Raw genomic sequence first — 90,025 nt, 5'->3', positions numbered from 1 at the left:
ATTATTTGTCTTCTATACTTTGGCGCAAAAACTATGTGATATTTACAGTTCCATTTGCTATGTGCTAAACTATTATTATCCACTTTGGATATACCTCCTTCAAAATGTTAGTGGTCGGCAAACCTACTATTATTTTACTCCGGAGGTATTATTTTTTTCTACTCATAGCTATAAGCTTTTTAGAACCACATGTATAACATGTGGTATTCATTAATACAAAAAAATGTCGCTAAAGAAATCTTTAGCGACTTTTTGAGCTTATTACTTTCTAATCATATTAATTCTTTTCATATGCTCATTAAAGCATCGTATGATTAACCATTTAATTTCATTCACTTACATATATACTATTTTGCAAAAAATTTATAAATAGTAGTATGTTTATAGTCTTGTCCTGCTCTAACCACTGGCGAAGGAAAGCTTGGAACATTCATAGAGTTTGGATAAAATTGTGTTTCAAGGCATAGCGCATTTCTCTTGTTGTAGACAGCTTTATCCTTTCCAATTATAGAACCATCTAAGTAATTTCCAGAATAAAGCTGCACTCCAGGCATTGTAGTATATACTTCCATAACACGTCCTGTTTTATCCTCAGTGACCTCTGCTGATTTTTCTAAGAGATTGCCATTGGCATTTAGACACCAGTTATGATCATAACCTTTTGCAACAATTAATTGTTGATAATCTCCATTAATACCTTCACTCAATTTAGCTGGTTTAGTAAGGTCCATCGGTGTTCCTTTTACCTCTCTAAGTTCACCTGTTGGAATTGAATTGCTGTCTATAACAGTGAATCTATCAGCATTAATCATAACCTTATGATTTAAAACTGATCCAGAGGCATGTCCTGCCAAGTTAAAATACGAGTGGTTAGTTAAATTAATTACTGTATCCTTATCTGATACAGCATCATAATCTATTTTTAGATCATTATTTTCTGTAACGGTATATTTAACCTTCACTTTAAGGTTTCCAGGATATCCTTCTTCACCATCTTTACTTAAGTATGTTAGCTCTATGCTTGGATTATTTGAATCGTTTACACCCACTACCTCCCAAAGTACTTTATGAAAACCAGTTATCCCCCCATGTAATTGATTTTCTCCTTCACTTTTAGTTAAGGCATATTCAACACCATCTAATACAAAAGTAGCATTTTTAATTCTATTTGCATATCTTCCTATAGTTGATCCTAAGAATGCTGGGTTTTCAAAATATCCTTCTAGAGAATCATAACCAAGCACAACATCCTCAAAGTTTCCTTCCTTGTCAGCTACAAAAAGTGATGTTAGTATGGCACCATAATTTATAATTTCTGCAGTCATACCTTTTGAATTTTTTAAAGTATAGCGATATACTGCTTGCCCTTCTTTTGTTTTACCATATTCTCTTACATCTACACCCATATCTCATTCTCCTTCTTATATAGTTTTAAAGTAAAAACATATTTTGAGTTAACTAACCTTACTCATAATTATATATTCTCATAATTTTATAAATATTTCATTATAAAATTCTACTAATATTTGTTGTTTATCTAAATTTTTTAACTAAATAAACTTTCTGTTTGAAAAAACTTAGAACTATCTTTTCCTAAAGACTTAACTTGCTCTTTAAGTTTCTTATATTCCTTCATAGAATGTCCAGTATATTTTTTAAAGCAAACACTAAAATAATTAACGTCACTTATTCCTATCTTTTTAGCTATTTCACAAGACTTTGCATCTGAATTATTAATCATATCAATAGCAATTTTCATCTTTACCCCAATAACATACTCTGAAAAATTCATGCCAGTTTTTAACTTAAATATTCTACTAAGGTAACTTGAATTAACATAGAAAAGCTCTGATAAAAGCTTTAGTGACAACTCAGGGTTTGATATATTTTTTAATATAAACTTTTTTATCTCATCTATATTTAAGCTTTTATCTTCACTTTCATAATTTTGCTTCAAATCAATAATAGATCCAAAAATATCGATTCTATCTTTTATTTGCTTATAGTCTTTTTCTTTAAGCTTTTCCTTAATTATATTTTCTTTTAATCTTACTATTGTATTTTTTAATTCATCATCATCGATCGGTTTAAGAATAAAATCACTTACGCCAACCTTTATAGCCCTTTTAGCATACTCAAATTCATCGTATCCGGTAATTACAACTATTTTTATATCTGGATACTTTTCTAAAACGTATTTGCTCATATCTAATCCATCGGCTGAAGGCATACATATATCTGTTAAAATAATATTTGGCTTATTACTCTCAATTAATTTTATAGCTTCTTCTGAGTTTGAAGCCTCTCCAATTATGTCAACACCAAGATCGCTCCATGATATACAGTTCTTGATTAAATTCCTAATCAAATACTCATCATCTACTGTAATCATTTTTATTGTATTATCCATAGACTAGCTCACATCCTTTTTAGGAATCTCTATAACTATTTTAGTCCCTATATCTTTTTTACTTGTAACAATGAACTTGCATTCCTCTCCGTAAAAAACCCTCAATCTTTCCTTTGTAGCCCTTACACCGATACCAGTTGTGTTATTTTCATTAATATTTTTAAGTTTTTCTTCATCTATACCAATGCCGTTATCTTCTACCTCTAAAATAACCTTGCCGACTTCTTCATAAGTAGATATTTTTATAAGGCCTTTGTCAGCTTTATTTCTAAGTCCATGATATATTGCATTTTCCACTAAGGGTTGTAACACAAGCTTTATTATCCTAAAGTTATTGCAATTTTGTTCCAAATTATATTGAACTTCAAATTTATTCTTATATCTTACATTTTGAATAACTAAATAACTTTTTATAGTCTTTATTTCTTCCTCAATAGTTATTACATCTCTTCCGTTGCTTAAGCTTGTTCTATAAAAAGCACCTAATGCCTTTATGACCTCATATACACCTTTATTCTCTCCTGATAAAGCCAACGAACTTATGGTATCAAAAGTATTATAAAGAAAGTGGGGCTTTATTTGAGACATCAACACATCAAGCTCTGCTTTTCTCTTAAACTTCTCATCTTCTCTTATTTTGTTTAAAAGAAATTTTATATGAAAAACCATAATATTATAAACATTTTTCACTTCTCCAACTTCATCATTATAGGTTTTTATATCAACTGCTTTAAATTCTCCAGCTTTTACAGCTCTCATAGATTGATGAAGTTTTGTAAGAGGTTTCGTTATCATTCTAGATATACCGAATGCACCTAAGATAATTAATACAATGTTTACGCAAATAAAAATCAAAATGAAGTATCTAATATATTTTGACTGCTCTCCTAACTGGCTGTATTCACTGACACTAATTAAATTCCAATCATTATTTTTCATTTTAATGCTAGAAATTATATAATCCTTTTTATCTATTTTCTTTATAATAAATCCTTTATTTTCGGCATAAGATTTTTCTTTTTCTGCTTCCTTAAATATTTCTGAGTCAATATCAGGTTTAGTGATTATATTATTACTTTCATCTTCTATTATTAACTTAGTGCCAGATTTATTGCTTACTTTTACAATTGAATCATAAAAGGCGTTTTCATTTATGTTTATTATTAATACTCCAATTTTTTCTTGAGTATTTAGATCATTTATTATTCTTATAAAAGAAACATAAGATTCGTAATCCTGCTCTTTATTATGAAATAATCCGCCTCCATTTAATTTCAGTATATAACCACCATTTTTATCTAAAACATCCTTATACCACTTCATATTCTTGATTTCATCAACACTGAAGCTTTTGTAAGTGTTATTTTCAGAATAATATTTATTATTATAGTTATCTAATATATATATAGAAGCTATATTAGGATTGAAGTTTGTAAATTGGGTCAGATACTTATTTATATTATTTTGTATCTCCAAATCCATTTGTAAATTAGCATTTTTTAAATTACTTTGAATGTCATCACTAGAAACTATCATCTTTGATGCATTTGATACATTATCAATTATTATATTTGTGCTTGATTCAGCACTTTCTAAAGCTTCAAAGGAGCTTTGTTTAATTTTTTCTGTCATATAAGTCTTATTTACACTATCATAAGTAAAATTAAGAACAATTGTTGCTATAGTAAAAATTACTGAAAAATATATAGCTATTTTCGAACTTATTTTCAAGTTTAAGTATTTATCCTTTAAACTACTAAACACAAAGCTTGACCTAAATTTATTGATTTTATTATTCATTTGTTCAGTGATACTCCTCCAACTTTTTCATATCTTTAGCAAATTCTTCTGGACTTATCTTATGTTGAAATAATTTATAAACTAATTCCTTATGCTTATCCCCTTTTTCTTCTCCTAAATATATATCCCAATACAGTAGGTATTTTCCGTTTTCAGTGAGTTTTTTCAATTCCTTTGAAAGTTTATTTATCTTTGTTTCATCATAATTGTCTTTCCATGCAGGAAGTCCTGACCCAAACTCATAATATTTTTTAGATATATTTTTACATACGTATTCTATAGCTTCCACTGCTTCTTTTCTGTTCTTACAATTATTACTAACCATCAAGTAGTCAGCTGCACCGCCAAGAAACTCTTGATTTGACCCTTTTCCACTGTTTATTAATGGAAAGGTCTTAATCATAACTTTATCTTTAATTAAAGAATTCTCAGCCTGAATCTCACCAGCAAGCCAATTTCCAGTATAGTACATAGGAATTTTACCTTTTTTAAAAAGCATTTCTGATTCATCTCTCATATATTTTAAGCTTTCTTCATCAAAAGCATCTAAGTCTACTAGCTCTTCTAATCTTTTTGCTGCTTTTAAAAATACATCACTATCATCATAACCAGAAAGAGCTTTCTTACTTTCTTCTAATCCGCTTTCTCTAAGTGCTAAAATGTCATAATAAAGCATACCTGTCCATCTATCTTGTTCTCCTACTAATAAAGGAGTCATTCCTTTTTTTCTAAAAGCTTTTACAGCCGCTAAAAATTCATCATAATTATCTGGAATTTTTATGTCAGCTGTATTAAACAATTCTGTATTAACATAAAAAGTACCCACAGAAAAAGTTAATGGTAGTCCATATATCTTATCTTTATAGGTCACATTTCCAAGCATATTATCGTTAAGTTCATTTAGTACACCATTTTCTAAATAATTATTGAGAGGTAATACTCTTCCTGATTCTATTAAAGGTTCAGAAAAACCTCCTCCCCAAGAATAAAATATATCTGGTAACTCATTTGTTGCGGATGCTGTCTTTAACTTTGTTTTATATTTTTCACTTTCAACACTTTCAACTTCAATTTGAATTTTCGGATGATTTTTATTCCATTCTTTTATTACATCTTCTATAATAATTGAATTATTGTCTTGAGATTTTTGTGCCCATATATGCCACATCTTCAAAGTTATTTTCGAATCACCATTTAAATCGTTTACTTTTTTATCATTGCACCCTTGAAGACTTATAACAAGCATGGTTATTATAAAAATTGAAAACAATTTTTTCATATCATCACCTCTATGACAATATAATATTTTATCTTTTTCTCATTTTAATGATACCATAATATCTTGTAACTGTTTACTCTTAATTACAAATATAAATTTTATTAACAATTTTAGTTAAGTTTAAAGTAATATAAGTTAAGGCAAGGATTTTAAAGTAAAAATTCCTTGCCATTCTAAAATTAGTAAATTTCTTTATAAGTAAAGTAATCGAAATCTGCTGCTAAATTTTGTCCTGTTGCATCTTGACAACACATTCCTACAAATGCACCTGTAAAGAAGCCTTCTCCTCTAATGTAATCATCTGAAAGCTTGTTTGAATCAAAGCTAAAAGGAAGTTCAATCCATATTTTTTCATCAAAAGAAAATAAGAATTTATACTGTTCTCTTCTTACTTCAACCTTAAAATGAACGGTTTCGATTTCATCTGGTACTACTATGGGTTTACTTCTAAGTGGCTGCGAGAACTTATAATTATCGCATTCAATTATGCCTATTATTCTTCCTAATTCTTCGTCATGAGTGACATTTACGTAGACCCAATTTTCAGTATTATAGTAACATACTAGCCCAGCCATCTGTTGGAAGCTTGTAGGGTTGAATTGGACACCTGTTATAGCATCAAAGTTAAAGCTTTGCCATCTTCTTGCAACATGTGCTTGAAGAAACTTAGAAGTTAAGGACTGTTTTCCACGAAGTCTTAAGAATCCTTTTCTTTCTTTTAAAGTCATTGTAGTCTCATCTAAAGGAACTCTTAAGGTTTGGAAATTTATATTTAACTCTTCTTCATCAAATTCATCTCTTAGAGTATAATTACGTTCCCATTTTATTTCTTCCATTTTAGGAGCTTCTATATATAAAGAAGGCTCTCTTCCATCTAACACATATGGCCATCCGTCTCTCCATTCTATTTTTTGAAGAGAGGTCTCTCTTCCCAAAGGACAACAACCTCTTTCAGTTAGAGGTCTACCAACCAAATGAGCTAGATACCATTCATCAGTATGAGTATGAACTAAGGATGCGTGTCCAGCTTTTTGCAATGGATTTCTTGGACTGTTCCAAGAAGTTAATATTGGATTTTCTGGATGAAGCTCATATGGCCCCATGATATTTCTTGATCTTGCTACAGTTACAGCATGTTCATATTTTGTACCACCTTCAGCTACCATTAAATAATAATAGCCGTTTAATTTATAAATATGAGGTCCTTCAGTTAGCTTTATTTCTGTACCTTTAAAAATCAGCTTTGACTCTCCTACAAGCTTCTTTTCTTCATGACTATATTCTTGAATTGCTATCCCGTAAAATTGATGATTTCCTTCTCTATGATCCCAAACCATATTTAATAAATACTTTTTCCCATCATCATTATGATATAAAGATGCATCAAAACCAACCCCATTTAGATAAATCGGCTCACTCCAGTCTCCTGTTATACTATCACAAGTTACTAAGTAATTAACACAATCCTTCCAAATTCCTGATAGGTGCTTAACATCGGTATATATGAGCCAAAACATATTATCAGAATGTGTTAAGCAAGGAGCCCAGATTCCACCTGAATCAGGGTTACCTACCATATTTAATTGACTCAATCTATCTAAAGGTCTTTTAATTAACTGCCAATTCTTTAAGTCCTTTGAATGATGTATTTGAACTCCCGGAAACCATTCAAACGTTGATGTTGCTATATAATAATCTTCTCCACATCTTAGAATAGACGGATCTGGATTAAAACCTCTTAATATTGGATTTTGAATTCTATCCATTTAAAAAATCTCCTTAAATATATTTAATTTTAACACCCCTAAAACTTAAAATTATTCTTAAGTAACTATTTAGTTTCGGTAGTAAATTGCTTTTGCTTTTCTTTTCCATATTCAACTATCTTATCAGCTGATACCCACTTAACTGGTACTGGATAGTTATTATCTACTTTTTCACCTTTTATTTTTTTATCTAACACATCTATTACAGTCTTTCCGATAGCATAAGAATCCTGATCAACTATTCCAGTTATTAAACCAGCTGCTATACCATTTTCCCAAGTTGGTGTGTAGTCAAATCCAAAATGATATATTTTTCCCGCTTTATTTTGAGACTTTAAAGCTTCCATAACACCAGTATCAGGACCTTCTGAACCTAGTGAAAAAACTGCTACCATATCTTGATTTGCAGTGATTTGTCCTTCTAACTGTTTCTTAGATTCAGCTGCTTGGTCATTATCTTGTATTGGTTCTAGCCATGTGAAGCTTTTAGCATCATCTCCCATAGCTTTTTCAAATCCAGCCTTTATTCCATCTTGCCTATAGGTCATAGTAGTTTGAGTTAAGTTTACTGCCGCTAGGGCGATCTTACCACTCTTAATTCCTTTTGACTTTAAGTACTCACCAGCTTGCTTTCCCAGTTCCTCACCAGCTAGTTTATTGTCAGTTCCAACATAAGCAGTTCTATTATCCTTTGTCTTAACATCAGCATCAAAGGTTACAACTGGAATGTTTGCGTCCTTAACCTCTTTAATTTTCTTATCAAACATATCTGGATCCATTGGTGATACAGCAATACCTGCTGCATTGTTTTGTATACCTTCATCTACAAAACCTAAATGCTTCTCATTCTTTTGAGGCTCGTTAGAAGGTGATGTTTTAAATACTAGTTCATAGCCTAATGCTTTTGCTTCATCTTGAGCAGCCTTCTTCATTGGTGACCAATAAGCTCCTGTATCAACTATAGGAACAAAATAAAGAGTTTTACTCTTTCCTGATGAAGCTGTGCCTTTACTATCGTTTTGTCCACAACCTGTAAAAATACTTCCTGTTACCAGTAGCGCTGCCACAACAGCAATAATTCTTTTTCTCATCTCTTAAATCCCCCTTGAATAATCCTTTATTTATCTTAAAATTTTAGATAACAATATTATTTAATTAACTTATAGCTTTGTTTTGAAAGTACTTCTCTTTCTATAAAAATCTATAATTACAGCCACGACTATAATTCCACCTGTAACAGCTTGTTGTATAAAGGTATTAACCCCTAATATAGCAAGTCCATTTTGGAACACTTGTATTGTAAGAATACCAACCATAGCTCCACCTATAGTACCGATACCGCCTCCAAATTGTGCGCCTCCAATAATTGCAGCAGCCATAGCGAATAAATCTATACCGTTAGCTTCACTTGGTGCACCAACATTTAAGTTTGACATTAAAAGCAAGCCTGCAAGAGCAGCAAATATTCCTTCAATTACATACACCTTAACAAAGTGCTTGTTCACGTTAATTCCAGATAATCTTGCTGATTCTTTATTGGAACCAACTGCATAACTATAACGTCCAAACCTTGTGTTTTTCATTACGAAGGACATTATTATTGCTAATATTACAAATATCACAGTATTTGAATGGACGATTCTTGAGCCAACAGTTGTATTTGCAAGACTATAAAACCAATCTGGAACACCTTTGATGTAGATTCCATTTGTAAAGAATAATATTAAACCTCTTATCAAATAGCTTGTACCCATAGTTAATATAAACGGCTCTAGCTTAAACTTTGTGATAAGAACACCGTTGAACATTCCCCATAGTGCACCGATTAATAAGCATGCTGCAATTACTATTATTGGGTTAAATCCATGAACAGCCATATAAGCAGCTGCTGTTCCTGCAAAAGCAGCGATTGCCCCTATAGAAAGATCAACCCCTCCTGTAATTAACACCATTGTTATAGCAACAGTTATAATACCTACGGTTGGAATCTGTCTTAAAAAATTACCAATGTTTGCAGTACTTAAAAACTTAGGACTTATACCTGAAAAAACTATGATTAGTACCACAAGAACTAGATAAATTGAATATTTCAAAAATAAATCTCTTATATTAAAACTAACTGTTTTTTTCGCAACTACCTTTGTATTAGAACTTATTTTTTGATTCATTTTAATTAGCACCTCCAACTGTAGCTAAGGCCATTATCTTTTCTTGGCTAGCTTCTTGTCTATTCAACTCTCCTGTTATTCTTCCTTCACACATAACATATATTCTGTCAGACATACCTATAAGCTCTGGAAGTTCTGAGGAGATCATGATTACAACCTTACCTCTTCTCACTAAATCATTCATGATATGATATATTTCAGCCTTTGCTCCAACATCTATTCCCTTAGTTGGTTCATCAAAAATGAATACTTCCGAATTGGTATTTAACCACTTAGCAAGAACTATTTTTTGTTGATTTCCACCTGAGAGCGTTCCAGCCATTGCATCAAGATTAGCAGCTTTTATAAGCAAAGCCTCTCTAAATCTTTCACTGGTTTCCTTCAAGGCTTTATGGTTTAGCATAAAACTCTTTAAGTTAGTAATATTGATGTTATCATTTACACTCATTACCAAGGATAAACCTTGCTTTTTTCTATCTTCTGTTAGCAAGCATATGCCATTATTTATGGCATCCTCTGGCGACTTAATCTTAACTATTTTGCCATTTATCTTAACGCTACCATTACTTATTTTATCTGCACCGAACACTAGTCTCATAAGTTCGGTTCTACCTGAACCTACTAAGCCCGCAAAGCCTAAAATTTCACCTTTCCTAGCCTTTACACTTATGTCTCTAATCCTGCCAGTAGTGTCGGTAATTCCTTCAGCTTCAAGAACTACTTCTCCTGGTTCGAAAATCTCTTTTGGAAACAAATTCTTTAACTCTCTTCCAACCATCATACTTATAAGTTCATCTTGACTTATGTCTTTAACCTCACAGTTTCCTATAAAGGTTCCATCCCTAAGTACTGTAGCTCTATCACATATTTCAAATATCTCCTTCAATCTATGGGATATATAAATAACAGCCACTCCTTGAGATTTTAAATGTTTTATTACCTCAAATAAGCTTGAAACATCCTTATTTGAAAGTGAAGTTGTTGGTTCATCAAAGATTATAAGCTTTGCATTAAGACTTATTGCTTTTGCAATTTCAACCATTTGTTTCTTTGCTGTCTCTAAATCAGAAATTAAATCTGTAGCTTTAACTTCAATTCCAAGTCTTTTTAATATTGACTTAGTATCTGAATATAATTTTGGATAATCCACTATTCCTAAAGCTTTATTCTTATATGGAAGTCTTCCCATGAATACATTCTCCGCAACAGTTAAGGATTCACATAAGTTTAATTCTTGATGAACAAATCCAATACCTAACTCAGCTGCTTTGCTTGGAGTTATAAACCCACAATCAACCTCTTCAACACAAATTTTTCCTTCATCTTGAGCTTGTACACCGCCAAGTATTTTCATTAATGTAGATTTTCCTGCTCCGTTTTCTCCGAGTAGCCCATGTACTTCCCCTTTACTTATCTCCAGATTTACTCCTTTTAATGCATAAACACCTGGAAATTTCTTATGTATATTCTCCATTTTCAAAAACATTTTACTCACCACTTACCACCTCAGCCTCCCACAAAACGTTTTCATGTGTTTATTTTAAAACATTCAAAAAATTAATAATATATAATTACTTTACTTCTACCTTTGAAATTTTTACTTTTTAAATAAAGTTTAAAAAGTAAAAATAACTTTAAGTTTATAAGTGTTCATTCTTAATTAGCTTATATGTGGTGAAATATAAAAAAATCTAAAAATCCTCTGTTTGTATACATACTTACAATTTCTTAGTGACAGCTTCAAAAAATTTTGTAACTTTTTACAATATCTAATTGTAAATTTATACCATTAATGATAATATATAGGCATATAGTTTCTATATATATACTTATCATTAACTTATACTCTATCTGAAATGTGCTTATAAACTTAATTTACATACTGCAATAAATCCAAAATAAGATCTACAACTTTTTACAGAAATATTCACACAAAATTTTCATTAAGGCTTTTCTATTTTTATTAAAAAAACAATTACAAAGGAGGTGTTTACATCAAAAACAAATATTAAAAAGTTTATGTTTGTCTAAGCGTTTAATTATTGAAGTTATTTTAATTAATTTAGGGGGATTTAAAATGAAAAGGTTAAAAAAGCTAATTTCGTCACTTATTATTGTTTCAACTGTAATCACAACCTGCTCCTTTAGCAACGTCCAAAAAGTAAAAGCCATTGATACAAACAATGACGATTGGTTGCATTGTGTAGGTAATAAGATTTATGATATGAATGGAAAGGAAGTTTGGCTAACTGGCGCAAACTGGTTTGGTTTTAACTGCACCGAAAACGTATTCCATGGTGCATGGTATGACGTTAAAGGTATTTTAACAAACATTGCAGATAGAGGTATTGGTTTTTTAAGAGTTCCTATTTCTTCTGAACTTCTATATAGCTGGATGGTTGGAAAACCTAATAAAGTATCAAGCGTTACAGCTGCAAATAATCCACCTTATTATGTTTGTAATCCTGACTTTTATGATCCAACTACTAATGGTGTTAAAAACAGTATGGAGATCTTTGATATCATAATGAGCTACTGTAAACAGTTAGGCATAAAAGTGATGATTGACGTACACAGTCCAGATTCCAATAATTCAGGACATAATTATCCATTATGGTATGGCGTAAATACAACAACTGCTGGAGTTCTAACCACTGACAAATGGATAAACACTTTGGCATGGCTAGCTGACAAATACAAAAATGATGATACAATCCTAGCATTTGATCTTAAAAACGAACCTCATGGACAGAGGGGTTATACAGCTACTGCTCCTACAAATATAGCAAAATGGGATAATTCTACCGATGAAAACAATTGGAAATATGCAGCTGAAAAGTGTTCAAAGGCAGTTCTTGCAAAAAATCCAAAGTTACTAGTAATGATTGAAGGTGTTGAACAGTACCCAAAAACCGAAAAAGGATATACTTATGACACTCCTGATATATGGGGAGCTACAGGAGATCAGTCACCTTGGTATGGTGCTTGGTGGGGAGGAAATCTAAGAGGAGTAAAAGATTATCCAATAAACTTAGGTTCTCTAAACAGTCAGGTTGTATATTCGCCTCATGACTATGGCCCTTCAGTTTACAATCAAACTTGGTTTGATAAAGACTTTACAACACAAACTCTGTTAGATGATTATTGGTATAACAGCTGGGCATATATAAATGATAAAGGAATCGCGCCACTTTTAATCGGTGAATGGGGTGGCTACATGGACGGCGGAAAAAATCAAAAATGGATGACTTTATTGAGAGATTATATAGTAAGTAAGCATATAAATCAAACCTTCTGGTGTATAAATCCAAATTCAGGTGATACAGGAGGACTTCTCGGAAATGATTGGAAGACCTGGGATGAAGCTAAGTATGCATTATTAAAACCTGCACTTTGGCAATCTGGAGGAAAATTCATAGGATTAGACCATCAGATACCTCTTGGAGCAAATGGCATCTCTCTAGGACAATATTATAGTAATAAGTAGTTTATTAGCTGTCATTAAAATTTTCTAATTTCCTATATAATGAAAAAATGAGAGCAACTTTACAACTGAAGTTGCTCTCACCTTTATATTTAACTAGGCTAGATATATTTCTTTATTATATTTCTTTGAATATAATAAAGAATAATTTTGTTCTATATTAACTTGGGCAAATAAATATTTATTTTAGTGCCTTCACCTAATTTACTTTCAGCCGAAATTCTTCCTTCGTGGTACTGTATGATTTGCTTTGCAATAGAAAGCCCAAGACCAGTTCCACCTGTAGTTTTAGTTCTAGATTCATCAACTCTATAGAATCTGTCAAAAATTTTTGACAAACTCTCCTTAGGTATTCCTATTCCATGATCTGTTACTGAAATAATTATCTCTCTGCCTTTGTCTTCTGCATTAACCCTTATTTGAGCAGAAGCTTTACTAAATTTTATACTATTATCTATGAGGATCCTCAATACTTGTTTTAATTTGCTATAATCAGCATAAACCTTTAATTGCTGATAAGAATTATATGTAATTTCTACATTGTTATGACTTAGCTCAGTTTCCTCCACAATTTCTTTAAAAAGCGAGGCAATTGTAAACTCTTCCTTTTTAATAGAAAGTACATCATTATCCCCTTTTGCAAGATACAGTAAGTTTTCTATTAGTTTATTCATATTTTCCGTTTCTGATTTTAAGGTTATTAGCGATTTATCCAGTTGTTCGCTATCATTTTTACCCCACCTATAGAGCATATTTACATGTCCATGTATAACAGCCAAAGGTGTGCGAAGCTCATGAGATGCATCTGATACAAATCTTTTTTGCTTATCAAAATCTACTTCAAGTCTTTCAATCATAAGATTAAAAGTATCAGCCAAATCACTAATTTCATCCTTTGCACCATTTGTTACTATTCTTTTGCTAAGACTCTTTGAAGTTATTTCCTTTGCAGTCTTTGTAATATCTTTTATAGGTCTAAGTAGCTTTTTAGATAAAAAGTTTCCAGAAATTAAAGATACAATAATCCCTAAAATACTTATGGTAAAAAGAATTTCGGCTATATATCCAATCTTCTCTCCTATATCTTCAAAATCTTTTGTTACAACTATATAATAAATCTTTCCTTTCACATCCACTACCCTACTTGTAGAAATAGTTCCGTTTAATTTTTCAAAGGAATCTTTGTTACGTAATTTTCTGTTTTGACGACGGTCGGTAATTTGCACTGAGTTTTCTGTATTAGAAAAAATTATATCTTTATTTTCATCATAAACTATATAATATATCCCAGAACTTAAATTTATATTATTAAAATTTTTATTATCTATACTCTTCATGCTTTCGATATAATTTGAAAGGATATCTGCATTTGAAGATATTACTGTTTCACTATCCTTAAGCATAAAACTTCTTATCAAAAGAAATGTAAACACAGTAAATATGATTAATATCCCCATTAAAATTGATGAATATATCAAGGTAAGTTTTTTTGAAATAGAAAGCCTTTTAGTTATCAGAAACAAGTCATCTATCTTATTAAGAATTTTCTTTCATAACATATCCTACACCTCTAATCGTAGTTATATATTTATCACCAACATTATCTTCAAGCTTATTCCTTAAATAACTAACATAAACATCAACCACATTGGTATCACCTACATACTCATATCCCCATACTGAATTCAAGATATGGTCTCTTGTCAGTACCTTTCCCTTATTCTTGACCAAAAACTCCAATAGCTGATATTCTTTTTTTGTAAGCTCTATATATTTGTTGCCTTTTTTAATCTCACACAGCCCTTGATTTAAGGTGATGTCTCTAAAGGATAATATTTTATTTTCTTCTTTTTCAACATTAATTGAATTTATCCTTAAAACATTTCTAATTCTTGCTAGCAATTCTTCGATTGCAAATGGTTTAGTTAAATAATCATTAGCACCATTATCTAATCCAGTGACTTTATCTGAAACCTGATCACGTGCAGTTAGCATTATAATGGGTATATTAGAAGTTTTTCTAACCCTTCGAAGCACTTCAATTCCATTAAGTCCAGGAAGCATAATATCTAGCAATATTATATCGTAATTTTCACTTTGGATTTTTTCAAAGCCTGCTCTCCCGTCAAGTTCCCAGTCTACTTCATAACCTTCATATGTTAACTCTGGCTTTAAAAAACTCACTATCTCAGTTTCATCTTCGATAATCAAAACCTTAGTCATTTTTACCTCCTAGTTTTTATATACTTAATTAAAAGCCGAAAAACATCTAGTTTTCCGGCTGTCTTTCTGTATTATAAATAATACTTACAATAATTACAATATTGTTTGTCCCAGTATTAGTAAATTATTTTATTTTCGTTGCATAGAATTACGTTGACCATTTTCTTTAAAATTATTTCCGCCTTTATTAAATCTTTCCCCTTTTTCTTTAAAATTTCTCTCGCTCCTATCTCGTACACTTATGATATCACCAGATAAATTTTTCATTATCTCTACTCTGTCTCCAACTTGTATGTTACTAGCTGTTGTTTGGAAGTTTCCTATGTCTACTGTTTTAGTTGTAATGAAATTTGCAACTGTGACCTTACTTCCTTCAACCTTAGTAACAGTACCCTCCACTTGGAAAATTAAAGCGAACGCCACCCTTAATGCAATTACAATTACAATTGCTACAAATGCTGCAATAATTGTTTTTTTGTTAAAAACCTTTCTAGCAAAATTCTTTAGTTTTTCATTTTGAAAAAATGCATTTATTTTATCCTTCATCTATATTCTCCTCTCTAAATCACTTTATAATGAAATTATAATACTTATAATTTCATTAGTTATAAGAAGAGTCATAAAGTTTCATTAAAATTTTCTAATAAACCATCTTTTTCGAATCTAGTATAAATCATATTAGATAAAATAAAAACATGTATAGATTTTTATTAAAATCCACACATGCATTTATCTAAATAGGAACAATATTTTTAATTTACTTTATAGATTCTTTAATTTCTGTAACTTCTTTTTTATCTTCCGAACAACAACTCTGCTTTTTCCTTCCCATCATCATCGGAATCATTGCAAACATCATTATTGGGCACAAAAATGGAGCAATCTTGCCAAGCACTCCAGCTAAACTAGGACTCAAACTTGCTATAAATGGTAAAAAGAAGATTATTCCAATTGGTAGACCGCAGCAAATAATCATGTGCATCATATGTTTATTAAATCCATGATTATGTTTTGATTTGTTTTCATCACCTGTATTGTGACAACCCATATTATCCCCTCCGAAATAATTAAACTTGAAAAGATCTTTATTTATATATTAGCTTACTCTTATAAAGATTTTATGAAGAATCAAATTCATTATTTTCTTATATAAAAACTAATCTCTTAATTTATTTACTTCATATTTTCTTCATATGATTTTGATAATATTTTCCCATATAAGTTTTGGAGGTATGAAATAAACCCAGAAATCGTTAGCAGCATGGGTACTATGGATGGTATGAAATAATTAATTTATAACACTTAAACCACATAGTAAAAAAGACCTCCAAATAAGAAAATTTACTTGAAGGTCTTTGTTTTTAAACAATAACTCTATCAAAATAAACAGTAAACTTCGTGCCCTTTTCTTCTTTACTTTCCACTTCTATGTCAGCAAGATGAAGATCTAAAATATTTTTCACAATCGTTAACCCTATACCGTTGCCCTTTATCTCATTTCTACTCTTATCCCCTCTATATAATCTTTCAAATATAAAAGGTAAATCTTCTTCTTTTATTCCAATTCCGTTATCTTTAATCTCTACAATTATCTTTTGATCTTTAGGATACATGTTAATACTTATATTCCCATTGTTCTCAGAAAACTTAATAGAGTTCGAAATAATATTTATGAAAACTTGTCTTAACTTATCCTTATCCCCAGTTATATAGTATTGTTGATTTTTTTGAACACTATAATCAATATGTACTCCTTGGTTTTGAGCTTCCATATAAAAATCTTCACATATACTCTTTAATATCTGATTTATATCAACAGTTTCAAAATTAGCTTTTATACTTTCTGATTCAAACTGCTTAAGTAGTTCTAGATTATTTAACAATTTACCAAATCTAATGACTTCATCGTTTAAATCTTTAAGCCTATCATCTGTAACAGGAAAAATACCATCTATCATTGCTTCTAAATTATTTTGTAGTATATTTAATGGGGTTCTTATTTCATGGGATATATCGGACACAAGTCGTTTTCTTAACATATCTTGCTGCTTTAATTTTCCTGCTAATATATTTACACTAGTTCTTAAGTTTTCTAGTTCCTTAATATTGCTCCTTGTAACAGACTTTGTATCGAAGTTTCCTTTTGATAAGCTTACAGACATTGTTGAAACTTCTTTAATAGGTCTTGAAAATTGTTTTGAGAAGTATAAACTTATAATAATAACTATTATCAAAGTAATTAAACCACTAGCAATAATACTTTTGTTTATTGATGATTTAAAATTAACATCTTCTTCAGATAATAGAACTGATGAATACTGTCCTATATCCACATATCCCACTTTTTTATTATCTACTTCTATAGGAAATCTTTTGGAAGTATATACCCCAGTATCTTTAACCTTCATAGTATTAAAATGCAAATTATTTTTAATATCATTAGCATCCATACCCCATATTGTCTTTTCATTACTATCAAGTAGCGTTAGACAATAACTCCCCATATATGCTTCATGCATCATTTCAATACCAGAATCTTTTGACCATTTCCCTTCTCTTTTATAGATTTCTTGAAAATAAGATACAATTCTTTCATATCTTTTATTCTGTGTATCTACCATATAATCATCAAACTTTTTTGTTATTGTTAAATTGACGAACGCTGTTATAAGTAAAATTGCTGCTAGAGAACATATAAAAAACATAATACTCAGTTTTCTTCTTATACTTTTCACTAGTTATCACCACCAAATTTATAACCTACTTTTACAACTGTCATAATATATCTTGGTTTTTTAGTGTCTTCTTCAATCTTTTTACGTATATTTTTAATATGGACGTCTATGGTTCTATCATATCCATCGAAATCTATTCCGCCAATTTTATCTATTAATTGCTCTCTTGATAATACCTTTCCTTTATTGATAATTAGTGCATATAATATATCAAGTTCATTTGAGGTCAAAAAAGCTTCTTGATTATTAACTTTTACTTGCCTTTTTTCATAATCTACTATTAAATTGCCATCATTATAAAGTAAATTAGAATCATCCTCATCATAGGAAATTCTTCTAAACAGAGAATTTACTCTTGCAGTTAATTCCCTTGGACTAAAAGGCTTTACAAGATATTCATCTGCACCAATTTCTAGTCCTTCAATTTTTTCGTTCAATGATCCTTTTGCTGTAAGCATAAATATATGTACTTTTGATTTTTCTCTTATGATTTTGCAAATATCTTCTCCACTTATATCCGGAAGCATTAGATCAAGAATTACTAATTTAAAATTCATTGTTTCAAATAGCTCAAGACCTTTCAACCCTCTAGTTGTAGCGTAAACGGAATATCCTGCTTTTTCTAAATAAGCTTTTAACACATCTAATACATTTTGCTCATCTTCGATAATTAAAATATTATTCATAATCCGGCCTCACATAAATTCTTTTAAAATTGATTGGAAATTAAATAGTTATCCATCCAATGCTTTAATGAGCTTACGCAAAGAATTAATATGATTTTTTCATATTCCATGGCTAAAACTGTAAACTCACTTCGTTCGAACAGTACAGTTTTTTAACGCCACTACATCTGAAAAAATCATTTAATTCTAATAGCTCGCTCATATAGCATCTCCTGTATAACCATTTAATTTCAATAATGTTGTTAAACATATCCTTAATATTATATATGGATATACTACTTCATAATATAATTTATTATTTAAAAATTTTCACACTTTAAGTCATGAGAGTTTAAAAATAGATTTAGGTTCGAAGTAGTACATCCATACCTTAGCATAAACTTATGAATTTTATATGAAAAAACATCATTAAATTTAATTAATTCCTCCCCTTATATTAACATTTTCTTTTGGGCCTTTTCCATTGTTTTTTATGCCTAAACGTACGAAAGTCAGCAAAATCTAATCATTTTATGATTAAAAATTACTGACTTTCATCACAACTTTGTTATAAATTTAATTATGAAGTGGTTCATCTACATCAAACTACAATTTAAATTTTGAACTTATTTACTTCCTCAAGCATTTCACCAGTCATGGAGCTTAGTATTTGAGCTGCTGCTACCACTTCCTCTGTTGAGGCATTCATCTCTTCTGATGATGCTGCAATTTCTTCCGCTGAAGCTGAAACCTCAAGCGCAACTGATGATACCCCATCTACTCTAGCTAAAATAGTATCTTTATCATTATCTATAGCTTCAGCAGAATTCTTAACAGTTTCTATTTTAGGAATTATTTCACTTACTGCTCCTATAATATTTCCAAAGGAAGTTATTGAACTGTTTATTATTCCAACTTGATTTATAAGTTCATCATCCATTTCTACAGAATCTTGAACTATAACATCTGTATTCTTAGATATTTCACTTATCAATCTTCTAATGTCTTCTGAAGACACCTTAGATTGTTCAGCAAGTTTTCTTATTTCATCTGCAACTACTGAAAATCCTTTTCCAGCTTCTCCAGCTCTTGCTGCTTCAATAGCAGCATTTAATGCTAATAGATTAGTTTGTCCTGCTATGTTATTAATTATATTTGTAATTTCATTTATTTCATTTATATTTTTTCCAAGTCCAATAATCTTGGTGTTAAAAGTCTTAAAGGATTCACTAACTTTTGTTACAGACTGATTTAATTTATTCATATCGCTGCTACTCTCATTAGCCATTAAACTAATTTCCCTAGAGTTTGAATCAACCACTTGTATTTCAGTGACCATTTCAGATAATTTGTTGCTAAATTTATCTATAACCTCTGTTACATTTATTAAGTCCTCAGACTGATTTCCTGTTCCTTGTGCAATTTCATTTATCGCTTCAGCAACATTTTGCGTTGTACTAGAGATTTCCTCAGCAACAGAAGCAAGGTTCTCTGATTGTCCATTAATATTTGAAGAATTTTCTTTTATTCGACTAATCATTTCTCTTAGAGAATGTTGCATTGTTTTCATGGAGTTCGTCATTTCTCCAACTTCATCTTTAGAGTTCAAATATTTAGACGAAACTTCTTCAGTCAAATCACCCTTTGCTAACAAATCTAGATGCTTTGAAGTTGACTTAATCCCCTTTGATATATAAGTTGAAACTGCATAAACCATTGCTAATCCAATTAATAAAAAGACTAGTGATGATATTATAACAGAAACTTTCAGACTATCCAGTTCTGATAATACCTCTGTCTTAGATATAACAACTGCTATCGACCATTCAGTTCCTTTTACAGGAGCATAGCCTACATATTTTTCTACTCCCTGGAATAGATATTTTTCCATTCCTATTTTACCTTCACCCATATCTTTTTCTACATTAGCTAATTCATTCAAACTAGCATCTTTTTTTGCTTCTTCTATAGGATTGTATAATTTCATTACTAAATCCTTATTGTTATGTGCTATAACTGTTCCATCTTTTTTTATCATGAATGCACTGCCTGTTTGTCCAAATTTAATCTGATTAGTTATTTCGCTTAATTTATTACCATCTCTAGTACTGATTAATACCCCAACAATATCATTATTGTTTTTAATTGGTACTGCATATACTACAACTATAGAACCATCTACTTTACTAATTAATGGGTCAGATACATTACCTTTACCAGCTAATGCATTTTGAAAATATGGTCTATCTTTGACATTAGCATTTTTCCCATCTGTATATTGTACATCACCGTTTTTATCTGCAATACCCATTTTAATGCTTCCACTTCTAGTAATTTCTTCTTTGAGTATTGATACTTTATTTTCCCATGGTTCATTTAGGTTTTTTATATCATTTCTTGCTGCAAGAACCTCTAATGAACTCAACTGTCCTTCAACTTTACTTTGAATATTACTTGCTGATTGTTCTGCTATCTTTGGTAGAGTTTTTGATAGATTTGAAGTTAGTGCTTTTGATGAATTGATGAAAGAAGCTACCGCTAGCCCAATACATATAGCACCTATTAATAACCCTAAAAATAGTATCATTTTTCCTTTAATGCTTTTCATAAATCCTCCTATTTAGTTAATTTACATGTGATTTAATTATTTTTTTAATATAATAATATACTATGTTAAAATTTTATCACATTATGTTGCATTAGTAAATATATTGTCAAAAGTCGCACTATTTTGTCATCAAATGCACCTCTCTATTTAAATTATTAAACAAGAACCATTGGGTTCATATCTCTTTTATCTGTTTTTTTATAAAGGTTGTTTAACTGAGTATTTTACTGTAAAATAAAACATATATATCCAAAAACGTCTTATAATATAATTTGTTTAAGGCTATGCTGAAACATTCTATTTTTCAATCAATGTTAAATATTGATTGTCTAAAAATATAAATAAGGAGATTTTTATGAAGAAATATCTTAAATACCTAGTGGCTTTTCTATTTTTTATATTTTTATTTCCACCCCATATGGCATTTGCTGACGATAAAAGTTTTTCTATTGACAGCCTTGCCATAGATACTACACTAAATTCCTCTGGCGATGTTGAAGTTTCTGAAGTATATGAATACAACTTCAAGGGAGATTTTAATGGAGTTACTAGAAATATTAATTTTACCGGAAGTACAGGAATTGAAAATATTGAAGTTAGTATATTAGATGGTTCAAACAAAGTTGTTTTTAAGAACAATAATAGTAAAGAAAATGGGACTTATACTTTGGCTACTGATGGAAACTACAAAAAACTTACCATCTATTCAAAAAACAGCAATAAAACCGTTAAATTCAATATTAAGTATTCTATAATTGGAGTTGCTACAAAGTATAATGATGCAGGTGAATTATTTTGGAAGTTTTACGAAAACTCATCAAATGTAGCTATAAATAACCTATCTCTTAAGGTAAACTTTCCAACAGGAAATCTAAATGACGCAAAATACTGGGGCATAGGTCCAGCTTCAGGAGCTGCAAGCAAAGCAGATGCTAATAATTTCTTGTTTAATGTTTCAAAACTCTATGCTGGAGAATACTTCGGCTGCCGTATACTTTTCCCACCTGATTATCTTAAGAATGCTAAAAAGATAGTGAGTGAAGATGCATATAATAGAATTTATAATGAGCAGATGAATAATTCTTATACTCCAAATGGCAATAGCGGAGCAAATAATTCCATTAATGTCCCTATGACTCCACCTTCAACAAATTCTGAAAATAATAGTAATTTCGAAACTGATAAAAACAATGATTTAGGTATTTTTATCATAGTTTTATTTATAATTTCTTCAGTCGCAATCTTAGTAGTTCATAATGCTAAAGAAAAAGAAAAATTTCAAAAAGAGCTTGAAGAATATAGAAGCACAGAACAATTTTTTAATGCTCCTTATTGTGAGTCAATGCCTAGCGACTTAAGTCCAGCCTTAGTGACTTACTTAATTAGTGAGTATATAGAAATTAAAGATATAATAGCAACTCTACTGGATTTGTCAGCGAGAAATATATTAACCTATACCACAAACTCCCATGTTGAGAAAAAACTCTTCTCTAAAGCTGAAGAAAAAATAGATTTTATTTTTTCAATAAATACAATGGCTTTAGACTATTGTTCTATTCACGAGAGATATCTACTTAATTGGCTTTCTTCTTATGGAAATTATCCTTCCTTTTCGCTAAAAGATATAGAAGAACAAACCAAAGAACGTGGAACAGCCATGGAATTTAAGAGTAAATTTAATGATTGGGTAACTTTAGTAAAAACTGAAGCCGATTCTAAGCCTTTTCATATAAAGATTAGAAACCGCAGTGTATTAACAAATACCTATCAGAATGAATATTTAAAATGGCTTGCTTTCAAAAAGTTTTTGTTTAGCTCTTTAAATTCAAATAGTAGTAACCTTATAACTGTTGCTCAATGGAAAAAGTTTTTGCCTTATGCCCTAGCTTTAGGCTTATCAGATAAAGCAATCGAGTTTTCCCCTAAAATGACAAGCGATGACTATATATACTCAGATCCTCTATTTTATAACATGCATTATCTCAATTTCATTTATTACGATTTCTTTGATGATTTTCAAGATCAATTAAATCAAAACACTACAGATAATAGTAGTTCTAGTGATTTTGGTGGAGGCTTTGGAGACGGAGGCGGCTTTACCTCTGGTGGAGATAGTGGATCTTGTGGAGGCGGCGGAGACTCTGGCGCATTTTAAATAGATTTAATAGGAAAAACCACCTTATCAGCTTTTGATAAGGTGGTTTATTTTTAAGTGAATAATTATTTTTTCAGTTATTTTTTACTCGAAGGAGCTTTAATAAATCAAAGAAAAAGCATTATATATATGCAATGATTTAATTTAACTAATTGTGACATGTCCTATATTTTTAGGTAGGAATAATACCTCAATTGCTGGTAATATCATTAATAAACCGAGAAAGATAAATCCTAATTCATATGCAGTCGTAATTGTGACGAAGTTTTGCAACAAATTAACAACAACTGTAATAAGAGATATTCCCATCCCCTGAGCTAAGGTTGAGATCACAGAATTTAAAGTATTTGCACTATTTCTGTCTTTAGGGTCTATTTCAGAAAAACTCAATCCACTGTAAGCAGTTAAGGCTAGTGAACGTCCTGCTCCTGAGACTAATGCTAGAAACATTATCCAAATAGGTAAAGTATTAATTTTAATGAAGGCCAAAGCAATAGATGTAATAAATACCATTCCAAATGATGACAATAACGCACCACGATATCCTAGCTTACGAATAATTACATTAGTAAAAGGTTTAATTCCTATATTTCCAATAAAAATAAATATCACATAACTTCCTGCTTTTACTGCTGACCAATGAAAGACGGTTTGTAAAAAAATCGTTAGTATATACGGTAAAGCTCCAATGCATAGCCACAAAATAGAACCACTTGTTTGACAGACTCTAAAAGAAGTTATTTTTAATGAATCAAGCGAAAACAATGGATTAGTTGATTTTTTTAAGTGTTTAAAAACAATAATGCCTAATAACACTCCAAAAGCACTTAACCCTAATGCACTAAGCCAATAATCTTTTCCACGAGTGGCTAACTCTGCTCCAACTAAAATTATACCGGTTGAAGCTGCAATCTCTATAAATCCTAAAAAGTCAAAGGTAGTTGTGTTTTTTACTATATCAGCATCGATTAATTTTGCTCCGATTAATGCAATAATTAAACCAATTGGTGCATTAATCAAGAAAATCCACTGCCAGTTCCAGTAAGTAACAATAAATCCTCCAACCACTGGTGCTATTGCTGGTGCTATTAATGCAGGCCAAATAAGATAACTGATCATTTTCAATAACTGTGAAGCCGGCGTCTTTTCTAACACAATTAGTCTTGCTGTAGGTGTCATAAGAGCACCAGAAATACCTTGTACAATTCTCATTATTAAAAGGAAGGAGAAATTAGGTGCTACTGCACTACCTAATGAACTAAGGGTAAATATGATGACAGCAATAATCCAAATTTTCTTTTTTCCATATCTATTAGCTATCCACCCGCTTAAAGGGATAAAAATAGCAACCGTAATTAAATAAACACTAACGAGCAAAGCAATTGTTGATGAACTGGTATGAAAATATCCAGCCATTTTAGGTAATGCAGTAGTTACAATGGTTCCATCTAAAATCTCCATGAAGAGACTAGCAGCCATTAATAAGGCTATCTTTATTTCTTTTGTCATTCCTATCACCATTCTTTCTTCAACTCATCTTTAAATCTTTCAATCCACTCAATTGCAATATTAGCTTGCTGTAATATTAATCCAAACTTCTTACTTGCATACCAGTGATCTTTTGAAGCTTCTTCAGCTAATTTTTTCAGTACAGCTTGAGTATCTTCTACTATATCTTTTTGCTCTTTATAAAATTCATCTAATAATTGTATTTGTTCATCTAGGGTAAGGTGCTGCATAATATCAAGCTTAATTAAATAAATATCTGAATTATGAGCACCATTAGGAACAGGCATTTTCATTAGTTCAAAAAAACGTTCTTTTCCTTTTTCTGTAATGCTAGCAATTTTTTTATTTTTCCTGTCTGATTCAATATTGGTTATCTCAACAAAACCCTCATTCTCTAATTTTTCAAGTAATGGGTAAATCACTCCATAACTGATTTTACGATGACGGCCTAAGGTGGCTTGTAATGCATTTCGTAAATAATACCCGCTTTGAGGTTCCTCCATCAATTCACCTAAAATAAAAAGTTCATTCATCATTTTCTTTCACTCCCATATATCTAAAAGATGTATCCAAAAGATGTATTCAGTATATATCTTTTAGATACATAATGCAATATTTTTGCATAAATATTTTTAAAAATAAATACGTCTTTATCACATAGTATATTTTTGTGTATAAATTAATAAATCAATGCATTTTAGATTTAAACTCTATAAACAAACCTTATACCTTTCAAAAGAATAAAAAAAGATGACCACTGTTAAATACAGAAATCATCTTCTCTAATTACTATAAAGCTTTTAATTTTTTTGACAAAGTATATATTTTACGACTATCTTGCTTTGATATACTCTCAGTCAGTGACATAAGTGCAGGTATTGCTATTGGAAGCAGTACAAAGCTTAGAAGGAATAACCCAATTATTACACATATAGTTAATTCCATTAGAACTATTATATTTGATGGATATAAGGTTGCAAAGGTTCCTGCCAGTATTACTGCAGCTGATATTACTACTCCTCCTATATTTCTTGATGCTTGTATTATACCTTCCCTTTGAGATAGATTAGGATATTCTTTAAATCGTCTCATTAGGAATATGCTGTAATCAACTCCTAGTGCCGCTATCATTACAAAAGCAAAGAATGGTACATTCCAGGATAATCCTTCCTTTGCACTAGCAAATAGCAGCTTTGATATAAAGGCTGTTGCTGATAGTGCTGTGTAATAGGTGGCTACAAGTGAACCTATGATATATACAGGAATCCAGAAGGATCTTATAACTATTATCAATAAAATAAATATAGCTGCTAATACCATTATTTGAGTAAAAGTAATATCATGTGTTGCAATATTTCTTAGATCGTAAGAGTTAGAAGTTGCTCCAAGTATACCTATTTTTGCTTCTGAAAGCTTTGTGCCTTTAAGGTCATTTAAAATCAAAGTATTCATGTCCTTAATCATGTCAATGGAATCTTCAGAGTATGGTTCTGAAGCTAAGGTTACAGTTAATTTAGCTGTTTTTCTATCCTCTGACATGTAAGTATCTAGCATCTTAGTAATATCGGCTTTGTCAAAAGCCTCCTTAGGAATATAAAAGCTCTTAGTGTTTGTAAGCTGAGTCAAGAAATCTCCACTTTTGTTTATTCCATCATGTATAGTCTCCAAACCATTATTACTTTTATCAATTCCATCCTTAAGCTGTGTCATTCCACCACTAAGGCTTGTCAGTCCACCATATAATTCATCCTGACCAGCTTTGATTTTATCTGCTCCAAATTTAAGTTGACCCATGCTTTCAATAATTTGTTCCTGTCCAGCACTACCCTTTTTTAACCCTTCTGTTAGTGCTTTTTCACTATTTTCAAGTTCATTAATTCCAGTAATTAGCCTAGAGTTTTGTCCTGTGCTATCTATTACAATTTTAAGACCACCATTTACCTGAGCTAAGCCTCCTGTAAGTGCATCATAATTTTGATTTGCTGTATTAATTCCTGCTTCAAGGCTGTTTAAAGCAGCTGATAAACTTTCAAGCATTGCTTTAATGCTAGCAACATCTGGATCATTAGGAAGCTTTGCATCTACTTTACTTACACTAACCTTCATCATTGCTGTTAGCTGTTTTAACTGCTCTACAGAACTAGGCAAGGCTTTATACCCTGCTCCAAGCTGAGTATATCCCTTATTGATTTCTGTTATCTTTCCTGAAATAGTCTGAAGAGCGCTATTTATACCTGTAATACCTGTTTTAAGCTCAGATATTCCATAGGTTAAATCCTCTGCTCCCTTAGCCCCTTGATCAATACCAACATTAACCTTTTTAAGACCATCGGTTACAGCCTCCATACTGCTTGCTAAAGTTCCAGTACCTTTTGAAAGTTCCTTTACTGGTGATAAATCTGGAGTTTTTAAATTGTCACTAATAGTTGTAAGTCCATCCTGCACTTTTTTAACTCCATCACTTGCATCTGATAATCCGTTTGTCACAGTTTTAGTTTGAGAATTTGTATATAATTCTTCTATAACTTCCCCTTTTGGCTGTGTTGGACCGTAAACTTCCTTTACTCCCTTTAGCTTTTTAAGCTTTTCTGTTAAGTCGTCAATTACTGCGAGAGCTTCATTGTTGTTCATAGCTTCATTATTGTCTAAGATAATTGTCGTTTGCATTACCTTACCAGCACTAAATTTATCAGCAACAATATTAAAGCCTTTTACAGAAGAATCCTCAGAACTTAGATCCTTGATATTATCAAAGGATAGCTTAGTAGTATTAAATATAATAACAGGTGCGATTAGAGCTGCTACTACAAGTAATGAAAGTACTGGGTGTTTTACTGAAACTTGAGAAGCTTTGCCCCAAAATTTACTTTCCTTATGCCCCAAATTACTTTTAGATGGCCAAAATAGCCTTCCACCAAATATTTTCATAATTAGCGGTGTTAAGGTCATAATTTCTATTAACAAAGCTGCAATACCAATAGCGACTGCATTAGCAGATCTATACACTGGAAAGCTTACAAAAGTAAGACTTGCAAACCCCATAAAAACCGTTAAGCCACTGTATATTATGGTTTTCCCAGCAGTTTTATAGCTAGTTACAATAGCATCATTTACCGATAACCCATTTGATAACTCTTCCTTGAATCTATTAAATAACAGTATGTGATAATCCGTTCCAATTCCGAAAAGAACCAAAATCACAAACATTTGAGTAAAGCTTGTTACAGGAAAATTAAATTGATTCACAAGTATCCCTATTATCCCCATGGAGCAGATGTATGAAACTCCAACTGCTAAAAGGCTTACTATAGGTGTCACCACTGATCTAAACATAAGTATTAAAACTACAAGTATAAAGATTATTGTTATTACCGCACTTTTATCAACACCTTTTGCAACATCACTGGTGTAATCATTATAAATAGCTAACTCTCCAGTTACATAGTGATTTACTTTTACATCCTTAACTGCATTTTCAAAATCCTTTATTATGGTTTTACCATCTCTTGTACCTTTTTCAAAGGAAACTTGAACTAGCATGGTTGTATTATCCTTAGATATTAATTGCTCTTTTGCTTCAGGCGTCTTAAAAGGATCAATGATATTATTTATCTGAAGTTTTTCCTTTTCCTCATTAAGTTTATCAATTCCTTTCTCAATATCTTTCATTTCATCCTCTGAAAGCTTTTTATCATCTTGGAATACCAATAATAGCGAACTTCCTTTAGTTTTTCCCAATTTGTCCATCATTTTTGCCGCTACTTGGGATGGCTCATCCTTTGAGATGGTTGCTTCTCCCTTTTGGTTCAATATCTGCTTTAAATCTGGTTGGTTTACTGCAAATAGAACCGATGCTACGATCCATACTACTAGTAATACCCAGCTGTGCTTTAATATCTTCTGCATAAAATCATTCCTCCTCATCCTGCTTTCTTTATAGTTTCCTAATCCTAATTATTTTTCAGTATGGACATTTAAAAAACCAGCATAAAATGATGCTAGTACTAAAATTAGATAAAATACTCAAAATCGTACTGTTGTTGAACTTTCGCTATACCTGTATTATAATTAGCTTAAAAATCTCATACAATAATCAGATTTAACGGAAATGTTCAAAATTGTACAGTGAAATATCTTTTGTTGGACTTTGAACTAAAATTTTTAGGAGAATTAATATGGTACAAAAAGCTGAGTATAAAAGTGCATTACGCTCACGAAGATTAATACGTGAAGCACTGCTTGAATTAATACAAGAAAAGGATTTGGAGAAAATAACTGTTACCGATATAATTAAAAGAGCTGACATCAATCGCGGAACCTTTTACGCTCATTATCAAGATTTAAGAGCAGTAATGGAACAGATAGAAAACGAAGTAATAGATAAAATAGAGGAGCTAATAACCGCCTTTCACTACAAAAATTTTTTCCAAAACCCACTTCCCTTGCTGTTAAAAACGGCAAAATGGCTAGAAGAAGACTTAGAATTTTATAGAATTCTCATAAATGCAAACGGCTCAGAGAAATTTCTTGTGAAGCTTAGAGAGATCTTCGTAAAGAAGATAGAAATCGATAGCGATATCCCTGACCATATAAAAAAAATGCCTGAATTTTTTATACACGCACATTTTTTTGCTGGAGGAATCATTAATTTGTTTTTGGTATGGATTAGAGGTGAATTATCTAGTTCTATTGAAGAAATTTGTGCTGAGGTCAGTAAGATTCTTACCATATATTCCCCCCACTTAATGGAGGAAAAACATCGTCCTATGTCATAGATACACCAGTTTATAAAGTTTTCTTAGCTAAATATAATTTGTCAATTTTAAAAAGCCATCTTATCTATTTTGATGAGATGGTTTAGTAAGAAAGATTATAAAATTAAATATGAATTTTTCAAAAAACTTTTTTAACATGATTAAACACCAAAAAGATTGAGTTAGTTTCTATTTAACTCAATCCTTTTGGTTTATAATGTTAAGTTAACTATAAAGATGTAACACTTTTATCCAGAATATTAATTTTATACACTGATCAATTTAACTTTTACTCAAAGTTACCGTATAACCAAGTATCACTGCTTCCAGTAATCTTGTAGTTTAATCTAAGTGTGTCTTGATCTTGCCAATTGCTGTTTGCATACTTGCTTAAGTCTACTGTTATATGTCCCCAAGAGCCATTTGCTGGAGATCCTATTTCTGATCTTGGGATAACAATTTCAATTCCACCAGTAGCAGCATCCCATTGAGGTGCTATAACAGAAGTTATACTCTTATTTAGAGTCCAGCTTCCATTTGATACTGAGTACTTGCTATAACCTGCATCAGTGTTCTTTCTTGTAAACATATATGCCATATTTCTGCCTAAAGCAGTTCCATATTGAGTTGAGTTTGTTGTTGGTGCGGTCTTTGCGAAATCTTCCACATAAGCAGAAACCTGGAAGGAATTATCAGTTGTTGTTGGTAAGTTTCCAGCTGCATTATTTATTCTTATATAAATATTAGAGTCATCATTTGATACATACACTTTCTTTATATCAGTTTGTCCATCTGCAACTATTCCATCATTAGATGGGTCTACATAGTATGGGACATATTTATATTGGTTCCAATCTGCACTTGCTCCATTTGTTACTGTTATTCCTTTGTAGCAGCCTGCATTATTTTCTGAAGAATAAACTCTCATGTCATAATTGCTAGAGTATGCAAGACTAGCAAGTACAAATGAGGCTGCAGTAACTGGTTCTGCTGCAGTACTTACTAGTGGTGCTTCTGTAACATTACTTACAGCTTCACCTGTAACCATAAAGCCAGTTCCTGTTCTGTGTTTAAACCACTCTAGCATATCATAAGCCTTTGAACCATTTCCTTTGTAAGTCTGGTAAACAGAATCCCACATTGTCATTTGTGGCCAAGAAGGTGATGCCTCTAAAGCTTCATTTCCTGAAGGACTCCATTGTGAAGTGTAATAGAAGGTATCATTTGCATATCTTGGTAAACCATAAGTGTCCGCATTTAGATCTTTTTCTATCTTATTTACATGAGAAGTAGCTCTTGAAGAGTTAACATCTATAGCACCTAAAGCAAATAGTATATTTGTTGAAGTATCTTCTAGAGTGTTAACTGTACCATCAGTATTTATACATCTATCATAATATCCATTAGCTACATTCCAAAGTCCTTTTGGTGAAGCTGTATCATCTCTGTTAATAGCAGTCAGAATGGTACTCCCTGCACCATTAAAGCTGTCAACTAAAGCGTTGTCTCCTTCGATTGAAGCAATTAAAGCTGCTGATTTAAGTCCCATTGCATAGGATGCTTGTGTATATGCGTAATATTCAGGAGAATCGCCTTCTTCCCAAATACTCTTATCAGCTGGTCCAAATCCAGTGGTCTGATCCATATTGGTCATAATATAATTTGCTGAGTTCTTAACAGCTTTGTATATTCCATCTAGAAAAGCCTTGTTTCCAGTTGCCTTATAATGTTTATATGCACCTATTAAGAAGAAGCCTATGGAGTCATTTTCTGGTTCAACAAAGTTTGCATTAGTGTTGTCCCATAACCAGAAGCAGGTATGGAAGCTTCCATCTGTGCTTTGTCTTGCTGCAAGCCAGTTCCAATAGCGTTCACCTTCTGTTGTAAAGCCTGCTGCATCTAAAGACATAGCTGTTACAGCTGAGTCTCTTGCCCATATCTTATAGCTGTAGTTAAGTGGATTAGTAGTAGCTGGCATAGCACCATCAGCTGTAGTGCTACCTGGTCTTATCGCATTCTTTATCATAACTAAGTTTCTCTTATATACTGAAGTCAAGTCAGCATCATTGAAGCTTGGTACAGTCTTTCCGTTAAACCAGCTTGAGTAGCTTGAAGAAGTATTGTTAAACCAGCTATCTCCTGATTGTGCTCTTGCTGTATCACAGATACTTTGTACATTGCTTAAGTTTGAACCTAAAGCTACATAGAAATATACGTTTTGAGAGCTTCCTGCAGGTACTGTAACCTTTTGATCAAATGCTACAGAAACATTTTGTGCTGAAACATTTGAATTGTTCTTTAAAGAGCCGCTTCCATCAAAAGTGTACCATGAAGCACAAGTTGAACTTGAGGTATTAGAATCTCCATCATTAGCAGCTTGATAGTAGGTTGGAGCAGTAAAAGCACCTAAAGCCATATAAGGTTGTCCAGATGCACTCATATTTACTATTAATGCATTTCTTGAAGAATCGTAGTTAGCAGCTACGTTATTAGAAGATGTATTGTTTGGATGCAGCATATCTAATACGCTGTAGGTAATACTTGAAGTACCAGTATTCTTTAAGGTATATCTTGATACTATAAAGTTTTGATTTGGTACTGCAACATAATCCTTAGAGATTTCCATATTAGGTAAGTTTGATCCATTATATTTTAAGAAGTTATTGTGTAAAACTCCGTTTTCGTCATAATAACCTTCGGAATCAAAATTATGAGTTTGATCATATTTTACATTGTTGGTTTCATCTCTGAAGAAACCAGTATAGTCTTGTATTTGATTTACATTCCAATTTCCTGAATATCTTAGTTCAGAAAGTCTTGGACCTTTTGCACTTGTAGTATCATTATCACTAAGCTTGCTGGCTTGCCATATAGCCATTGTATCCTTCCAGTTAGACATATAAAGACTTCTAACGGAAACGTTCTTTTGTGTAACAACAAGATTATCTAAGTTTATAGCTCCATCCTTGCTGTTATTTAACGCAACTCTTACTATATGAGTTCCTGCTGTTAGGTTAGTTCCTACATCAGTAGTCTTCCAACTGTCCCAGCTTCCTGTATCGCTACAATATGCATTGCTTATGAATTTTCCATCAACATAAACTTCTCTTACATTTGTAGCACCAGTGTAATTACTATATTTAAGTCTTAAAGTGTAATCTTGAGTTGTAGCAACTGAAATGTTGAAATCAGCATAATCTCCTACATCTACAAAACCATCAATAAAACCACTGCCTGAATAACCTGCATGATTTGTATCTATACTTACATTATGAAGTGATGCACTTTCTGCCTCATAGGTTGACTGTGGGTAGGTCTGTGCTGAAGCTTTTAGATTAACATTATAGAACATGCTGGCTGCCAAGATAAATGCAAAGGTACCAGCTGCCTTTTTACTCATAAATTTTCTCATCATTTAATCCTCCAATCAAAATTTAATCATCTTTGTAATATTAACTAGTTTCCCATTCAAATTATTCTAGAGTTACTTTACAGTCAAATTGTCCAGATTTATACCAGAACTATCTGTAGCATCATAATACATACATATAGTGTGTACACCTGCTGATAAATTGATATTAAGGCTAGCATTTCCCCATGTATCCCAATTTGATAGGTTAGGCATGTGAAGTATACCTACATAACTTCCATCTACAAACACATGTCTTGTAGCTTCTGATCCAGTATTGTTTCCATATCTGAAATTTAAAGTATGGTTACCTGCTGTACCTACATTTACTTCCATGGTTATCTCATCGCCTTGCTCAGCAAAACCATCCACAAAACCTGTGCCAGTATAACCTACATGGTTTGTATTTGTAGTAATATTAGTCTTTATAGCATTTTCAGCTTCATATTGATTGTTTGCTGGTGCAGTTAAGTCTCTCTTGATATATATCATGTCCCAATAATTTAAGGTTGGAACTGTGAAGGAAAGATATTTTCCTACACTATCTGTACCTGTGGTAAAGCTTAATGCAGTGCTTGTTCCTTCATTAAGATCTGGTGAAGCTAGATATACATTAGAGATTGTTGCATCTGTTGGAACATAATACTTTACATTTAAGTTATTTTTAACTATTGGTGCGTTAGTACTATTTCTCCATTGACTGTCTGTTTCATTTGATAGATTAATTAGATGTAATATATCATAATCTTTTGTCATTCTAGTCATATGCCATATGGAACCATTGGTACCGTTCCCGGAAATTTTTTCACCGTTGATGTTAATATATTGATTTCCCTGATCGCCATAGCTTATGCTTGGGTCAAATAATAGATTTTCATAAGCAGTTATAAACTTGTAATTTTGCTTCATTGAATTTTTTAAAGCTCCCGTCATTACTTTACTTGTATTTGGATAATACTCATGTGGTAGCATGATAGCATCATCTAGCCCAGCTCCCAATTCTATATGAGTAGCACCACTTGCCTCAAAGGCAGCATCAGCCAGTCTTATAGAGTTTTCATCAAACTCCCCTAAGGTTAGTGAATCCAGATTAATGGAACCTGTGTCTCCACTATCATAGGAAACTTTGATAGTATGGCTTCCCTTTGTCAAAGTAGTATTCATGTATGCGTCATATACAAACTTATCCCAAGTACCTTGAGGGTAAAATTGGACTTGTCCAACCTTATTACCATCAATATATATTGTCCTTGTAGCATTATCTGAATTATCTCCATATTGAAATACTAAAGGATAATTCATAGTTTCATTTGCGCTTACGGTAAATTGAACATAATCCCCTTGCTGAGCAAAATTTTGTAGAAAGCCACTTCCACTAAATCCAGTATGGTTAGTAGCAATATCTACTCCGTTGAAAGAAGCATCCTCAGCCTCATATCTAGGGCCTAAATTTTCATTGTAGTTCATATATGCTGCTAATACTGCAGCTTTTTTATTGCTGTTATTTCTTAGCTGCTCAACATAATTTCTTATGTCATTATAATTATTTGATTTCCACCATATTTCACTAAAATTGAAATCTGTATTAGAATTTTTGCTTACGTCATCTAAAGCCCATCCATTGGTTGTACCATCAACTATATTAAAATCCACATAACTTTTCGATGAGTTATTGCTCTGTAACTGACTCTTTACTGAATTAATAAGACTTGAGAAGGATGTCCCTAAATTAAAAGCATTTCCATTATAATCATAGATGCTATCTCTTTGTCCCATTTGATCCATTTGTATACCATCAAAACCTGCTGTATTAATAACATCCTTATAGGCATTTCCTATATAGTTTTGCCAACTAGAATTGGACGGTGCAAAAAGCCATAAATATTTACCATTGTTAAAATTAACATTAAGCTGATTTTGATGACTTTTATCTTGAAATAGTCCCCAAGAAGGATTTACGCCATAGTCTGTGTAGCTCTCTCTTGCAGCATAGGACATCATATAGGCCATTGCTTTTCCATTATTATTGTGAACTGCATTTATATAGTTTTGAATTGTATTATAAGATATATTTCTGTTAAATAGATCTGTCCAGCTAGCATCAGGATTTACTCCATCACTTTTTTTAATAGGTACCTCATGCCTCCACATCCAATCATAGAATTGGAAAGCATTAATATTATAGTCTCTAGCTAACGTGTTTATCTGCTTTGTTACATCGCTTTGAGTTATGCTGCTATCAAAGCTAGGTATATAGCCGTATCTTGGAAACTTAGTCCAGTTGCTTGATACATCTATAGCTCCTGTCTTATAATCTCCACTTCCAGTATAAATTTTCACCATGTAGCCTTGAAAGTCTGTAGTAGGTGCTGTCCACTGAAAGCTTTTAGTTGCATTTTGTCCATTATCTAAAGTAATGCTTTGACTTGCCTTATATACGGAAGTTTCATTATGAGTAATCTCCATATACAAAGCACCTGAAAAGCTTATCCCACTTGTATTACTTAAGTCTGCATAGATTGTTACCTTATCATTAGGATTATATCTAGCCTTATCCGTATATATATTATTTACATAAGGACTCGCTGCATATACCTTTTCATTACTACTACCCTGATAAACAACCAGGACTAATACTAAGAAGAAAAGTATAGTTAAAGATTTAAGCTTTTTAAATTTTAACATTTCCTGCCCCCCTCATAAATCCATTTTTTATGCTTTTATCTCCTCCTTTCATTTTCATAATCAATATAGGCTTCCAACTTCTGTTATTAATTTGTACCTGCCAGAAAATCCTCAAAATACAGGTTTTCGAACAAGTATAAATTAAATTTCAGTAGAGGAATCCTTTAGATAGATCACTTTATGCCTTATAAAAAATTAGAAACATGTAATTTTAAGTTTTGTAAAAGCAAAATTAGAAGTGGTCTATTTTATAACCTGCTAAAACTAATTTAATGCAAAATATATACTCTAGCTTCGTAAGGTTTTAGCAAAATGTTATCTATAATATTGGTATCAACTTCATAGTTAGCTATTAGAAGTTCTGCCTCCCTGTACTTGGAATCTGTTGGAAGCCTAAACTCAACTTCATTTTCAAAGAAATTAAGTATCACTAATAGACTCTCATCCTTAAACTTTCTTATATATGAAAAGATATTTTCATCATCTTTATATAAAAGTTTTATATCTCCATACACAATGATAGGGTTTTCTTTGCGTAACCTAATGAGCTTTTGATAATAATAAAATATTGAATTCTTATCTTCCAAAGCCTGCTTAACATTTATATCTGTATAATTGGGATTAACCTTAAGCCAAGGTTCTCCTTCGGTAAAGCCTGCATTTTTTGAATTATCCCACTGCATAGGAGTTCTTACATTATCTCTGCCCTTTGCATAGATCGACTCCAAAAGTTCTTCCTTTTTCATGCCTTGAGCAGTCTTTTCCTTGAACATATTTATTATTTCAATATCCTTGTATTCAGCTATGTCAAACTGTACATTGGTCATACCAATCTCTTCACCTTGGTAAATATAAGGTGTTCCTTGCCAAGTGTGGAGAAGAGTAGCTAGCATTTTAGCTGACTCTACTCTATACTCCTTATCATTTCCAAACCTAGAAACCATTCTAGGCTGATCATGATTGTTCAAAAATAGTGAGTTCCAGCCTTTATCTTTCAAAGCTTCATACCATTTAACCATTATATTTTTAAAGGTTGTTAGCTTCCAGGGTCTTAAGTCCCACTTTCCATTACCAGAATCTATATCCATTAACTCAAACTGAAAAAGCATATTAAGCTCATCTCTGTCTTCATTGACATAAAACTTTGCTGTATCAGGGTCTACACCAGGTGCTTCTCCCACAGTCATTATGTCATATTTACTTAGAACTTCTCTATTCATTTCCTGAAGAAATTCATGTACTCTTGGGCCATTGGCAAAGAGAGGAAAACCATTGCCGTAAAGATCATTTTCTCCTTTTTCTCCATCTGGCAATCCTTGAACCTTTGATATTAGATTTATTACATCCATTCTAAAACCATCAATACCTTTTTGAAACCAGAATTTCATCGTATCATAAACTTCACATCTTACTTTTTCATTTTCCCAATTTAAATCTGGCTGTTTTTTCGAGAAAAGGTGTAAGAAATATTCATCAGTTGCTTCGTCATATTGCCATGCTGATCCGCTAAAGAAGGACCCCCAGTTGTTTGGAGGATTACTTTTGTTCCCTTTTCTCCATATATAATAATCTCTATAAGGATTGTCCTTTGATTTTCTACTTTCAACAAACCATTTGTGCTCGTCTGAGGAATGATTTACAACTAAATCCATTACTAGCTTTAAACCTCTTTTATGCATTTCCTCCAAAAGCTCATCAAAATTCTCCATCGTGCCAAAATCATCCATTATTGCTCTATAATCACTTATATCGTATCCATTATCATCATTAGGTGACTTATATATTGGACTAAGCCATATAACCTCAACTCCTAATTCATTTAGGTAATCTAACTTTCCAATTATTCCTCTTAAATCACCTAAGCCATCTCCATTGGAATCCTTAAAACTTCTTGGGTATATCTGATATACTACTGTTTCCTTCCACCACTGTTTGTTCATACTTTACCTCCTTGTAATAATGTTTTTGTATATTACTATCACCATTTAATTTAAATATTCTAACTTATCATATATTTGTTACAAAGATACTTTATTATTTTATCTCCGTATTCATATAGCTTTTCAACTAAAATTACTCTTTCAAATAATTATTAACTTATAAAACAAACACTTTACTACTATATTCAAATCAATTCTTACCTTTCTAAACCAATCACAAGTAAACTTGTTACATCATAGTCCTAATAAATTCTTATATTTTAAAAAATATAAGAATAGTTAGCCTTGCTGTTATGCACTTTTCATGGAAAATACTATCTTCTAAAAACCCTTAGAATTACATGTTTTTCAAGCTTAAATTTCAAATTCATATACACCTTAAGATGTACCAGTTCCTAGTAAAATATAGCCTAATTCACAAAACATACAATTATTTATTAGTAAACATAAATCTTAACTTACTAGAACTGGTATATCCTAAGTAAAAATTTATATCATTAATACATGATATAAATTAAATCCCAAATGTTAAGTTCAGGGACTATAAACCTTATCTCATCTCCCTGATCTCCTTTAGCATAACTGAAATTCAACTTAATTGATTTTCCTTTATTTAGATCTGGGGACGCTAAATATACAGCCTTTACTTCATTGCATGTAAGTACGGAAATCTCAATATCCTCTACCTTTGAAGGAATTTTTTCCTTAGGCTCATTCCAATTCATATCTTCGATACCTTTAAAGTTTACTAAGTTAATAATTTTAAAATCTGGCTTTTCCTTTACTAAGGACCAAACTTTATCAGCTTCTACCTTAGGTGAAGCCTGTACTCCTTTAATTACATATTCTCCATTTATTCCACCGGTATTTACCATACTGGTATCTATTATGTCAAAATCAAATAAAAGTTCTTCGTATTTCACTATGAAGTCATAGTAGTTTCTGAGTTTTTCATTAAATTTCTCATTTTCTATGGTTCTATATTTAGGATAATACGGATCATCAAGTATTCCCCTGTTTTCACCTAACAGCAAATGAAAACCTCCACTGGCAAAAATTGTAGCCATAGTTAACAAGGTTGAATTTTCTGCTTGCTCTACAGGAATATTTAATTCTTCTAAGAATGGCTTCATATAAGCAGCTAAAATAACCTGCTTATCTGGAGCATATATTTTCGCATTTGTAATCAAGTTATATAAATCCTGATAAGTGTCATTAGGAGGCCATACCTCTATATAAACAGCATCTTGCTCAGACTTTGCCACAGTTTCCACTGGCCAGTTATTCACTGCATTGAAGATTAAACTAACTTTTTCTCCTTTTTCCTCTATATACCTTTTAGTATCATTAATTAGATTCGGAAAATCTTCCCTTAGATTTCTTATTGCCCTTTTCCCATTTATTCTGCTAATAGCCTCCTTGGGAAATCCATACTGATCCATATGAATACCATCAAATCCAAGCTTTATTACCTTGTAAAACTCATTAATTATATGATCATGCCACTTATTTTCTCTGGATATATCCATCATATAAAGGAAATCCCCAAAACCATATATATCACCATTATTCTTGTAAATACCTAAATCCTTGTTCTTTTTATAATACTCTGGAGCTGAGGCATAAACTGCACCATAAGCAATAGCTCCCATACCATATTTATGTGCTAAATCAATTTTGTCTTTTACTGTAGATAAACTTAACACTCTCTCCAAAGGATCTATGAATATGTCAGATTTAGGTATTAAGTCATGATGTCTGTACATCCAATCATAGTATTGAACCACATTTAAATGGAATTTATTCATTTCTTTCAAATCTTCTTTATCCTCTAAATCTGCTTTAGAGAAATCAGCTAAAAACCCATACCTTGGAGCATACTTCCATGACAGTAAAATATCAAAAGCTGTGCTCAAGGCCTGCTTCATTTCATCCATATGATAAAGCTCAACTTCAACCCCATACCCCGAAATAAGGTCCTCACAATTATCTATATCAAATTCAAAGGTAACCTTCTCTTCTTTGTTAGATAAAAATATCTCTAAGGTTCGAATTTGTTCATGAAGCTTGTATACATTACACCTAAGTATATCTGATTCAAGCTCACCTTCTAGCTCTACAATTATTCCTATTCTTTCTCCATTTCTAAATTGAGCTTTTGCTGGATATATATCTTTAATAATCAATCTTTATACCTCCTGATTTTATTCTTTTTCTATATATACCATGTCCCAATACTGAAGCTCTGGAACATCGATTTGAAGTTTAGTATCCACTCCTTCTTTTGTTATTTTGTAATTTAGCTTCATTGCTTTTCCTCCATTTAGATCTGGAGAGGCTAAATAAACTCCTTTTACCTTGCCTGTCTTAATTGTATAGTTAAGCTTTAAGTCTTTCTTTGTTTCAGGTGCATCATAATTTGCACCATCATCCCTCCAAGCTTCCTTATTCATACCTAAAAGGTTTATAAGCTGTACAACTTCATAGCCATTCTTCTCTTTTGCATAGGTCCAAATTGTATTTGCTTGTCCATTAGTACTGGTTTTTATATCATTAAGACTTATAGGATTTTTACTATCCTTCAATCCATCTCTTAGCAAGTTTTCATAAGCAACTAAAAAATCATAATAGTTTCTCATAGCAGTTACTAAAGAAGCTGTCATCTTCAGATTCTTGTTAGGGAAATACTCTCTGCCTAGCATACCAGTATCACCTAACTCTATATGAGCACCACCAGCAGCAAATATAGCTGCATCTGCTAGCCTAACACTATTTTCATTAAATTCTCCAGGAACCCCTGCTGATCCGTAGTTCATATAAGCAGCTATTACAGTGCTTTTCTTACCAGAAGTAAGCTCATATCCTTTATCAACGGTGTCCTTAAAATAGTAATAATTAGGATAGTCTGATGGCCAAAGTTCTGAATAAAGAAAATCTACGTTTGACTTTGCTACTTGCTCCAAACCATATCTATTAACTGTATTAAAAATTACTCCAACTCCAAGAGAGCTCTTTGCATTATTAACAAAGTCAGTGTAAGTATCAGGCAGATTGACAAAGTTGCCATCGTAATCAAAGGTTGTTCCTCTGTTGCCTAAGGTATCCATATGATATATATCAAAGTTTAATATTTTGAAAACTTCTTTTTCCTTATTGTATATATATTTTTGCCAATCTTTATTTGCCGGGTTAAATATAGCTATATTAGATGCCCATCCCTCAGGAAGTGGATATCCATCCTGCTCTGTATGAAAGCTATCCTTATATATTCCCCATTCTGCCTTTACTCCATCTTCCTGATAATCTGTATATGCTCCATAAATTAGGTTATAGTTTGCAGCTTTCATATTCTTACTATGCGCTAAATCAATATAGTCTTTTACCGTTTGAAAATAGATATCTCTGTTAGCTATATCCGCCCAAAACTTCGGAATATTACTTTCATCACCTGGCAGAGGCTTTTGGTGCTTGTTCTGCCAATCATAAAACTGCAGACCATCAATATGAAATTTATTTATATTATCTATAATACTTTCAGTCTTGTCCTTGCTCTGATCAGGGTACTCGGCTATATATCCATATCTAGGAAATCTATCCCAGTTTGATGAAACATCTACCGCAGTATTTTTGTTATCATCTACATAGCTTCCATGAGTTGCATATACCTCTACTAAATATCCCTTATAATCCTCTGAAGGAGCACTCCAAGAAATATCCACTGTCTTTTTTTCTTTACTACCTAAAGAAAGTTCTAATTTTTTCTTTTCCACAGTATTATTTAAATACTTAAAATATATTTCCAAAGAACCTTTATAGGCTTTATTAAACTTATTATCCAGTTCCACTTTTACACTAACACTATCTTTTGGATTGTACCTGGCTTTATCAGTATAAACATCGCTTATAAGCTTCCCACTTTCTAAAACTTTTGTACTAGCTTCCGCATTAAAGTTTTTTAACTTGTAAGCTAAGCCTCCACCTCCAATTGAAATCACCACTATTGCAGCTATAATGGATCTTTTTTTCAAAGTAAACATTCCTCCTTCATAAGGTGTCTAGATTCAAAACTATTTCATTTTGGAATTGTTCAAAATAAAAATTCGTAAATCCGTGAAAATCTTTATTTCTCGTCTGAGGGATGAAGTAGTTTATGCTTATCCCTTTACAGCACCTTCATTTCCACCTGATTTTATAAACTGTTTATTAAAGACTATAAATATAACTATTACAGGTATTAAAACCAATATAGCAGCGGCAAAAATTATGCCCCATTGAGTTGCTTTTCCATTTTGAAGTAGTTTTACTGCTATAGGAAGAGTTCTCTTCGATTGAGTTTTTATTACAGTTAATGCTGTGAATACTTCCATCCAAGTTCCTGAAAAAGCTCCTATCGCCATAGTAGCTAAAGCCGGTTTTGAAAGTGGTAATATTATTTTTTTATAGATGGTCCACCTATTTCCTCCATCAATTATTACTGATTCTTCTAATTCTTTTGGAATGGTTTCAAAGAAACCTTTCAAAAAGAAAGTGTTACCAGCTATTCCACCACTGACATATAAAAGCAGCAGACCTGTATAAGTATCAACTAAATGAAGCCCTTGTAATATAGTAAACTGCGATATTAAAGCAAGAACTGCGGGCATCATAAGAGAAAATATATAAATGTTAAAAATTATCTTCTTTCCTGGAAAGTTAAGTCTTGCGAATCCATAACCAGATAGAGATGATACAAAAATAGTTAATACTGTATTTGCAACAGTTACGAATATACTATTTAAAAAATATCTTGAAAAATTTTCACCTGTCCAAGCAGTGATATAGTTTCCTAAATAGAATTGCTTAGGAATTATTTGTGGCTTCGAAGGCATAACATAAGTATTGGGTATTAAAGATGTACTTATCATGTTTAAGAATGGTAATAGTGCCATTATAACCATTACCATAAGAACCAAATGCAGCAGCACTTGTCCAACTTTACTTCTAACCATGCTTGCATCCTCCTTTAAAACTGAATTTCTGAGTCTTTAATAAATTTTCTTTGAATAGTAGAAATAGTTATTAGAATTACAGACATGATTAAACTTAATGCTGCTGCATATCCAAAATCAAAACTTGAAAAAGCTTTGTTGTACATATAGTCTAAAAGGACATCAGTCTTTCCAAGTGGTCCGCCTCCAGTAACAAGCATTACCTGAAGCATTATGTTAAAAGCACCTATTATCAGATTAATTATTATAAAATAAGTTCTAGATGCAAGGAGTGGTAGTGTTATCTTCCACATTTGCTGTTTTTTAGATGCTCCATCTACATCAGCAGCTTCATAAATATCTTTAGGCAAGTCTTGTATAGCTGCAGTATACATTATCATCACCCAACCAATGCCCTTCCATATACAAAGTGCCCACACTACTATATTTCCTGTCCATTCATTTTGAAGCCACGAGACCGGTTGACTTATGAGGTGTAGATTCAAAAGAATCGAGTTTACCAAAGAACCTTGAGTATCTTGGAAAATATATTTAAATAATATAGCAACTACTATCCAGTCCGAAATAACTGGAACGTACAATAAAAATCTATATAATACCTTACCTCTAGAAAGAGACTCAATTAGTATAGCTATAATCATTCCTAGGAACCATTGAATCGGTACCGTAACTACTACTGCCAGCAATGTATTTCTAAGGGATAAATAAAACTTAGAGCTTTCATCTATTGCTCCACCGACAAAGAATGCTTTTTTAAAGTTTGCTAGTCCAATAAATGTACTTGGCTTATTTGGATTAACACTATAATTCATAAAAGCCATCATAATGTTCTTAAGCAGTGGATATGCTACAAAAATTAAGAAGAGTAAAAAGCCTATCCCTACGAACGCCCAACCTTCCATAGCTTCTCTTTGCTTTTTACTAAATTTAATCTTTTTACCTCTATTCTGTGAAACCGTCACTGTGTTATTTTCCAAATGCATCACTCTCCTTTTTTATGATTGAGGATTAAATTTTCTCTCTAATCCTCAATCTGTAATATATAAATTATTTGCTTGCTTGAAGTAACGAATCTACTTTTTTTGCAGCATCATCTAACGCAGCTTTTGGACTCTTCTTCTTTCTTACCGATAACTCAAAGTCCTCTTTAATTATATTTGAGATGTCTCCCCACTTTGGACTCGGTGTTCTAGCCCAAGTTGAATTAAGCTGATCCATATATGTTTTAAGTATTGCATTGTCAGTAACAATAGATTTCTTAGCAGTATTTGTATTAACTGGCATCATACCTAGCTCAGTAGTAAATATTGTTTGAGCATCATCAGAAGCTAAGAATTTTGCAAAAGCAAACGCTTGCTCTTTATTCTTTGAAGCTTTAAATATTACTGTATCTTCTCCTCCAACCACTGAAAAACTTCCTCCATCCCCCTTTGGAATTGGAGCAAAAATTACATTATCCTTAACTGTCTTTTGATTTTTGTTTGATGGGTACCACCATGGACCGTCATCAATCATGCCATAATGGCCTGCATTGTATCCTTCCCAAGTACCTTCGCCACCAAGTAAACTCTTAGCTATATAACCTTTATCATTCCACTCTACTATCTTTTCAAGTGCTTTTACACTTGCCTCACTATTTAAGTATCCAGATGCCTTTGTGTTCTTATCATCTGTGACCTTACCTCCTAGTGATAAGAAATATGGAGCTATTGCCCAAGATTCTAATCCAGCTATACCAATTCCAGCTATCTTGTCCTCTTTTACTTTAGCAGCATATTGTTCTAATTCATCCATAGTCTTAGGAGCTTCTTTAAAGCCAGCTTTATCAAGCATTGACTTATTATAGATAGCAATTTTTGTGTTTGCATCAAGAGGTATACCATAATAGTGACCATTATAGAAATTTGTACTCATTGGCCCTTCATAAATTTCCTTCTTCAAGTCATCAAAGCCTGGCATGTTATCTACAGGCTCTAAATAATCCTGCTCTGCATATTGAGCCACATCCACAATATCTGTTCTCGCGAGATCCGGCACAGTACCACTCATGGCGCCCTGAAGAATCTGCTTTTTGTAATCATCTCCACTAGGCATTGGTGTAATCTTGACCTTGATATCTGGATATACTTTATTGAATGCAGGAACTATTTTTTCTTTTAAAACTTTATTTTCTGCATCAGTAAAGGTACTCCACATTTCAATTTGCCCCTTTAATTTCGTCAAGTCTGTAGTTGTTGTTGAAGTGCCTTGTTCACTCGTATTCGAAGACTTATCACCACAGCCTACTAACAACGAAGAAGCCATAAGGCCTGTTAAAATTAACGCAATAATTTTTTTATTTTTCATTCTCCATCCCCCCATAATTTGCTTTATATTTAAGTACCATTTAGCACTTATAAGCTCATAAAATCATTAAACGTTTTCTTGCTAGGGAATCGGTTGCACAGATAAACTAAATTCCATTAGCTATCTGCATAAATATATATAGCTTATATCACTCCTTTATTATTTGATACTTTTTCACAAGCTCTTAGCTTAAGTTTGACTAAAAGGTACTCTAAAATTTATTATTACTATGTATAGCTCTATCATTAATTTCAGAAGTATTATTATCTATGTTCTTCCATATAAGTATCTTTTATGTAACCTTGGTATATATTTTGTATATCTTTGATTTTATTTTAATCTGTTATACAATAATATTAAATGTACAATTTATACCTTTTTTGTATTATAGCTACTTTTAATATTAGCGGAGGTTTCACATGAATTTATTATCCATAGATACAAGTATTGTGCCAGCAGTAAGGCTAATAGGTCATATAGATTATATAAAACCTTGGAAACATTTTAATAGAACCATCAACGAGTATATATTATATATTGTCAAAAGCGGTGAACTCTACATCAGAGAAGGAAATGTAGAATATCATTTGAATAAAGGAGATACCTTACTACTAGAGCCAAATATCGAGCATAGAGGCTACAAGGAAGCTTCCTGCCACTATTATTACTTTCACTTCAAACACCCAAAAATTTCGCATTTAAATACTAAGTCTTATGATGAAATAGCAAAAAATCTCATGAATAAAAGAAAGGCCTCTCTTCATAGTGAATATCTTAGTGAGCTATCTGATACAAACCCTGAATTTTATTTACCAAAAAACTATCACTATGAAGACGAAAATGAATTAATGACTTTATTAGTAAATGCTGATAGTGATTATTATCATAAGTACGAAGGCTATAAAACAATGGCTTCTTTAAAACTCTTGGAGATATTAATAAGAATAAGCAGGAACTATACCTCCACAAAAATAGAAAATTCCCAGCCACAGTTTTCAAAAGCCTTTGTAAAATGTAGGAATATTCAACACTATCTAAACTCAAACTATCAAAATAAGATAACCAGTTCTGACATCGAACAGAATTTTGAGTCAAACTATGACTACCTAAATAGAGTTTTTCAACAGATGACTGGATACACCATTATAAATTACCTCAATACAATAAGAATAAATCGTGCTAAAGACTTACTAGATGCTACTCCTTTAAAAATTTCTGAGGTTGGCTATCTAGTTGGAATAGATGACCCTTATTATTTTAGCAAACTTTTCAAAAAGATTGCTGGAACCACTCCTTCAAACTATATAAAGCAAAAAAGTGAAACTACTATATAAAATTATTAAACGTTGTTAAATCACCTTATTGAATTAAGCGGTTAATCACCCGATGCTTCGATGAGTTTAAATAAAATATTGCTGCAAAAAAGCCCTCTCACAATGAGAGGGCTTAAAATATTCATAATAAATTGTTTAGCTGATTCCAACAACTTTACTTCTCCGTTCCATTATAACTACATCATGCCATATTCCATTAGGCATCTTAGCAATTTTTTCTCTTATACCAATTTCTCTGAAGCCGCATTTTTTATGCATTTCTATACTCTTAGTATTCTCTCGAATAATAGCACAATATATTGACCAAATTCCATTGTCTTCAGATTGTTTTATCACTTCAGTCAAAAGAATTGTTCCGAGGCCTTTACCTCTATATTTCTCATTGATATAAATACTCGCTTCTACAACTCCTTCATAACAAGCTCTACTAGAAGTTGGACTCAATGCCACCCAGCCTGCTATATCATCATCTGACTTTAAAACTAATCTACAGGATTTAAGATGACCTTTATCCCATGCTTCCCATGTAGGGGCTTCAGTCTGGAAGGTAGCTAATCCTGTTCTGATTCCTTCTAAATATATTTCTAGTACTTGATCCCAATCTGATGGTTTCATTTCTTCAATTTTATATTCCATTTGCACTCTCCTTTCTAATAAACATATATTTGTTAAGGTTTGAGGTTGTTTGCTTATATCCCCCAATTTTAATCTATATTATTCTAATAACTAGTTATTTTTCACCATAGGCAATAAAAATGCTAATGTCAGCCTTCTCACAGCCACAACTTGAAGTAGCACAACAGTTTCCACCAACACAATCCACTACTACATTTTTTAAACCTGCTTTTAAAAACCAGTCTTCTATATCTTTCCTATCAAATCCCATCCATCTATCATGATGCTCTGTTTTTAAAAATTCAAATTTGTGTTCATCTAAATCTGTAATCACAAGTTTTCCACCTGACTTTATAACTCTAGCCATTTCTTTTATTGCAACTAAAGGATCTTCCACATGATGTAAATACATATTTGCCATAGTATAGTCAACAGCTCCATCTTCAATTGGTAAACATTCTGCCTCACCTTGACGATATTCTACTACTTCAAAAGAACTAAACTTTTGCTTCATTTGTTCAAGCATTTCCTGAGATCTATCAACTGCTATAACCTTTAGTCCTTTTTTGAGTAATCCTTCAGTAATAAAACCAGTTCCTGCGCCAATATCTGCTGCAAGTTCACCTTCTTTTACTTTTGCAACTTCATAAGCCTTATCTCTAACTTCTTCATTAAAAAAATCTTGTCTTAGAGTATCCCATTGATTAGCTACTTCTTGAAAATAACCTTTACTATCAATCTCCATATAAAAACCTCCCTTATTATTTGCAACAATCACTTTCATCTATGGCTTTAAGAAGTATTTCAACGCTTTCTAACACTTGCTGCTTCTTATCTTGTGGAATTGCATTATAGATTTTCTTGAAGTATAGATTCATATCTTTTTCAATTCCTTCATAAACCTTCTGTCCATTATCTGTAAGCGATATGGTTACATATCTCCTGTCTTGTGGATCAATATCTCTCTTAGCTAAATCGTTTGAAACGAGATTATTTACTGTTCTACTCATAGTACTGTTTTCTAAGTTTAATAATTCTGCTAATTGATTTAATGAAATACTCTTTGCACGACCTATCTCTACCAAAGCATGGCATTGAGATATAGTTATACCACAGCACGAAAAGCCATTATCTTCTAATATACCAAGCTTTCTTTCAAGCCCCCTAATTAACTCTCTTAATTGTTTTGCATCATCTATAAAATTCATTTCCAATTACCTCCTACAATTATTCTAATATGCAATAATTCGATTATACAACTATTTTTATTGAAAATATTTATTACTTTGTTATTTATGTTAATAGTAATTCTATATAACTCTTACTACATATGGATTAATATGTCTAATAGTATTATTCCCTTGATATTTTTGCATCATTTTTCAATATAGCCAAATCATAAAAAGCCCTCTCATAATGAGAGGGCTAAAGTCTTTGAAGTAAATTTTAATTAGTCTTAATCTGTGTTGTTTTATCTTCCTTAATTTTAATTAATTTAAAAACTATTAACCCAAATATAGCAGATAAAATCGATGCTACCATTATACTCATTTTTGCTGTAGCTAATACTTCTTCATCTGTAAATGATAATGATGAAACAAATATTGACATTGTAAATCCTATTCCTCCAAGAACACTTGCTCCATATAGATGTTTTATATTTACTTCCGAAGGTAGTTGAGCAATTTTAAACTTTATTAATAACACAGAAATTAGAAATATACCTAATTGCTTTCCTATAACAAGTCCTAATATTATTCCAATACTAACTGGTGTAACCATAATAGTTGAAAGACTACTATAATTTATAACTACCGCAGCATTAGCCAGTGCAAATATTGGCATAATGAAGTAAGAGGACCATGGAGCTACTATGCTTTCAAGTTTGTTTAGCATTGATTTTTTAAATTTTTCTTGATCTTTTGAACCAGGTATCGTCATTCCAAGTAACACCCCTGCAAAGGTAGCATGAATGCCTGATTTTAACATTGTAAACCATAATACCATCCCCAGTATAAGAAAAACAAATACTGACTTAACCTTAAGCTTATTGACTATCAAAAGCAATATAAATATAACTAAACTTATCAAAAGATACATCCACGATATTTCAGTACTATAAAATATTGCGATTACAATAATAGCTCCCAAATCATCAACTATTGCTAAGGCTGTAAGAAAAACAATAATTCCCTTAGGAGCTTTTTTCCCAACTAAAGATATTACCCCCAAAGCAAACGCTATATCTGTTGCCATTGGTATTCCAAATCCATTGATAGTTAGTTGATTATAGTTACATAATGCATAAATACCAGCTGGGACAATCATTCCAAAAATAGCAGCAACGATTGGCAATATGGTTGTTCTTATAGATTTGAGTTCTCCAACTAAAACTTCTTTCTTGATCTCCATACCTACCACAAAGAAAAATACTGCCATTAGCCCATCATTGACCCAATGTGAAATAGGCATAGTTATAGAAATTTCTTTATATCCAATTGTAATATGCTTATGTAATACTTCATTATAAATCGGAGCAAAACCAGAGTTTACTAAAAGTATCGCAACTGCAGAACAAATTAACAATATTACTCCACTAGAAGATTCACTTCTAAAAAAGTTTAAAAATAAGTTATACTGTGTATCATTTTTTATATTTCGCATATTTAATCTCCTTTCATTTATTATTTTAATCAGCTGTACTATAGAACTTCCATATTAGTAATCAATCTTAATCCTTTAATTTCTACACAAATAAAAAAGAGTGAAAAGCTTAAAAAAAGCTTCCCACCCCAGAAACTACGTGCTTGAAAGTAAATCTTATAATTTACCCAACCGAATCTAGTTATATTTATTTAATTAAATTATATCAAATACTATATAAAACATCAACAATTAACTTATTTCTTAAGGAAATACTTTTTTCTCCAATACAAAGCAACATTAACAAGGCCTATCATTACCGGCACTTCAACTAGTGGGCCTATAACTGCTGTAAAGGCTTCTTTTGACTCTATGCCAAATACAGCAACTGCAACCGCAATAGCAAGTTCAAAGTTGTTACTTGCAGCTGTAAAAGCCAAAGTTGTAGTTTTCTTATAATCAATACCAGATCTATAGCTTATATAGAAGGATACAGAAAACATAATAACAAAGTATATTAAAAGTGGAATTGCTACTTTTACAACTTCTAATGGAAGCTGTACAATATACTGTCCTTTATAAGTAAACATAACTATGATTGTAAATAATAACGCAATTAATGCTAACGGGCTAATTTTAGGTATGAACTTCTTTGTATACCATTCTGTTCCCATCATTGGTTCTAAAATTAATCTAGTTAGCATTCCTAATGCAAAAGGAATTCCTAGATAAACCGCCACAGATTTAGCAACTTCACCCATAGAGATATTAACTTTGTACCCAGTGAGTCCAAATACTGGCGGCAATACAGTAACAAATATATAGGTAAAAACTGAATAGAAGATGACCTGAAAGATTGAGTTAAAGGCAACTAGAGCCGCTGCATATTCACTGTCCCCATCAGCTAAACTATTCCAAACTATAACCATTGCTATACATCTTGCAAGTCCTATCAGTATTAATCCAGTCATTAAAGCTGAATCTGATCTTAGAAAAACCATAGCAAGTATGAACATCAACACAGGTCCTATAACCCAATTTTGCACTAAAGATAAGCCTAATACTTTTGGATTTTTAAATACTTTCCCTAGTTCTTTATAATTTACCTTTGCTAGTGGTGGATACATCATAACAATTAATCCAACCGCAATAGGTATTGATGTACTCCCCACAGATAAATTTGATAACGCTTTTGATAACCCTGGTGCTGCCCAGCCTAAGGTAATCCCTAAGGCCATAGCTAGAAAAATCCATAATGTAAGATATCTATCAAGTAATGAAAGTCTTGATTTACTTTTCAAATAAAATCCCCCTTAAAAGATTATTTTTACTTAAGCTCATTAATGCATCAGATTGCTTTCCATTTAATTTCAACCCTGTGCTTTAACAGTTCCTTATTATAAAAGTTCATTAAGCTTCTCACCCTTGATTTCCTCTGACTTCCATTCTATAACTGCAAAGTTACCATTAGATATTTCATTCACTTTATTAATCCAAGGTATTTCATTGCTAGCTTTTGCTTTTAAAATAGCATTTGTTGTATTTGTAACATACAAACTTGAATTAATAGCCCACCATTTGCTGCTTATTCCGGCACGCTTCAAGTCTTCATCAAGTCTCATTGCTTCATAAACTGGTGTAGTTTCTGCCAAAGTTACAATTACAACTTCTGTTTCCTTTGAATTCTTTAGCTTTGGTAAAAGTTTTTTAACTGACTCTGGAGTATCTCCTTGTGAACGGGATATTTCCTTGTTATAGCTTTCTGTGGAATCTAAAAGTAACAATGTATGACCTGTTGGAGCAGTATCTATTACAACCACTTCATCTTCTGACTTTTCAACTATTTCGGCAAAAGCTCTAAAAACAGCAATTTCTTGAGTACATGGAGATCTTAAGTCTTCTTCTATATATTCAATATCTTCCTCAGACATGGTTTCTCTAGCTTTACTTAATACTTCTTCTTTATACTTTTCAAGTTCTTTCTTTTCATCTATGTTACTAAAGGAAATTCCTTGCCCTTCATCTAAAACAAACTTCAAATGAGCTGCTGGATCAGTAGTGGTAAGGTGAACTTTTTTGCCTTTCTTGGCTAATCCTAATGCAATAGCAGCTGCTATAGTTGTCTTTCCTACTCCGCCCTTTCCCATTGTAAATATGACTTTTTTATTTGAAGTATATAAATCATTAACAATATCTTTTAAAGCTAACATGTTATTAATCTTCAGTTCTTCGTTACTCATCGTAAAATTATCTTCTATCAAAAATGCTCTTACATTTGCTAGACCTGTAATATTGTATGGTCTTAGTGGAATTTGAAAAGTTTTAAGACTTCTTAGGCTTTCTGGAATATCCTTAAGAGCTTTTTGATGCTTATTATAAAGACTTTTTGATAATTCATCATCCACATTCTTAAGGATTCCATTTATAATTAAAATCTGATTGTTAACCCCAATTTCTCTAAGTTCAAGGGAAGCTCTTTCAGCTTCTTTTAATGGAGTAATCTCTGGTCTTGATACTAAAACAAGTGTAGTTGCACCTCCATCAGCTAGTGTTCTCACTGCATTCTTATAAACTTCCTTTTTATCTTCAAGTCCTGCCAGTTGCCCAAGACAAGATGCTCCATGAGTACTTTCACTTATAAAGTTACTCCAGGCTGAAGGCAATTGAAGCATTCTTAAAGTATGACCCGTAGGGGCTGTATCAAAAATTATATGATCAAATTCTTTTTGAATATTTTTGTCAGTTATAAAGTTAGTAAACTCATTAAAAGCTGCAATTTCAACTGTACATGAACCTGAAAGCTGTTCTTCCATATTTTTAATAACAACTTCGGGAAGTTTTCCTCTATATGGACCAACAACACTTTCCTTATATTCATTAGCAGCTTCTATAGGATCAAAATTAGCAACTTTAAGATTTGGTACTTCTTCTATTTTAACTCCTTTATTGTTTAGCTCTGTGTTAAATACATCCTGCAGATTTGAAGCAGGATCTGTACTCACTAACATGATTCTTTTTCCCTTGTCAGCTAAAGTCATTGCAGTAGCACAAGCAGTTGAGGTTTTTCCAACTCCACCTTTTCCAGTAAAGAATAAATATTTAGTCAATTCTATTTTATTTGGATTAAATAACTGTTCCATTCTTGACCATCCTTCCTTTATTAATAGCATTTGTCCTCAACTATTTGTTTTTTTCTTAATTTGTAGCTTTAGATAACTTTCAGGAATCTCAAGAAAAGAACAAAACTCCTCATTAGTGGGATACTTTGCAGTTTTAACTACTTCTCCATCAACAATAGTTACAGGCAAGCATTCTATTCCTTCACTATTTAGTAATTGATTAATAACTTTATTATCTACAAATGCCTGAGGATTGTTAGTTAAGTTAAACCTTTCAACTACAATACCCCTGCTCTTTAAATTATTTAAAACAGTAGATACTCTCAATAATTCTGGATCAATACTTGGTCCACAAACACCTGTTGAACAACACATTGCAGGATCAAAAATAATCATTTTTTTCATAATATATAGCCCCTTTTCCTATTTACATTCGCATTTAAACTTATCTTTACATATACAATCCTCTGTATCAGTTATAAGATTCATAATAAAAAGCATAAGTTTATTGCAGTTAGTAGCATTTAAAGAATAATGACTCCATAACCCTTCTTTTCGACTATTTACAAGACCGCACTCAATCAAAACCTTCATATGATGAGAAAGTGTTGGCTGAGTAAAATCAAAGTTTTCTAATATATCACAAGCACATTTTTCTCCACAAGATAGAATATCAATTATTTTTAGTCTATTTGCATCAGAAAGAGCTTTAATAATTTTTGCATTTTCATTATAATCAGATTTCAATTTACCACTCCTTATATAGATAATCATCTATATATAATATAGATGATTATCTATGTATATTCAATACATACTCTGAAATTAACGTATTTTTAACATTAACATTGGCATCAATCTATATTACATACTATGCTTTGATAAAAACAATGTGAATAAACAGAAGATTTTTCTAAACAAAAAAAGCCAGTTTACACTGGCTTAAGATCATATTTATTCACTTATTTGCTACTAAATATCTCCTATTTAGCTTAAATTAATTTCATTCTTTAAAATTCTTCTTTGCAAATCTTTTATCTTCTCTTCAATGGCTTTTGCAGTCTTAATAAATTCCTCATCACTTTTACCTGATGGGTCATCTAATCCCCAATCTTCTTCATGTTTCGAAGGTAAGAAAGGACAAACTACGTTACAGCCCATTTTTACTACAATATCTACTTCTGGTATATCAGTAAGTAACTTTGACTTTTGTGTTTCATTCATATCAATATTATATAAGTCGTTGATTATTCTCACAGCATCTTGATTTATCTGAGGTCTTAATTCAGTTCCTGCTGAATAAGATTCAAATACATCTGAAGCAAACATTTTTCCTAACGCTTCTGCCATCTGAGATCTACAAGAATTATGTACACATATAAACGCTACTCTTGGTTTCATTATTAATCCCCCATTTTTTAAGACTAAGTTATTTTAAATATACTCACATGATAATTTAAATGATTTTCTATGTCAACTTTTTTCATAACTACAGTTCTCTTGAATTTCAAAAACTGCTTAAGTTAATCATTTTCTTAATTATTACATAATTGTATTTAAAACAACCATCATCCAAAAGACCATTGTGCAACACTAAGTTCACCTTTACCTAAAGGTCTTTCTCCTTCATATATCCATCCACTAGTATCGTTTGTATCATCATCTGTAAATACTTCACCAATAACTTCAGCTTTTGAATTACTGTTTTTCTTCTTTTGCCTTCCCCTTTTACTATTTTTAATCTTCAATATATCAGTGCTATATTCTTTTATATTATCACTATTATTATCTACTTCACTATCCTTAGATTTAATAAGGTCTTTACTGCTAATTTCTAAGTTTTCTTCATTTACTTCTCCTATATTTTCCATGTTGATATCAACCTTATCCTCTAAAACTTTATTATCTTTTTCTTCAACCTTCGCAGTATCAACTTTATTATCACAAGCCTTATTTAACTGGATATCTATAGTCTTTACTTCAACTTTTTCATTCTTAGTTATTTCTTTTACCTTAATATTTTGATGCTTTACAAAGTTTTTCACTCTATATATCTTATCTTCAGTTAACTCAATCATTTCTAACTCAATAAAAAGTTCTAAGGCTCGCTTAACTTTATCAACATCTCTATTAAACTCTATAGCTAGAGTTTCTATTGTATATGGAATGTTTTTTGAAAAAAACAAGTTCCCTTCTAAATTAACTTTTCCTGCAAGCATCACAAGCCTATTCCATATATAATGAATTGTATCTCTTTCCGGCTTCATATCTATTATTTTAAATTTAGTATCCTCATACATATCAACTCTGAATTTTACATATTTTCTTTCTCTCATATATCTCATTCTCCTTAATACTTAATTTTTTATCTAATTTATTAGATATTTTGTATTCTAAAAGATATATATGCCATAGTAAGAAAATTTAAGGAGTTAATTATATATTTTTTTAACTTTTTATAATTTAATTAAACAGCAAAAAAGGATTGAGTTAGTCGTTACGCACTCAATCCTTTTCATTTATACAGTTAAGGTAAGTTACAACCTTCCTATCATTTTTCTAAGGCAAGAATCTCTTTAATGCAATTATCTGAAGGTAGGTCTTCACTTATCCTTGGATCTTTAATATAAACATCAGGCTCTACTTTAAATTCTTCATCACTACTTCCATCAAAATGAGCACCAAGTGCTATATCAAATTTGAATAATAAACCACTTTTAGGCAACATTATTGTTGCTGGTCCAATACCATTATCCCCTCCTCCAGTTTTTTCACCTACTAAAGTAGCTAATTTACTTTGCTTACAAAAAACTGCTAAAGACTCGGAAGCCGAGTACACTTCTTTATCCACTAACAAATATATTTTACCTTTATAGCTTATTGGATCTTTGGGGATTATCTTATCTTCATCTGTTATATAATATTTAAAATCCTTTAAGATTTCTTTTGTAATACTTGGACATTTACTAATTAAATCATTTGTTACAGTATTGACACCTTTAAGATCATCACCATAAGTATATTTTAAATAGTCATCTTCTAAATCGCCATCTCTATAAAATAGATATTTTGTGCTTGAGTAGGTTTTGTTTATAATCCTTGGAAACAGTACTTTTTTCCAATATAAATCAGTTCCGCCTCTATTTCCTCTTATGTCAATAATAAGACCTTTAAAATCTTTTACTTTATCTAAATATTTATCAATACTATCTCTATCAGTCTGTATATAATTATCGTCAAAGGATTTTATTCTCACATATCCAAATTCATTTTCTATTATATCTTTACATATGATATTATTGCCTTGATTTAATACTTGTTTTTCTTTACTTTTAACTTCATCTTCGCTTAGATTTATATTGTTTCTTTCTAAAAAAGTTTTGTTTTGTATTATATTAATAGTATTTTTTTCTTGCCAGTTATATTTATAATCACTTTTCTCCAGTTCAACTTTTCTTTTCAACAGAGATTTAACTTTATCAGCATTGGCTTTATACATTGAGGTATGACCATTATTCAAATCTCTTAAAATTCCTTCTAAAACCATATAAAAATCTGTATTATTTTCGGTATCCTTTACTCTTTGAAGATATATATCTTTATTTGCTTTCCAATCTGCATTATTTACTCTTTTATTAACTTCTAGGAAAGGATAATTTTTTTCTATCACTTCATATAAGTAATTAAAATCTTCTAACTTTTCTTCTTGTGTCAAATTACTAATTATTTTCTTATTAGCATTGCTTTTGTTTTCATCCTTCTGATTCTTCACCACATAAGAAAATAAAAATATAAACACCATTGCTACTATCACAACTATTGTAAGTAAAATAAAATACATGTTTGTATTTTTAAATCTATATTTCATAGCAGCCATCCCCCTTCCAAATTACATATTTTCATAAACAAAATCTACTTTAGATGGTTATGCTATATTTAGATTTGCAAAATAATACCTAGCTAAAAAGTCAATTTAAATACTATCTTTTTTATATAAAATAGTTGCATCTTTGTTATAATATTTAATTGCATCTATTAAATGGTTGTGGTTAAAATCAGGCCACAAGTCATTAGTAAACCATAATTTTGCTTCGGCAGCTTGCCAAAGTAGGAAGTTACTTATTCTCTTTTCTCCACTTGTTCTTATAATTAAGTCAACGTCAGGCAATCCTGAAGTATACATGTAATTGCTGATTAAAGTTTCGTCTATTTTATCAGCATTTAGTGCTCCCTCATTAATATCGTGCATTATTTCTTGCATAGCATCTACTATTTCTAAACGTCCTCCATAATTTAATGCTATATTTAAAACTAAACCAGAATTGTTTTCAGATGCCTTTTCTGTTTTTTTGATTTCATTTAACAATTCCTTTGAAAGGTTAGCCTCACTGCCTATGTGTCTCACAATAATATTTTCTCCTACCTCATTACGCAACTTCGCAAAAAATTCTACGAAAAGTTTCATTAAAAATGCAACTTCTTCATTTGATCTATTCCAATTTTCACTAGAGAAAACGTAAAACGTAAGTACCTCAACCCCGAGTTCAACACATTCTTTAATAGTTATTTCAATTGGTTTTGTACCTGCTCTATGGCCCAAAGTTCGCGGAAGACCTTTTTTTCTAGCCCATCTCCCATTTCCGTCACAAATTATTGCTATATGTCTTGGTATATTATATATTTTTGTATTTATTTGATTTTTTAACATTAGACTCATTTCCTTCTTCCATCTTCTAATATAATCAGTTCATTATATTATTACTCAACAGGAAATTATTGTCAACTTTTGAAAATGTAAAAAAAGCCAGGTCTTTTAATCATTTTCTAATCAAAAAATCCTAGCTCTTCTACATCTTCAATTTTTCATTTATAAACAGCCTTTATAAAACCATCCCAGAGCTTTTTTAGCAGGCAACAATTTCCTTAATCATAAACTCTTTTCCACATAAAATCTCCCATTCTCTGCTTCCGCACTTAGGACACTTGTTTTTATTTTCAAGGAGATTAAAAACCTTATTACATTTCTTGCAAAAAGCATTGCCAGGTAATATATCAATTTTTAGTTCAGTCTCTTGTAATAAAGTCCCCTCCACTGCAGCTAGATAACAAGCTTCTAGATATCTTGGGATCATGGAGGAAAGCTCCCCAATTTGAATAACCAATTTATCTATTTTAGTTAATCCATTTTCTTTCGCAAAATTTTCCACAGTTTTCACCACTTCGATCATAACTCCAACTTCATGCAAAAAAATCACCTCATTACTCTTTCCTTGCAAAAATTGATCCTAAGGATTTTTTTGCCTTTTTCACAGCAATTCTTCCTTGACGTTTTATCGCATGTTTTATAACTATAGGTTTCATTTCATTGAGTTCTGCACCAGCGCTATCATATTTCCTTGTAAGTGAAATTGCATCAAATTTGCATTTTGTAGTGCAAACACCACATCCCACACATTGATATTGATCCACAACTACAGCTCCACAGCCAAGACACCTTTCTGTTTCAGCCTTTATTTGCTCTTCTGTAAAGGTATTACGTAAATCTTTAAAAGTTTCTTTTGACTTACTTCCATCTACATGAAGTGCTCTTTGTCTAGGCAGACGATCATAACCGTCCATATTTAAGTTATCTTTATCTAAAGCATGATATTCTCTTTCTCGACTTATGGACAAATTATCATCATGAACATAACGGTGAATTGAAATAGAACCTTGTTTTCCTAAAGCAATAGCATCTATAGCAAACTTAGGTCCTGTCACTGCATCTCCACCAGCAAATACGTCCTTATCTCCAGTCTGGAATGTAAGTGAATCAGCTTTTACAGTCTTATTAGGGTTTAATGCCATCTTAGATTCTTTTAATAATCCCCCCCAGTCAATTCCCTGTCCAACAGAAATTAGCACATGGTTTGCCTTAACAAGTTTAGTTTCTTCTTCATCAAATTTAGGATTAAACCTTCCATTTTCATCAAAAACGGAAATACACTTTTTAAATTCTACACCTATAACCTTCCCATTTTCATGAATAATTGCTTTTGGCCCCCAAGAATTATTTATATCAATGCCTTCAGACAAGGCTTCTTCAATTTCTTCCTCTAGAGCAGGCATTTCCTTTCGGCTTTCTAAACAATACATATCTATACTCGAAGCCCCAACTCTCTCGGCAGTTCTAGCCACATCAATAGCCACATTTCCTCCACCGATTACAATTGCTGAACCTTCCATTTTCATTTCTTCCCCTAGATTTACCTTTCTCAAAAAGTCCACCCCAGTTATTACACCTTCAGCTTCTTCACCCTCGAGTCCAAGCTTTCTGCCGCCTTGAGCACCAATTGCTATATAAAAGGCTTTATAGCCAAAATTTCTTAGACCATTAAGGGTCACATCTTTACCAACTTCAATACCTGTTTTAAACTCCACACCCAATTCTTTTAAAACTTGTATTTCCGAATTTACTATTTCTTTTCCTAATCTAAAGGATGGAATTCCAAGTGTTAACATACCTCCAAGTACTTTTTGCTTTTCAAAAACTGTTACTTGATATCCTTCTACTGCTAGGAAATAAGCACAGGAAAGTCCAGCTGGACCTGCACCTACTACAGCTATTTTTTCTTCTCTTTGTACCTTTTTCTCTGGTACAAACCTATGTTCAGCTTTTAAGTCTTGATCAGCAATAAACTTTTTGATTTCGTCTACAGCAAGTGGTTCATCTACTCCTGCTCTTGTGCAAGCTGATTCACACTTTCTCGGACAAATACGTCCGCAAATTGCTGGAAGTGGATTTTCTTTTTTTATAAGCTCTAAAGCATCTCTATATCTTCCTTGAGAAGCCATCTTAATATACCCTTGGATTGCTATATGAGCCGGACATTCGGTTTTACATGGACTTGTTCCGCTCTCAGCAACAACTTTACGATGGCGATAATTAACATTCCATTTTTCCTTTCCCCACTTCGTATCGTATGGAGTATCTATTTCCTTAGGTGCTTCAACAGGTTTCTTTGTGCATAAATTTTGACCAAGAGTTAAGGCATTAGCTTGGCAATTTTCTACACATTCTCCGCAAGCCACACATTTATCTGTATCCACTTGTGCAATATAGTTTGACCTTGAAAAATCAGGATTTCTAAATAACGTTGTATTTCTTAAACCAAAGCAAGAACATCCGCAGCAATTACAAATGGCAAGTGCTTTTCCTGGTCCTGAAAGGTTAGGTATCTGATGAACCAACCCTTCCTTTTCTGCTCTCTTGCAAATTTCAATAGCCTCTTCCCTAGTAATGCTCCTACCTCTTCCTGTACGAATATAGTATTCTGCAGCTGGTCCTAGCTGAATACACATTTCTTCAACTGTATGCCCGCAGCCTTCTCCCTTAACTCTCATAGATGTACGACATGCACAATCCGCAACAGAAAAAACTTCATGGGTATTAAGTAGGTATGCAATTTCTTCATATGAAGCTTTTTTTGTATCGCCCTCAATAGCACTTTCGATTGGAATAACTCTCATTACTCCCATTCCTACAGGAAGGTTTCCTGCCATAAGTCCGCTTAATCTTCTTGTATATTCTTCAAAACATTCAGCGATTACTGGATACTTTTCAACATTTTCCTTATTTGCAACCATATATTCCATTACTCCCGGAACAAAAAGCTCAAGAAAATACATATTAGAACCATTTTCACGTTCAAACTTTATTGAGCCATCAACTGCCATTTTTTCTAAAATTTTTTCTACTTCCTCTTCAGGCTTGCCACAAAGAGCGGCAACTTCCTTTAAGCTTTTAGGCTTACGTACCTCTAAGTGAAGTGCTACTTCCGCCATTTCATCTGTAGTAACTGGCTCAAGAATTCTATACTCTGGATCTGTTGGTTTTACTTTTACTAATCCGCCAGTAATCCCAGCAGCGATCTTATTTGCTAGTTGAAGTACTTTTTGCTTGACCATATTTATTACCTCCCAAATAAACTATCATTAAGGTTTTATTTAGACTTCCAGCTTTTCACTTCTACACTTATCCAGTCCGACCACTCTTTGATTCCTTCTCCTGTCTTAGCGGAGATTGGAATAACCTTAATATTGGGGTTTAATTTCCTTACTCTATCCTTTACCGCCTCGAAATCAAAATCAAAATTAGCTATTGCATCTATCTTGTTAATTAATAAAACATCAACAATGGAGAACATTAATGGATATTTAAGTGGCTTATCATCTCCCTCTGGCACACTTAAGATCATGGCATTCTTTGATGCTCCAGTATCAAATTCTGCTGGGCATACCAAATTTCCCACGTTTTCTAAAATAACAAAATCAACGTCTTCAGTTCCAAGTCCTTTTAGACCTTGCTTTGTCATACCAGCATCAAGATGACACATGCCACCAGTGTGTAGTTGTATTACCTTTGCACCGGTTTTTGCAACTGTACTAGCATCGACCTCCGAATCAATATCTGCCTCTAGTACACCAATCCTCATTTGATCTTTCAAAGCTTCTATTGTCCTTAAAACAGTAGTTGTTTTACCTGAACCAGGCGATGACATCAAATTCAATAAAAAAGTTTCGTCTTTTTTTAGTTCTTCTCTAAGTAAATCTGCTTCTCTGTCATTATTTTCGAAAACACTTTTCTTAATTTCAAGAACCTTATATGCTTCCATATTATTTACCCTCTTATTTTCTTAATTTTTTAACTTTATCTCCATCTTAAAAATATAATAAATTAACTTTTAACTTATGCCATATAGATGAACCACTTCGCAATAAAATTTATATTTTCAAATTCTCCTCTAATAACCCTATGGAGTTTTGAAAATAGATTTCGGAGTGAAGTGGTGCATCTTTAGACTAGTTCTAAATAGATACTTTAGTTACTATTGATAGTTAATAGGATTAGATATTATTATTTGCAAAATAATTCCAAATTACTTTATAGCATATATTATAGAAATGTTTTCAAAATATAGCAATAGACAAACCGTCGTGTTTGTCTAATTATTAACACAAGTTACTATTATTTATAAACCTTTCTTATTTCAATATTTATTCTGCAAGTGCTTTAATTTCCTTATATTCTTTCAAATCTGTATAAAGCTCCCCAAGATAAGGATTTCTTTTAGTCTTTACTACTTTATAGATCATATAAACAAATACTGCTATATTAGAAACTAATGCTGCAAAGCTGAATCCAAATAACGGTACTGTATTATAGGAAGATGAAACAGCGAAAGCTCCCTTATCAATGAAATATGGAAAGGTCTGCGCAAACATACACCATATTGCCAATGTTTGTGCACGATGTTGTAGCCATGCTCCTTTTCCCACAGTAAAGGAACAAATTGTTGGAGCTAATAGTAAAGCAAACCCACAATACCAGGCATGTCCTGGAAGACAGTTGTAGGTATACGCAAAATTCCATAAATCATAGGCTATTATCCAAAACCAAAGCATATCAGGCCACAACATATCTTTACTTCCATCTTTATCAGTCTGTTTTTTTATGCAAATCCCAAGCCAACCGGTTATAGTTATAATGTTTAAGATACCTGCTAAACCATTCATGAAATTCCAGGAGCCACCAAGTACATACATGGCTTCATCAGCTAATCTTCCTCCTCCTGCATATTGAATACCAACTTGGAAATCACGAATTACCGCCTCCAAAATATTGATAGCAAGAATAAGTGGAGGAAAGCATAATGCCCATTTTTTATCTGATAATCTCCATTCCTTACCTGTGGACTTATTCTTCCATTTAACATGTCTAATACACCAAAATCCTATACATCCAGCTGTAGACGAATATACTTTTGCTAAATGAAACCAATCTGTATAAGTTGTATCACTTAATACTGTAAACCATAGTATTGAAAGTGTTAGTGGTAAAACAATAAAACATAAGAAGCCAACATATTTCCACCTACGGGCTATCTCATTAAAGCTAAAAAGTGCGATAAAAATAATTATCCATACTCCCCACACGCTTAATGCAGACGCACCATCTGCATAGTTGAAAACAAACATGATACCTTACCCCCTATATATATTTAATTTTAAAGAGCTCCAAACTCAAATATTAATTTATAAATGCCCGAAAATCCCCAGAAACCGAGATTTTCCAACATAAATTAAGTTTTGATACCGTAACTCCTTAGTAAAATCTATTTCATACCTCAACCAATTATTCTACAATAAAAATAAAAATGAAAACGTCAACAATTGACACTTTCATTTTTATATAATGTTTATTTTTTTATTTTCTATTTCACATAACATACTGTTAAACGTTAAATTCTCTATGTCTTTTCCTTTATTTTAGTATATAGTAAAAAACATTTTATATGTATTAAATTTATATCGGATTTTAGTCTGATAAGACGATGAATAGCCGCGACTCTTGCAAATGAGCCACAGCTTTTTATTATGATTCTTTATTAAATATCTTCAATAGTCTTATATAGTGATTTGCTTCTCTTAAAACATGATCTGCTAAAAGAGGCATTTTTGTATTTCTTACTGTAAACGAGTAAATTTAACGTATAATTACCTTAATACACAGTTGTAAAATATTGTACACTAGAAGTTATTATCTTATAAATCAAAAGAGCTGCTTCGTAATGTTAAGCAGCTCTAACGTAAGCTTATCTATAAAATAAGTAAGTGATAAGGGCAATAACTATAGATAAAGTTAGGGTATAAATTGTTTTATATTTTGGAGGAATAGGTTTGTCAAATTCAAATAAAGAATTGCTCTGTGCTATATTTAATAAAAGTACATTCGCAAAATTTCTACTAAAATGAACTATTGTGGATGCCCATATGGAACCAGTACGGGTATACACATAAAACAGCATTAACCCGCCCAATAGCCAGTCTAAGGCCTGAAAAAGGTTAACCTTATTAGTAATAAAGTGCCATACTGTAAAGATTATAGAAGATAATAGCATCGCAGTTATAAAACCATATGGTTGTAGTAGATAAGTGAAGTAACCTCTAAACATTAGCTCCTCTTGGAATGCTGCAATAAAAAGAACTAAGTAGCCTAGTATTAATGCTAATATGCCTTGGGAGTTTGAAAAATAATTTTTCATAAACCTTACATTAAATACTTTGAACTTTTGAAGTATTTTAATAAATATAAAGGCCATTAGAAGCGTAGCTGCTAAGGCTATTAAACTAAAGCAGAGAGCCCTAATATTCATTAAAAAACCAAGCACATTAAAGGGTTTATTATCTATATATCTAAGGATAAGAAAAACAACTCCAACAAAAATCAAATTAAATATAGCCGCTATAAATAAGAATATAGGTTTAGTACGCTGTTTAAAATCTTTAATATCAATTCCAATGGCATGTACAAATTTTATGGCTGCAAGTGAAAGTAACAAAGAAATAAAACTTACAAGAATAATTTTTAGAATTAATACAATAGCAACAAACATATAAACACCTCTCAGATGTAGTAATTTACACTTATTATAAAACTATACATTATTTGGATATTAAAGTAAATAACAATGTATTTAAATAAATACTAATAATGATTTATAACATACTATTCTACTTTGATTTGTCCCATCATTCCCGACTCTTCATGCTCTAATATATGGCAGTGGTACATGAAGGTTCCCTTATTATTAAATTTAACTATAATGCTCACTTTTTCATTTGGTTTTATATAAACTGTATCTTTCCAACCTGTTTCACCTTCAGCTGGTTCTTTTCCATCTCTCGATAGTATTTGAAATTGTACACCGTGGATATGAAACGGATGTCCCATATTATGCATCATTGCCTCTTCACTGGTTATATTCCATATTTCAGTATCACCTTGTTTTACAGTTTCATCAATTCTATTCATTTCAAACTTTTGCCCATTTATCGATACCATATTTCCCATACCTTGAAGTTCGAAGTTTCTCACCTTTGTAGCTTGTGATTTTTCAATCTTATTGACTTTTGTTAAAACATCAGGGATTTCTGTTATATCATTTCCATCTTCCTTAACATTAAAACTCAATATTTCAGTCGTATCACTCATAAGTGATACTTTGGTTCCTTTATCATATTTAGAAAAATCAATAATTATTTCTGCTCTTTCACCAGGAGCTAGTGAAAGGCTTTTTTGCCTTACTGGACTTTCTAAAAATCCTCCATCAGATGCGATCTGGTAAAAATCATCTTTATTGTCCAGATTTAAATTGAAGTTACTAACATTAGATCCGTTTACTATTCTAAGTCTAATTTTAACTTTCTTTACATCTAGGTACGGTTTTATTGCTCCATTAACAATAACATTATTCCCAGTCGCTCCATCCATCATATTAGTATCGTATTTAAAACTTCCATCTTTGTTAAAGCTTCTATCTTGAATCACTAACGGAATATCGTTTACTCCATAATCCTTAGGTATATTTAAACTTTTAGATACTTCATCATCTACATAGAATAGTCCCGCTAACCCACTATATACTTGTGTAGCAGTTGTACCGCTAAAATGTGGATGATACCATAGTGTTGCAGCCTGTTGATTTATAGTAAAGCTAGGATTCCAAGATGTTCCTGGTTTTATAGCTTGAGCTGGGCCACCATCATTTTCCCCATTCACCTCTACCCCATGCCAATGTACAGTTGTATCTTCATTTAGTTTATTATTTACATGGATATTTACTTGATCTCCTTTATTCACCCGGATTACTGGGCCTAGAAAGTTTCCATTATACCCCATAGTTTTAGTTTGGGTTCCTGCTATAAATGATGTTAGTCCTTGCTGTGGCTCTAGAGTAAAATCGTCTATCTTAGGATCAGGATTCTTATCTTCTAAAAGTTCAGGAATAGGCAAAGCATTATTTATTTTAGCTTTTTTGTTTATATTGCTAATTTCAGTACTACTAATTTCTTTATTTTTATTCATCGGATTTGCAAATATAATAAAACCTGCAGCAGCCAACCCAGCAACTACTGCAGCAACCGTGGATATATTTTTTGTTTTAATCATATTAACCCCCTCAAGTAATTATAATTTCTATTTAATAGTTATTATAAATTAATCTTATGAAGGAATTATGAAGATATAATGAACTACTAATGGAATTTTTAAAGATCAAAATGGTGATAAGGCAATTGACTTTAAATTGAAGACTCTTGATGGAAAAGAGGTTTCTCTGAGTGATCTTAAGGGTAAAAATATTTTTATTAATTTTTGGGCTACATGGTGCCCTTACTGTGTACAAGAGATGCCTGAAATAGAAAAACTCTATCAAGAAACAAAGAATTCTGATTTAATTATTTTAGGAATAGACATTGGTGAAGATAATGCTTAATATCTTTAGTACTCAGTGTGTATAGTTTAGTACTCAACAAGCAATCATGTTACTTAAGTTTGCTCTTTACGTAAAGTATTATTATTTTAAACAATACTTTCTTATCTTCATATTATCTTTATATTCTCTTCATACTCTCTTTATAAGAATAGAGTATTATTGAATTAAGGTCATTACAGTTATGAGGAGGAGAAAGAGATGGTTTTTTTAAAATTTCTATTTAGCAAAAAATATAGAAATGATTATTCTATAAAGTTAGTTGAAAGATTTAACTTTGAAGAGCAATCCATAATGAATATTTATAATAATCTTTATATAGAATCTAATAATAAAAATGTAGAAACCAAAGCTTCATAATTATTGCTATATTCTAATGTAAATAAAGTTATATTACATACACCATTTACCGTAACTTTATTTATATTATTATATTATAGTCTTATAGGAACCTCCCCGTGGCTCCTATAAGACATTTTATTTTTAATCATGTTTTAAAATCTACCTTATTCTCTGGATATAAATTAACTACCACTATATATTAAACATAAATAATTATTTTGTAAAATATGTAATATATTCCATAATAAACTACATACTATCCGTTTTCTTCATAACTTCTTCATAACTTTATGTTAACATTTTCACATAAAATATTTAGGAGGTACAAATTATGAATATGACTCATTACATGTCCTTATTAGCTGACAATCAGCCTTGGAATCTATTAATTTTTATGGCTGTACCTGTAATATGTGCTGAAACTCTTACAATAACAGAGTTTTTCATCATATTTAATAGGATACAAAGTGGTGGTATAAGAACTTTAAACAAAGTCGTTTCCATTTTCGATGGATTTTATTTTACCGGAATCTTTATTTATCTTTTTATAAACGCAGTAATTCCATTAACCCAAACAGGTGGATGGCATACATGGGTAGACGTAGTTGCCGTTGGTTTCTACTTAAGCGGTGTTATCTTCCTATTACCTCTAGCTCTTTTAGAACTAGGATTAATATTTAAAAACAAATCTGATAACGAAAAGATGAAAATACATTTTATACTAGTAGGTGGATTCCTAGTAGTTGCACATATAGCAATGATATTTGGTATGGTTAATCCAGAGATCATTAGCAACATGGGCCAAATGAAAATGTAATGTAAAATAATTCCTCGTTATATAAAAACCGGTTTAATACCGGTTTTTTGTATTATTTTATTTTCTTCAATAAGTATGTTTATTTCTTTCTAACCAATATGTACATTAAACTTTATTTTTAAATACTAAGTTTATCAAAATAAATAGTAAATTTAGTTCCCTGATTTTCTACACTCTCTACTTCTATGTTTGCAAAATGAAGATCTAAAATATTTTTAACTATGGTTAGACCTATGCCGCTACCTTCAATTTCGTTTCTACTCTTATCACCTCTGTATAATCTTTCAAATATAAAGGGTAAATCTTCTTCTTTTATCCCGATTCCATTGTCAAAAATCTCTACAACAGCTTTTTTATCTCTGATATACATATTTACATCTATGTTCCCATTATATTTAGAAAATTTAATAGCATTTGAAATAATGTTTATAAATACCTGTCTTAACTTATCTTTATCCCCAGTTATATAATACTCTTGATTTTTCTGAATAGTATATTTGAGTTCAATTCCTTGATTTTTTGCTTTTATATAAAAGTCTTCACATACACTTTTTAATAATTGACGCAGATCTAAAGTTTCAAAATTAATATTTGTACTCTCAGTCTCGAATTTCTTGAGCAAATCTAGATTATTTAAGAGTTTACCAAATCTAATAACTTCATCATTTAAATACCTAAGTTTATCATCTGTAACTTCAAAAACTCCATCAATCATGGCTTCTAAATTGTTTTGCAGTACATTTAGAGGGGTTCTTATTTCATGAGATATGTCAGATACAAGCCTTTTTCTAAGCATATCTTGTTGCTTCAACTTTTCCGCTAATATATTTACGCTACTTCTTAAGTTCTCTAATTCCTTTATATTACTCTTTGTGACAGACTTGGTATCAAAATTTCCCTTAGATAAACTCACAGACATATTTGAAACTTCCTTAATAGGTTTTGAAAACTGCTTTGAAAAATAGAGACTTATCACAATTATTATTATCATAGTTATTAAACCACTAGCGATAATACTTTGATTTATTGATAGCTTGAAATTAACATCTTCTTCTGATAACAGAACTGATGAATATTGACCTATGTCTACATATCCTACTATCTTATTATTTACCTTTATTGGAAATCTCTTAGATGTATAAACACCAGAATCCTTTACGAGCATAGTGTTTAAATGCAAATTATTTTTAATATCATTAGCATTCATTCCCCATACAGTTTTTTCATTATTATCAAGAAGGGTTAGGCAATAATTCCCCATAAAAGCTTCGTGCATCATTTCAACGCCAGAGTCTTCATCCCACTTTCCCTCTCGCTTATATACTTCTTGGAAGTATGCTACAATTCTTTCATATCTTTTATTTTGGGTATCTACCATGTAGTCATCGAACTTTTTGGTTATAGTTAAATTCACAAACATTGTTATTAGTAATATTGCTGCAAGTGAACAAATAAAAAACATGATACTAAGTTTTCTTCTTATACTTTTCACTAATTATCACCACCAAACTTGTATCCAACCTTAACTACAGTTATTATATATTTAGGTTTTTTTGTATCTTCCTCAATCTTTTTACGTATATTTTTTATATGAACATCAATTGTTCTGTCATATCCTTCAAAATCTATACCACCAATTTTCTGAATCAGCTGTTCTCTTGATAATACTTTTCCTTTATTAATAATTAGTGCATACAGTATATCAAATTCATTTGATGTTAGCGGAACTTCCTGCCCATTCAGCTTTACTAATCTTTTTTCATAATCAACAATTAATTTTCCATCACTATAACACAAACCGGATTCATTATCTTCATAGGAGATTCTTCTAAAAAGAGCATTTATTCTTGCAGTTAGTTCTCTTGGACTAAAAGGTTTTACTAGATATTCATCTGCTCCTATCTCTAATCCATCGATTTTATTATCTAAGCTACCTTTAGCAGTAAGCATAAATATATGTATGTTTGAAGTTTCTCTTATTATTCTACAGACTTCCTCTCCACTTATATCAGGTAACATTAAATCAAGAATTATCAATTTAAAATCATTTGATTTAAACAGTTCGATCCCTTTTAGACCTCTTGTAGTTCCATAAACATTATATCCTGACTTTTCTAGATAGGCTTTTAAAACACTCAATACATTTTCTTCATCTTCAATAATTAAAATATTATTATTCATGGTTTAACCTCGTATAATTTGTTATTATTATATGTTCATAATTTAGCATAAACTTATGAATTTCATGTGAAAATACTTAATTTTCTTTTTGAGATTAAAGCCCTCCAAACTTGGAGAGCTCCAATAAATACATAAGAATATTAAGATAAAAAGTTTTTTGAAATCTCCATCACTAAATTTATCAATTGAGTTGGATAGATTCCAAATATAACAAGTACTATCACAGATAGCGTTAATACTACTTTTGTACTTGCAGTTACTTTAATTGATTCAAAACTTCTAGATTCATCTCCAAAGTACATTACTTTTACAATTTTAAGATAATAGTATACAGATACTACACTCATACCAATACTAAAAAAAGCTAACCATAATTGTCCTTTTTCTATTATTGATAAGAACAAATAAAACTTACCTATAAATCCAGCTAAGGGTGGAATTCCTGCTAGGGAAAGTAATGAAATAAGCATTACTGCAGCTAGGAATGGAGACTTTCTAGCCAAGTGTTCATAATCTTTTATTTCATTACTTTTTGTTACCTTTGAGACAGCAATTACAACACCAAACGCCCCTATATTTGAGAAAAGATAAACCACACTATAAAGTAGAATAGCTGCCACACCTATATTTGAATTAGCTATAATTCCTAATAAGAAATATCCTGCTTGAGCAATACTCGAATACGCAAGCAATCTCTTTATATTAGTCTGAGGAATTGCAACTAGATTTCCTAAGATTAAGGTCAATATACTCAACACTATTACAAGTTCTATCCAATAACCTGAAACAGATGACATTCCATTCATAAATAGTCTTAGGAAAACAGCCAAACCAGCTGCTTTTGATGCGACAGCTAAAAATGCTGTGATTGGAGTAGGTGCTCCTTCATAAATATCTGGAGCCCACATATGAAAAGGCACTATAGCAATTTTGAATGCAAAGCCTGCTACTAAAAATATCATTCCTAGTATTACTAATGGCGTTACTTGAGTTTTTGATATCACTTCTCCAATTTCTCTAATAATTGTAGTCTGTGTCACACCATAAATTAAGCTTAAGCCGTATAAAAAAATTGCTGAAGAAATCGCCCCTAAAATAATATACTTCAAACTTGCCTCCTTTGACTTTGCGTCATCATCGAAAGCAATTAGAATACAAAATGAAATAGTCATTAATTCTAGTCCTATATAAATAGTGATTAGCTCTCCAGAGGATACCATAATCATCATACCCAAAAGTGCAGAAGTAATTAAGGCGTAAAACTCCCCCTTTTTAGAAATCAATTGATCCTTAGAAAGCACCACAGTTAAAATTGCAGCAACTAAAAATAACTGCTTAAAAAAAGTACTAAAAGAATCAAAAATGTAAGCCCCTCCAAATGAACTCTGTCCGTCACTTCCAAGAAGTAAAGATATCATTAAAATTATGAAAAGGCCTATTGTAGTAAAAATGCCTAACTTTTCTTTAAATTTTGGCTGTACTAAATTCATAACTAAGAGAACAAGTGATAAGGCTGCAGTCATTATTTCTACTAAATACTTATTCATCAAAATCCCCCCTTAATTAGTACTGCCTCTGATACCCTATTAATTAGCGGAATTACTCCGCTGTGTATAATATCAATAAGTGGTGATGGAAATACTCCAAAGAATACTAGTACAAAACTTAACATTACAATAGGAATCATCTCTATTCCTTTTGCATCCTCTAAGTGATCCCATTCTTTCTTTCTTGGCCCAAAGAAAGTATCTTGAATCACTTTCAAAATATAAATAGCAGTGATAACAATCCCCAAAATAGCTAAAATAGAAATTACCTTAAAAGGTATCATTGAAAATAGTTTTGTTGTTTTACTAAAGGAACCTAAAAATATAAGAAATTCTGCTACAAAATTATTTAATCCTGGCAAACCTAAAGATGCAAAGCCAGCAATTATAAACCCAATTGCTACTCTAGGCATTTGGTGTATCAAACCACCAAACTTAGCAATTTCTCTAGTGTGTGCTTTATTATAGATATTCCCTATCAAAGTAAAAAATAATGCCGTCATTATGCCATGAGCAAACATTTGCGTTACTGCTCCGTCAATGCCTTGTGAATTTAATGTTGCAATTCCCAAAAGAACATATCCCATATGACTTACGCTAGAGTATCCTATTACAAATTTAAGGTCCTTCTGAATCATTGCTACCATTGCCCCATAAACTACATTGATAATAGAAAGTATTGCAATAATAGGAACCCAATATCTTGCTCCATCAGGAAAAAGGAATACACCTACGCGAATAATTCCATAACCACCTAATTTCATTAAAACTCCTGCGTGTAACATACTTACAGCAGTCGGAGCAGCTACATGACCATCTGGTGACCATGTGTGAAAAGGCCACATAGGTACCAATATACCAAAGCCTATTAACATTAGAAGAAATGCAAATTTCTGAAAACCATAGCTGTATTTAATCTCACTCAGTAATTGAATATTAAATGTTCTTACCCCTAATTTATTTGCATAAATAAATGTAGCAATCATTCCGATTAGTACAACGGAGCTACCTATTAATAAATACAAAGTAAGCTTCATAGCTGCATAATCTTTTCGTGTACTTCCCCACACTCCGATTAAAATATACATAGGTATAACAGCTATTTCAAAGAATAGGAAGAAGAAAAATAAATCCCTTGAAATAAATACGCCAAAAACACCTGTAACTAGTAAAAGCAAAAATATGAAAAACTCCTTAATTCTATTCTCCATCTTCCATGATGTAAAAACCCCCGCAAAGATAACGATAGATGTTAGAAGTATCATAGGTAAGCTTACCCCATCTATTCCAACAGAATAATTTATTCCTAATGAAGGGATCCAAGTATAAGTCTCGTTAAATTGGAGACCACCTATGGTCTTATTATAAGTAACAAAAACTATAATTGATAAGAACAGTGAAATAAAAGTGACCACTGCTGCTATCGCTTTTATTGCATTATGTTTCGTGGCTTTTAAAAAAAGAATTATGATAATCCCCACAATCGGGGCTAATAATATTGATGTTAATATCGGAAATTGCATCTACATTCCTCCTAAAATCGGCACTGCTAACCAAAGAATTATGAAAGTAATTGCTATGAAAAAGATAAAGGCATAGCTTTGTAAACTTCCTGACTGAATAATTCTAAGCTTAGATCCCATTCCCTTTATTGAAGCCGTAGTTTTATCAAAAATCCCATCCACTATATTTCTATCCCACCAATTGAAGAAACGGGAGATAGATAGAATTATAGTATTGTACACCCAAATATAAATTTCATTTAAATAATACTGGTTAAAAAGTAACTTATAGATAAATTTAAATTTCACACTAAGAGCTTCACTTGATACAATCCTTTTTATATAAATAACCCACCCTAAGATTATCCCTAGCAAAGCTACTATTACAGACTCAACCATAACCATACGATTTGCCTCTATAGTAGGGCTCGTCTGAAAATATATGTGTGCTGCAAAGGCCTTATTCATAAATCCATAAAGTACTGCAAACACAGATAAAATTACTAAAGGTAATGTCATAGTCCATGGATTTTTGTGTACAGAATACTTTTGTTTTTCCTCACCAAAGAAAACTATAAAAACTAAACGAGCAATATAAAAAGCTGTTAAAAACGCAGTGATTAGACCTAAATAATATAAAAACTTATAACCATTCTCATATGTTATAGCCAGAATTTCATCTTTGCTAAAAAAACCTGAAAACGGTGGAATTCCAGCCAGAGATATAGACGCTATAATAAATGTAATGCTGGTGACTTTCATTCTTTTAAATAGTCCACCCATTTTAAAGATATCTTGTACACCTATAGCATGTATAATACTGCCAGCTCCTAAGAATAGTAACGCTTTAAAAAACGCATGACTTGTAAGATGGAATACACCTGCAGTAAATCCTCCTACTCCCATTGCCATTACCATATACCCTAACTGACTCATAGTTGAAAAAGCTAATATTCTTTTTAAATCTCTTTGAACTAAAGCAATAGTGCCAGCCATAAATGCAGTTATTCCCCCAATGTAGGCAATTACTACGCTTACTTGATTTAATGAAGAAAATAATATATAACCACGTGCTAAAAGATATACTCCAGCTGCAACCATTGTAGCTGCATGAATTAAGGCACTCACTGGTGTCGGCCCTTCCATAGCATCAGGAAGCCACACATGCAAAGGAAATTGAGCGGATTTTGCCACTGGGCCTGCAAAAATTAATAAAGCTGCAATAGTTAAAAATATAGCATTTTGGTAAGTCGGAATACTAACTACAAGTTGTCTAAAATTGAAAGTTCCAAAGGCTACGAAAAGACAAAGCATTCCTATTAAAAATCCAAAATCTCCTACCCTATTGGCTATAAATGCTTTCTTATTCGCTTTTACAGCTGAATGTTTTTCATAATAGAAACCAATTAGTAGATAAGAGCATAATCCAACTAATTCCCAAAAAAAGAACATTTGAAAATAATTATTTGAAATTACTAATCCTAACATTGAACTTGTAAACAATGATAAATTAGCAAAGAATCTTGAAAACCCAGGGTCCTTTTCCATATATCCTAAGGAATACACCTCAACCAATAATCCGATAAATGTTACGATTAACAGCATAACTGCTGTTAAAGGATCAATTAGTACTCCAGCTTCAATTTTTATTGGTACTGAAAGCCAAGCTACAGCGTATTCAATAGGCTTATTAATACTAACTTTAGAAGCAATGACCTCAAAGAAAACCCCTAAAGAGAATATAAAAGAAAGTGCTATTCCCCCTATAGCGACTAATGCACTAATTTTCTTAAAGCCTTTTGTAATGAAAGCTATAAGCAGAAATCCTACTACTGGAAATATAGGGATTAACCAAGCCAAATCTATAAATCTCATCATATCACCTACCACTTTAAAATATTAAATTCTTCAACATTAGTTGTAGTTCGGCTTCTGTAAATATTTAAAATGATAGCTAGCCCTACAGCTATTTCAGCGGCTGCAACTACAATAACAAAAATAGCAAAAAGATGTCCTGTGACCTTTGCTGGTGCCAAAAATCTATTAAACGCAACTAAGTTTATATTTACAGCATTCATCATAAGTTCCACTGACATTAGTACACTTATTACATTCCTCTTTGCAAAAACACCGTATAATCCAATACAAAACAATGCTGCAGCCAACAATAAATATCCTTCTAATCCTACCATTAATTTTTCACTCCTTTGGCTAAGATGATAGCTCCTACCATAGCAATTAATAAAAGTATTTCAGAAACTTCAAAAGCAATCATGTGACTACCAAAAAATCCATCCGCTATAGAGCTAATAGTATCTTTTATTTCTATGTTTTTATAGTTAAACTTAGTTACCAAAACTATACGAGCAATCAATGCAAAAAAAACTGAGCATAATATCAAACTTACAACCCTATTTTTATTAAACGGATTACTATCCTTCATGTCATTCCTTCTAGTAAGCATTATTGCAAATACTATCAAGATAGAAATAGCACCTGCGTAAATCAAAATTTGTGCTAAAGCCAAAAAATCGGCTTCAAGTAGTATAAAGACAACGGCTACACCAATAAATGTTAATATTAGTAGCAGAGCACTATGCACTATATTTTTTGAATGTACAACACCTACTGCACAGGCCAAAACTATAAATACAATAGGCCAAAATATATAAGCTGAGATCATGTCAAATCCTCCTGGCTCTTAAATAGCGTTAATCTAGTATCTGACTTATTATAAACACTTAATTCAAAATCTGATGTGTTCTTCAAAGCTTTGCTTGGGCAGCTTTCAACACAAAGACCACAAAAAAGGCAATATTCTAATCTCATTTGATAGCTAGTTAACTTCTTTCTATTATTTTCATCCTTAATACTTCTTACTTCAATTACTCTATTAGGACAGCTTAAAGCACATACACCACAAGCGGTACACTTTTCTGAGTATAACTCAAAAGAACAGCGAGAACGTGGTGGCAACTTCGGACGTTGTTCTGGATACTGCTCAGTTATATTCTTTTCAAATAAATGTCCTAAAGTAACTCTAATCCCATTAATCAATCCTTTTCCGAACATTTCACTCACCCCTTAATTAATTGAAAGATTTTGATGCCCAAACCTGTAATTAAAATATTCGCCAAAGATATTGGAATTAAATACTTCCAATTTAAAGACATCATATGATCTAATCTAAATCTTGGAAAAGTCCATCTAACAAGCATAAAGATTAGTACTATTACATAAGTCTTCAACATGAACCAAATCCAAGATGGTAAAAATGGTCCGCTAGGCCCTCCCAAGAATAATGTTACTGTAAGAGCTGCAATTGCAAACATGCTAGTATACTCAGCAAGATAAAAGAGTGCGTACCTCATTCCACTATATTCTGTAAAGGGTCCCGCAACTATTTCTTGTTCGCCTTCAGGTAAATCGAAAGGACCTCTATTTAACTCCGCTGTTGCCGCTATTAGATAAGTAATAAATGCAACTGGCTGTAAGAAAATAAACCAAACATTTTCTTGCGCTTTGACTATTTCTGATAAATTTAATGATCCGCTGATCATTACCACTCCTAAAAGGGAAAAAATTAAAGGTATTTCATAGCTTATCATCTGAGCAACTACTCTCATACCACCTAGAAGAGAATACTTATTGTTAGATCCCCATCCTGCCATTAAAATAGGTATTGAGGAGGTTCCTGAAATAGCTAAAAAATAAAACAAACCCAAATTTAAATTAACTGCAACCATCCCATTACCAAATGGCAGAACTACGTAAATTAGCAATGCAGGAACCATTATTAATAAAGAAGCAATGCAGAAAACTGCTTTATCTGCTTTCTTTGGAATTATATCTTCCTTTCCTAAAAGCTTAATAACATCAGCTAAGCTTTGAAGTAAACCTCGCGGTCCGAACCTATTTGGCCCAAGTCGCTGTTGTAGAAAGCCACAAAATTTTCTTTCTAGATAAATAAGATACATTGCATTTAACAAAACAAATATTACAATATCAATAAAATATGTTAAACTCGTAGTAATACTTTTTGAACCAATTTGAGTATCCGCTACTGAAATTAAGTTTTGAATCCATATAGATTTATTTAAAAATATATTCTCCATTGATATCTCCCTATTATCGATCGATTTCGCCTAAGATAGGATCAAGTGATGCCAAGATAGCTACTGCATCTTGAATTGTGCCCCCTTTAGCAACTTCAGGGAAAGCTCCAATATTAATAAAAGATGGTCCATGAATATGGACTCTATGAGGTTTATCAGTTCCGTTACTTACTAAGTAGAATCCTAGTGCTCCCTTAGCTCCCTCAATTTGGTGGTAAATATCACCTACTGGTAGTTTTATAAGTTTAGGAACTTTAGCTAAAATCGGTCCTTCTTGAATTTGTTCTAATGCCTGTTTTATAATCTTTACGCTTTCTTCCATTTCACCAATACGCACTAGCCATCTCTCATAGCAATCACCATTACTGCCAACAACTGCTTTAAACTTAAAACGTTCATAAAACCCATAAGGTATATCACGTCTTAAATCTAAATCTACACCTGATGCTCTAAGATTGGGACCTGTTAAGCCATATGCCAAAGCCTTTTCTTTACTAATAACTCCGACCCCTTTTGTTCTCGCCTTAAATATTTCGTTACCTGTAATAATGCGATCATATTCTAAAAAGCTTCTTTCCATATCATCAAGAAAGCTATTTAGTCTTGGAATAAATTCAGTTGGTAAGTCATAGCTTACTCCACCAATACGCATATAATTTGTTGTCATTCTTGAGCCACAAACCATTTCAAATAGATCAAGTATTTTTTCCCTATCTCTAAAGAAATACATCCATGACGTATGGCTGTTAAGATCAAGTGCCATACTACCTAGAAAAACTTGGTGACTTGCCATTCTTTGTAATTCAGCCATTATAATGCGCAGATATTCAGCTCTTTCTGGAATTTCAATTCCCATGAGTATCTCGACAGTTTGAACATACCCTAATTCATTTAACATTCCAGATAAATAATCTAATCTATCGGTATAAGGGATAAATTGAGTATAGGTTCTAGATTCTGCTAGCTTTTCTATTCCTCTATGCAAATAACCAATAACATTTTCTATCTTAACAATCTGTTCTCCATCTAAAGTAAAAATTGCTCTATATACTCCATGCGTGCTTGGATGCTGAGGACCAAAGTTTAAAGTCATCTCTTCAGTATGCAGATTTTCATTATGTTTTGTCATAAAAAATCCTCCCCTATCTTCGTTCAGGAATCTTAAAATTTTTTCTTAGTGGGTGTCCAATAAAACTATCTGGACATAATATTCTCTTCATATTCGGATGTCCAATAAATTGAATCCCAAATAAATCGTATATCTCTCTTTCTTGGACATCAGCTGATAGCCACTCTTCACTTATTGAATCAATTTGAAGCTTTTCATTAAGTTTTGCTTTAACCATTATTAATTCATTACTTTCAAATGACATAAAGTGATAAATACAGCTTAAGTCTTCTTCTTCAACTGCTGTAATATCTACTAAAAAATCAAATCCAGATATTTTCAATCTTTTTACTATATCCAGCAGAATACTAGAAGCTATATAAATAGCAATTATCCTATTATATTTAATTTCAATGTTTTCTTCGTATGTTTCCTTTAACTGAAGTATTAGTTTTTCACTAACTTTGCACACCTTTGCCTACCTCCTTAGGATGTATAATCTTCTCTTTTAGTGTTAGAAGACCATGAAGTAATGCTTCTGGTCGTGGAGGACATCCTGGGATATAGACATCTACAGGTAAAAATGTATCAACACCAGGTACAACATTATAGGAATCAACAAAAGGACCACCACTTGTAGCACAGCTTCCCATCGCAATTACCCATTTCGGTTCTGGCATCTGATCATAAATTTTCTTTACAATTGGCGCCATTTTATCAGTTACAGTTCCTGCTACAATCATTAAATCTGCTTGTCTTGGTGATGCACGAAAAACCTCGTACCCAAATCTTGCAATGTCATAACGTGCTCCTCCAGCAGCCATCATTTCAATAGCGCAACATGCTAACCCAAATGTGAGGGGCCAAAACGAATGTGCACGATAATAATTTAAAACATCATCTAATTTGGTTAAAATAATATTTTTTTCTATCTGCTCTTCAATGTAGTTATTATTTCCTGAGATCATTTCCACTCCAATGCCCCCTCTTTCCATGCATAAAATAGCCCTATAATTAGAATTCCAATAAAAATAAACATTTCACCTAGTGCGAATAAGCTGAGCATCTTAAATTTCATAGCCCATGGTAACAGAAAGACTGTTTCAACATCAAAAAGTAAAAACACCAAGGCATACATAAAATAACTTACCTTAAATCTTATCCAAGTTGAGCCTGTGGTCTCTACACCACATTCATAAGTTGACAGTTTTTCCTCATTCGGCTTTTTAGGTCTTACTGACGAAGCAATTAGCAAAATAATCATTCCAAATACAAATGCTGAAACTAGAAAAACTCCGATAATAAGAAAATCTTTTAACATTTTTATCTCCTCTTAAATATATTTTCAATTCAATTTGATTCCTAAAATTATTTGTTAATCTAAATTTCTAAATCTTAATTACTCCCCCCACACCTGAGGGGTGGTCACAAAATACTATTTTACTAAAAATAATTTTTCATCATGCCAATGTTATCAAGTTTTTATGTAGTCTTTATGTAGTTTTTGTGTAGTTTTTATGTAGAAATGCGAATATTATCATTAAAAATTTAAAAATCGTTTCCCAAATAAAAGACTACTCTACCTTAGACATATCTAAACACTTATTTCAATATTATTGAAATTACTAAACCAATGATTATAGATAAATGATATCTTAATCCAACCCTTCCTATTAGCCCCATACTTCTGTCTTTTGTATTTATATTTTTGTCATATGAAAAGAAGTCGAAAACTATCCGATAAGGGAACGTTACTGTTGATACAATCAAAACTATAATTGGGTAGATATGTACTAACCCAAGAATCACAGTTAATACTAGCAACATTACAACATCAAATGCCCATAACTTTTCAGCTTTTTTCACCCCTATTAAAATAGGCAGAGTCTTTCTCCCAGCTTCAAAATCTTCTTTTAGATCGCTTAAATTATTGGTCAATAGTATTGTACTTATAAACAGTGCTGTAGGTACCGTAACTAAAACTGTAGTAAAATTAAATATACCTGATTGAATATAAATTACTGTAGTTGTAATACCAATTCCCATAGTAGAACCAGCGACAATCTCGCTAACTGGGGTATATGAAATAGGCAATGGCCCAGCAGCATATATAAAAGAAATTAGCCCTCCTATTAAAGCAATTAATAAAATATAATAGCTTGTTTGACTTCCAATAAAAATCCCTATTATAAGAGCAATGGATTGGTATAAAAAAATAAGAAATAAAATCTGTTTTGGAGTAATTTCGCCACTAACTAAAGCCTTTTCATCTCCACTTTTATTACTATCTGCACCTCGCTTAAAATCAAAATAGTCATTAATCATATTGGTTGCACTTTGAACAAGCATCATTGCTATTATTAATAAAAAAAGATATAAAATATTAATCCTATCAAAAGCATACTTTGAGTAAATAGATCCTAAAACTACAGGAACAAATCCTGCTATAAGAGTTTTTAAATCCATAATCTTTAATATTGTTTTAAAACTCACTTTCTCTTTCCTCCAATACCTAGTATTCTTTGTTTAGTTATAAATAAATGGCTTATATTAATTAAAGAGAAGTTTGATGTGTTATCAAACTTCTCTTCATTTTATTTACTCCCATAATGTATAGATGAAATGCCAAATGATAAAGACTTATAGCCAGTATTTTTAAAGCCATTATTCTGAAACTGCAACTTAAGCTGTTCTTTTTTCATAAAATTATTTACAGAATCTCTAAGGTAGTAATATGCTTTTTTGTCACCTGTTCCTATATAACCTATCACTGGTAGTACATTATTAAAATACAGGTTATATACCTTATTCAAAATTAATCGATTAGGTTTTGAAAGCTCTAAACATATTACTTTACCATTTGGCTTTAAAACTCTATACATTTCTGATAGTGCCTTGTTTGTATCCTGAATATTTCTAAGACCAAAGGCAATAGTTATACAATCAAAAGTGTTATTCTCAAAAGGCAATTCTAAAATACTTCCTTTTATTAACTCAAACATGTAATCCTTAGATAGGTAGTCAAGTCTTTCCCTCCCTACGTCAAGCATTTCCTGACTAAAATCTATACCTATAACAGAAGTATTTTTACCTACAGCTTTACATTCATAATATATCATTTGACCTGTTCCACAGCACAAATCTAGTACTTTATCATCTTTTTTAATTCCGCTTAATTTTATAGCTTTTTTTCTCCATAACTTATCAATATTCAAAGTTAATACTGAATTTAGCATATCGTATCTTTTTGCAATAGATGAAAATATACCTTCAACATCTGCTTTAATTTCAGCCATAATCATCCTCCTTTCTCTCTACATTAAAGGAAATAAAACAAATATGATTAAATCCCAAAGTGCATGAGATATTATAATAGTGACAATACTTCTTTCCTTCTTATAAATCCATCCCCAAAATACCCCGCATACTAAAGCTGCGACAACAAGCATGAAATTAAAGGTTATTATATGTACACCAGCATATAGTAAAGTTGCAATTATATATCCCTTATTTTCTCCGAACTTTTTTGAAAGAGTATTTTGTATGAAACCCCTCCAGTATATTTCTTCTCCTGGTCCAATAATAAATAGCAATAAAAATCCAATAAATACTGAACTTCCTTGAGATCTATTACTATAAACAGAGGTTATTTGTGCATCCTTAAAAGGGAATAAATATCCCGAAACAATATTACCAACATAGAAAATAAAATACAGAATTATAGCCGAACCTATTCCTACAAGAATATTTCGAAGGGTCAATTTTTTTAGTGACTGTGATAATAACTTTCTATCTGCCACTACAGCAATACTACCTAAGAAGAGAATAGCTATACTCATTTCTCCCCAAAAGTTGAATGGCTTAACCACAAATATTACAAACCATAGTAACGGAACAACAACTAATGAACTTATGGCCAGCTTTTCATTTCTTTTGAGTTCTCCCATAATATTTCCACCTTTCTAGATCACTGCACTTGAAACAAACATAGATAGAATTAAAAGTATTCCAAATTGACTTTGAAGCTTTGCTGTTTCTTTATCAAGATCTGAAATCATCTTATCTTCATTACTACTTGATCTTAACTTTTTAATATTCTTAGCTGCGTTAGGTATTGTTAACAAGCAGATTAAACTTAAATAAGGAATATAATTATAAAAACTTATTAATAGAATAGAAATATAAGCAAATATAATTAAACTGATATATATCCTATCTGCATTTTTTCTTCCAACTACTATTGACAAGGTTTTAATACCAGCTTTACTATCATTCCTTATGTCTCTAATATCATTGGCATGTAATATAGCAGTAGTTAGTAATCCAACAGGGATTGAAACCAACAAGGCTTTTAACCCTAATTCTTGTACTTGAACGTAATATGATCCCAATGTCATCAATGGTCCAAAAATTATAAAAACTAATGGTGCACCCAATCCTCTATATTTTAATGCTAATGGTTTTCCAGTGTAGAAATAACCGCAAATAGCACCTATTATTCCAATAATCAGAATCATGCTTCCCCTAAAATAGGCCAAAATTAAACCTACTATACATCCCAATACTAAAGCAATAATGCCTGCTTTTCTTACTTCATCAGCCGTTATAAGCCCTTCAACAACTACTCCGCTAGAACAATATGAGTCTTTTGTATCTACTTTATTTATAAAATCATCATGATCATTTAATAGATTTACTGCTGCTTGTAATAATACAATTCCAATAACCGAAAAAATAAAATATGCTATATTAAACCTAGATTGATTAATAGCAAGTATTGCACCTAAGGTTACTGGAATTACTGAACCTGTTAAGGAAAAGGGCCTTGCAGCCCTAATCAACATTTTAAAATTTATATCTATGATATTCACTCCTTTAATTAACTACATACGCATAGCCATAGGTAATGAGAATAGTAATATATTAGCTATTGCAAGTAATATCAACAGAACAGTATATACCACTGTAACGCTTGTCTTCTTTTCTTTATAATTGCTCTTTGCAATTTTATATGCAGTGTATATGGAGCCTAAGGTTCCAATTGCTATCAATATAAATTGCAATGCTTGTATAGTTGGGTCGTCAAGAATTGCCGTTGAAGCACCATGCATCTCAACTCCGAATAACCCCATGAATGTATATCCTATAGATTTTCCTTCAGCTAATAAATGAAATAAGTTATGGGCTATATGTGCTGCTAAATCTAAAGGTATTAGGGCATAACCAAATTTAGTGAAATTAGCTTTAACTGAGTCACCATTAAACAACTTAGCTATGTAACCTGTTAATGCTAATAAAAATATTGGTATAGCCATAGCCACTATGAAAGTTATAGTAAAGGTTACAAAATAACTTTGTGTTCCAGTAACATTTTCTAGCCATGTTAACATGCCATCCCATATCTTAAGCATAGTAACATTTTGTACGAAAACAATACCCATGATTACAACGGCTAAGAATGAAACTTCTAATTGAGGTTTTCTTATGAACCACAATTCTTGAGTTGGTTTTCTGAAGGATATTTTGATAGAGTTATTAGGACAATTCTTAACGCAGTTACCACAAATGTTACAATTTGAATTACTCTCCATAGTCTTAGGAAATTCAAACATTGGACATCCTGGTGCCTTATCAGTACCTTTGTAGCAAGCTGCTACTGTACATTTTGAGCATTTCTCTTTAGTTCCTCTAAGTTGTAATATACCTGCTCTAGAATAGTTTGAAGATAATCCACCTAAGAAGCAAAGATATCTACACCAGGTTCTACGTTCAAAGAATGCTCCACAAAATATAACTCCTAAAGTTATTAATAATAACAGCGTTCCAGAACCTCTAGGATTCTCAACTATACCGAATACGTGGTCACTCCAAGTAATAGCTAAGAACATTGCATCTATTATCCATACACCATATTTTTTCAGAAATCTAGGTACTGGTTTCTTACTACCTACGAACTTTTGAACAACATCGCTTAGTGCTCCAAACGGACATATTGCACACCAAAACCTTCCTGTTAAGAACAAAAGTATTGGAAGAATTGGCCACCATAATACCCAAGTACCTGCTGTTCCGAAATTATCATGAGCTTTATCTGGGCCAACTAATAACTCAAATACAATAAATGCAAACACTGCTCCTACCAAGAGCTGAAATATACCTGGATACCACTTGCTCCTAATGAATTTAGCAAACCTCTTATTATCTAATAAATTCTTACCTTCATGTTCAGGTGAAGATTTCTCCTTTTCATTAGTAGTTTTATTTACATTATTCATAGCACTACCTCTTTTCTTCTACTTCTGCTTCAAAACTATTTTGCTTGTTTCTTTTTTACAACCGCCACGATGATTATTAATGCAACAGCTCCTAAAAATCCACCTATAATAATCCAATTAGGTCCACCGCTAACTACATTAGTATCAAAATCAATACTTTTCTTTTCGCCTTGTACTGTAATGTTAGTAGTTATAGTCCACTTACCTTTATCTGTGAAGTTTATGTATCCCATGTACTGACCTTTTTCATTTTTTTCTAACTTTACTGTTATTGGTTCATTACTGTTCATTTTCATCGAATCATCTTGTGGCATCTTAGCAATTATAGTCACGTCTGCATTATCAATCTCTTTATCATTACTATCATGCAATGTGATCATTATTTGATCTTTACCAGTCTTTGCTTCTTCACCTTTAAAAGAAAGCTCCGCAGTTATCCCATCAACACTCTTTGACGTAGCCTTTCCCATATTCATCTCATCAGCTAAAGCAGCTGTAGAAGAGATTAGTATAAACATTAAACTAAAAACTAAACTTCTTATTGTCTTCTTTCTCATTATTATTTGACTCCTCTCACATATATAAGTAAATTAATTAATTTATCTATAAGTTAAAAATATTTCACATCTATTCAATCGTAATTTATTAAACACATGTCTAAGTCATTTATGCAAATCGATTTCCAAACTTTTCTTTTATATATGGAGCAATGAAACAATCAAGCCCTATTAAGTATGCATTAGCCCCGACAGCTATCAGAATAATAGCCACAGTATAAAGGATTGGATTAGTACTAGTTGTACCTGCTAATAGGTAGTTTAAGTTCATAAAAGCACCAGCAAATAATCCTATGACAGTAGCAGCACCTAATATTAAGCTAATTCCTACAAGAAGCTCACCAACTGGTACTAAATAAGAAAAGATTTTAGCATTTGGAAGTGCTACGTTTTGCACAAATGCAGCGTACCATCCTTGTACTGCTGGATGCTCACCAGTTGCTTTTGCTACTGCCCCCTTTAAAAATCCTGTTATAGCCACTCCAGATTTACTACCTACCCAAGTTGGGTCCTTAAGCTTTTCAATCGCTGGAACTATCCATTGAATTCCGAGCCAAATACGTAAAATAGTCCATACAACTGTGAAATATTTGTTTTTTAAAAATTTCATTACTATTCACTCCTCAAAAACATTTATTTATATAATTTTTACTAAGCCTTTTTTACTTTGGGATCATAAGATTCAATAACATAATATAAAAGATTGGTTAATCCTTCTTTATACGTTGATGTTTCTATACCTTCAATATATAACTCAGCTTTAACAACAAATTCTTTCGCATTATCAATTATTATATTATTTCTAATAGCATTTAGATCTCCATCTAAACAGTCATCCGTAATTTGATATACCATTCCTAAGCTTAAGCCATACTTTTCTAAGGCTATAACATCTTCTTTTTCAGCGTTAACTACAAGTGCTCCTAACTTACAACAAGCACTCATAAAGACTGCCGTTTTTCCTTCAATTATCCTAAGATAATCTTCTCTAGAACCTTCGCTATATTGAGCTTGTTCAATTTCTGCTACACACATTTTTTCTACAACTTGTGTCATCACCTGTTCTCCATCTCTGGTCGGCATGCTTGATAAAATGTGGAAAGCTTTTGCAAATAAAGCATCCCCAGCTAGAACAGCTATTTTTCTTCCATATACTCCATTAAGGGTTTTCTGACCTCGTCGGAATAAGTCATTATCGATTATGTCATCATGTATCAAGCTGGCACTATGAATGAGTTCAACTGCTACACATAAGTTAATTAACTGCACTCTCTGCTCTATAGTCATATCTGGTTTTATAGCTTTAGCAGAAAGTAATATAAGCATTGGACGAAGGTACTTACCAGAATTTTTAAAAAAATATTCAAAAACTTCTTTTGATGCTCCTTTTATAATGTCCTCGTCTATATTTTTCAAAATATTCTCCACTTCATTTAGCTCTTTCCTTACTGCATTGCTTGCTTCAATAAACCTTAACACGACTTCATCACCTCTCTTTATAATTTAAAATCTGTTACATTTAGGGATATTTTAAAATTTTTACTATAATTAATATTTCTCTGAAAGTATAACTTGCATGTATGTAGATAGTATGTAGATGTTATGAAGATGTTGTAAAGATGAACCAAAGGTATAAAAAATACATACATTTGCGTAAAAGAAAAGTCCTAGACCGCTTGATTCCGTCTAGGACTTTTCTCTTTCTGTATATTATCCAAAAAACTATTAATGATTAGTGATTAATAGTTCTTTCACTAATCTTCAATAATTTCTTTTAAATAAAACATCATTTTTATGTAATTTACTACTTACAGCATCCACATGATGATTTCTTCTTAAATTTTTTATATATGGTGAACACAGAAAAACTCACTAATCCTATAGTAACTAAAACTTCAATAACCAATTATGTCACCTCCAAATAATATGATTTATTTTATAGATATTATTTTTATTTAAGTATCTAAATTAATCTCAATAAAATACATCTTATTATTTTTTTGTAAAGATAATATGAAGAATTTATTCGAGCTATCTCTAATGTACTCTAATTATTTGTATTTGCTTCTAAATTCTAAACTTTTGAACTAGAGCTTTAAGCTCATCAGATAGAACTACCTGTTTCTGAACTGAACTTAGAACATCTTGAGTTGCTTGATTTGTGTCATCAACGCTACTTAAGATCCCTTCTGAATTTTCTGCTGATTGCTGAGCAGTTGCAGATACAGCTTCTATAGCATTACTAGTTTGTTCGATTGAGCTTAGTATATGGGCCACACCAGTAGCAATTTCTTCTGACATAGCTTTAACAAAAGCAGAATCATTTTCGTACTTCAACGCCGTCTCTAGAAATAATTCATAGTCTGGGTTTACATTGTTATCAATAAATTTTAATATATCCTCAACATTACTTGAAAGATTGTTAAAGGCATTGTTGACTTGATTTATTACCCTTTGTATGTTTGAAACATTCTCTGACGATTGCTCTGCAAGAGTTCTAATCTCATCTGCAACTACAGCAAATCCTTTGCCAAGATCACCAGCTCTTGCAGACTCAATAGCTGCATTTAAAGCTAGAAGATTAGTCTGAGATGCTATACTTGCTATTGACTCTGCCATAACCTTAATTTCCTCGACAACCTTTCCCTCCTCTATTGCTCTTAGTATGTTTATTTGTTTCTCTTGATATATCTTTTTTGACATATCTATTGCTTTTAATCCTTTGTCTTTTATCTCTACCGCACGAATTTGAATTTGTTTCGAAGCATTATCTCCTTCTTTGGCCTTTTGAGAGAGTTCAATTGAATTTGAAGCTATTTCTTCAATTGAAGCATTTACTTCCTGCGTAGTTGAACTTAGAGCTTCAGTACCTCGTGATATGTCTTTTGTTGATTCATTTATGTTATTTATTTTTTTAGATACTCCTCCTATTATGGTATAAATTTCCTCACTTAAATTATTTATATTATCAGAACTCAATATTATAGCTGAAATTAGGTTGCGTGTATTTTCAGCTGCTTTATTTAAAGCAATAGATATCTTTCCTATTTCATCTTTTGAATTAATATCTATTCTTTTTGTTAAGTCTCCACTTCCCAATGAATCTGCAAATATTAACACCTTGTTTATTTGCTTTGATAATAGCGTGGATATTAGTAAACCAAGTACTACTGCAGATATAAATCCAAATATCACTATACCAATCATCAAATTGAATGAATTTTTAAATATTGAGTTATTTGAGTTATTTGCGTTTTTAGCTTCTTTTAGATTAGTATCAATTATTGCATTAATACTATCAAATGTTTTATTTCTTAATTCTGTTACCATCTCGAAAGCCATCTGTGCTTCGTCGTATTTATCTGAATCAATCAGTTCTATAAACTTTTTACGCTCCATCATATATTCTTCATGATGCTGATTAAATGTTGTTATCATTTCTTTCTCATCACTAGTTACTCCATCTGCATTTTTAATCTTTTCAGAGAGAGACATATCTTCTTCTGTCAACTCTTCAATTTCTTGTTTAATTTTTGCTTTCTTCTCTAAATCTTTAGTTGTTAAAAGAGATATTAAATCTGAATGTATTTGCAAAAAATTCTCTTTTAGTTCATCTACAGATCTTAAATGAATTAAATTATCTTCATACATAGATGTCGAATTAGAGTTTATTTTCTTTATTTGTGATATTCCTATCCCCCCAAGTACTCCCATAATAATTGAAATTAATAAAAAACAACTTATAAGTTTCTGTCTTATCTTCAAATTCTTCAATAAATTCATATAATATCCTCCCTGTCGTATTTTCACGCTTGTCCTAGTTCATCCTATATTATTACGACTTGATTTTATCACTTTATTATAAAGAAATTGTAAATATTTCGCGATTTCATGCGAAAACTACAAATAAATAAAAATCTATAATTTATTCTAAGTTTATATAAAAGTAGGCCATAGCTTAACATAGTATAACTACACTAAGCTACGGCCCTAAAACCTTATTGTAAATTCATTCAGTTATTAAAATCAAAGAATCTTACCCACTTAACTTAGTGACTAAATCAATTTTAAGTTTAACAACTTTGCTTTATATTTTAACAACTTAGTTTCATTTTTAACGATTTTGTTTAGGTTAAATAGTTCTGTGGGTTTAAAATAAAGTTTGATCAAATGAAAGTTGCGGATTATACTTTATTAAACTCAATTCCTTTAGCATCTGGACTATAGTATCCTTTTAATATTACTTTTTCATTATCATTATAAAAGTCTTTTATTCTTTCAATATGTCTTTGTACAGTGTTGACTGGTATTTCATTAATGCTAAAATAATTAATATCATCTGCCTCATCTGACAAGGATAAATTACCACCTACTTTTTTGCATAAAAAAGATAATATAATATCGTCTTCAAATGTTTTGCTGTATACACCTTGAAGTTTTATAACTTCTACATCCAATCCCACTTCTTCTCTAACTTCTCTTATAACACCCTGCCAAGGAGTTTCACCTTTTTCGACCCTCCCACCAGGCAAATTCCATAAATCCTTATCGGTTCTATGACATAGTAAAAATCTATTATTTTCATCTAGAATTAATGCAAAGGCTCCGATAATAAACATAATTTTTTCCTTTCACTCCAAATGTAATATACCTACTAATATACTTTCTTATTTAATTCTGAATAGGCATCTGCCAACCACGGATGTATAACTTTAAGTTTTGAACTATCATTCCATAGGTATTTAAAGTACGTAAGTGCTGCTAATTCCAATGAAATATCCACTGCCTTTTCAATCTCATTGAGATAAGGCGGCAGTCCGTCCTGGTCCCATTCTATCTTATCAGCAACAAATAAAACCTTGTCCAAAATAGAAGCGCCAGCTTTAAGCGTCGTATGGCATCCAATTGCACTAAGTATATCTGGAGATTGAATATCAAATATTTGTTGTGCCATTATCACAGATATCTTTTGATGGAGAATTAATGGTAACTCTTTCTCCTCAGCAAGTATATTAATTTTTAGAATTTTAGAAATCTCAATTCTTTTATCATTTGGGTATACTCCACCTATATCATGTAATAAACCTGCTGTCTCAGCCAAACTTTCATCAATTCCGTATTGTCTAGCTAATATCTTTGCTTTTTTAGCAACTCTTTGAGAATGTTCTGCAATTCTAGCTCTATTATATTTAATTAGTAATCTATTTGAATTCTCTGCTAAATCTGATGTAAAGGTCAAATCTTTTATTAGATATCCAAAAATTTCTTTCAATTTTATTCTCCTTTCTAAAAAATTTGTTTTGCATTATTTTGCTGTTATGGCTTAATTATCAAAAACATTATACCATTAAATTCCTTTATTCTAAAATAATACCTAGACCTTATTTGCTATCTATAATTCATTGGAAACTAAAGTTTAATTAATACTTTGTCCATATTCTTCTTCTTTAATGCCATATAAAAGTCTCCCATCCATCGTTTATTAAACTCTCTACCCAAGGTTTAAATATCTGCAAATTCAAAATTTTTGCGCATCTGCCTTTTCAGAACGTATGTGAAGAAATTTGGCAGGCGACATATTCCTCTTTTTTATTCTTTCGCTTACATCAATAAATAAGCATTTAAATTACTTA

Annotated in this window: 76 protein-coding genes, 1 pseudogene and 1 other annotated feature; of the genes and pseudogenes, 7 read left to right on the top strand and 70 right to left on the bottom strand. The window is 31.7% G+C overall.

Annotation, left to right across the window (positions count from 1 at the left end):
• From J3477_RS22075 to J3477_RS22035, 9 genes and pseudogenes are all read right to left on the bottom strand, one after another.
• Positions 1-83, bottom strand: a pseudogene (locus tag J3477_RS22075) (IS200/IS605 family transposase); the annotation flags it as partial.
• 264 nt (positions 84-347) lie between these two features.
• Entirely contained in the window at positions 348-1,406 is a 1,059-nt protein-coding gene (locus J3477_RS22070) for an aldose epimerase family protein (protein ID WP_206872384.1), read from the bottom strand.
• Positions 1,407-1,546: 140 nt separating this feature from the next.
• Positions 1,547-2,410 carry a response regulator transcription factor gene (locus J3477_RS22065; RefSeq protein WP_206872383.1) on the bottom strand — a complete coding sequence of 288 codons (864 nt, stop codon included), beginning with the start codon at positions 2,408-2,410 and terminating at the stop codon, positions 1,547-1,549.
• A 3-nt stretch (positions 2,411-2,413) separates the two neighbouring features.
• A complete protein-coding gene (locus J3477_RS22060; protein ID WP_206872381.1) occupies positions 2,414-4,210 on the bottom strand; it encodes a sensor histidine kinase in 1,797 nt (598 codons plus the stop codon).
• Between the two features lie 4 nt (positions 4,211-4,214).
• Complete coding sequence (locus J3477_RS22055; RefSeq protein ID WP_206872379.1) at positions 4,215-5,489, bottom strand: extracellular solute-binding protein; 1,275 nt, start codon at positions 5,487-5,489, stop codon at positions 4,215-4,217.
• Positions 5,490-5,668: 179 nt separating this feature from the next.
• Positions 5,669-7,255 carry a glycoside hydrolase family 43 protein gene (locus J3477_RS22050; protein ID WP_206872378.1) on the bottom strand — a complete coding sequence of 529 codons (1,587 nt, stop codon included), beginning with the start codon at positions 7,253-7,255 and terminating at the stop codon, positions 5,669-5,671.
• Between the two features lie 65 nt (positions 7,256-7,320).
• Positions 7,321-8,346, bottom strand: a complete 1,026-nt coding sequence (locus J3477_RS22045; RefSeq protein ID WP_206872376.1) for a sugar ABC transporter substrate-binding protein — start codon at positions 8,344-8,346, stop codon at positions 7,321-7,323.
• Positions 8,347-8,415: 69 nt separating this feature from the next.
• Complete coding sequence (locus J3477_RS22040) at positions 8,416-9,423, bottom strand: ABC transporter permease (RefSeq protein ID WP_206872375.1); 1,008 nt, start codon at positions 9,421-9,423, stop codon at positions 8,416-8,418.
• A gap of 1 nt (position 9,424) precedes the next feature.
• A complete protein-coding gene (locus tag J3477_RS22035) occupies positions 9,425-10,918 on the bottom strand; it encodes a sugar ABC transporter ATP-binding protein (RefSeq protein WP_206872374.1) in 1,494 nt (497 codons plus the stop codon).
• A gap of 582 nt (positions 10,919-11,500) precedes the next feature.
• Here J3477_RS22035 and J3477_RS22030 point away from each other — a divergent pair.
• Positions 11,501-12,910, top strand: coding sequence for a glycoside hydrolase family 5 protein (locus tag J3477_RS22030; RefSeq protein ID WP_206872373.1), 1,410 nt, complete (start codon positions 11,501-11,503; stop codon positions 12,908-12,910).
• A 152-nt stretch (positions 12,911-13,062) separates the two neighbouring features.
• Here the strand turns inward: J3477_RS22030 and J3477_RS22025 are convergent, their stop codons facing one another.
• From J3477_RS22025 to J3477_RS21995, 7 genes are all read right to left on the bottom strand, one after another.
• Positions 13,063-14,310, bottom strand: a complete 1,248-nt coding sequence (locus tag J3477_RS22025; RefSeq protein ID WP_206872372.1) for a sensor histidine kinase — start codon at positions 14,308-14,310, stop codon at positions 13,063-13,065.
• Between the two features lie 133 nt (positions 14,311-14,443).
• Positions 14,444-15,130 (bottom strand): response regulator transcription factor, encoded by a 687-nt coding sequence (locus J3477_RS22020; RefSeq protein WP_206872371.1) that lies wholly within the window; start codon positions 15,128-15,130, stop codon positions 14,444-14,446.
• A gap of 129 nt (positions 15,131-15,259) precedes the next feature.
• Entirely contained in the window at positions 15,260-15,676 is a 417-nt protein-coding gene (locus tag J3477_RS22015; protein WP_206872370.1) for a hypothetical protein, read from the bottom strand.
• Positions 15,677-15,887: 211 nt separating this feature from the next.
• On the bottom strand, positions 15,888-16,178 hold the full coding sequence (locus J3477_RS22010) for a hypothetical protein (RefSeq protein ID WP_206872369.1): 291 nt from the start codon (positions 16,176-16,178) through the stop codon (positions 15,888-15,890).
• A gap of 313 nt (positions 16,179-16,491) precedes the next feature.
• A complete protein-coding gene (locus J3477_RS22005) occupies positions 16,492-17,865 on the bottom strand; it encodes a sensor histidine kinase (RefSeq protein ID WP_206872368.1) in 1,374 nt (457 codons plus the stop codon).
• Positions 17,865-18,551, bottom strand: coding sequence for a response regulator transcription factor (locus J3477_RS22000; RefSeq protein WP_206872366.1), 687 nt, complete (start codon positions 18,549-18,551; stop codon positions 17,865-17,867). Before J3477_RS22000 ends, J3477_RS22005 begins: the two co-directional genes overlap by 1 nt.
• A gap of 592 nt (positions 18,552-19,143) precedes the next feature.
• Positions 19,144-21,138, bottom strand: coding sequence for a methyl-accepting chemotaxis protein (locus J3477_RS21995; protein WP_206872364.1), 1,995 nt, complete (start codon positions 21,136-21,138; stop codon positions 19,144-19,146).
• Between the two features lie 355 nt (positions 21,139-21,493).
• On the opposite strand from J3477_RS21995, the gene J3477_RS21990 reads away from it, so the two are divergent.
• Positions 21,494-23,293 carry a DUF2207 domain-containing protein gene (locus tag J3477_RS21990; RefSeq protein WP_206872363.1) on the top strand — a complete coding sequence of 600 codons (1,800 nt, stop codon included), beginning with the start codon at positions 21,494-21,496 and terminating at the stop codon, positions 23,291-23,293.
• A gap of 144 nt (positions 23,294-23,437) precedes the next feature.
• Here J3477_RS21990 and J3477_RS21985 read toward each other — a convergent pair whose 3' ends face one another.
• From J3477_RS21985 to J3477_RS21975, 3 genes are all read right to left on the bottom strand, one after another.
• A complete protein-coding gene (locus J3477_RS21985) occupies positions 23,438-24,802 on the bottom strand; it encodes an MFS transporter (protein ID WP_206872361.1) in 1,365 nt (454 codons plus the stop codon).
• Between the two features lie 5 nt (positions 24,803-24,807).
• Positions 24,808-25,338: a PadR family transcriptional regulator gene (locus J3477_RS21980; protein ID WP_228731342.1), complete on the bottom strand. Its 531-nt coding sequence runs from the start codon at positions 25,336-25,338 to the stop codon at positions 24,808-24,810.
• 253 nt (positions 25,339-25,591) lie between these two features.
• The gene (locus J3477_RS21975) at positions 25,592-28,708 is read right to left on the bottom strand and encodes an MMPL family transporter (RefSeq protein ID WP_206872360.1); all 3,117 of its coding nucleotides are present in this window, start codon (positions 28,706-28,708) and stop codon (positions 25,592-25,594) included.
• A gap of 269 nt (positions 28,709-28,977) precedes the next feature.
• On the opposite strand from J3477_RS21975, the gene J3477_RS21970 reads away from it, so the two are divergent.
• Positions 28,978-29,577: a TetR/AcrR family transcriptional regulator gene (locus tag J3477_RS21970; protein WP_206872359.1), complete on the top strand. Its 600-nt coding sequence runs from the start codon at positions 28,978-28,980 to the stop codon at positions 29,575-29,577.
• Between the two features lie 268 nt (positions 29,578-29,845).
• On the opposite strand, the gene J3477_RS21965 is transcribed toward J3477_RS21970, so the two are convergent.
• From J3477_RS21965 to J3477_RS21930, 8 genes are all read right to left on the bottom strand, one after another.
• Positions 29,846-32,971 carry a CBM35 domain-containing protein gene (locus J3477_RS21965; protein ID WP_206872357.1) on the bottom strand — a complete coding sequence of 1,042 codons (3,126 nt, stop codon included), beginning with the start codon at positions 32,969-32,971 and terminating at the stop codon, positions 29,846-29,848.
• Positions 32,972-33,040: 69 nt separating this feature from the next.
• Positions 33,041-35,650 (bottom strand): glycoside hydrolase family 66 protein, encoded by a 2,610-nt coding sequence (locus J3477_RS21960; protein ID WP_206872356.1) that lies wholly within the window; start codon positions 35,648-35,650, stop codon positions 33,041-33,043.
• 269 nt (positions 35,651-35,919) lie between these two features.
• Complete coding sequence (locus J3477_RS21955; RefSeq protein WP_206872355.1) at positions 35,920-37,590, bottom strand: glycoside hydrolase family 13 protein; 1,671 nt, start codon at positions 37,588-37,590, stop codon at positions 35,920-35,922.
• Positions 37,591-38,087: 497 nt separating this feature from the next.
• Entirely contained in the window at positions 38,088-39,776 is a 1,689-nt protein-coding gene (locus tag J3477_RS21950) for a glycoside hydrolase family 66 protein (protein WP_206872354.1), read from the bottom strand.
• An 18-nt stretch (positions 39,777-39,794) separates the two neighbouring features.
• Positions 39,795-41,627 (bottom strand): glycoside hydrolase family 66 protein, encoded by a 1,833-nt coding sequence (locus J3477_RS21945; RefSeq protein WP_206872353.1) that lies wholly within the window; start codon positions 41,625-41,627, stop codon positions 39,795-39,797.
• A gap of 117 nt (positions 41,628-41,744) precedes the next feature.
• Positions 41,745-42,578: a carbohydrate ABC transporter permease gene (locus J3477_RS21940; protein WP_206872352.1), complete on the bottom strand. Its 834-nt coding sequence runs from the start codon at positions 42,576-42,578 to the stop codon at positions 41,745-41,747.
• 14 nt (positions 42,579-42,592) lie between these two features.
• Complete coding sequence (locus J3477_RS21935) at positions 42,593-43,555, bottom strand: carbohydrate ABC transporter permease (protein WP_206872351.1); 963 nt, start codon at positions 43,553-43,555, stop codon at positions 42,593-42,595.
• 70 nt (positions 43,556-43,625) lie between these two features.
• Positions 43,626-44,924, bottom strand: a complete 1,299-nt coding sequence (locus J3477_RS21930; protein ID WP_206872350.1) for an extracellular solute-binding protein — start codon at positions 44,922-44,924, stop codon at positions 43,626-43,628.
• A 419-nt stretch (positions 44,925-45,343) separates the two neighbouring features.
• On the opposite strand from J3477_RS21930, the gene J3477_RS21925 reads away from it, so the two are divergent.
• Positions 45,344-46,258: an AraC family transcriptional regulator gene (locus J3477_RS21925; RefSeq protein ID WP_206872349.1), complete on the top strand. Its 915-nt coding sequence runs from the start codon at positions 45,344-45,346 to the stop codon at positions 46,256-46,258.
• A 135-nt stretch (positions 46,259-46,393) separates the two neighbouring features.
• Here the strand turns inward: J3477_RS21925 and J3477_RS21920 are convergent, their stop codons facing one another.
• The 19 genes from J3477_RS21920 to J3477_RS21830 form a co-directional block, all read right to left on the bottom strand.
• Positions 46,394-46,894: a GNAT family N-acetyltransferase gene (locus J3477_RS21920; RefSeq protein WP_206872348.1), complete on the bottom strand. Its 501-nt coding sequence runs from the start codon at positions 46,892-46,894 to the stop codon at positions 46,394-46,396.
• Positions 46,895-46,988: 94 nt separating this feature from the next.
• Positions 46,989-47,618, bottom strand: coding sequence for a class I SAM-dependent methyltransferase (locus J3477_RS21915; RefSeq protein WP_206872347.1), 630 nt, complete (start codon positions 47,616-47,618; stop codon positions 46,989-46,991).
• A 16-nt stretch (positions 47,619-47,634) separates the two neighbouring features.
• Positions 47,635-48,081, bottom strand: coding sequence for a MarR family winged helix-turn-helix transcriptional regulator (locus tag J3477_RS21910; RefSeq protein ID WP_206872346.1), 447 nt, complete (start codon positions 48,079-48,081; stop codon positions 47,635-47,637).
• Between the two features lie 238 nt (positions 48,082-48,319).
• Entirely contained in the window at positions 48,320-49,537 is a 1,218-nt protein-coding gene (gene nhaA / locus J3477_RS21905; RefSeq protein WP_206872344.1) for a Na+/H+ antiporter NhaA, read from the bottom strand.
• Positions 49,538-49,654: 117 nt separating this feature from the next.
• Positions 49,655-49,710: a sequence feature (sodium ion sensor (DUF1646 type); this cis-regulatory element may regulate processes involved in with the transportation of sodium ions), on the bottom strand.
• Positions 49,711-49,773: 63 nt separating this feature from the next.
• Positions 49,774-50,817, bottom strand: coding sequence for an ACR3 family arsenite efflux transporter (arsB, locus tag J3477_RS21900; protein WP_206872343.1), 1,044 nt, complete (start codon positions 50,815-50,817; stop codon positions 49,774-49,776).
• Positions 50,818-50,913: 96 nt separating this feature from the next.
• Positions 50,914-52,656, bottom strand: coding sequence for an arsenical pump-driving ATPase (arsA, locus tag J3477_RS21895; RefSeq protein ID WP_206872341.1), 1,743 nt, complete (start codon positions 52,654-52,656; stop codon positions 50,914-50,916).
• A gap of 36 nt (positions 52,657-52,692) precedes the next feature.
• Entirely contained in the window at positions 52,693-53,040 is a 348-nt protein-coding gene (gene arsD, locus J3477_RS21890; RefSeq protein ID WP_206872340.1) for an arsenite efflux transporter metallochaperone ArsD, read from the bottom strand.
• Between the two features lie 18 nt (positions 53,041-53,058).
• Positions 53,059-53,382, bottom strand: coding sequence for an ArsR/SmtB family transcription factor (locus J3477_RS21885; RefSeq protein WP_284692022.1), 324 nt, complete (start codon positions 53,380-53,382; stop codon positions 53,059-53,061).
• Positions 53,383-53,622: 240 nt separating this feature from the next.
• Positions 53,623-54,036 carry an arsenate reductase ArsC gene (locus tag J3477_RS21880; RefSeq protein WP_206872338.1) on the bottom strand — a complete coding sequence of 138 codons (414 nt, stop codon included), beginning with the start codon at positions 54,034-54,036 and terminating at the stop codon, positions 53,623-53,625.
• A 167-nt stretch (positions 54,037-54,203) separates the two neighbouring features.
• Positions 54,204-54,971: a phage replisome organizer N-terminal domain-containing protein gene (locus J3477_RS21875; RefSeq protein ID WP_206872337.1), complete on the bottom strand. Its 768-nt coding sequence runs from the start codon at positions 54,969-54,971 to the stop codon at positions 54,204-54,206.
• Between the two features lie 215 nt (positions 54,972-55,186).
• The gene (locus tag J3477_RS21870) at positions 55,187-56,503 is read right to left on the bottom strand and encodes a S41 family peptidase (protein ID WP_206872336.1); all 1,317 of its coding nucleotides are present in this window, start codon (positions 56,501-56,503) and stop codon (positions 55,187-55,189) included.
• A 105-nt stretch (positions 56,504-56,608) separates the two neighbouring features.
• The gene (gene uppS / locus J3477_RS21865) at positions 56,609-57,352 is read right to left on the bottom strand and encodes a polyprenyl diphosphate synthase (protein ID WP_206872335.1); all 744 of its coding nucleotides are present in this window, start codon (positions 57,350-57,352) and stop codon (positions 56,609-56,611) included.
• 187 nt (positions 57,353-57,539) lie between these two features.
• Positions 57,540-57,881 carry a hydrogenase maturation nickel metallochaperone HypA/HybF gene (locus tag J3477_RS21860; protein WP_206872334.1) on the bottom strand — a complete coding sequence of 114 codons (342 nt, stop codon included), beginning with the start codon at positions 57,879-57,881 and terminating at the stop codon, positions 57,540-57,542.
• A 13-nt stretch (positions 57,882-57,894) separates the two neighbouring features.
• Positions 57,895-60,582, bottom strand: a complete 2,688-nt coding sequence (locus J3477_RS21855; RefSeq protein WP_206872333.1) for an FAD-dependent oxidoreductase — start codon at positions 60,580-60,582, stop codon at positions 57,895-57,897.
• A 35-nt stretch (positions 60,583-60,617) separates the two neighbouring features.
• A complete protein-coding gene (gene hypB, locus J3477_RS21850) occupies positions 60,618-61,289 on the bottom strand; it encodes a hydrogenase nickel incorporation protein HypB (protein ID WP_206872332.1) in 672 nt (223 codons plus the stop codon).
• Between the two features lie 382 nt (positions 61,290-61,671).
• Positions 61,672-62,652: a DUF5692 family protein gene (locus J3477_RS21845; RefSeq protein ID WP_206872331.1), complete on the bottom strand. Its 981-nt coding sequence runs from the start codon at positions 62,650-62,652 to the stop codon at positions 61,672-61,674.
• A 397-nt stretch (positions 62,653-63,049) separates the two neighbouring features.
• Positions 63,050-63,160, bottom strand: coding sequence for a DUF2935 domain-containing protein (locus J3477_RS21840; protein WP_284692024.1), 111 nt, complete (start codon positions 63,158-63,160; stop codon positions 63,050-63,052).
• Between the two features lie 109 nt (positions 63,161-63,269).
• The gene (locus J3477_RS21835; RefSeq protein WP_206872330.1) at positions 63,270-64,070 is read right to left on the bottom strand and encodes a CPBP family intramembrane glutamic endopeptidase; all 801 of its coding nucleotides are present in this window, start codon (positions 64,068-64,070) and stop codon (positions 63,270-63,272) included.
• A gap of 113 nt (positions 64,071-64,183) precedes the next feature.
• A complete protein-coding gene (locus J3477_RS21830; RefSeq protein WP_206872329.1) occupies positions 64,184-65,626 on the bottom strand; it encodes a multicopper oxidase family protein in 1,443 nt (480 codons plus the stop codon).
• Positions 65,627-65,720: 94 nt separating this feature from the next.
• On the opposite strand from J3477_RS21830, the gene J3477_RS21825 reads away from it, so the two are divergent.
• From J3477_RS21825 to J3477_RS21815, 3 genes are all read left to right on the top strand, one after another.
• Entirely contained in the window at positions 65,721-65,951 is a 231-nt protein-coding gene (locus J3477_RS21825; protein WP_206872404.1) for a TlpA disulfide reductase family protein, read from the top strand.
• A gap of 198 nt (positions 65,952-66,149) precedes the next feature.
• Positions 66,150-66,308, top strand: coding sequence for a hypothetical protein (locus tag J3477_RS21820; protein WP_206872328.1), 159 nt, complete (start codon positions 66,150-66,152; stop codon positions 66,306-66,308).
• Positions 66,309-66,621: 313 nt separating this feature from the next.
• Positions 66,622-67,107: a DUF6803 family protein gene (locus J3477_RS21815; protein ID WP_206872327.1), complete on the top strand. Its 486-nt coding sequence runs from the start codon at positions 66,622-66,624 to the stop codon at positions 67,105-67,107.
• A gap of 118 nt (positions 67,108-67,225) precedes the next feature.
• Here J3477_RS21815 and J3477_RS21810 read toward each other — a convergent pair whose 3' ends face one another.
• The 24 genes from J3477_RS21810 to yqeK all read right to left on the bottom strand — a co-directional run bounded on the left by J3477_RS21810 (position 67,226) and on the right by yqeK (position 89,664).
• Positions 67,226-68,599 carry a sensor histidine kinase gene (locus tag J3477_RS21810; RefSeq protein WP_206872326.1) on the bottom strand — a complete coding sequence of 458 codons (1,374 nt, stop codon included), beginning with the start codon at positions 68,597-68,599 and terminating at the stop codon, positions 67,226-67,228.
• The gene (locus J3477_RS21805) at positions 68,599-69,288 is read right to left on the bottom strand and encodes a response regulator transcription factor (RefSeq protein WP_206872325.1); all 690 of its coding nucleotides are present in this window, start codon (positions 69,286-69,288) and stop codon (positions 68,599-68,601) included. The genes J3477_RS21810 and J3477_RS21805 overlap by 1 nt, the downstream gene beginning before the upstream one ends.
• A gap of 140 nt (positions 69,289-69,428) precedes the next feature.
• Positions 69,429-70,835, bottom strand: coding sequence for an NADH-quinone oxidoreductase subunit N (locus J3477_RS21800; RefSeq protein ID WP_206872324.1), 1,407 nt, complete (start codon positions 70,833-70,835; stop codon positions 69,429-69,431).
• The gene (locus J3477_RS21795) at positions 70,835-72,358 is read right to left on the bottom strand and encodes a complex I subunit 4 family protein (RefSeq protein ID WP_206872323.1); all 1,524 of its coding nucleotides are present in this window, start codon (positions 72,356-72,358) and stop codon (positions 70,835-70,837) included. Before J3477_RS21795 ends, J3477_RS21800 begins: the two co-directional genes overlap by 1 nt.
• On the bottom strand, positions 72,359-74,212 hold the full coding sequence (gene nuoL, locus J3477_RS21790; RefSeq protein WP_206872402.1) for an NADH-quinone oxidoreductase subunit L: 1,854 nt from the start codon (positions 74,210-74,212) through the stop codon (positions 72,359-72,361).
• A gap of 8 nt (positions 74,213-74,220) precedes the next feature.
• Entirely contained in the window at positions 74,221-74,529 is a 309-nt protein-coding gene (gene nuoK, locus J3477_RS21785; protein WP_206872322.1) for an NADH-quinone oxidoreductase subunit NuoK, read from the bottom strand.
• Positions 74,529-75,020: an NADH-quinone oxidoreductase subunit J family protein gene (locus J3477_RS21780; RefSeq protein WP_206872321.1), complete on the bottom strand. Its 492-nt coding sequence runs from the start codon at positions 75,018-75,020 to the stop codon at positions 74,529-74,531. The genes nuoK and J3477_RS21780 overlap by 1 nt, the downstream gene beginning before the upstream one ends.
• Positions 75,017-75,409: a NuoI/complex I 23 kDa subunit family protein gene (locus J3477_RS21775; protein ID WP_206872320.1), complete on the bottom strand. Its 393-nt coding sequence runs from the start codon at positions 75,407-75,409 to the stop codon at positions 75,017-75,019. The genes J3477_RS21780 and J3477_RS21775 overlap by 4 nt, the downstream gene beginning before the upstream one ends.
• A 5-nt stretch (positions 75,410-75,414) precedes the next feature.
• Positions 75,415-76,452: an NADH-quinone oxidoreductase subunit NuoH gene (gene nuoH / locus J3477_RS21770; RefSeq protein ID WP_206872319.1), complete on the bottom strand. Its 1,038-nt coding sequence runs from the start codon at positions 76,450-76,452 to the stop codon at positions 75,415-75,417.
• Between the two features lie 13 nt (positions 76,453-76,465).
• Positions 76,466-77,581, bottom strand: coding sequence for an NADH-quinone oxidoreductase subunit D (locus J3477_RS21765; RefSeq protein ID WP_206872318.1), 1,116 nt, complete (start codon positions 77,579-77,581; stop codon positions 76,466-76,468).
• Between the two features lie 13 nt (positions 77,582-77,594).
• Complete coding sequence (locus J3477_RS21760) at positions 77,595-78,032, bottom strand: NADH-quinone oxidoreductase subunit C (protein ID WP_206872317.1); 438 nt, start codon at positions 78,030-78,032, stop codon at positions 77,595-77,597.
• A complete protein-coding gene (locus J3477_RS21755; RefSeq protein ID WP_206872400.1) occupies positions 78,019-78,528 on the bottom strand; it encodes an NADH-quinone oxidoreductase subunit B in 510 nt (169 codons plus the stop codon). Before J3477_RS21755 ends, J3477_RS21760 begins: the two co-directional genes overlap by 14 nt.
• On the bottom strand, positions 78,525-78,881 hold the full coding sequence (locus J3477_RS21750; RefSeq protein ID WP_206872316.1) for an NADH-quinone oxidoreductase subunit A: 357 nt from the start codon (positions 78,879-78,881) through the stop codon (positions 78,525-78,527). Before J3477_RS21750 ends, J3477_RS21755 begins: the two co-directional genes overlap by 4 nt.
• Before the next feature lie 281 nt (positions 78,882-79,162).
• Complete coding sequence (locus J3477_RS21745) at positions 79,163-80,053, bottom strand: prenyltransferase (RefSeq protein WP_206872315.1); 891 nt, start codon at positions 80,051-80,053, stop codon at positions 79,163-79,165.
• 101 nt (positions 80,054-80,154) lie between these two features.
• Positions 80,155-80,856 (bottom strand): bifunctional demethylmenaquinone methyltransferase/2-methoxy-6-polyprenyl-1,4-benzoquinol methylase UbiE, encoded by a 702-nt coding sequence (ubiE, locus tag J3477_RS21740; protein WP_206872314.1) that lies wholly within the window; start codon positions 80,854-80,856, stop codon positions 80,155-80,157.
• Between the two features lie 18 nt (positions 80,857-80,874).
• Positions 80,875-81,507: a type II CAAX endopeptidase family protein gene (locus tag J3477_RS21735; RefSeq protein WP_206872313.1), complete on the bottom strand. Its 633-nt coding sequence runs from the start codon at positions 81,505-81,507 to the stop codon at positions 80,875-80,877.
• 15 nt (positions 81,508-81,522) lie between these two features.
• Positions 81,523-82,404 carry a 1,4-dihydroxy-2-naphthoate octaprenyltransferase gene (gene menA, locus J3477_RS21730; protein ID WP_206872312.1) on the bottom strand — a complete coding sequence of 294 codons (882 nt, stop codon included), beginning with the start codon at positions 82,402-82,404 and terminating at the stop codon, positions 81,523-81,525.
• Between the two features lie 39 nt (positions 82,405-82,443).
• A complete protein-coding gene (locus tag J3477_RS21725) occupies positions 82,444-83,835 on the bottom strand; it encodes a 4Fe-4S binding protein (RefSeq protein ID WP_206872311.1) in 1,392 nt (463 codons plus the stop codon).
• A gap of 35 nt (positions 83,836-83,870) precedes the next feature.
• Complete coding sequence (locus J3477_RS21720; RefSeq protein ID WP_206872310.1) at positions 83,871-84,392, bottom strand: FixH family protein; 522 nt, start codon at positions 84,390-84,392, stop codon at positions 83,871-83,873.
• Positions 84,393-84,501: 109 nt separating this feature from the next.
• Positions 84,502-85,002: a DoxX family membrane protein gene (locus J3477_RS21715; protein WP_206872309.1), complete on the bottom strand. Its 501-nt coding sequence runs from the start codon at positions 85,000-85,002 to the stop codon at positions 84,502-84,504.
• Positions 85,003-85,043: 41 nt separating this feature from the next.
• Positions 85,044-85,871, bottom strand: coding sequence for a polyprenyl synthetase family protein (locus tag J3477_RS21710; RefSeq protein ID WP_206872308.1), 828 nt, complete (start codon positions 85,869-85,871; stop codon positions 85,044-85,046).
• Between the two features lie 588 nt (positions 85,872-86,459).
• Complete coding sequence (locus J3477_RS21705) at positions 86,460-88,175, bottom strand: methyl-accepting chemotaxis protein (protein ID WP_206872307.1); 1,716 nt, start codon at positions 88,173-88,175, stop codon at positions 86,460-86,462.
• Between the two features lie 401 nt (positions 88,176-88,576).
• Positions 88,577-89,011 (bottom strand): NUDIX hydrolase, encoded by a 435-nt coding sequence (locus J3477_RS21700; RefSeq protein ID WP_206872306.1) that lies wholly within the window; start codon positions 89,009-89,011, stop codon positions 88,577-88,579.
• A 35-nt stretch (positions 89,012-89,046) separates the two neighbouring features.
• The gene (gene yqeK, locus J3477_RS21695; protein WP_206872305.1) at positions 89,047-89,664 is read right to left on the bottom strand and encodes a bis(5'-nucleosyl)-tetraphosphatase (symmetrical) YqeK; all 618 of its coding nucleotides are present in this window, start codon (positions 89,662-89,664) and stop codon (positions 89,047-89,049) included.
• Positions 89,665-90,025 lie beyond the last annotated feature (361 nt).

It is taken from the genome of Clostridium zeae (assembly GCF_017312485.1).
Classification (GTDB): Bacteria; Bacillota; Clostridia; order Clostridiales; family Clostridiaceae; genus Clostridium_AR; species Clostridium_AR zeae.
Note: the sequence above shows the minus strand (reverse complement) of the source record. Positions and strands in the feature narration are given on the sequence as shown.

Coding starts and splice junctions, on each gene's coding strand:
- nuoL (WP_206872402.1), bottom strand. CDS start 74,212: ATGAGATTTATAGATTTGGCTTGGTTAATCCCTATATTTCCAGTAGTA.
- J3477_RS21970 (WP_206872359.1), top strand. CDS start 28,978: ATGGTACAAAAAGCTGAGTATAAAAGTGCATTACGCTCACGAAGATTA.
- J3477_RS22055 (WP_206872379.1), bottom strand. CDS start 5,489: ATGAAAAAATTGTTTTCAATTTTTATAATAACCATGCTTGTTATAAGT.
- J3477_RS22065 (WP_206872383.1), bottom strand. CDS start 2,410: ATGGATAATACAATAAAAATGATTACAGTAGATGATGAGTATTTGATT.
- J3477_RS21820 (WP_206872328.1), top strand. CDS start 66,150: ATGGTTTTTTTAAAATTTCTATTTAGCAAAAAATATAGAAATGATTAT.
- J3477_RS21945 (WP_206872353.1), bottom strand. CDS start 41,627: ATGTTTACTTTGAAAAAAAGATCCATTATAGCTGCAATAGTGGTGATT.
- nhaA (WP_206872344.1), bottom strand. CDS start 49,537: ATGCGAAATATAAAAAATGATACACAGTATAACTTATTTTTAAACTTT.
- J3477_RS22070 (WP_206872384.1), bottom strand. CDS start 1,406: ATGGGTGTAGATGTAAGAGAATATGGTAAAACAAAAGAAGGGCAAGCA.
- J3477_RS21755 (WP_206872400.1), bottom strand. CDS start 78,528: ATGATCTCAGGAAATAATAACTACATTGAAGAGCAGATAGAAAAAAAT.
- nuoK (WP_206872322.1), bottom strand. CDS start 74,529: ATGGTAGGATTAGAAGGATATTTATTGTTGGCTGCAGCATTGTTTTGT.
- nuoH (WP_206872319.1), bottom strand. CDS start 76,452: ATGGAGAATATATTTTTAAATAAATCTATATGGATTCAAAACTTAATT.
- ubiE (WP_206872314.1), bottom strand. CDS start 80,856: ATGGCTGAAATTAAAGCAGATGTTGAAGGTATATTTTCATCTATTGCA.
- J3477_RS22060 (WP_206872381.1), bottom strand. CDS start 4,210: ATGAATAATAAAATCAATAAATTTAGGTCAAGCTTTGTGTTTAGTAGT.
- J3477_RS21855 (WP_206872333.1), bottom strand. CDS start 60,582: ATGGTCAAGCAAAAAGTACTTCAACTAGCAAATAAGATCGCTGCTGGG.
- J3477_RS21980 (WP_228731342.1), bottom strand. CDS start 25,338: ATGATGAATGAACTTTTTATTTTAGGTGAATTGATGGAGGAACCTCAA.
- J3477_RS22025 (WP_206872372.1), bottom strand. CDS start 14,310: ATGCTTAAGGATAGTGAAACAGTAATATCTTCAAATGCAGATATCCTT.
- J3477_RS21835 (WP_206872330.1), bottom strand. CDS start 64,070: ATGTTTGTTGCTATTGTATTAATTCTAAAAATTATTCTTGTAAGTTTT.
- J3477_RS22030 (WP_206872373.1), top strand. CDS start 11,501: ATGAAAAGGTTAAAAAAGCTAATTTCGTCACTTATTATTGTTTCAACT.
- J3477_RS21955 (WP_206872355.1), bottom strand. CDS start 37,590: ATGAACAAACAGTGGTGGAAGGAAACAGTAGTATATCAGATATACCCA.
- J3477_RS21775 (WP_206872320.1), bottom strand. CDS start 75,409: ATGTTCGGAAAAGGATTGATTAATGGGATTAGAGTTACTTTAGGACAT.
- J3477_RS21700 (WP_206872306.1), bottom strand. CDS start 89,011: ATGTTTATTATCGGAGCCTTTGCATTAATTCTAGATGAAAATAATAGA.
- J3477_RS22045 (WP_206872376.1), bottom strand. CDS start 8,346: ATGAGAAAAAGAATTATTGCTGTTGTGGCAGCGCTACTGGTAACAGGA.
- J3477_RS22010 (WP_206872369.1), bottom strand. CDS start 16,178: ATGGGTTGTCACAATACAGGTGATGAAAACAAATCAAAACATAATCAT.
- J3477_RS21995 (WP_206872364.1), bottom strand. CDS start 21,138: ATGAAAAGCATTAAAGGAAAAATGATACTATTTTTAGGGTTATTAATA.
- J3477_RS22050 (WP_206872378.1), bottom strand. CDS start 7,255: ATGGATAGAATTCAAAATCCAATATTAAGAGGTTTTAATCCAGATCCG.
- J3477_RS21875 (WP_206872337.1), bottom strand. CDS start 54,971: ATGAGAGAAAGAAAATATGTAAAATTCAGAGTTGATATGTATGAGGAT.
- arsD (WP_206872340.1), bottom strand. CDS start 53,040: ATGAAAAAAATGATTATTTTTGATCCTGCAATGTGTTGTTCAACAGGT.
- hypB (WP_206872332.1), bottom strand. CDS start 61,289: ATGGAAGCATATAAGGTTCTTGAAATTAAGAAAAGTGTTTTCGAAAAT.
- J3477_RS21930 (WP_206872350.1), bottom strand. CDS start 44,924: ATGAAAAATAAAAAAATTATTGCGTTAATTTTAACAGGCCTTATGGCT.
- J3477_RS21845 (WP_206872331.1), bottom strand. CDS start 62,652: ATGTTTGTTTTCAACTATGCAGATGGTGCGTCTGCATTAAGCGTGTGG.
- J3477_RS21990 (WP_206872363.1), top strand. CDS start 21,494: ATGAAGAAATATCTTAAATACCTAGTGGCTTTTCTATTTTTTATATTT.
- J3477_RS22040 (WP_206872375.1), bottom strand. CDS start 9,423: ATGAATCAAAAAATAAGTTCTAATACAAAGGTAGTTGCGAAAAAAACA.
- J3477_RS21805 (WP_206872325.1), bottom strand. CDS start 69,288: ATGAATAATAATATTTTAATTATTGAAGATGAAGAAAATGTATTGAGT.
- J3477_RS21720 (WP_206872310.1), bottom strand. CDS start 84,392: ATGAGAAAGAAGACAATAAGAAGTTTAGTTTTTAGTTTAATGTTTATA.
- J3477_RS21985 (WP_206872361.1), bottom strand. CDS start 24,802: ATGACAAAAGAAATAAAGATAGCCTTATTAATGGCTGCTAGTCTCTTC.
- J3477_RS21725 (WP_206872311.1), bottom strand. CDS start 83,835: ATGAATAATGTAAATAAAACTACTAATGAAAAGGAGAAATCTTCACCT.
- J3477_RS21925 (WP_206872349.1), top strand. CDS start 45,344: ATGAATTTATTATCCATAGATACAAGTATTGTGCCAGCAGTAAGGCTA.
- J3477_RS21915 (WP_206872347.1), bottom strand. CDS start 47,618: ATGGAGATTGATAGTAAAGGTTATTTTCAAGAAGTAGCTAATCAATGG.
- J3477_RS21800 (WP_206872324.1), bottom strand. CDS start 70,835: ATGAATAAGTATTTAGTAGAAATAATGACTGCAGCCTTATCACTTGTT.
- J3477_RS21715 (WP_206872309.1), bottom strand. CDS start 85,002: ATGAAATTTTTAAAAAACAAATATTTCACAGTTGTATGGACTATTTTA.
- J3477_RS21870 (WP_206872336.1), bottom strand. CDS start 56,503: ATGAAATATAGATTTAAAAATACAAACATGTATTTTATTTTACTTACA.
- J3477_RS21795 (WP_206872323.1), bottom strand. CDS start 72,358: ATGCAATTTCCGATATTAACATCAATATTATTAGCCCCGATTGTGGGG.
- arsA (WP_206872341.1), bottom strand. CDS start 52,656: ATGGAACAGTTATTTAATCCAAATAAAATAGAATTGACTAAATATTTA.
- J3477_RS21780 (WP_206872321.1), bottom strand. CDS start 75,020: ATGATCTCAGCTTATATATTTTGGCCTATTGTATTTATAGTTTTGGCC.
- J3477_RS21965 (WP_206872357.1), bottom strand. CDS start 32,971: ATGATGAGAAAATTTATGAGTAAAAAGGCAGCTGGTACCTTTGCATTT.
- J3477_RS21765 (WP_206872318.1), bottom strand. CDS start 77,581: ATGACAAAACATAATGAAAATCTGCATACTGAAGAGATGACTTTAAAC.
- J3477_RS22020 (WP_206872371.1), bottom strand. CDS start 15,130: ATGACTAAGGTTTTGATTATCGAAGATGAAACTGAGATAGTGAGTTTT.
- J3477_RS21705 (WP_206872307.1), bottom strand. CDS start 88,175: ATGAATTTATTGAAGAATTTGAAGATAAGACAGAAACTTATAAGTTGT.
- J3477_RS21940 (WP_206872352.1), bottom strand. CDS start 42,578: ATGGTTAGAAGTAAAGTTGGACAAGTGCTGCTGCATTTGGTTCTTATG.
- J3477_RS21975 (WP_206872360.1), bottom strand. CDS start 28,708: ATGCAGAAGATATTAAAGCACAGCTGGGTATTACTAGTAGTATGGATC.
- J3477_RS21830 (WP_206872329.1), bottom strand. CDS start 65,626: ATGATTAAAACAAAAAATATATCCACGGTTGCTGCAGTAGTTGCTGGG.
- J3477_RS21880 (WP_206872338.1), bottom strand. CDS start 54,036: ATGAAACCAAGAGTAGCGTTTATATGTGTACATAATTCTTGTAGATCT.
- J3477_RS21750 (WP_206872316.1), bottom strand. CDS start 78,881: ATGTTAAAAGATTTTCTTATTATCGGAGTTTTTCTAGTTTCAGCATTT.
- J3477_RS21735 (WP_206872313.1), bottom strand. CDS start 81,507: ATGGGAGAACTCAAAAGAAATGAAAAGCTGGCCATAAGTTCATTAGTT.
- J3477_RS21920 (WP_206872348.1), bottom strand. CDS start 46,894: ATGGAATATAAAATTGAAGAAATGAAACCATCAGATTGGGATCAAGTA.
- J3477_RS21910 (WP_206872346.1), bottom strand. CDS start 48,081: ATGAATTTTATAGATGATGCAAAACAATTAAGAGAGTTAATTAGGGGG.
- J3477_RS21960 (WP_206872356.1), bottom strand. CDS start 35,650: ATGTTAAAATTTAAAAAGCTTAAATCTTTAACTATACTTTTCTTCTTA.
- J3477_RS22000 (WP_206872366.1), bottom strand. CDS start 18,551: ATGAATAATATTTTAATTATCGAAGATGAGCAAAATGTATTAGATGTG.
- J3477_RS21815 (WP_206872327.1), top strand. CDS start 66,622: ATGAATATGACTCATTACATGTCCTTATTAGCTGACAATCAGCCTTGG.
- menA (WP_206872312.1), bottom strand. CDS start 82,404: ATGTTGATTAGGGCTGCAAGGCCCTTTTCCTTAACAGGTTCAGTAATT.
- J3477_RS22015 (WP_206872370.1), bottom strand. CDS start 15,676: ATGAAGGATAAAATAAATGCATTTTTTCAAAATGAAAAACTAAAGAAT.
- uppS (WP_206872335.1), bottom strand. CDS start 57,352: ATGAGTCTAATGTTAAAAAATCAAATAAATACAAAAATATATAATATA.